Here is a 115,343-nt window from a genome sequence, read left to right on the forward strand (position 1 = left end):
AATGTATCGTTCCTGGGCCGGCTGGAGGATGAGGAAGTTACAGGGCTGATGTCCCAGTGCCGGGCGTTTGTTTTCCCGGGGGAAGAGGATTTTGGCATCACGCCGCTGGAGGCGAATGCTGCTGGAAGACCGGTCATCGCCTATCAGGCCGGGGGCGCGCTGGACACGATTATCCCATACGTTAACGGCGTGTTTTTCCAGCACCAGGAAGTTGATGATTTGCTTAAGGCCATTGATGAGGTGGAGTCCTATGCGTGGGATATCGACCAGATTATGGGCCATGCACGCAAATTCGATGAGCAGGCGTTTATGGTCCAGTTCAAGCAGTATGTGGAACAGGCCTACGTCAATTTCCTAAAAGGAGGATGAAAGTATGAAACTCGCAGTGATTGGTACCGGCTATGTAGGACTTGTATCAGGCGTATGCTTTACCTTAAATGGAAATCATGTCATCTGTGTGGATAAGGATGAGGAGAAAATCAATAAGCTGAACCGGATGGAATCTCCCATCTATGAGCCGGGCATTGAGGCCCTGATCGAAATGAATCTGCGCGAGGGCCGGCTGAGCTTCTCGTCCGATCTTCAGGAGTCGGTCCGCCGCTCCGATATCGTCATTCTTGCCGTGGGTACACCTTCCCTGCCGGGAGGCGAAGCCGACCTGAGGTATATCGAAGGTGCCGCTGCCGAGATTGCCCAGGCGATGGAAGGCTACAAGATCATCATGACCAAGTCGACCGTCCCTGTTGGCACCAATGAGCGTATCCGCCAGCTGATCTCCTCCCTCACGAATCATCCCTTCGATATCGTCTCTGCGCCTGAATTCCTCCGTGAAGGCTCTGCCATCCGCGACACGCTTCATCCCGACCGGATCGTCATCGGACTGGATAATTCGGCGCTTGAGCCGACCATGCGTGAGCTTCATAAGGGCTTCACAGACAACGTATTCGTTACGGATATCCGCAGCGCTGAGATGATCAAATATGCCTCGAATGCTTTTCTGGCGACGAAGATCTCCTTCATTAATGAGATTGCCAACATTTGCGAAAAGGTAGGAGCAGATGTCACCGAAGTCGCAGGCGGCATGGGGATGGACCAGAGAATCGGTTCGACCTTCCTGCAGGCCGGTATCGGTTATGGCGGCTCCTGCTTCCCGAAGGACACCAATGCGCTGATCCAGATTGCCGGTAACGTGGATTATGAGTTCAAGCTGCTCAAATCCGTCGTTGAAGTCAATAAAGGCCAGCGCTTCATGATTATCTCCAAGCTCCATGAATCACTCGGCAGCCTGCGAGGCGCGGTCATCGGCATCTGGGGGCTTGCCTTCAAGCCCAATACCGATGATGTCCGCGAGGCCCCGGCCCGTGAGATTGTTGAGGCGCTGGTGGCCGAAGGCGCCATCGTCAAGCTGTACGATCCGATTGCGGCCGATAACTTCCGTAAGGAATACGATCACCCGCAGCTCCGCTGGTGCGGACTGGCGGAAGAGGCTGCCGAGGGCAGCGATGCCGTCTGCCTGCTGACCGACTGGAGCCAGTTCAAGGAGATCAACCTGCACCAGCTCGCCGGAACCATGCGCCGCCAGGTGCTGATCGACGGCCGCAACGTCTATAGCAAAGAGCAAATCGAAGGCACCGGCCTCGAGTACATCTCCGTCGGCCGCCCGCAGATGGGCGGGCTTAGCGGATTCTCCGCCAGCGTGGCTGGCGCGGTGTAGACCTGCGGTCAAGGGCAGCGATCCACGGCGAGTCAGCCTTTTCTGGAGGAGCTGCGCCGGATCGGCTGCGCGGCGAAATGAAGGGGATAAATCCTCTTGAATGCGCTGAAAGTGGGCTGCGCGGTGAAATAAGAGGGATAAATCCCCTTGGATGTGCCGAAAGTGGGCTGCACGGTGAAATGAAGAGCACAAGTGCCCCTGAATCCCGGGAAGGTTGGCTAAATGAGTAAATGAAGAGCACAAGTGCTCCTGAATCCCGGGAAGGTTGGCTAAATGAGCAAATGAGGAGCACAAGTGCACCTGAATCCCGGGAAAGTTGGCTAAATGAGCAAATGAGGAGCACAAGTGCCCCTGAATCCCGGGAAAGTTGGCTAAATGAGTAAATGAGGAGCACAAGTGCACCTGAATCCCGGGAAAGTTGGCTAAATGAGCAAATGAAGAGCACAAAGGCCCTTAATCCCGGGAAAGTTAGCTAAACGATCAAATGAGGAGCACAAGTGCCCCTGAATCCTGGAAAAGTTGGCTAAACGGGCAAATAAGGAGCACAAGTGCCCCTGAATCCCGGGAAAGTTGGCTAAACGAGCAAATGAGGAGCACAAGTGCCCTTGATTTCTCGGATTCGAGCCAAATGGAGCAACTGAGCAGCATTTGTGTCACGTACTTAAACTAACCAGCTTCTGCCGCCGCAAATTTGTGCGGCAAGCCCTTGGAACAAGAGTCTTGAATCCCGGTCTTGAATTCCATTGTCTTGGAATTCTTGCTTTCTCTAGCCGCTAGGTCAGCGGCGACGCCTTGGAACAAGCGGCAGCCCGGCCCCCCTTGCCGCTACAACAAGCGGCAATACCCGGATCTTTAACCGGGAGCTTCGCCTGCGGGCGAAGCGGATATGAAATCACAAGCCTGTTATGAAATGGAGCGGAGAGGAATTTTGGAGCTGTAGGAGCGGTAGCGTCCGCCTTTGTCTCCGGATATTATCTGCTGCAAGCAATATAATCAACAACATCTGGAGACAACAGCGGCCGTAAGCCCAAAATTCCTTGCAGCGACCCTCATAACAGGCGGGATTTTAACACACAGCCGCAATAAGAAATACCCAATAACAATACGATATGGAGGGTTCACTATGAAACTAGTACTTCTATCAGGCGGCTCCGGCAAGCGGCTCTGGCCGTTGTCCAATGATTCACGCTCCAAGCAATTTCTGAAGGTACTGGCAAGTCCGGCAGGTGAACCGGAATCAATGGTACAACGGGTATGGAGACAGCTGGAGGAGAACGGCATGGCCGGGTCCTCTTATCTGGCGACCGGACGCAGCCAGGTGGAGATGATCCAGAGCCAGCTCGGCAGCGAGGTGCCGATCATCGTGGAGCCGGAGCGGCGGGATACGTTCCCGGCCATTGCGCTGACGGCGGCCTACCTCTATTCCATCGCAGGGGTTTCCCCAAGCGAGACCGTGGCGATTCTGCCGGTGGACCCATACGTGGAATCCTCCTTTTTCGAAACGGTACTGCAACTGGAGAACACCATGCTGGTGAGCGGGGCGAACCTGGCGCTGATGGGCGTAGTTCCCGAGCATGCTTCGGAGAAATACGGCTACATTATTCCAACGGGTGCAGATGCGGGAGCGAATGGTTATCTGCAGGTCAGCCACTTCCAGGAGAAGCCGGACCGTGTGCAGGCCGAGGAGCTGATTAGCCAGGGGGCTCTCTGGAACTGCGGGGTGTTCGCTTTCCGTCTGGGTTACCTGCTGGATATCCTGCAGCGCAAAGGGCTGCCGCTTAATTATGAGGAACTGCAGAAGCAGTATAAGCTGCTGTCTTCCATCAGCTTCGATTACGAAGTGGTAGAGAAAGAAGAGAACATCGTCGTACAGCCGTATGCCGGATTCTGGAAGGACCTGGGTACCTGGAACACCTTGACCGAGGAAATGACCAGCAACCATGTCGGCAAAGGCTTTGTGACCGCTGACTCCGAGGGGACCTGCCTCATTAACGAGCTGGATATTCCGATTACCGTGATCGGGGCGAAGGATCTGATTATCGCTGCCAGCCCGGACGGCATTCTGGTGACGCACAAGACTGAGAGTCCGCGGATCAAGGAAGTGCTGAAGTCTTTTGAACAAAGACCGATGTACGAGGAGCGCCGCTGGGGCCACTACAAGGTGATAGATTATGTAAAGTATGACGAAGGCAACGAGGTGCTGACCAAGCGGATTTTCATCAATGAGGGCAAAAATATCAGCTATCAGCTGCATCACAAACGCAGTGAAATCTGGACCTTCGTCAGCGGGGAAGCCAGCATTGTCATCAATGAGAAGATGCATACGGTGAAGGCAGGAGATGTGGTGCGGATACCGGAAGGGACCAAGCATGCCATTCTTGCTCTTACCGATGTGGAGTTCATTGAGGTGCAGACGGGGTCGGAGCTGGTAGAGGAAGATAACATCCGTATTACTCTGGACTGGGAGGATATAGCGCTACATCAGTTCATTTCGTAGGTCTAACTTATCTATTTAACCATTTGTTACAGAATCAAAACAGGTACTCGGAACTATTTATTCGGAGAAATTCGCGTTTGCTCTACAAAAAAATTGCATAAAGACGATAATTTACGGTAAGAGGGATTGATCCTTCCAAAACGACAAAGGCAAACCTGATCGAAAGACAGGGACGCAAAGCTATAGGGCCTTCGCAAGAGTGGCAGCCTGGCTACCGAAAGGAAGAGAATATTGTGAAAACTTACCGTAAGTCTCGTTTGCTCTGCGCTGTGCTGTCGCTGGCCGTGGTATTGTCTGCTGTACCTGTGGGACTGGGAATCGCCCCTTCCACCGTCAAGGCTGCCTCCTCTGAAGGAGCGCCGGTGAACCCTAACGCCTCAGCGGAGGCGGTCAAGCTGCTGAACAATCTGTATGATATCTCGGGAAATGGAATCATTACAGGCCAGCATGACTATTTCGAGAGTCCGGATGAGCTGAGCAACAAGCTGAAGGGAACAAGCGGACAATACGCAGCACTGCATGGTTATGAGCTGGGAGCAATCGGTGGGCAGAGTGAGAGCGGAGTAGCTGCACAACGCAAAAATATCGTCTGGAGTGCGACGAACTGGTCCAGAGCGGGCGGCATTGTCGCCATGACCTTCCACCAGAATCTGCCAGGCACCAAGTACGAATGGTCCAATGTGCAGAAGCCGATCACCCAGGCGCAATTTAACAAATACGTAACCCCCGGAACGCCAGAGTATAATGCACTGATCACCGATCTGGATAAAGTAGCGGTCTCTCTGAAAAGCCTGCGGGATGCTAAGGTTCCGATCCTCTGGAGACCTTACCACGAAATGAACGGCGGCTGGTTCTGGTGGGGGAAGAAAGATAATTTTACAGCCCTGTGGAATATTATGTATGACCGGTTCGTGAACGTTCATCAGTTAAATAATCTGCTCTGGGTATGGAACCCGAATGCGCCTAATGCAAGCTCCGATCCCTATCCACGGACTTATCCGGGTGCGGACAGAGTGGATGTGCTGGCAGCAGATATATATAATAACGACTACTCCAATAAATATCATGATGATCTGACCAGCCTGGCTGGCGGCAAACCGATCGGCATCGGCGAGAACGGTGAAATGCCAAATATATCGAAGCTAAAGCTGAACCAGCAGAATTACGTGTTCATGATGAACTGGGGCAAGATGCTCTATGAGAATAACAGCACGGCGACAATCAAGAATTTCATGAATGACAGTTACACACTAACCCGTGACCAATATAAGGCCTGGTCTGCTCCGGCGGCGGCTCCTAAGCCAATCGCAACGCCAACGGCAACGCCGACGCCTACAGTATCACCGACACCAACAGCAACACCGACACAAACCGCAACACCGACGCCAACGCCGACGGCAACACCAACCGTTGCGCCGACTCAGAAGCCGGTCCCAACCTTCGGCGACCCGGAGAGTAAGCCTGGCCAGAATGGCCTGCTTGGAGAATACTTCAAGAACATGACGCTCTCGGGGACACCGGTTATGGTGCGTAACGATGATGTCATCAGCTTCAATTGGCGTCAGGGGACTCCTAATGCCGCACTGGGCGTAGATTACTTCTCAATTCGCTGGACCGGACAGATTAAGCCGGCTTACAGTGAGACTTATCAGTTCTATACTACATCGGATGACGGTATCCGCTTGTGGGTGAACGGCACACCGGTCATTGACAGCTGGGTCAAACAGAGCGGAACTGCCCGCACAGGAAGCATAGCCTTAACTGCCGGGCAATTGTACGATATCAAAGTAGAGTACTATGAGAATGCTGGCGATGCCAATGTCCATCTGATGTGGCAGAGCCCTAGCCAGGTGAAGGGAACCGTACCTGCAAGTGCGCTTTTCTCCAGAGCAGGCAACATATCCATACCTGTTCCGGCTGCAACAGCAGTACCGACAACGGTACCAGCAGCAACAGCAACGCCGGCACCAGTAACAACACCAACACCAGCAGCGACACCAACACTGACGCCAGTACCGGCACCAACGCCGACAGCAGCACCGACACCAACGCCAACACCGGCACCAACACCGACAGCGGCTCCTGTTCCCGTTCCTTCTCCTACAGCAACACCGGTGGATCTGCCGGTAGAAGTCCCTGCTGCCAATGGGTTGTACGCGGAATACTTCAATAACATGACGCTATCGGGCGAACCCGCTGCAGTGCGCACCGATGCGGTGCTTGATTTCAACTGGCGCCAAGGCTCGCCGGATGCTGCTATCGGTATAGACTTCTTCTCTGTCCGCTGGAGCGGGAAGATTAAGCCGCTGTACACAGAGACGTATCAGATTTATACCAATTCCGATGACGGTATCCGCGTACGGGTTAACGGTGAGCTTGTGATTGACAGCTGGGTGAAGCAGAGCGGCACCGAACGCATGGGCAGCATCAGCCTGACCGCAGGCGAGCTGTATGATATTCAGGTAGAGTATTATGAGAATCAAGGGGATGCAAAAGCGCGGCTAATGTGGCAGAGTCCAAGCCAATCCAAAGGTACCGTTCCGGCAAGCGCGCTGTTCCTCCCGTCCGCTTCCTAAGCTCATAAGGTCCGCAGCTGTGTTCATCATTGGCGCTGTTACTGGTTAAGACGTTACAATTATAAATCCTGTAAGCCACTCTTAATGGCCCTGCTTACCAGCAGGGCTACTAAGCTATAGAAAGGTAGATAATCCGCGAGGCTTAACCTCCGGGGCCTGCCTGAGAGTGTGGCTGGAGAAAGGAGATTACATTGAACACTTACCGTAAGTACAGGCTATATACAATTATTTTTCCTCTAATCCTTATCCTTTCATTACTTCCATGGGGGGAAGGGCGCAGTCTGCCCGCAGCCGCTAAGGTTACGGCACCTGCCGCCTCCGCTCCCATGGGGCCCATTAAACCCATTAATCCATCGGCCTCCAAGGAGGCTTCCGCACTGTTAAGCTATCTTAGTGATCTTAGCGGCAAGGGGATGATATCCGGCCAGCATGATTACCTGGAGAGCCCCGATGAATTCAATAATAAGCTCCGCACAACAAGCGGCCGCTATGCCGTTCTGCATGGCTATGAGCTGGGAGCCATAGGCAACCAGTCTAAGGAGATCATTGCCAGACAGCGTCAGGCTGTCGTGGACAGCGCCATACGATGGCATGAGGGCGGCGGCATTGTCGCCATGACCTTCCATCAGAATCTGCCGGGAACCGCGCCGGTATGGACCAATGTGCAGAAGCCGCTTAGCCAGGATCAATTCAAGCAGTACGTCACTCCCGGAACGCCGCAGTACAAAGCATTAGTTGCTGAGCTGGATGAAGTGGCCAAGTATCTGGGCGAGCTGCGCGATGCCGGAGTTCCGGTGTTATGGCGGCCCTATCACGAAATGAACGGCGGCTGGTTCTGGTGGGGGCAGAAGGATGATTTTGCGAAGCTCTGGGACCTGGTCTATGACCGCATGGTGAATAAGCATAAGTTGAACAATCTGCTGTGGGTGTGGAATCCGAATGCCCCCAATAAGTCGTCTGAGCCGTATCACGCCTATTTTCCCGGCACCGCCAAGGTGGATATTCTGGCCGCCGATATTTATGACAATGATTTCAAGCAGTCCTATTATGACAGCCTCCTGAAGCTTGCGGGCGGCAAACCGATCGGAATCGGGGAGAGCGGAGAGCTTCCAGACCCTGTCATCATGTCTCAAAAACAAAGCAAATGGGTATATACGATGACATGGGGCAAGATGCTGGTTGAGAATAACCCGACCGTGAAAATTCAAAGCTTTATGAATCATAAATACACGGTATCGCGGGAGGACTATAAGCTTGCGGTGGGTACCAAAACCCATGCGGCGGCTGTAAGCTCAAGGAATGGCCTGAGGGGCCAGTATTATGGCAATATGGACCTGTCCGGCACACCGCTGCTTACCCGTAACGACAGCACCCTTCAATTCAACTGGCATGGCAATTCACCGGCCTCCGGCCTGCCCAAGGATGCATTCTCGGTACGCTGGACCGGGACCCTTAAGCCTCTCTACAGTGAAAAGTATACGTTTACCGCTTCTTCGGATGACGGCATCCGCGTATGGATCGGCGGCAAGCTCCTGATCGACAGCTGGAAGAATCAGAGCAGCGCGGGCAAGGAGGGCAGCATCACACTTTCCGCAAATACCCCCTACGCCATCAAGGTAGAGTATTACGAGAACCGCGGGGATGCCAGCGTCAGTCTGATGTGGAGAAGCCAGAGCCAGAAGCAGATGATAATTCCCCAGAGTGCGCTGACGCTTCCTTAAGGAAGCCCCGCAGCAGAAGAAGCGTAACGTTATCCCGGTACAGCATAGAATTCCGGAAGAAAGCGAGGACAAGGGAATGAGGACTAGAGTTCAAAAGAAACCCGGTAAATATCTCCACAGGCTACTAAAATTTGCAGCACTGATCATCTTGGTTCTGTTGTCCGTCTCTATCTTCGGAGATTACGGGACGAAGGACGGTGAAGCGGATGTGGATCTGTCTTCATTGTCGGCGGCTAAGGATGCCGGTCCTGAGATGCCGGAAGGAACGGTTCTATGGAAGCTTGGCAAGCATGACGGCTCTGCCGATGAGTTCAAGGCGGCAGGGTCAAGCGGGGTGAAGAAGACGCTCAGCATAGCCTCAACCACTGCCAGGTCGGCAGAGCTGAAGTCACTTCCCTCCGGCCTGCACGGGGAGACCAACCCGGAGCTGCGGATTCAGTATGAGCTGGATAAGATCCCGGAGCACGGGGTCTTATTTCGCGTGAGCATTATCGATGCGTACAAATCCGTACCCCAGATGGGCGTATTCACCAACCGTCAGCTCTCAGGCATCATTCAGATCGCCGGGATTGCCGGAACAGGCAGCAAATACGACTTCCGCAAAACCTATGAGCTGTACATTCCCAAAGAGCAGCTCATCAGCGGCACCAACGAGCTGACGCTGCGGACGGCCAGGGGAATCTATTCCTCAGAAGCTGAGGATAAGTACAACTGGTGGACATGGGATAATCTCAGTCTGGAGGCGCTGAAGTCTCCGATTAAGGAGCCGATTCACGGCAGCTATACGGTGACCGGGACGGTGGTCAATAACAAGCAGTTTTATTTTGACGAGGGGGCGGTTACGCATCTGCCCTATATTATGAAGTGGCTGGGCGTAGCCTACAGCGGCAATATCATGCGTACCAGCTGTGCCAGCGATGTGGGCCGTTCCTGTGAGAAGATGGAGGAGTACTACAAGGTCCTGAAGGATTACAATATGCAGGCCGTAGCGCTCTATCTGTACACAGGCGATATCAAGCTGAAGGCGGACGGAACGCTGCCGGGGGATGCGGAGAAGAAGCTGACGGATTATTTCCAGAAGTACAGCCCGTACTTCCAGTATTACGAGGTGGATAACGAACCGGGCCTGTTCAACCGTTCCAAAGCGGTCAATCTGGCTATAGCCGAGTGGCTGAACAGCAAGGGTAAGACGATCGCGCCCCATTTGCAGACGGTTGCACCCGGATGGGCCTACTGGCCGGGCTACAGCGAAGACTCGTGCGGCAACCAGAAGGGGCCGGTGAAGCAGTGCGGAGACCCCGACGGCTGGGAACGCGACCCGAAGCAGCGTGATGAGCTGGAGGCGGTAACGGATCTGACGAATGGACATTCTTATGGCGATTCCTATATTTTCGGACAGGGCGGGAGCTTCACGGAGAACCTGAAGACCTTCGGGGGATCGGTAGACGGCCTTAGCAAAAAAATGCTCGCCACCGAGTTCGGCACCTCGGACTCTCATGTAGATGCGTATCAATACGGGGCCAAGCAGCGGACCTCGGCGGTGTTCGACCGGATTATGCGGGCACATCTCGGCTATGCGGATATGTTCGTGCAGCATGCCGCCTTCTTCAAGAATTTCAGCCTGTTCAAATACGGCTTTAATCTGGAGGATCATGATCCGGCGGCTACAGAGATCTACTACACCAAGGAAGGCGAAGAATCCCGCGTCAGTATCATGCGCAGGCTGGATCTGGCTTATGCCACACACGGCGCTCCGCTGACCTACCAGATCAGCAATAAGGAGGAGCTGAAGGATAAGCTGGTCTACGTAAGAGCAGTGGACACCTCCACGCTTGAGCCGCTGGCGGGGAGCAAGGCGACATCGAACAAGGTGCTGGTGAACTTCGTCAATTTCGAGCGCACCGAGCAGACCGTTAAGGTCAAGGTCACAATGCCGAAGAAGACAGTGTACGAAGGAGAACGGTTCGGCAAGGGCGATACTTATGAGGAGGCCCGCAGCTATGTAACCGGCAGAGCCGCTTCGCCGGAGCTGGAATTCACGGAGACGCTGGCTCCGGGAGAAGGCGTGCAGTATATTCTGGAGCCTTCCTCCGAGGTAGCGGATACGGCGCCGCAGGGCCTGAAGGCGACTGCTGTCAAGGGATTATCGATGCATCTGAACTGGCTGGAAGCCCCCGGAGCAAGCTATGAAGTGCTCCGGGCGGACGGCCCGGACGAGAAGCTGAAGGTCATCGCTACAGCGGTGAAGGGAACGGAGTATAACGACAGCAAGCTGAAGGAAGGCACACTTTATACTTATGCTGTAAGAGTGTCCGGCTCTGGTGTGATGTCAGAGAAGACACAGATTACAGCAACCGGACTTGTCCCGCTGGACCGGGCAGGCTGGAAGGTGACGTCCAGTGTGAGTAAGGAGGCTTCCAATCCGGCAGGTGCCATTGACGGAGACCGGCGGACCCGCTGGGATACGGTCAAGCATCAGGCTTCGGGGGAGTATTTCCAGATTGATCTGGGCGCAGAACATACGGTAGAAGCTATAGACATGGATTACCCTTTATCGCCATATGATTATCCGCGCGGCTACACTGTCCAGGTATCGGATGATGCCAAGAGCTGGAGACAGGTCGCAGCGGGCAAAGGCCAGCTGGAGAAGACCAAGATTACGTTTGCTCCGGTCAAGACCCGGCATATCAAGATTACCCAGACAGGCTCCGGCGGCAACTATTGGTCGATTCAGGAGCTGCAGGTGTATTCAAGAGAATGAAGGACGGCATAATAACCTCCGTGGAATTCAGCCCACCGGGGTTTTTTTCTGCCCTGGAATCATAAACATTATTATGAAGTAAATGGGGCTATGGCGGATACCCGGCTCCGGGGAAGGTGTGAACCGGTTCATGACTCATCTTGCAGATCAAATCATCCTGCTGCTGGCGGCTTTGCTGCTGATCGCCGTGCTCTCCACCAAATTCTCCACCCGTTTTGGCATGCCTGCTCTGGTCCTGTTTATTGCAGCCGGCATGGTGCTCAGCCATTTTATTTATTTCAACAATGCTTCACTCACGCAGATTGCCGGCATTTTTGCCCTGGTGGTGATTCTGTTTGAGGGCGGCATGCAGACGAGCATGAAGGATATTCGCCCGATTTTGAAGCCGGCGTTGTCGCTTGCTACACTCGGGGTACTGCTGACTACGGTGATCGTTGGTATTTTTGCCAAATTCGTACTCGGTGTACCCTGGGCGGAGAGCTTCCTGTTCGGGGCCATTGTCGGCTCCACAGATGCAGCGGCGGTATTCTCCGTGCTGGGCGGCAAAAATATCGACAAACGGCTAACCTCGACGCTTGAAGCCGAATCCGGCAGTAATGATCCGATGGCTGTATTCCTTACCGTGTCGCTGATTGAATGGGTGCAGCACCCGGATACTGCAGTCTGGAGCCTGGTGCTGTCGTTCTTCTGGGAGATGGGGGTAGGGCTGCTGATCGGGATCATCATTGGCAAGCTTGCAGTGTATCTGATTAACCGGATTAATCTGGATTCCACCGGGCTGTATCCGGTCATGGCGGTCGGCTTCGCAGTTCTGACTTACGGGGTCTCGGCCATGGTACACAGCAGCGGGCTGCTTGCCGTCTATGTTATGGGCCTGGTGCTGGGGAATTCCGAGCTGATGTACCACCGCACCATTATGAACTTCAATCATGGCTTCGCCTGGATGATGCAGATTGCCATGTTCATTCTGCTCGGGATGCTGGTCTTCCCGCAGGAGCTGGCGGCTGTGGCCTGGCAAGGGCTGCTGCTGTCTGTCATCCTGATGGCCCTAGCAAGACCGCTTGGCGTATTCCTCAGCCTGCTTGTGTCGCGGTTCTCTTTCCGTGAAAAGCTACTGATCTCCTGGGCCGGGCTCCGGGGAGCCGTCCCGATTGTCCTGGCGACCTACCCGCTGCTCGCGGGGCTGCCGCATGGCAGGCTATTCTTCAATGTCGTATTCTTCGTGGTCCTGACCTCGGCAGTGATTCAGGGAACCACCATTTCGCCTCTGGCCTCGCGGCTGAGGCTGGTGGGCCGGGAGCCTGGGTCCCAGCCCTCCTTGATGGAGCTGGTCGCGCTCGGGAAGACCGATTCCGAATTCAATCATATCGGAATTGAGCGGCAGATGCCGATTGCGGGCATGCAGATTGCAGAGATCGGCCTGCCGGACGATATTCTGTTCACGGCCATTATACGGAACAAGACCATTGTGACGCCGCATGGCAGCACGGTTATTGAACCTGGAGATACGGTATATGTGCTTAGTCCCAAAAGCAAGCGGGAGGAGATGCGCGCCATCTTCCGCAGCGGCTTGGGACGGGCGGCAGAGAAGGATATCCCTACGGTATAAGGGACATCCTACGGGAGGGATGTAAGCTTCTCTTCCGGTTCAGGTGATTTATGTCAATCCATGTGCTTTTGCAGAATTGTGATTCAAATTATAGGATAGGCTCCCGGAAGAATGCTAGAATGTGCAATACATCAAGGCTGCAGGACAATAGATTGCAATACGTAAAAAAGTATGTTAAATTGTATATAGATTTAGAATGAGTCTAAATACAATACGTTGTAAAATACACACTCCGGGAGGTTTTTTGAATGAGTACACAAGTTAATAGCCACACTGCACTGCATGCTGTCCTGAACCGTCAGACCGCGAACTGGACGTTGCTGGGAGTGAAGCTGCATCACTACCACTGGTATGTCAGCGGAACTCAATTCTTCACGCTGCATGAGAAATTCGAAGAGCTGTACAACGAAGCTGCGGGTTATGTGGATGAGCTGGCTGAACGGCTGCTCGCCATCGGCGGACGCCCTGCTTCCACCATGGCAGAGTACCTGAAGCTCTCCAGCCTGAAGGAAGCCGCGGGCGGTGAGAGCGCGAAGGAAATGGTGGCACAGCTGGTTCAAGACTTCGCTGCCGTAGCTGAAGAGCTGAAGCAGGGCATTACTAGCGCAGAGGAGGTCAGCGACCAGCCTACCGCCGATCTGCTGATCGGAATCCGGACAAGTGTAGAGAAGACAGCCTGGATGCTGAACGCTTACCTGGAATATAAGAACGTATAGGTTTCACGCTATACGTTATCCTTCTATTTCTCGCTGAAACGGTACCGTCCTTTTAAAGGACGGCAATGCCGTTTCCACTTGCGTAATTCCGCACAGGACATATAGAAGAGCGCCCGCGTTACACATGCGGGCGCTCTTTGCTTAAAATATAAGAATTTATATGTTTCACACGATAACTTATCCTTCTATTTCTCGCTGAAACGGTACCGTCCTTTAAAAAGACGGCAATGCCGTTTCCACTTACTTAATAAATACACCGCCGAAGGGCAGTGCCTCCCGCAGGAATCGCTTGATTATGCCATCTTCATTATTGTCGCGCTCGAAGCGTCTGCTCTGGCGTCCGGCCTGGAACAGCACAGGCCCGTGGCCGGTCATCTTCCAGTGATAGCTCATATGCTGGCTGGCGAGATGGTTGCCGTAGACCGTCAGCTCCAGCTTGGCGTTCTCAGGATAAGCGATAATGCTCCCGGCATCGACATACAGCGGATCAAAGGGATGCAGCTCCGCTTCGCAGACCGTGCCCTCTGTCAGAATGCCTATGCTGCCGCGGCCGGAGAATTTGACCTTGACGATATCACGGGTAATCAGCATATTCTTCATGCTCAGGACTCTCGTCTGCATCGTGACTCCCTTGCTGTAGAAGAAGAGATGCCTGAAGTCGTAGAGCAGATCGCTTTTGCTGTCGAGCTGGATGGTCTTGACCCGGTAGCCGGGCGGCAGCGCGGCTGTGAACCGGCAAGGGCCGGTCAGATCCGCCCGGATCAGCTTGCGCTTGCGGTACATGCCCTTCACATCCATGAACCGGTCGGCACGTCCTGCCGAAGGGCCCTGGTAAGCAATAATCTGCTGCGGGTGCAGCACATGGACCTCCTCGTTCTCCTGAATAGTAAAAGCAACCGCCTGTCCGCTGCCGCTGTCGCCTTCATCCTGAATGTCAATATTCATTCTTCATTCATCCTCCTTAACGCAGCCGGTCACTTCTTCTGGAGCGGTGGCGCATTGTGAAGCGCAGCACCCGGATCAGCAGGAAGTAGCCGAGAAGAAGAGCAATCCCGGAGATGACCGTCACCTTGATCCGGTTGAAATAATTCTCTCTCGCTGTCCGGTCGTTCTTCAGCTCGTCCACGACCTGGCTGAGCTGACGGTTCTGCTCCTGCAGGGCGGCATTCTGGGACTGATACGTCTGCATTTGCTGCAGGCTGTCCGTCAGCTGGTCCTTGGCTTCACCGAGATCCTCCTTCGTCTGCTGAAGCTCTTCTGCAGTCTTCTGGTAACTCTCCTGCAGCTTGGTGACTTCTCCGGGAAGCTCCGAGAAGCTCTGTATTCCATTGTATATATCATTCAGATAATTGGCCTTGGCCTCGGGGGCAGGCCAAGTGAGAGTAAGGCCAAGCAGAAGCAGGGACGAACCCAGCAGCTTCAGCATCACTCCTGTTACCCGTCTTTTCATCAACTGATCACCACCTGTTAGAGCTATTGTCTTCCTATTTTATCATAGCTGCTTGCCGTTTGAACAACCTGGAAGGCTGTAGGCATAATTACCCTTCAGGTCCATACAGAGAACCATACAGAGAACCATACAGAGAACCATACAGGTAATACAGCGTTAAGCCAGAGATGGTTCCCGCGATATTGAGTGTCGCTGCAAATTAACGTATACTGTGAACGGAAAGGGGCTGTATTCAATGAATAAATGGCTCAAAACACTGTTGTTCCTGGCGGGCTCCGCCCTGTTAACCCGGTTTATTCCGTTCTCCTCCTTATTCCGTAATCTGGATACCATGTTCCATGAATTCGGCCACGCGCTGATGACTCTGCTGCTCTCCGGCAATGTGCTGCGCATTGAGCTGTATTCTGATCACAGCGGTGTGACCTATTCGGCGATTGCTGCCGGAGGCAAGGCGATCCTGGTGTCGCTGGCGGGTTATCCTCTGGCTTCACTGTTTGCGTTGCTGCTCTTCTATTTCTATAGTAGAGATAAGCGGGAATGGGGGCTGGTTCTGGCCAGCATGGTTGCGCTAATTATGCTTGTGCTCTATGTGAGGGGTGGCTTCGGGATGATCTGGCTGAGCGGCTTCATTCTGCTGAATGCTGCGATGCTGTTCCTCTGGCCGAAGGTCAGCAAGGTGTACTACCTGTTTCTTGCGTTCCTGACCCTGGAGGAGTCCGTAATGGGGACCTTATTCCTGGTCTATGCTTCCGTTGTGACACCTTCCCGGGCAGGGGATGCAGCGAATCTGTCCAGATTAACCATTTTACCGGCCCCTGTGTGGTCACTCCTGTTCTTCCTCTTCGCATTGCTGTGTGCAACCTGGGCCCTTGGGCTGTTCTTCCGGCATGAGAAGGCGGGCAGACGGGTTAGATTGATGTAATGCGTAAAACTTTGTTCGTCATATTTTGACAAAAGGATAGACTTTCGTAAAGAGGCAATCCCCTTTAGGGGGAGGTTGGCTCTTTTTTTGTCGATATTATAGGACCGAACATACATTCCATGACAAGGAGTTGTCCGCCAATATTGGTACATTAATAGAAGACCCAAATTAAGAAAGAGGTGGAAATATGCAAGCAAGTATTCAGACGTTGTTTACATGGAGCCAGGAGCGTATTCTGGCGGGCGGTGCCAAGAAAGTAGTGCTGCTGGTGGAGTGGAAAGGAGTGTCGCAAGGCGAAGATTTCCGCAAGAAGAGCCGCAAGGTGGTAGCCAGGGATATTGAGCTGCGTGTCTGGCTCGAAAGTCATGTCAAGGTAACAGGATGTTACGGGTGTAGTGCAGAAGAAGGAGAGGGGAGATCACTGCTCCTGAAGCTTGGCAAAATCCATTCCGGGCAGCGCAGGTACATCGCCCTGGAATTCATCATGGCGGGTATGCCTGCAGGCATACATGAAGCCCTCTGGCTGCAATGGCAATACAAGCAGCCTACGGTGGAGCGTATCCGCGAGCTGCCGCTCAAGAAGCTGGGAATCGAATATTCCCATCGTACCGACCTGCTGGGGGCACATTCCTGCTTCCATGTGGAGAAGCATCTGGCACTGCTGCAGACAGAGGCGCTAATCGCGGAAGCCCAGGAGGCCCGGATGAAGAACAAGCCGGAAGTGCCCTCGGAGATTCTTCACAGGCAGGCCGATCAACTACTCCTGATGGCTGCCCGCTCCGGGGATATGCAGCTGCTCAGAGAAGCGGAATCACTGTATAAACGACTGGAGGCAGAGAATCTGCCGCTCAGCAGGACAGGAATGAGATAATTGCAGGGAAGCTGCGTAGATAGAATAGGAATTACCCATACATAGGGCTCAAATATAGTATCACACCCGGCGGAGCAGATAAAGAAAGGCGTAATATCTAAATGTGGTAACATAGTAAAATAGTTCTATTATATTTTCTTATCTCGGTTATTACATCCTTGGTTATAGATATATATAACTAGTTTATTTAAAAATAATGGGTCTATTTTACCATAAGTCAAGGAGAACTGAATATGACAGACCGATTGATCCGGCTGATGCGCATCATTACGCTAGTTCAAGCCAAACCGGGAATTCTGGCCCGTGAGCTGGCGGAACGATGCGGCAACAGCGAGAGAACGATTTATCGGGATATGGATGCGCTCAGTGCCATGCATATCCCCATTACTCATATGGGACACGGCAAGGGGTATGCTTTTATCGGAAATTTCGCGCTGTACCCCTTGGATTGGTCAGAAGAGGAAGAAGAGGCTTTTTCACAGTTGCGCAGTATTATGGCGGAGATCAAACCTTTGCTGCCCCCGGGCTTTGAAGATGCATACGAGAAAGTGATGGCGGCAGATTATAAGCAAAAGGCAGAAAGGGAAGAAACAATGGAGCGTACGAAAAAGGAAGCCGGACCAAACTGGACGGAAAATAGCAGATCTCAGGGAGACCAGCCCCTCTTTCTGACCGACATTCTGGATGCCGTGATGAAGCAGAGAAGCATACAGGCCGACTATAGTGAGAATGCCTACGAAGAAAAAGGTATCCGGATTGATCCCTATTGCCTGGTCCCGCTAGAGAATCGTTTTCACCTGATTGGTTTCTGTCACCGTTTCGGAATTATCCGTACCTTTCATATTAACGGCTTCTCCAGTGTGAATCAGTTGGACAGGTGGTTCTCCAAAGATCAGTTCGATCTGCAGTCCTTCATGGAGCAGAAGTGGTCCCTGGAGCAGGACAGCCTGCAGGTTGAATTCAGAGTCAAATTCTCGCAGCGGATGATGGAACGGCTGAAGCAGGAGGAAATGTTTGTGAAGCCGAGCAGAGTGGACCGCCAGAACCGCAGCCTGCACTTCAAGGTCGCTGTGGAGCAGGACATCGGCTTCGTCCATTGGATTATGAAATACAAGGAAGAGGCTGAGATTATGGAGCCGCTGTACTACCGGGATGTGCTGAAGCATCAACTGGAGAAGTGGCTGTCGCTGTACAAATAACGATAAGTATATTTTCCCCGGATTTTTATGCTCTGATATATTCATATAAAATTCATAGGGTTAGTTATATGCACAAATTCCCCTTGCCTAGATAGGATATCCATAGCAATGTTATACATTAAATAACAGTAATATGTATCTAATGTTAATTATATCACTTAGTATGTTAGGTATTGGTTAATATATCTAACTTTTTTAAATAATTTTTCCTAACTAGTCATTTGACCTTCGTTCAATTTTTAACAGAAAAGAGGGAGAGACTTGATCCAGCCGATTCTGAGCATTGAAAACCTGCATACTCACTTTTTAACGGGCCGCGGTGAGGTTCCTGCAGTGGATGGTGTCGATCTCTACATTAACCCGGGCGAGGTTCTGGGCGTGGTGGGGGAATCGGGCTGCGGCAAGAGCGTTACTTCCCTATCTATTCTGAAGCTTGTCCCAAGCCCCTCAGGGAGAATTGTAGACGGACGCATCCTGCTGAAGGGCCGCGATATTGTCCCGCTGAAGGAGAAGGATATGCGCAAGATCCGGGGAGATTCGGTCTCCATGATCTTTCAGGAGCCGATGACCTCGCTGAATCCCTTATTCACAGTTGGCCAGCAGATTATGGAGACGGTACGCCTGCACCGCGGCCTCTCCAGGAAGGAGGCGCGGGAGCATGCTGTCGGTATGCTGCGCAAGGTTGGAATTCCCCGGCCGGAAGCGATCATCGACGAGTACCCGCATCAGCTCTCGGGAGGCATGCGCCAGCGTGTCATGATTGCCATGTCGATCTCCTGCAGCCCGGAGCTGCTGATTGCCGATGAGCCGACAACCGCGCTGGATGTAACGATTCAGGCCCAGATTCTGGAGCTGATCCGCCAGTTGAATGAGGAGCAAGGCACTGCTGTCATGCTGATTACCCATGATCTTGGCGTAGTGGCTGAGATGTGCCACCGTGTGGCTGTGATGTATGCCGGCAAGGTGGTGGAGGAAGGCAGTGTTCGAGATATTTTCAAAAATCCGCTGCATCCTTATACGAGAGGACTGATTGCCTCCGTCCCCCGGATGGATGAAGCTAAGGAACGTCTCTACTCCATTCCGGGTAATGTGCCGGTTCTCAGCACAGATATGCAGGGCTGCCGGTTCGCACCGCGCTGCCCGGAGGTCATGGAGCTCTGCATGCAGAGCCTTCCGGCGCTGACACGGCAAGAGGAACAGCACAGCTGCAGATGCTGGCTGCATGACAGTCCACAGGAGGATGCGGTATGAGTGAGAGCCTGCTTGAGGTCAAGGGACTCCGGAAGTATTATCCGCTGAACAAGGGCTTCTTCAGCCGGGACCGCGGCAGTGTGAAGGCTGTGGATGATATCTCCTTCGCTGTTAGCAAGGGCGAGACCTTCGGTCTGGTAGGAGAGAGCGGCTGCGGCAAATCGACCACCGGCCGCGCGCTGCTCCGGCTGATTGAGCCCACAGCGGGTGAGATCTGGTTCGAAGGGCAGGAGCTTACGAAGCTGTCTGCGGAAGAGATGCGGAAGCAGCGCCGGGAGATGCAGATCGTCTTCCAGGACCCGTTCTCCTCTCTGGACCCGCGTCATACTGTGCAGCGTATTCTCGAAGAGCCGATGATTGTACACGCCACCGGCAATGCCAGGCAGCGTAAGGCAGAGGTGGAGCGGCTGGCGGATGTGGTCGGATTGTCCAGGGTGCATCTGCAGCGTTACCCTCACCAGTTCTCGGGCGGACAACGCCAGCGGATTGGCATTGCCAGAGCGCTGGCACTCCATCCGAAGCTGATTATCGCGGATGAGCCTGTCTCTGCGCTGGATGTATCGATCCAGTCCCAGGTCATTAACCTCATGCAGGATTTGCAGCGGGAATTCGGCTTAACTTACATATTTATCGCCCATGATCTTAGTGTGGTGAAGCATATCTGCGACCGGGTAGCAGTAATGTACCTGGGGCGGATTGTCGAAATTACGGACAAGCATACGCTCTATGCCCGGCCGCAACATCCTTATACGCAGGCCCTGCTCTCTGCGGTTCCTGAACCTGATCCCGATATCCGCAAGGAGCGGATCATTCTGCAGGGGGAGGTACCGAGTCCGGCCAATGCGCCAGTCGGATGTGCATTTAACACGCGTTGTCCGCGCGTGATGGAGCGGTGCCGGGTGATCAGACCTCCGCTGCTCGAGACAGAAGCCGGACACTTCACAGCCTGTCATCTCTATGATGGAGAAGCCAATACACCGCTTGCCTGATCCGCATGCATCTTAGAGCCATATACAGAAGAACCTTGGTTTATAGCTGTGCTACCTGCACCGCTCTATATAAACACTTTGATATTTCAATGAAAGAAGGGAGCTTTCTGGAGATGAAGAAATGGGGTAATCTCGCATTGGTACTGATGCTTGGCGCGGGGCTCGCGCTCAGCGGCTGCGGCGGAGGGAACAACACAGGCAACGCAGGCAACACAGGAAATACCGGAGGGAATACGGGGGCAACGAACGCTCCGGCAAGCCTACCTGAGACATCCGGGACAGCACAGGATACCCTGATTCTGGGGCGCGGGGGCGACTCGGCTTCCCTTGACCCGGCGATTGTGACGGACGGGGAGTCGCTGAAGATTGCCCATCAGGTCTTCGATTCGCTGCTCGAATATAAGCCGGGCACCTCCGAAGTCCAGGCTTCCCTTGCCGACAGCTGGGAAGTAACGCCGGATGGGCTGAGCTACACCTTCAAGCTGCATCCCGGCGTGAAGTTTCATGACGGAACCGATTTCAACGCCGAGGCCGTTGTGTTCAACTTCCAGCGCTGGAGTGATCCGGCCAGTGAATACAAATTCGAAGGCGATTCTTTCGACTACTATGACTCCATGTTCGGCCCGGACGGGTCGCGGGTGATCAAGGAAGTGAAGGCGGTGGACGAGTCGACGGTTCAATTTGTACTGAACCAGCCGCAGGCGCCGTTCCTGCAGAATATCGCCATGACCACCTTCGGAATTGCCAGTCCTGCTGGGATCAAGGAGAAGAAGGAGAATTTCAAGAATGAGCCGGTAGGGACGGGCCCGTTCGTGTTCAAGGAGTGGAAGCGCAACGATTCCATCACGCTGGATAAGAATACTGCCTACTGGAAGGAAGGGCTTCCCAAGCTGAACAAAGTCATCGTGCGCTCGATCCCGGACAACTCGGCCCGCTTCACGGCGCTGCAAAACGGGGAAATCGACCTGATGGAAGACCTGAGCCCGGACGACTTGTCCACGCTGGAGAATAGCAGCGCTCTGACCAAGATTGAGCGTCCGCCGTTCAATGTGGCGTACCTCGGCTTCAACTTCAAGAAGAAGCCGTTTGACAATGTGAAGGTCAGACAGGCACTCAGCCATGCGGTCAACAAGCAGGAGATTATCGATGCATTCTTCGCCGGCCAGGCTCAGGCTGCGGTCAATCCTATGCCGCCTTCCCTGTGGGGCTATAACGACAGCGTGAAGGATTATGAGTATGATCTGGACAAAGCCAAAGCATTGCTGGCCGAAGCGGGTTATCCTGACGGATTGCCTGACCCGGTGACCCTGTACGCGATGCCTGTATCCCGTCCTTATATGCCTGACGGCAAGAAGGTAGCCGAAGCGATTCAAGCAGAGTGGGAGAAGATCGGGGTCAAGACTGTGATTGAGTCCCCGGAATGGGCCACTTATCTCGATGACACCAAGGCCGGGGAGAAGGACGATATCTTCATGCTCGGCTGGACCGGCGACAACGGTGACCCTGACAACTTCCTGTACACCCTGCTGGACAAGGATGCTATTCCCGGCAATAACCGTGCCTTTTATGTGAATGAAGAATTGCATACGCTCCTGACCGGCGCCCAGAAGGAGATAGACCAGGGCAAGCGCACCGAGCTGTACAAGCAGGCTCAGGAGATGATCAAAGCCGATGCGCCATGGATTCCGCTGGTTCATACCACACCGCTGCTGGCCGGTAAGGCCAATCTGAAGGGCTTTGTTCCCGGACCGACAGGGACAGAATATTACAGTGAGATTTATTTTGAATAAATACACCTTTGGAAGGTGAACGGAATTGAACTCTTACCTCATAAAACGTGTGATGGTGCTGTTTCCGGTGCTGATCGGCATGACCCTGATCGTCTTCTCCATCATCCATGCCATTCCGGGTGATCCGGCCGAGACCATTCTCGGCCAGAAGGCGACGGAGCAATCCAAGCAGGCGCTGCGTAACCAGCTTGGCCTCGACAAGCCCTGGCTGCAGCAATATTTTAACTACATGGGTCATTTGGTGCAGGGGGACCTGGGGACTTCGATCCGTACCAAAACGCCGATTGCCAAGGAAATCGTACCGTATCTGGCCGCTACGCTGGAGCTGACGGCTGCCAGTATGCTGTTCGCAACCTTCGTCGGAGTGAACGCCGGTATCCTCAGCGCCTGGAGGCAGAATTCCTGGTTCGACTATACGGCTATGATCATCGCGCTCATTGGGGTATCGATGCCGATATTCTGGCTGGGGCTGATGGAGCAGCTGCTCTTCGCGCTGAAGCTCCATTGGCTGCCATCCATCGGCAGGATGGACCAGCGCAATCCGGTGGAGACGATAACCAACCTGTACGTGCTGGATACAATTCTGGCCGGGCGGTGGGACCAGCTGTGGACGGTCATTAAGCATCTCATTCTGCCGAGTATTGCGCTTGGCACGATTCCGATGGCGGTCATTGCCCGGATGACCCGCTCCAGTATGCTGGAGGTGATGAATTCCGATTATATCCGTACAGCCAAGGCTAAGGGTATGTCGCAGTTCCTCGTGGTCTATAAGCATGCGCTGAAGAATGCACTCATTCCGGTGCTGACGGTAATCGGCCTGCAGACGGGGGCGCTGCTCGGAGGGGCGGTGCTGACCGAGACGATTTTCGCCTGGCCCGGGGTAGGGCGTTATATCTTTGAAGCGATCAGCTCGCGGGATTATCCGGTGATTCAGACGGGGATTCTGATTATCGCTTTTATCTTTGTGGTCATCAATCTGCTGGTGGATCTGCTGTATGCCGCTATTGATCCGCGCATCAATTACAAGTGAGGGGGAGCAGCTATGGGACAGGCAGCACTACAGGCTCCACCTCCTGAGGCTCCGGCGGATCAAGCCTCCGGCCCCTGGCGCGATGCGTGGAAGGCCTTCCGTAAGAACAAGACGGCCATGGCCGGGCTTGGCATTATCCTGTTCTTTGTACTGATTGCGCTGCTCGCGCCATGGATCGCTCCGTATGATTTCAAGGCCCAGCAATTAGTGAACCGCCTGAAGCCGCCGTCGGCGGAGCATTGGTTCGGTACGGATGATCTGGGGCGGGATCTGTTCACCCGGGTGATCTACGGGGCACGGATTTCACTCTGGGTAGGATTTTTCTCCGTAATCGGCTCGATCATTGTTGGCACCGCACTGGGCATACTCGCCGGATACTATGGCAAATGGATGGATATGATGATCTCCCGTCTGTTTGACATTTTGCTGGCTTTTCCGAGTATTCTGCTGGCCATCGCTATTGTAGCTATTCTTGGGCCTTCCTTGCAGAATGCGCTCTACGCGATTGCCATCGTCAACATTCCGACTTATGGGCGGCTGGTCCGGGCCAAGGTGCTGAGCCTGAAGTCCGAGGAGTACATTACGGCGGCCAGGGCGATCGGGATGAAAAACGGGCGGATTCTGTTCAGCCATATTCTGCCGAACAGCCTGACGCCGATCATTGTCCAAGGCACCCTTGGCATCGCTACAGCCATCATTGAAGCCGCGGCCCTGGGCTTCCTTGGACTCGGCGCCCAGCCGCCGGACCCGGAGTGGGGCAAGATGCTCTCCGATTCCCGGCAGTTTATCCAGAAGGCCCCCTGGACCGTAGTCTTCCCGGGCCTGTCCATCATGCTGACCGTCCTCGGCTTCAACCTGATGGGCGACGGCCTGCGCGATGTGCTGGACCCGCGGATGAAGAATTGAAATTAAGATCTTATCAAGAGCTGTCCCAAGCCATATCAATGGCTGTTGGGATAGCTCTTTATTTTGAGGGAGATTATTTAATGAAATGTTATTATGAAGGAAGGCACGAGCATATCCCACCCGTTAGGGTGAGTTTGTTCTGTTTGAATAGGAGATTCGTTTCTCAGCGTTCCATGAACAGTAGTCGCAACTTTTCCCGAAAATAACTTTGTGAATTTTCGAACAATATCCAAAACACTTCGTAATGTAGGTTGAAAGGGCGGCGGAGAACAGATGATGACCGACAAACAGCTCGTTGAAGGATGCAAGTCCGGTCAACATGAGCATCTTGAGCTTCTCATTGTCAGGTATAGGGATGATTTATACCGGTTCTGCCGCCATCTTACCTTGAACCGGCAGGATGCGGAGGATTTGTTCCAGGAGGTATGGGTACGTGTGCTCCGCAAGCTGGAGAAGTATGATGTAGAGCGTCCCTTTAAGTCTTGGCTGTTCCAGGTGGCGTTCAATATGTACCGTGACCACTACCGGAAGTGGAAAAGCGTGTATGCCCTTTGGACCTGGTTGTCCTCGGATTCGGAGCATATTCATATTAGAGATCCGGCTCCATTGGCAGAAGAGGAGCTGCTGCGGCATGAGGAGCATCGGTTCCTGGAGGAATGCCTGCGGAGTCTGCCCAAACGTTACCTTGCCCCTCTCATGCTGTATTACTATGAGGAGTTCAGCTATGAGGGCATTGCGGAGGTGCTGGGAGTTCCCCTCGGAACCGTCAAATCCCGGTTGAATCATGGCAAGAAGCTGCTGCACAAGTTAATGAAGGAGATGAACTAAATGAAGGAGCCGAGAGACGAAGACCGGCTGCTGACGGAATATTTCAAGCTGCCTGTTACGCCATCTCCAGAGCTTGTCTCTAATACGATCCAGCGGATACAAGGGCGCAGGACAATGGGCGCGATTTCCATTTTAGTGGCTCTGCAATGGCTGGTATTCATGGTGCTGGGACTGTATTTCCTGGCCGGTCCGGCTGCTTTGCAGTGGAAGATCAGCATGGGGCTGCTGTTCATTCTGTCTCCAATGGTTGCCGGAACGTTACTATTGTACCGTACTATGGGAAGCGGAGGAGGATCTTATGAAAGTTCACTTCACCGTTGAGAAGTTTGTTTTTGGGGGGATGACGGCAATCGTTCTGGCCAGCTGCATTGCGCTGGGATACAGCATAAGTCCGTATATGGGCGATTATGTGGAGGAGAATCTGACCTGGCTTATTGTGATGAGTCTGCTGGCCCTGCTGTTCTTGAGCCTCAATGTGCTAATTGCAGTATTCATTTACAAGGATGCCTCGCGGCGCCGGATGAATGCCTGGCTGTGGATGACTGCGGTCATCTATATTCCGAACTTCATCGGTTTGATCCTGTATCTCCTCGCGAGGAAGCAGCACCACATTCACGCTGCATCTGATGTAGCCAATCAAGGTATCCGTTGTCCGCACTGCGGCCATCTAATCTATACAGAGGAGTGTTAAGCATATGAACAAGAAATGGATGACACTGGGGATCTTAATCATCATGGCATCGGTGCTGCTGACTTCCTGCGATAAGAAAATAATGTACGTCGGGTCCAGCACGAAGAGCAAAATAAGCGGCTCCTACAAGTTTTTTACGGGTACAGAGGAGAAGAAACTGAGTATGAAAAGCGGCGAAACGATCAGTATCGATTATAAATCCAAGGTGGAAGAAGGCCAGTTGTCTATGAAGTTATACGGACCGGATAATCAGGTGCTTACTGAACTGGCAACCAATGAATCCGGTACTGAGAAGGTGAAAGCCGATAAAGACGGGAAATACCGGATTGAAATCAAGGGTGAAGAAACCAAAGGAAGCTTCAAGGTTGCTTTCAAGGTCGAATAACTGGAACTGGTGAAAAGATGATTACGAATACCCCTAGAACAGGCCTCTTCCCTATATATAGGCGGGGGCTTTTTGCTGTGTGGACGAGGGAAATCCCTGATTTTAATACTAATTATAACTAAACATACACAAACATAATCAAATATATTGTATAATTCGATTTAACTTGCTAGAATATGTTCAAAATATACGAAATAGCGATTGGGAGGAATGGAACATGCTGAAGAAGTGGTTAACAGGATTACTAGTATTCATTATGATGGCGGGCGTGTCGGCAGGTTCAGCAGGGGATGTTGAGGCGGCAGCCAAAAAGACGGAGATTATTGTCTCCGCAGCGGCAAGTCTCCAGGATAGTCTGGACAAGATTGCCGTGCAGTATGAGAAGCAGCATCCGGATGTTAAGCTGGTATTCAATTATGGCGCGTCCGGTACACTACAGAAGCAGATTGAGCAGGGAGCTCCGGCGGATTTGTTCTTCTCGGCAGGTGATAAGCAGATGAATGCGCTGGTGGACAAAGGGTTGATCGCTGACCACATGCCGCTGCTGAAGAATCAGTTGGTCGTCGTGGTTCCTTCCGATTCGAATACGAAGCTTACAACCATTACTGACCTTACCGCTCCAGCCTTCAAAAAAGTAGCCGTGGGCCAGCCGGAATCGGTTCCGGCCGGACAATACGCCCAGCAGTCCTTGACCGCGAAGAAGGTATGGGATACGCTGCAAAGTAAGCTGGTCTTCGCCAAGGATGTCCGTCAGGTGCTGTCTTATGTGGAGACAGGGAATGCAGATGCAGGGTTCGTCTACAAGACAGACGCGTTAACCTCGAAGAAGGTGAAGATTGCCCTGACTGTAGGCGGCCATGTACACAAGGCGATTAACTATCCGGTGGGCATTGTCACAGATTCGTCGCATCAGGTGGAGGCCAAAGCCTTCTACAGCTATGTGCAGACTGCTTCTGCAAGCTCGGTCTTTACCGGCTACGGCTTTCAATTAGCGAAATAAGTAACTTCTATTAGATAGGGTGAAAAGAGATGGAGATCAATTGGACCGATTTTTTCGCCCCGGTCTGGCTGTCCATCAAGATTGCGGTATTAACCAGTGTGATCGTATTCCTGCTGGCCACGCTGGCGGCCCGGAAGATGGCGGGACGCCGGTTCTTCGGACACAGCCTGGTCGAAACAGTCCTGCTGCTGCCGTTGGTGCTGCCGCCGACTGTGGTCGGCTTCGTCTTGCTGGTCTTCCTCGGGCGGCGCAGCTGGATTGGCAGGCTGTATGAACAGTTCACAGAGCACACGATCCTGTTCACCTGGGGGGCAGCGGTAATTGCCGCAGTCGTGGTGGCTTTTCCGCTGGTATACCGCACGGTCAAGGCAGGCTTCGAGGGGGTAGAGAAGGACCTTGAGGATGCTGCGCGTGCGCAGGGAGCCAGCGAGCTTCAGGTGCTGCGCTATGTCACTCTCCCGCTGGCCAGCCGTTCGCTGGCTGCCGGATATGTCCTCGGCTTCGCCCGCGGGCTGGGTGAATTCGGAGCGACGATTATGGTGGCGGGCAATATCCCGGGACGCACCCAGACCGTGCCTACCGCGATCTATGTAGCGGTGGACGGAGGCAATATGACGCTTGCCTGGATGTGGGTCGGCTCAATCATTGTCATTTCCATGCTTATGCTGATGTTCGTGAACCGCCGTTCCTGATGGATGATTACAGGTTAACAAGAGCAACCCCCGTCCTCACCGGATTTCCGGTGAAGGCGGGGGTTGTTTACGGTAAACCGGACACAATCGGCTTGAGCGGACGGCACACGTACCCAATGTAATCGAAAAACCGACCACAATTGGCTGAAGAGTATCCATGTTGCCCTCACGGTTTAGTTCCTGAATTTATGTGTTTTGTGTCCCCTGCCGGCGGTAATCCGAGGGGGAGACGCCGGTCTCCTTCTTGAAAATCCGGTTGAAGGACCGGTAATTCTCGAAGCCGATGGATTCGGAGATTTCGAAGGTCTTGTGGTCGGTGGTGAGCAGCAGCAGCTTGGCCTGTTCGATCCGCAGGCGGGTCAGATATTGGACAAAGCTCTCGCCGACGGCCTTTTTGAACATGGAGCTGAAGTAAGGCACGCTGTAATTGATCGAAGCCGCCAGCTCCTCCAGCTTGTAGGGATAGCTGAGATCTTCACGCATCTGTTGAATGATACGCGTGATGGAGGCATCGATCTTGCGGCCGCCCTCTTGAAGCTGCTGAAGCTTGCGGAAATAATCGCAGGTGATCTCATGTACGGATACGAATGTCTGGCACAGCTCGATTTGTACACGCAGCTCCGCTTCGAGGTCCGCCCCGCCTTCCGCCCCAATTACGTTATGGCTCATATCCAGGAAGACTCTCAGGTACAGGGACTTGATCTGCTCCGGGTCCCAGGCTTGCTCCATGGCCTGACGGTGCAGGGACTGGCGCTCCTGCTCCAGAGCTGCCGTGCTGAGATGCGGCTCCAGCAGCGCTTTCTTCAGCACCTTGCTCCAGAAGCGGCTCTGCGGCTCGGGAATCCGCTGGAAGCTGGAGAGCTGCCCCCACTCCCCAATACCGATAAGCTCATTGCAGCGGTAAAAGAACGGATACGGCGCCGAAGCCAGCCGCTTCAGCGCCTCCGGCTGCTCCTCCAGCCCCTGTTCGAAGCTGCACAGCAGGGCGATGCAGCTCATCCGCAGATTCGCGGCCAAGGACTCCAGCACCTGCTCCAGGAAGCGGGGTCTCTCCGTCTTCAAGCTGTCAGTATACAGGGCAAGAAACCGCCCTTTGTCTAAGGCGATAACCTTATGCGGGCCTATGCTGCCGAGCAGCTCCTTCAGCACATTGACCCCGGCGAATTGCCACAGCTTCAGCTCCTCCAGCTGGTCGATCGGGAAGCGCAGGGAGTTGCGGTCCAGCTCCAAGAGCAGGGTCATGAAGCCCTGGCCGTGAAGCGGAAGCTGTGAGTCTGCAAGACTGCGCAGCCATTTGGCCTCAGCCTCCGGGCTGCGCAGCATGTCCAGGAACAGGCTCTGCTCGATCTCCACTTCGCTCAGGCGGACCTGCTGCTCCAGCTGCAGATAATTCTCCCTCGTCTCGCCGCGTGAATCTGCCAGGACTGCCAGCTCCTCCATCGTCCGGGTCAACAGGCCCGGATCAGAGAGGCAGTCATCCTTAATCAGATAGGAGGCTGCCTTCAGATGAATGGCCTGCTGGGCATAATGGAAGTCCTGATGGCAGGTCAGGATAATGATCTGCGGCGCACGGGCCCCGCTCCGTTCAATCTCGCGCAGCATTTCCAGCCCGTTCATGCCCGGCATCGTGATGTCGGTAACAATCAGCTCAGGCTTATGCTGCAGGAACAGCTCCAGCCCGTCCCGGCCATCCTCGGCTTCGCCGACAAGGGTGAACAGGTCAGCGCGCTCCTCAATGAAATGCCGAAAGACCGTTCTTGCCGGAATCTCGTCCTCCACAAGGACAACTCTATAGTGATTCATGATGCTCCTCCTTAATCAGAACGTTACCGGACGGCAGCAGCATGCGGATGCTCAAGCCTTCGCCCGGAGCGCTTGTGAGCAGGATCTGTGTCTCTGCCCCGAACAGCAGCTTCATACGCATCCATACATTCTGCAGTCCGATGTTCTCGGCAGACTCTTCCTGCTTGAGATGGAGCTGCAGCTTCCTCAGCTCGCTCTCTTCCAGACCGATCCCGTCGTCCCCGACTTGTACAATAATATGGCTCCCGCCGGGACTTCTGTATACACGCACACGGATATGCCCTTCCGGTGCCTTGCGCGGGAGAATGCCGTGGAATACGGAGTTCTCAATCAGCGGCTGCAGACCCAGCTTCGGAATCATCATGCCCCGCAGCGGCTCCTCAATGTCAGCCTCCAGGTGAATCTGGCATTTGTAGCGCATATTCAGCAGCCCGACATAATCCGCCAGATAATCAAGCTCCTGCTGGAGCTGCACCGTCTGCTCGAAATTCTCCATCGAATACCGCAGCAGGGCCACCAGCCGTCCCATCAGGGAGTTGATCTTCTCATAATCCTTCATCATGGCGAACATGCGGATCGTATTGAGGGTATTGTACATGAAATGGGGGTTGATCTGCGACTGCAGCGCCCGAATCTCCAGCTTGCGCTTCAGATCCTCCGAATCATGCAGGTCTGCCAGCAGATCCTGAATGCGGACAGCCATGGTATTAAGCATCCTGCCCAGATCCCCGATCTCATTATTGGCGAAATGGGTGACCCGGGCCTCGAAATTCCCTTTTTTCAGAGCATCGACCTGCCGCTTCACAGCTTGCAGAGGCCGGTAGAGCTGATATCCGAAGCCGATCACACAGAGCGCCCCCAGACAGACCAGTATCAGCAGAAAATAAGTGACCGTCCGGCGGATAATCTCGGCGCTGGCCGTCAGCTCCTTGGACGGAATCTCCGAGAGTACGATCCACTTGTCATAGGTGGAGGTTTGTTTGACAGAGACAATAGAGGAGCCTGCCGCGAACTGATCCGGGCGCTTCAGCTCCTTCCAGCGCTTCAGAATCTCCTGCACCCGCTGCGTATCCGCCTGCTTTTCCAGCTTGCTGGTCGTGGCAATGGTCAGGCCGTCTTCTGTCAGCAGGGAGATGGAGCCCTCGCTCCCCAGCTGAATATTCTCAATCTGCTGCTGGTATTGGCTATTGTTCATGGAGATCAGCAGCACGCCCTTCAGGTCCTTGTATAAGTCGAAGGGAACGCGTGAGATATAATAGGTGGACGAATGAAGGATAGCCAGCTCAGGCAGCGAGTGCTTGTCCAGAAAAAGATTCGGCCGTCCCGAAGCCAGGTAGGCTTCAATCAGCGGCCGGTACGGGGACTCCTCCAGCATGGCCGGGGCTTCCGTGGAGGAGAGGACTTCTCCGGTGACAGCGGAATAGACCTGCAGTCCCTCCACATTCCCGATAATAGCGGAGGCGCCGCTGAGCACGGAGATCAGATCCTTTTTGCGGACCACCTCTTCAAAATATTGGGCCGAAGGCGAGACCAGCGCACTTTGAATGGACGAGATCCGCGAGTATTGCTCGCTGAGCTCCCGCAGCCGGGTCATGGTTAATTCGATCCGGTCCACGACCTGATTGACGAGTTGGGCGTTCAGGCGGTTCACTTGCTGTTCCACTGTCGTACTGGATACGCTTACAGAGATGAATGACAGCACAATCAGCGGAACCACCGAGATGGCGAACATGACCACAATCATCTTGATATAGAAGCTCCGCCGCAAAAAGCTGAAAAAGGGTGAATTCATAGAGTCACATCCGTTAAAGGTTTTGGACTTCGGATACCGGGCAGGCTATCCTATACAGATTATAGTACATTGGAGAACAGGGAGATACCTGCGGCCCGGCAAATCTTAAAAATGGTGACACTTTGGCTGGAATCCGGCATGTTCTTAAGCTCCGGCGTCTTCTATAATCCAAAGTGTAAGGACGATGTAAACGCAACCAATACAAGCAAATGGGGGATGACAATGAGTTACAAGAGAAAGCTTGTACCGCTTATGGCTACAGCGGCGTTAGCCTTAACTACACTGGCGGGCTGCGGCGGAGAAAAAAATTCAGCGGCAGGCAGCACAGCGGCACCGGAAGGCGGCACACCAAGCGGCGCGGCTAGCAAGCCAGCCAGCATCAAGGCCATGACGATTCTGTTCGGCAATCCGCCGGAGATGACGAACAACAAGGCGCTGGAGGATCTGGAGAAGCGCGGCAATGTAGATCTGAACGTAACCTTCGTACCATCCGAAGCCTATACGGATAAGCTCTCAGTAGCGGTATCCGCCGGAGATTCCTATGATCTGCTGCTGATGGATGGCGGCAAGGACGATAAATTCAACAACCTGGTGAGAATGGGCGCTTTTCATGACCTGACGCCTTACCTTGCGAAGACCAAGAATATCAGCCAGATTGATGAGGTGGTCTGGAACGGGGCCAAGATTGACGGCAAATCCTACGGGATTCCCCGGCCGCGCGGTCTCTACGGCGGAGGTGAAGCCAATATCCTGATCCGCAAGGACTGGCTGGATAAGTATAATCTGCCGGTTCCGAAGACCATGGATGAGCTGACGAATGCGCTTGCGGTGTTCAAGGAGAAGGACCCTGCGGGCGGCGGCAAAACCATTCCGTTCACAATCTACGGATCAGACGGTGTGAACAGCCCCGGGCCGTTCTCGGGTGTCCTCCCGCTCCAGTATGCCTTTGGCATTCCTAACGTATGGAAGCTGGATGGAGACAACGTAGTCCGTGATTTCCAGACGCCGGAATACAAGGCCTTCCTGGAGTGGCTGAGAGATTCGTGGAGCAAGGGCCTGATCGACAAGGATGCGCCTGTACTGAAGAACCAGGGGCAGGCGCGGAGTAAGTTCCTGGCCGGTACAGCGGGTGCTTTTGTCGGGAATGTCAGTGATATTGTAGAGACCAACGTAGAGAAGCTGAAGCAGACGGACCCGAAGGCCGAAATCGCGATTGTCGATGTGCTTGAAGGCGCGAACGGACAGAAGGGCGCTTCTGTACTCTCCGGGTACTACGGACTCTGGGCGGTTCCAAGCTCCGTACCGGAGGATAAAGTGCAGCAAATTGTAGACTTCCTTGATTTCACGGCCTCCGAGGAGAATGTAGCGTTCTCCAAAGCGGGTGTCACCGGCATTCATTCCAGCGATTTCAAGAATGGGGTTGCGGTGCAGACCGAGGAGCAGAAGAAGCAATATGAGCTGGATAAGCCGAACAATTTCATCCTGGAGAACCGCGCAGATCCATATGTATACGCGAACTCCAAGGAGCCGGACATTCTGGCGCTGCAAAAGGCGACTCTAGATACGATCAGCAAGATCGGAGTGGAGAATCCGTTCCTCAGCTACAACTCACAGTACGCCAGCAAGAATCCGGACAGCTATAAGAAAATGAGTGCAGTAATGACGAAGTATGTGCTGGGCGAGGGAGCCTGGGAGGATGTGCAGAAGGAAATTGATGCCTGGACTAAGGGTCCGGGGGTGCAGATCACCAAGGAACTGCTGGACCAGTATAAAGCAGAGCATTCCACGAAGTAAAACAACACAATACACAGAGGCAAAGGAGGGGGCTTTCCCTCTCCACTTGCCCAATCGGATAAGGAGGTTTAGCCCGTGCAGAGAGCTTTACGCCCCAAACGGTTTCATCAGCTATGGCCCTTTTATTTATTGGCAGCACCGGGTATTCTCTACTTTCTCACCTTTCATTACATCCCGATGACAGGACTTATTCTGGCCTTCAAGGAATACAGCCCGTTCAAGGGCATGATGGACAGTCCCTGGGTGGGGCTGGATAATTTCAGACAGTTTTTCGGAACCTCCGATTTCTATATGTTGCTGAAAAATACGCTGCTGATCAGTCTGCTGAATCTGATTATTTATTTTCCCTTCACGATCTTCCTGTCGCTGCTTCTGAATGAAGTGCGGCTCAAGGTGTTCAAGCGTGTCTCGCAGACCATCGTATATCTGCCCCATTTTCTCTCCTGGGTCGTGATTTACGGGATTACGATCTCCTTCTTCGGGCCTTCGGGCGTCATTAACCATTACCTGGGCCAGTGGTTTGACGGCAGCGCTAACTTCCTGGTCAGCAACGAATGGTTCAGGCCGCTGGTCATCTTCCAGTCCATCTGGAAGGATGCGGGCTGGGGTACGATTATCTTCCTGGCGGCACTGGCCGGGATTAACCCTGAGCAGTATGAAGCAGCCAAGGTGGATGGAGCAAGCCGGTTGCAGAGCATCTGGCATATCACGCTTCCCGGCATCAAGGGTACGATTGTGATTCTGCTGCTGCTCCGTCTGGGCTCCTCTATGGACTCCAACTTCATGCAGATCTTCCTGATGACCAATAGCCTTAACCTCGATGTCTCCAATGTCTTCGATCTGTTCGTCTACCATGTCGGTCTGGAGCAATTTAATTACAGCTTCGCGATTACGGTCGGCATGTTCAAATCCGTAGCCAGTCTGATCCTGGTCCTCGGGGCCAATTATGCGGCAAGGCTGCTTGGCGAGGAAGGCATATTCTAGAACAAGAACAGGAGTGTAGAGGTTATGAAGCTTAAGGCAACCTGGTTTGACACCATTATTGTAGTCATTATTTGCTTAATCAGCTTGCTGGTTATTCTGCCTTTTCTATATATTATCGCAGTCTCGTTCAGTCCGCCGGGAGATTCGATGGCCGGGAATTTCTTCATCTGGCCCAAGCACTGGACACTGGACGCCTACAGCTATCTGCTGAATGCGAATACGTTCCTGACCTCCGTCAAGAACTCTGTAATTATCACGGCGATGGGCACGGTACTCAGCCTGTTTGTCTCGATTACACTGGCTTATGCCCTATCGAAGAAATTTCTGCCCGGACGCCGGATCATGCTGCTGGTTATTTTCTTCACGATGATCTTCCACGGAGGCATGATTCCGAACTATCTGGTCGTCAAAAATCTGGGCCTGATCGATTCCTACTGGGCGGTAGTGCTTCCGGCAGCCTCCAGTGCCTTCAATATCATGGTCATCCGCTCCTTCTTCCAGAGCCTGCCTGAGAGTCTGGACGAAGCGGCAAGAATTGACGGGGCGGGGGAATTCAGAATTCTCTACTCGATCGTGCTGCCGCTGTCCAAACCGATTATCGCCACGTTCACCCTGTTCTTCATGGTGCAGTTCTGGAATGAATTCTTCTCGGCGGTTATCTATCTGAATGATACGACGCGCTGGCCGATTCAACCGCTCCTGCGGCAGATGGTCGCGATCAGCGCCTCCAATATCTCAGCAGAGGCGGCGGTGGATGCCTCGCTTGCGGCCAACCTTGGACCCAATGTCCAGAATGCGGCCATTCTGCTGGCGATGCTGCCTATTGTCATGGTGTACCCGTTCCTGCAGAAGTATTTTGCTAAGGGTGCCATGCTGGGTTCGATTAAGGAATAGACATTTAGGCGGATGAATCCGCAAATATAAAGGTGATGATAGAATTGACCATGAATTATAAAGATCTGCGGCACAATCCCGCATACACGAAGCCGCAGCTATCGGCTGGAGAATTCTTAAGCACAATGCTGGACTTGACCAGACCGGAGCTTGCCGGTGTAGCTGCGAAGCTGGACGTAGGCGATGTCCCCGGTGCACGGGATGCTTATCTAGGTGTCATTGCAGCGGGTAACAACGGGAGATATTACTTTGATGTGAAGGATGTTCCTGGGCTTACGGCGTATGCCGCCAGCCATTACAGCGGAGAGGAGGAGGCGCAGCAGGATATTGCCGAAGCGGACCGGATTGTGGAGGGAGATATTCCCCTGTTCAAAGGGAAAAGAGTGCTCTTCCGGCACGGAAGCTATGACTGGAACAGCTGGCTGTTCGACAGCTCGCAGTATCAGCTGCATCTGACCCGGTTCGTCTATGTGAAGCGCCTGTCCAGAGCCTATGCGCTGACCGGGGATGACAAATACGCCAGATGCTTCAATGATATGATCAGCGATTTCATTGACGATAACCCTATGCCGGTGGATGGTACGTTCCGGGCGGAGCACTCGACCTGGGACCCCCTCTCAGCGGGTGTGCGGATGTTCATGCTGCCGGAAGCCTTCATTACCTTCTTCAGCTCTCCGGCCTTCGAGCCTGAGGTGAAGCTGAAGCTGATTCAGTCCTTCCAGCAGCATGGGGAATATGTGCGCAAATATCATGCCAGCGGCGGGAATCATGTCTGCATGCAGCTCCGGGGGCTGACTCAGACGGCGCTGCTTCTGCCGGAGCTGAAGGATTCTGCTGCGTGGCTGGAATACGCCGGACGGAAGCTTCCGGGATACATCCTTGAGAACGTCTACCCCGACGGGGTACAGTTTGAGGCCAGCCCGAATTACCACCTGATCGTCATGCGCGAGCTGTACGAACTGGTGGTTCTGTATCAGAAGCTCGGCATCGATGCCGGAGAATACAGGGAGACGCTGGAGAAAATGTATGTCGTCACGATGCATCTGCTGGCACCGGACGGGCAGCTGGTTAAGTTCGGCGATACGGATGTTCAGGTCGTCAGCGAGCTGCGCAACGTCATGAGCCTTGGCGCTTACCTGTACCAGCGGGGGGACTTCAAGGCGCTGGGACATGAGCGGCTGCCATTCTCCCTGTTGTGGAGAGTGGGGCCGGAGGCTGCAGCGGAGTATGATCAGCTGAAGGCCGTGGAGCCTGTGGAGACGGCCGCCTGCTTCCCGGCAGGCGGTTATGTGACCTCGCGCCAGGGCTGGAGCCCTAACGATATGTACATGGCGATGCGGGCAGGTGTCGGGATCGGCGGGCATGCGCATTCCGATGCACTCAGCCTGGTGCTCTACGCCGGAGGACGCGAGCTGCTGGCGGATTCGGGTATGGGCTTGTTCGAGTGGAACAAGGAACGTAAATATACAGTCTCGACCCGTGCCCATAACACTGTGGTTGTAGACGGTCAGGACCAGCATGTGCGCAGCTTCCACTGGAATACGCCGCCTACGGCGAGCTGCAGAATCTGGGATACCCAGTTCAATGAAGCCTATGATTATGCTTTTGCAAGCCAGTACGGATATACCCGGTACGAAGATCCGGTGGTTCACTCCCGTAAGGTGCTGTTCGTCAAGAACAGCTACTGGCTGATTGTGGACCTGTTCGAAGCAGAAGGGCAGCACCGCTATGAGCAGTACTTCCACCTGCCGCCGGGGGCAGCGGCCTACGATTCGCTCAGCACGGAAGTGGTCTCGCAGCTGGAGGGGGCCAATCTGCTGCTGAAGCCGCTCCCCTCCGGGCTGGCGGAGGACCGGCTGACGCTGGAGCAGGGCCTGATCTTCAAGCAGGGGCACTACAGCGGGAATCCGGTAATGAAGCGCGACCTGACCTTGACCGGGAGCGCGGCGATCGTAACCCTGGCCGTTCCGTTCGGAACAGCGAAGCCGCAGGTGAATGTAGAACGGCTGCCTGTCCGGCAGCAGGGGGATTTGCTCTCCGTGCACGAGGCCACCGCGCTGCGTATCGTGATGGGGGACCGGGTGGACGACATTTTCCTCTACCATAAGAGTATTGATGTGACCAGCTACCTTGACCATACCGGCAATAGTATCTCCGAGGCGCTGCTGCCCCGCAAGACGGAACCGGAAGGCATCGCGTTTGCCGGAGGCAGCTATAACCGGGATGTTATTGTCGTTAGCGGTCATAGAGAATAGCACAGCACGAATAAGTAACGCCCCTCCCGAACCGGTGAGGGGCGTTGCTTATTCATCTAATATACGCCCTCGCTCTTCCGGGGATAGCTTGGGGCAAGTGCTGCAATACTCTCCGGCATCAGGTCCAATCCTGATCCGGTAGGCCAGGCAGCAATGCTTGCGCAGATAGAAGGGACGGCCTTGCAGCTTCGGATGCTCATACCGGCGGAATCTTACAGATAATTCATTTCGTATCTCCGGCTGAAGCAGGGTAGTATAATCCTGGCCGATGATCCGGCCACGCTCCTCTGAATCCCAAATTCGCCTGTCCGTCAGCAGCCGTCCATACAGGTTATGCAAATTATGTGCAATCAGCGACCACATGACTTTCTCCTTAGCTCCCGTATACCCTGATACAGCCTGGAGCACCTGCCGTAAATGTGCCAGCAGGCGATCCATATAGCCGGCAAGGCAGGCTTGACGGACTTCCGAAGGATTAGCAGGCCATTTGTCCGTGGCTGCCGTCTCCGCTTCATACTGCATCATTCCTGCATCCGTTAGCCTGAACCGTAAAGCGCCGGGCAACAGAGAGAGCGGGGTATCGAAGAGAGTGATGGAGGCGGCCAGTCCCATGATCAACACCGAGTACCTTTTGGCAAATAAAGTTCCGACCACAATTCCTCCAGGCTCCCCAAGCTGAACCGATTGCTTGCCGATAATGAGCGGTAGCCTCTCTGCATCCAATAGATCTTCTGTACTGTAAGGAAAAGAATTATTCCTGTCCTCCGCGACAGTCACGGCAAAATGCTGCTGCATGAAATCTTGTATCCACTGGCTCCCAAAAGGTTCAGCGCTGCTCATGGCTCCATCCATGCCATTATTTCATCAATAATCTCGCCCCGGCCGATAACCCCCCAGCCCTTGAAGAGCCAGAAGGAATCGGTCTCATGAACCTTTCCTCCCTGTACGGCAGGGATGTTCTTCCAGAGTGCGCTGGCCTGCATGTTGTCCAGGAAATCGCGGGCATTGGAATCCACCTCAAGGACGATAAAGTCTGCCCCCAGCTCCGGTATTTTCTCCAAGGATAGATCAACTCTTTTCTCTTCCGGCGTAAGTGCGGCAGGTTCGAACCCGAGATCCTGATAGAGTAATGCATTGGTTGGATGACCTTGTTGTGCGTACACTTGGAGTGTCTTCTCCCGTACACGGAGGTAGGCGAGTTTTTTGCTGTCCAGCGCTTTGATTTTCCCGCTGGCCTGGACCGTTTTCTGTTCCAGTTCAGCAATTTTTTCCTTCGCCAGGTCCGTCTTGTCATACATCTCCGCAATGGTTAGCAGGTCCTTGGTCCAAAAGGAAGTATCGTCGCCATAATCAAGCCATTCATTTCCAAGAACGATGGTAGGGGCGATTTTGTTCAGCTGCTCATACGAATTCTCGGCCGTCCGGCTCTCAATAAGAATCACATCCGGATCAAGCAAGGTAATGGCCTCAAGGTTGGGATTATCCGCCGAACCTACGGTTTGTACACCCTGCAGCTTGTCAGCCAGATAGGGAAGATACTCTCCTCCGTACCGGACCTCTGTGTTCACGCCGGAAGGCTTCTCTCCGATAGTCAAAAGATGATCTATGTACTCTGCTGTGAGAACAACGATCTTATCGATTTCGGACGGAATCACAGCTTCTCCCTTAAGGTGGGTAATTGTGCGTGTGCCCGTTTCCGCAGCCCCCTGACCGCTGGGTTGGGAGGCGGAGGGACGCGGTTCTTCAGAAGCCGGTTGTGATTGTCCTGCTCCATTGCTGCAAGCCGCCAGGATCAGCAGCAGCACGGCAAAGAGCATGAACTGGAGGGATTTCATTCGCTTCATTTATTTCTTAGTCTCCTTTGTGCAATAGATAATAATAATCATTATCATTATGATAGGAGAACGATACATACTTTTCAATGGATTATAACCCTGTGTTGGCGTGGATAATTCTATCGGCCGGCCTGCTAATCCGGGATACAACATACGACATGGCCCACTTTCTGCCTGAGGGTCCGAGTGTTTTGAACAACAGATCTCCGGCATCGAATACCCGGGACTGCTTCACTGCATCCAGGGAAGACCATTCTCTGGACGAGAGCAGTGCTTCCAGCCGTTGTCTCGATTCCAGGGTAGGGTCCGCAGCCAAGAAGATGGTTCCCGGGTTATACCCGGGAAGCTCATGAATCTCGAAATCCATTGCTTCAGTCTGCTCACGGGTTGAGGGGGGCGGACTCAGTCCAAGATCTTGGTATAGCAGAGTTCCTGTCTGATTGGAGGCGCCGTACAAGCGGTAGAATTCAGAGCTGACTCTGATAAAAGAAACGGTGGGCAGCACATCCTGTGCCTCCAGCTGTGATCTAAGGAGGTGCTTCTGCTCTGCGTAGCGGTTCATCCAGTCGTCAGCCTGCTGCTCTCTGCCCAGAATACGGGACAACCTTGACAACTGCTGCTCCACATTATCGGTATGCTTAAGAACAACCGTCGGTGCGATGGACTCCAGCAGCTCGCCTGGTAACAGGCGGTCGCTCCCAATAATCAGATCAGGCTTCACCCGTGCCAGCTCTTCATAATTCAACCGGGAACCGTTCAGGCGGACAATGTCCTGCTCCAGTATACCGGAGTGGGGAAGGCTGTGATTTTTTGACACCCGCTCCCGGTAAGACAGCGCAGCCACTGGCGCCAATCCAAGTGTCATCAGGTAATCATCCAGACCATAGTAGAGAACAGCAATACGGATATGATTATTTTTGAGGTAGCCGGCCGGTGCCACGCCTTCCGATTTTTTGAACACCCGGCTAAAATAATGCTCGTCCTTATAGCCCACTTCCTTGGCGATCGTCTTGACCCGTTCAGAAGAGAACAACAGCTGCTTGGCCCTTTTTATCCGCTCCTCCAGTAAATAAGTCATAGGAGTCTTTTCTGTAAGCTGCTTGAATGCTCTGATAAAATGATTGGTGCTTAAGCCCGCCATTAGAGCCAGTTGACCAACTTTAAGCTCTTGGTTGTAGTTATTCTTCATGTAGGCAAGCGCAATGTCCATTCCTACAGCCTTGTCCTGCACAATACGCTTACTTGGTTGAAGGAGCATCGCGAGCAGCTGCTGCAGCCGGTATTTGGCGTGCATGATATCCTCCGGGTCACGGGTACGGTGAAAGGAGCTCATTTGGCTGGTGATCTCTGCAGCCTGTGGATGGGCGGAAGCTTCAAGCTTCCCGCTAATTGGAAATACCGGAGGGTGGAGCTGCTGTTGCCTGCGATTTTTACGAAGCTGGATACAGGAGAAGAAAATGATCATATAACGCAGCGGTTCTGCCGTCAGCGCTTTGCCTTCCACCGAAGTTTCGGGCAATAACAAAAAGAAGTCTCCTTTATTCGCCGTAAGCAGCCTCCCATTTAGGATAATCTGCCCTTTACCTTCTGTAACATAACACAAGGCATGGTGGTGAAGGATCCTTCGGGGCAAAGACTCCCCCTCTGCAAATCTTCCGTAATAGCTGTGTACGCTTGAAAAAAACAAGCGCTCCAGCCTGAATGCTGTCTGCGGTATTGTGGATAACATGCGTACCTCCTCGTTCGGCCGGAAAAAAATAGCAGATCCTTTCAAGTCTCGTAAATAATATCCCCCGTCTCGCTCAGGTCATAGCTGTGAATCGAGCTTAGTTCACTGCGGAACGCTTCCGAGCGCAGAATATCCAGAATGGCGTTAATCCAGACTTCATTCTCCGGCTTCTTCACCATGACCAGATCGTAGCGCTCGCGGATCAGCGGAATGAAGTCGATGCCGTCAATGATTTTGGCGGCTTTCTCGGTGCCGATGCCCACATCCGCCCCGCCTCTCGCCACCAGGCTGGCTACTGCCAAATGGCTGTTCTCTTCATTAGTGTATCCGTTCAAGCGGGATGACGGGATTCCATGCAGGCGCAGCTGTTCATCCAGAAGCACCCGGGCGCCGGAGCCGCGCTCACGGTTGATCAGCGTCACTCCGTCCTGCCGGAGGTCTCCCCAGCTGCGGATGCCCAGCGGATTGCCCTTCTGCACATAGAAGCCTGCGCTGCGAGTTAGCAGATGCACTACTATATAGGAGAAGCCTACGAGCAGCTTGCGGATATAAGGCAGGTTATATTCACCGCTGTCGCCGTCCAGCAGATGGGTGCTTACAATATCTGATTCGCCCTGATACATGGCAATGAGGCTGTCCAGACTGCCCGCATAGGAACGGAGCGGCCGGGTGGACGGCAGGGTCCGCTCCAGATGAGTCGCCAGAATATCAAGCGACATATCCTGCCCGGTAATGACTACATTTACACCACTGCTCTTCATACTGTGCGGCGGCGGGGAGGCAAAGGCCTGATAAGGCGCGGCGAACGGGAGGCCCGTCTGCTGCGATGGCTGGGCCTGCGGCAGTGCAGCTTCGGTCAGCCCGCCCCCGGGCAGTGGATTCGCATAAGCCCCGCTGTTGCGGGAATTTTGCTTGTATTTCTCCAGATCGGAGAGGTCAACGCGCATCTGCTTGCCGACACGGTAAGAGGGAAGCTCGCCCTTTTTAATGAGATCATAGACCTTGAGCTTGGAGATTTTGAGCAGCCGGGCGATTTCCTCGGTTGTATAGGAAGTATTCTCGGTCATATATTGTACCCTCCTGGGGGATGGACTGCGGCAGATTCACAAATAGCCATATTATGATAGCCTTATTATGCTCAAGACTACCTTATTTTGTGAACCTGTGCAATCCGGGGAGGCCCCCTAATAGGTTATATGCCGGTCCGTCTTCGCCTGCTGTACATCGGATAACTCAATCAGCTCCGAGACGGTAACGAACCTGAAGCCCTGCTTCTTCAGCTCAGGCAGAATAATCTTCAGCGCTTCCTTCGTCTGCGACGGCCCATGGACATGGTCATGGAACAGGACAATATCGCCGCTCTTGGCATTGCGGATCACCCGGCTTGAGATGTTCCAGACGCCGGGGCGGTTCCAGTCGCGGGTGTCCTGATGCCAGGACCACAGTACGGGCTTCAGGCCCATGCTGTTAGACACATCGATCAGAGTCTCGTCATACATTCCGCCCGGCGGTCTGAACAGGCTGCTGTGTCTGCCGGATATCTTCATAATTTCCTGCTCCGTCAGTGCGAGCTCCTCCTGAATCTGCTTCCCGGAGATCGGCCTTTTGAAATAGACATGGTTATAGGTATGGTTCGCCAGCTCATGTCCTTCATTAATTACGCGTCTGGCGACATCGGGATAAGCGGCGATCCGCTTGCCAATCGCAAAAAACGTGCATTTCGCTTGATACTCATGCAACACCTCCAGAATGCTGTCCGTCTCCAGGGGGTCCGGGCCGTCATCGAAGGTCAGCGCAATTACCTTCTGGCTGGTGCGCACTTCCCAGATCATATCGCCGCGCTCCTCATAGTAGTAGCGGTTTTTTGCCTTGTTCGGACTGCCCAGGGCCAGATCGGAAGGGCTATGTATCAGCACTAGCGCTGCAAGAACTGCGGCGGTCATTCGGGTGGCTGTTCTCATGGCTCTCAGATTCACTCCACACTTGTTTTTATAAGCGGTTCCTGCTGCTTAAGTCTTAGAATGCTCTATCCCCCTTGGTTGCTATGCATTTATAGCAGCCCGCAAGGCGATTTGCATTTTAGAGTGAAAGTTCCGGCGGAAATGACTTATAATAAGTTACTAAATACAGATCAAGGAATAGGGGCAGCGGAGATGACACTGATTGAACAAAGAGAGCATAGACAATATCCCGAAATCACGAAGCTGGAGACCTCCAGAGCCGCATATGAACGCGACTATTCGCGTCTGATCCATTCGCCGACCTTCCGGCGGCTGCAAGGCAAATCTCAGGTGTTTGGAGCCGGAACCGGGGATTACTACCGGACGCGTCTGACCCATTCGCTGGAGGTGGCACAGATTGCCCGTGAAGCGGCCAAAAGCCTGCTGCGTTCTTACCCGGAAGTAGAGACAGGAGCCGCGGAGAATCCGGGCCTGGTCATTGATCCGGAGGTAGTGGAATGTGCGGCCATCGCCCATGACTTCGGTCATCCCCCATTTGGACATAAGGGAGAAGAGGTGCTGGACAACCTGCTGGAGAAGCTGGTGACCCGCAAGACGGTGGAGGCGGTGGCCAAGTCCGGCGCTGGTCCCGTTCAGCAGCAGACGATTCATGAGAGCATGAAGCGCAAATATGAGCATTTTGAAGGCAACGCCCACAACTTCCGCCTGATCATGTTCCTGGAGAAGCGTGAGAATATCGACGGCCTGAACCTCTCGGACGCGGTGCTGCTGGGCATTAACAAGTATCCTTTTCCCGGGACGGTACTGAAGAAGGGGATGTATCTGCACGAATGGGAGTATATCCATGAGATCCGCACCCAGTGGGGAATTCCGGCAGGCAAAAAGACGCTGGAAGCGCAGCTGATGGACCTGTGTGACGATATTGCTTATTCGGCGCATGACCTGGAGGACGGTATCAAGGCCGGGAAGATTGAGGTACATGAGCATTTCATGCATGACGACTATATCCAGCGGCTGATTGTGGAGAAAATCACCACGCTTGAGGATGCCTTTTGGTCCGGCTGGAACAAGTCTGCGATCCGCTTCAAAGTGGAGGAGGTACTGAGTTCATTCCTGCGTGTCTGGAAGGAGAAGATGCCTACCTGTGAGAATGACTATTCCCGTACCCGCCGTGAAGTCAAAGCCTATTGGGTCAGTACCTTCGTCGCCAGCCTCGGCGTGATTGGGGACGGGGACTGGAAGAAGGTTACCTTCATTAAGGAAGGCAAGGAGGATGAGGACATGCTGCGGACCGTCAGTGTGCTCAAAAGCTTCGCCTGGGTAACGATGATCCGCGATTTACGCGTACAGCGTCTGCAGAAACGGAGCGAGTGGATACTGCGGCGGCTGTGGGAGGCATTCCTTGATCCCGAGACATCCCGGAGTATCATCCCTTCGGACTGGCTGCAGCGGTTCGAGAAGGACCAGAAGTCGGCCAGACCGATTTGGACCTGGGAGCATATGGTGACGGATTATATTGCCGGAATGACTGACGCTTTTGCCGAGAAAATCTACAATGAGCTTTACGGACTGAAGGTCGGCTCGATATACGATCTGGATTAGACCCATATAGTGGAACACTTACCTGTCCGCCGCCCCGGCTGGCAGGTAATACCTTACATCGGGAGAAACATGTAAATTTTTAATCGTCTGCTGCCGAAATAGTACATACAACCTATTTTTTTTTGCTTTTTTTTATGAAAATAAATGTAATCAGATGGAAAATGGTGTAAACATCCAGACATTATCAAGGGGGCACACAGGTGTGGGTATAGGTCAGCGACTGAAGGATCTGTTAGGAAAAGGGAGAAAGGGAGCAGACAAGGAGCAGCAGGCAAGTCTAATCCAGGGCAGAAAAAGCATCGGCTCCAAGATAGCCTACGGTTATGCGGCTCTGGCTGTATTCGTTCTGATCAGCGGCGGAGTATCGCTCTATCAAATGAACGGCATGCAGAATAATACCGGGAAGATCATTAATCACATTATCCCCGAGTTGAATAAAATTCATAATGTCAATTACCTCACAGAGCATGTTATGGCGCTTAGCCTGCAGCATATCCTGAGCACTGACAGTGCGGACAAAAACGCCCTTGCGGAAGAGCGGTCCGAATACATCCGCAAAGTATCGGACACCTTTAAGGAGTATAAAGCCAACCTGACAGGAGATCAGGAGCTGAAGCAATTACAGTCGCTCGTCGGGAAATGGGGCGAGTTCCTGACGGTCAACAATCAGGCGATCCTGCTCAGCAGCTCCAAAGACGAGAAATTAGCTCTTGAGGTATCGCGGAAGGGGATTGACGCTTTTAATTCCATGCAGGTGGATCTGGATGCGCTGGTAGCGCACAGCCAGAAGGATGCTGAGAATGAGGGTGAAATATCTGCGCAAATTTTCAATACCTCAGTGACTTTAAATATCGTGACTGTACTGGTTGTGCTTCTGATGATTGGCTTGACTAACACGGTTATCCGCAGAACGATCATCAATCCGCTGAAAAGGGTAACTGCGCAGCTGCAGCAGATCTCCAGCGGGGATCTGACGGCCGAAGAGACGCTGATCCGCAACAAGGACGAGATTGGCCTGCTCGCCAAGACAGTGAATGAAACGAACCGCACGCTGCTCGAAATGGTCAGTCAGATCAGAAATGTATCCACTATTATTTCGGAGCAGGGCGATGAGCTGATGCATCGAATTGCCGATACGAAGGAAGGCAGCAGCCAGATCGCGCTGACGATGGAAGAGCTGGCCACAGCGTCCGGAAGCCAGGCCGAAGCAGCGGTGGATGCCTCCAAGGCGGTGGAGGAGCTAAATACGTTAATTGAGAATTTTGCCGGCAGAGGTACGGATCTCTCCAACCATTCCGAGCAGGTACGGCAAAAGGGTGAAAAGGGCCGGTCGCTTATGGAAAGCTCCGTGGCGCAGATGAACGAGATTGCCGATGCGGTCTCGCAGTCCATGGATACCGTAGAAGAGCTGAACCGCAAGAATGAGGGGATCTTCCATCTGGTGGGAGCCATCCGGAGCATCTCGGAGCAGACTCATCTGCTGGCGATCAATGCTGCCATTGAAGCCGCACGGGCCGGTGACAGCGGACGCGGCTTCGCCGTTGTCGCACAGGAAGTACGGAAGCTGTCAGAGGATGTACAGCGGACAGTATCGGAGATTACAGAGATTACGCAGGGCATCCAGCTCGACTCCAGAACCATGGTAGAGCAGCTGCGCGGCGGGGTAGCCAAGACGGAGCAAGGCAGCCGGCAGATTGTGGAGACCGGTGATGCGCTGGCAGAAATTAACGGCTCGGTCCGCATGATGGCGGTGACCATCGACGAGATGGGCCAGGACCTGCAGCAAATGACCGGTGCCAGCGAGACTATGAACGAGTTCAGCCAGCATATCTCGGCACTCTCCCAGGAATCCGCGGCAGGTGTCGAAGAGACCTCTGCTTCTGCGCATGAGCAGCTCAGCTCAACCACTGCCGTGGCTAACGGCATCTCAGAGCTGAAGCTGCTGCTTACGGAGCTTCGGGAGTCGGTGAGCCGATTTAAGGTGTGAGGGGGATAGATTGAAGCGGTAAAATTTCGGGGATTAGGGATACGCCGTGACTGCAGAGAATGTTTGGACTTCCGGCCGCTGTTGTTCCAGGATTTCTTGGATTGAACCGCAGTAGCGGTTGAAATCCGGGAACAGCTGATGCTTCCGAAGCTAGCTTTCCTGCGGAAAGCTTTCAGGCGGACGCTGTCGCTCCTACAGTTCCAAACTTCTCTTCCGCCACTGCTCCCTAATGGGGAAATTTCAAGTTCAATCTATTTAGGGATGGAAGTATATAAAGAGCCTCTGCTTAGTTCAGCAGAGGCTCTTTATTATGCGTGAATTCGTGAATCGCGGAATCATTGAATGAACTGAATTGCTGAATTTAGTTGAAAGAGTTGAACGAGCTGAGCATGTATCGACATGTGGTGCTGGTGATGCTGTTGCTGATATTGGTGCAGGTGCAGGTGCTGGTGCTGGTGCTGATGTTGGTGCTGGTGCTGGTGCTAATGAGTTCGCTTGGAATCCTGCACAATTTGCAACATTTACCTGATCAATATGAGGTGAATGAGAGAATGTTGTACAAATGTCAGCAATTCTTATCCAGTTGGCAGATGAAGGGGACAATTCCTGCATTTCATGCAACAATCTTCTCGAATAGCCCAAATTGGCGATACCCGAGTTGCAATATGTGCAACATTTGGCCGCAGGGGAACGTTAAAACTCTAAACTGTGAGTCAACCCGCCAAGCTACGGCCTGCCTGCCAACCCCCTAGCTCTACAACCCGCCAGCTCAGCCGCGAAAGGAACTTAATACTGGCGGCTGTAGTCCACCAGGTTGCGCGAAGGCTTGCCGGATTCCAGGTAGGCCTTCATGTTCTCCACGAAGATGTCGACCACCCGGTCGGCATAGCGGTCGGTTACCCCGGCACAGTGAGGGGTGATGATGACCTGCTCCATGTCCCATAGCGGGTGGTCCTCCGGGAGCGGCTCGGTCTCGAAGACATCAAGGCCCGCTCCGGCCAGCTGGCCGCTATTCAGTGCGGCGATCAGGTCGTTAGTATGAGTGGTCACGCCGCGGCCAATATTAATATAGTAGGCCCCCTGCTTGCAGGCGGAGAAGACTTCAGCATCGAACAGGCCCCGTGTCTCATCTGTGAGAGGCAGCGTGTTGACTACGAAGTCCGCTTCACGGACGGAATCCTTCAGTTCCCTAGTGGTGAAAATCTGGTCGAAGCCCTCCACCGGCCGGCCGGAGCGGCTGACACCGATTGTCTTCATCCGGAAGGCCTGGGCGATTCTGGCGGTCTCGCTGCCGATCGCTCCGGTTCCGGCGATGACGATCGTCTTGCCGGTCAGCTCGCTCTCCTGCCCGTCCGAGTGCCAGCGGCGGTTCTGCTGGTTACGGATGGCCGTGTGCATGTTACGTGTGAACATCAGCATGAAGCTGAGGATGACGGCAGTAATCGGTTCCGCATGCACGCCGCTGGCGTTCGTCAGCAGAATTTCGCGCTCTTTCATGGCTTCCAGCGGAAGCTTCTCTACACCGGCGGACCAGGCTTGTACCCAGCGGAGCGGCGAGCCCTGGCGCAGCACGGTGTCACGGATGCCTTTGCCCCAGCCGATAATAATCTCTGCGCCGGCGAGCAGATCCAGATCAGGGTTTCTGGAATCTCCCAGGGTGAGTGTGTACTTTGGTGCAGCGGCCCGGATCAGCTCCTGTTGAGCAGAGGAGAGCTGCTGCATACAAACGATGGATTTAGTCATGATGGTTCCCTCCTGTTCTACATTTCAGTAGAGAAATGGACGATAAGTATAGATAAGCATAACAAATCTGCCTGGAAAGGTGAAATTCGCATGAACCATTTGGACCCGGAGCAAGAAGTAGAGCGCCTGTTCGTTGCCGTGCCGCTGCCTGATAGGCTGCTTGAATATCTGAAGAATGAGTCTGCCCGTGTGTCGTCCGGACTTAAATTTGCGAGATGGACACATTTTAAAGATTTCCATATTACGCTGCAATTTCTTGGAGATACCCCCAGGGAAACTATTCCAGCTCTCTATGAGGCCTTATGGACGGTTGCACGCTCAAGTAAAGGCTTTCAATTGAAGCTCGGCGAATGGGGCACCTTCGGTCTTCCAGACTCGCCAAGAGTGCTCTGGGCGGGGGTTTCCGGAGAATTAGAGCCGCTGAAGGAGCTGCAGCGAAAGGTGGTTTCAGCGACCCTTCCCTTAGGTTATACTCCAGAGATGCGAACGTACAATCCCCATTTGACGGTGGCCCGCAAATATCGCGGAGAAGATCCGTTTACGCTGGAGCGGCTGGGAAATTTACGGATGGAGAAGCACCCCTCGGACCAATTACTTCCAGACATAGGCTGGACGGTAGATGCTTTTGTGGTGTATGCTACCAGGATGCATGCCATTCCTATGTATGAAATGACTGAAAAATTTACATTTTTCTAAATATAAAATCGACAAGAAAGTTTTCAAAGCTTCCATTTTCGGTTACATACAATAGGAATGTGCCGTAAAATAGGAGGTAAAACATGTTGATTTTCAAACAGAGCCGCTATATTGCGCTGCTGGTTGGTGTAATCCTAGTGTCTTTCTCAGCGATAAGTTTGATGAACCCCGAAGGAACTGCTGCTACCGGGGAGAATGTAATAGAAATGGGTAAGCTGAAGTCTGCAAGCCATCAATCGGTAGAGCAGCTTATTCCGCAAGCCGTATCCGTCCTGCATAGGACAAGCCATTCAGCTGAAAATAGTACACCCATGCTCTTCACCACAGCTGCCAAGCCGGTCCATACCTGGACCCGCACGGTGAGTACAGGATGGTTAAGTCCCGAGAAGCTGCAGCACAAGAATGCGGCTAAGCCGGCTTCCATTGTGACTAAGCCTAAGGTAACTGTGGTGAAAGCATCGCCGCCAGCGGCGCAAGCGCTGAAGATCGCGGCAACGGGGACGAAGAGTGTGAAACCAAGCAAGGCTGTAACTCAGCAACATCCCCCCGCAACATTGTTCTTCTCCCGGACCAAGCTACTACCCAAGGAGCATCAAGCTGAAGCTACCTGGAGCTACGCCGTATCCGGAGAAGACCTGCATCTGCTGCAAAAAATCGTCATGGCAGAGGCAGAGGGCGAACCGTACAAGGGCAAGGTGGCAGTTGCCAACGTTGTTCTAAACCGGCTGCGGTCAGCCAATTTTCCCGACACGATCAGAGAAGTCATCTATCAAAAAAGGCAGTTCAGTCCTGTGGCAAACGGGCGTCTTAAACGCGTGAAGCCCAATGCGGACAGTATTAAGGCTGTGAACGCAGCGCTTATGGGGGTTAAAGAAGTTACGGATGATACCTATTTCTTCCTGTCGCTGACGCTGGCACAGGATCTTACCGTACATCATTCACGGACACTCGCGAAGACCATCGGCAATCATACCTTTTATAAATAATAAGGGTTCTTCCGTAAACAAAAAGATCTTATGCACCAGACGCTATACGTCTATTCAGTTACAGCTATTTGACGCAGCCGGAAGACACAGCCGTACTGCTGGCTCCGATGCCTTGTCAGGTCCGCGGCGCGAAAAGAACCTCCAGCCCCATTTCTATGGGCTGGAGGTTCTTTTGCACCTTCGTATGAATATCAGGATAAGGGCTTATGGTGTGACATAGACGGCTTCTTCTCCCCGTACCTTGGGCGGAGGGGCGCTCCACGCCTCGGAGAAGACGGCTTCCGCAGCTGGCTTGCCCAGCATCTTAAGAATGGTGGCGGCGCAGTGCTGCGGCTGCTGGAGGTCCGGAGAGGTCTTGCGCTTCTGCGGTCCTCCGAATCCGGCATATTCGCTCAGGAGCATGGAGAACCATTTGTCCACGACGCCCGGAGCAAGCATCTCGGCGAGTCCCAGCTCGACAAAATACTGGCTGTTCTTCTCTTCCTGGCCGGGGATGGCGTTATAGAACAGCATGGGAATACCTTTGGCCTGGCCTTCCGTGCAGGTCATTCCGCCGGGCTTCGTGATCAGCAGATCCGAGGCATCCATCAGCTTGTTGATCTCGCTGCTGTACCCAAGAATCCTTACGTTGGGATGGTTGAGCAGGGGGTTGGCCTGCATTTTGGCTATAGCCTTGTCGTTGCTGCCCATACAGAAGATAAGCTGGATCTCATTGATCCGGGCAGTGAGCGAGTTCATAATATCCTTGCCGAACATCAGGCCCCAGCCGCCGCCCATAATAAGCGCAGTCGGGATGTCAGCGAGCCCCAGCTCCTTACGCAGCTTGGTCTTACCCTGGGACTCCCAGAACTTCGGATGCACGGGAATCCCGGTCACCGTTACCAGCTCGGAGGGTACGCCGCGTCCCGTAAGAATGGATTTGACCCTGGAGGTCGATACCAGATACCGGTTGGCTTCCGCATTCACCCAGCTGCCGTGGGCATCATAATCTGTAATCAGCGTATAGAACGGCACATCAAGACCCTGGCGCTTGAGTCTGGAGATGACCGCAGCAGGAATCGGATGAGTACAGATAATCAGATCCGGCCGCAGCTGCTCAATGACCTGAGAGGCATGGGTATAAAAAATCCGGTGAAGGGCCAGCTTAGTCAACCGGTTCAGTGATTTATGATATTGGGTCTTATACATCATGCCGACCAGCTTAGGCTGGCTGCTGACAGTTTTGCGGTAAGCGGAAAGAATCCAAGGAGCGACCGTAGGATTCAGGAATTTTCCGAGCTCGAAGACCCGGCACTGAACATCAGGGTTCAGCAGTCGTATTCCTTCAGCCAGAGCATAGGCTGCCCCTGTATGGCCCGTGCCGAAGCCTTCCGAAAACAGCAGTACTCTTTTCTTTCGCATAAGTTCACCTGCAACTTTCCATTATAGGTAGGTTTGTTAGATAGCTTCATAAGTCCGTCTGCGGTTACTCGCGTACATGCTTCTCCTAATATTATACTAGGGATTTTGCTTCTTTTCTCACATTATACAAATAAGACGTAAATAGAAAGTTAAAACACTGCAATAAAATAAAAAAAATCAGCAAAAGTATTGCAAAGACATAGGCAAAGTGATAAAGTTGGTCTTGACCGAGTGACCGGATTAGTAAATTGGTCAGAACGGGAGTTATAGACGATCCTTCAGGAAAGGGAGTGTATGAATGGCTGTGGTAGATCGAAGGCAGCAGGTGCTTCAGGCGGCGACGAAGTCTTTTTCATTATTCGGGTATAAGGCAACAACGATGGATCAGGTCGCCAAGATTGCCAATGTCGGCAAAGGGACGATTTACACCTTTTTTACGAACAAGGAACAGTTATTTGATGAAATCCTGCGGGACGTCATCATCGAGATGAAAATGATCGCCGAGCGGGAGATTAGGCGTGATAAGCCGTTTTTTGATAATCTGCACCGTGTGCTGGATGCCCTGCTGGAATTTCGTAGCGAACACGAGCTATTCATCAAGCTGTCCCAGGAGAGTCTGGACTTCGGAACGCCGCAGGCTGGTGAAGGACTCGACAAGATCGAGAGTGTGGTGCTTGAATATCTGGAACGGGAGGTGGAGCAGGCCATTCGTCAGGGGGAAATCAAACCCTGCGATCCCCAGATTGTGTCGGTGGTAATGTTCAGGCTATATATCGCGCTTACTGCTGAACTGAGCAAGGTACATGTGCCGTTGACCAAAGAACAGATCAAGCATTATTTTCATCTGTTTTTGGCAGAGGGGCTGTCACAGTAGAAGTTAAGTCCGGTATAGGGATGGCGTTTCGCACTGCTGCGCTTTCCCTGATTGGAATGGATGGGCTGAGGCGGATGGTACTGAACAGGATAGCCCCTTTTTTTTGCCTTTGATTGACCGAATGGGGAAAACGGTCATCTGGTGTTACTGTAACATTCACGAAACTATCATTTCAAAGCAAGTCATCGTATTTTACAAGAGAGAGCATATGATCATAAGGAGAGAACCAGAATGAAATCTTTATCCGTGTTTATGAAGGATCTTGGCGCGGTATTCAAGAATCCCAAGATGCGCATTTCCATGTTCGCCATACTATTTATTCCTGTTCTGTACAGCGGATTGTTCCTGAAAGCATTCTGGGACCCTTACGGTAAAATGAACGAGCTTCCGGTAGCGGTTGTCAACCAGGATAAGGGTGCTGACTATGAAGGCACCAAGCTGACCGCCGGAGCAGATCTGGTCACGGAGCTGAAGAAGACGGACGGGTTCAAGTGGAATTTCGTCAGCCGGGAGCAGGCGGAAGCCGGACTTGCAGATAATACCTATTATATGGCGATTGTGGTTCCGGAAGACTTCTCAGCTAAGGCAACTACACTGCTGGATGCAGATCCGCAGCCGGCCAAGATTATCTACGAGCCGAATGAAGGCTACAACTTCCTGGCGGGCCAGATTGGCGGCACTGCAGTGAAGGATATCAAGAGCAAGGTATCCGCCAAGATTACGGAAGCTTACACCAGTTCTGTCTTTGATAAAATCACCAAAATCGCAGACGGTCTGGGCGAAGCCGGAGACGGTGCGACCAAAATCGCAGACGGCGCCACCAAGCTGGATGACGGCGCTCTGAAGCTGAAGGACAATCTGGTTGTCCTGACCGAAGGCACCGGCAAGCTGCTGAATGGCGTAGCGCCGCTGACGCAGGGCGTGAGTGATCTCAATAACGGAGCAGCCGCACTCAAAACCGGCACCAGCACGCTTGCCGGAGGACTGCAGCAGTTATCCGCAGCGCATAAGCAGCTGCAGGAGGGTGTAACGCAGTCGGCAGCGGGAAGCAAGCAGCTGAATGCCGGGTTGCAGAAGACAGTAGCCGGAACGGCTTCGCTGCAGGCCGGAACACAGTCGGCTGTAGCCGGCACCGAGAAGCTGCAGACAGGTACGAAGGCGGTTGTGGACGGCAGCGCGAAGCTTGCGGCCGGATTAAGCTCCTCCGCCGAGGGCAGTGCGAAGCTTGAAGCCGGACTTACGGCTTCGAAGGACGGCAGTGCCAAGACAGCAGCCGGAGCCAAGGCTGTAGCTGATGGTCTGCAGGCGCTGGCGAAGTCGAATCCTCAGCTGGCAGCAAGCCCTGAGGTGCAGAAGCTGCTTGCAGCAAGCGCAGCAGTAGCTGCGGGCACCGCGCAGCTGGACCAGGGTCAGCAGCAGCTCCTGAACGGAGCTGCGGCCCTGAACAGCGGCCAGGGGCAGCTGCTTGAGGGAGCGAATCAGCTGCACAGCGGTTCACAGCAGCTGGATGCAGGTGTAGGCCAGCTGCATGACGGAGCGCAGAAGCTCTACGCAGGCAGTTCGCAGCTGCTGGATGGCCAGAATCAGCTGGCAGCCGGTGCAGCCGCACTGGAGAACGGCGGCGCGAAGCTGACCGCAGGCATGAAGCAGTTCGGCGCGAAGCTGGACGAAGCTGCAGCGGGCGGCGTGAAGCTGGCAGACGGCGGCCGGGCGCTTGAAGCCGGCACTACGAAACTGCTGGCTGGAGCAGGCAAGCTGGGCAGCGGCCTTAGCTCGGTAGCCGATGGCTCGAAGAAGCTGAGTGACGGAGCAGGGCAGCTGAAGGATGGCCTGGATGATCTGAAGACAGGCTCCGGTGAGCTGGCAAGTAAACTGGGCGATGCGGCTTCGCAGACCAAATCGGTGAACAAGACCGATGGACTGGTATCCATGTTCGCCCAACCGGTACAGATCGAAGAAGTGAAGGTGAACAAGGTGCCTAACTACGGTACAGGATTCGCTCCTTACTTCCTGTCCCTCGGATTGTTCGTAGGTGCTCTGATTTGTACGATTGTTATCCCAATGCGTGATTCCGAAGTCATTGGAGCCAGCCGGTTCAACCGGTTCATGAGCCGTACCCTTACGTTCTCCATGATGAGTGTGCTTCAGGCACTGCTGGCTGTCCTGATTGTCTTGTATGGTCTCGGACTTGAAGTACAGAATGTACCCTTGTTCTACGCGTTCTCGTTCATTACCAGCCTAGCCTTCATGTGGATGATTCAAGCAATTGTTACTTGGCTGGATCAGCCGGGCCGCTTCGTAGTCATTCTGATTCTGATCTTCCAGTTGACTACAAGCGCAGGAACCTTCCCACTGGAGCTGATTCCTAACTGGATGAAGATCTTCAATCCGCTGCTGCCGATGACTTACAGTGTCAAAGGCTTCAAGGCAGTAATCTCTACTGGGGACTTCGGCTCTATGTGGGCCGATGCAGGAACACTTGGTGCTTATGGAATAATATTCCTTGCATTAACCTTCACCTACTTTATGACCCGTGACCGCGGCAATGAAGCTGTGCTGAAAAGTGAACAAGTTTTGACTGTATAAAGCAGCAATATTCTTTGTAAATCATACGAACCAAAAGCGCCCCCTTAGGGGGCGCTTTTGGTTTATTCATAAATATAAATAGCTAAAGGAAGTGCCGTTTTCAGTGCGGGAAAATGGTTGAAACGCTTTCAATGCATAAGCGCTTATTCGTCATTTATGCATAATTATACATTCGACAGTTTTTTTACGCTTTTATTCGCTAAAGCTGCACTGCAAAAGCAAATGTTAATCAAGCTCATAAAAAAGTTTAAATTGCGCTCATGTCAGCTCGATGATAAAATAATAACACCAATTCTGCCTGAATAATTATTAAGATTTTCCGCTGAAAAATTTTCCTGGAATTCCGTCTACTTTATAATAGAGAGGTTGCATGTGATGAGACACACTGAACTGCCCGGCAAACAGGGCCTTTATGATCCCCAGTTCGAAAAAGACGCTTGCGGCATGGGATTTGTCGCGCATATTAAAGGCAAGCCGTCCCATGATATTGTCAGCAATGCGCTGACTATGCTCTTCAATATGGAGCATCGGGGAGGCCAGGGAAGCGAGCCGAACTCTGGAGACGGAGCCGGCATTATGCTGCAGATTCCCCACCGTTTCTTTGCCGGTGAAGCCGCGAAGCTGGGCTTTGAGCTTCCGGAGCCGGGCCATTATGGCGTGGGCATGATCTTTCTGTCTCATAACGAGGAGATCCGGGCCCGCCATGAGGCGCTTCTGAGCGAGATTATCGCGGAAGAGGGTCAGCAGGTACTCGGTTACCGCGATGTCCCGACCTTTGACGAAATGCTCGGCAAGACAGCCAAGGCTGCGAAGCCATATGTACGCCAGGTATTTATCGGACGCTCGGAGGGAATCAAGGATGACCTGTCCTTCGAACGCAAGCTGTATGTGATCCGCAAACGGGCAGAACTGGCAATCCGCTACGGCGGGGCAGAAGAAGGCGAATCCTTCTATGTGCCGAGTCTTTCCTGCAAGAAGATCGTATACAAAGGCATGCTGACCACTGTACAGGTAGGACAATTCTATCTGGACCTCCAGGATGAGACACTCGAATCAGCGATTGCGCTGGTCCACTCCCGCTTCAGCACCAACACCTTCCCGAGCTGGGAACGTGCCCACCCATACCGCTTCATGATCCACAACGGTGAAATTAATACCCTTCGCGGCAATGTAAACTGGATGCATGCCCGCCAGTCGCTGTTCAAGAGCGAGAAGTTCGGAGAAGACATCAGCAAGGTTAAGCCGGTGGTGAATCCGGACGGCTCCGATACGGCCATGTTCGATAATACCTTTGAATTCCTCTACCTGAGCGGACGCTCCCTGCCCCATGTGGCGATGATGATGGTTCCTGAGCCTTGGAGCAATCATGACAGCATGGACGAGAAGAAGAAAGCCTTCTATGAATACCACAGCACCCTGATGGAACCGTGGGACGGACCTGCCGCAATGGGCTTCACCGACGGTGTGCAGATTGGGGCCATCCTCGACCGTAACGGTCTGCGTCCTGCGCGTTACTATGTCACCAAAGATGATCTGATTATTCTCTCCTCTGAAGCGGGTGTCCTCGACATTCCTGCAGAAGATGTTCTATACAAAGACCGGCTGAGACCGGGCCGTATGCTGCTCGTGGATACGAAGCAGGGCCGGATTATCTCGGACGAAGAGGTAAAAGCCGAAATCGCCTCCGAGCAGCCTTATCAAGAGTGGCTGGATGAGCATCTGATCGGCCTCGATCAGCTCCCGGATGCACCGGAGCTGCCGAATCCGAAGCATGATAATGTGCAGCAGCTGCAGCAGTCCTTCGGCTATACCTTCGAGGATCTGCGCAAGGTGCTGGAGCCAATGGCCTCCACAGGCGCCGAAGCTGTCGGCTCCATGGGATACGATTCACCGCTGGCCGTGTTATCAGACCGTCCGCAGCGCCTGTACAATTACTTCAAGCAGATGTTCGCCCAGGTTACCAACCCGCCGATTGACGCCATCCGTGAAGAGCTGGTAACGTCCACAGCGACTACAATCGGACCTGAACGCAACCTGCTGAAGGCAGAACCGGAGAGCTGCCGGCAGATCTCGCTGGATTCTCCGATTCTCTCAAACGAGGATTTTGCCAAAATCCGTCATGTCCGCCGTGCGGGCTTCAAGTCAATGTCCATTCCAATTCTCTTCCCGGCAGAGCTGGGGGCAGAAGGGCTGCGAATTGCGCTTGACCGGATGAATGAGGCAGCAGACCGCGTCATGGGCAAGGGCCATAATATTCTTATTCTGTCCGACCGGGGTGTAGACCGCGAGAATGCGGCAATTCCGGCGCTTCTGGCAGTCTCCAGCCTGCATCACCATCTGATCCGCTCTGGAACCCGCACCAAGGTCAGCATTCTGCTGGAATCCGGCGAACCGCGTGAAGTTCATCATTATGCGCTTCTGCTGGGTTATGGTGTAAGTGCGGTCAATCCTTACTTGGCCTTCGAGAGTCTCGATGACATGATCAGCCAAGGCCTGCTCCGCGGAATCTCGCATGAGAAGGCTGTGAAGAACTATATCAAGGCAGCTACGAAGAGCGTTGTCAAAATCCTGTCCAAGATGGGAATCTCTACGATTCAATCCTATCGCGGCGCACAGATTTTTGAAGCGGTCGGGCTGAATTCGGAATTCGTGGACCGTTACTTTACTTGGACGCCTTCGCGTATCGGCGGAATTGGCCTGGAGGAAGTGGCGCAAGAAGCGCTTGCCAGCCATAACCGCGCCTTCACCGACAAAGACGGCAACGATATGGTGCTGGATTCCGGCGGTGAATACCAGTGGCGCAGTGACGGGGAAGAGCATCTGTTCAACCCGCAGACCATTCATCTGCTTCAGCACTCCGTGCGCAGTGGCGATTATGAGATGTATAAGAAGTATGCGGCACTCGTTCAGGGCGAAAGCGAGAAGCATCAGACGCTGCGCTCGATGCTGGAGTTCAAGAGCACCAATGCTCCGGTATCACTGGATGAGGTAGAATCGGCTGAATCGATCATGAAACGCTTCAAGACCGGTGCCATGTCCTTCGGCTCGATCAGCAAGGAAGCACATGAGACGCTGGCCATTGCCATGAACCGCATCGGCGGCAAGAGCAACACCGGTGAAGGCGGAGAAGATCCGGCGCGCTTCATTCCGGATGCTAACGGCGATTCCCGCCGCAGTGCGATCAAGCAGGTCGCTTCGGGACGGTTCGGCGTTACCTCGAACTATCTGGTGAATGCCGACGAGATTCAGATCAAGATGGCACAGGGTGCGAAGCCGGGTGAAGGCGGACAGCTTCCAGGCCGCAAGGTGTACCCTTGGGTGGCAGAGGTCCGCGGTTCAACAGCAGGCGTGGGACTGATCTCGCCGCCGCCGCATCATGATATCTATTCTATTGAGGATCTGGCTGAGCTGATCTATGATCTGAAGAATGCCAATCCGCGTGCCAATATTAACGTAAAGCTCGTCTCTGAGGTTGGCGTAGGCACCATCGCCGCAGGTGTGGCGAAGGGCCGCGCTGATATTATCCTGATTAGCGGTTACGACGGCGGTACCGGCGCTTCGCCGATGAACTCCATCCGTCATGCCGGACTGCCTTGGGAGCTTGGCCTGGCGGAGACCCACCAGACGCTGATGCTGAACAATCTGCGCGACCGTGTCGTGCTGGAGACAGACGGCAAGATGCTCAGCGGGCGCGACCTCGCGGTAGCTGTTCTGCTGGGTGCTGAAGAATACGGCTTTGCTACTGCACCTCTGGTAGCCGTAGGCTGCATCATGATGCGTGTATGCCAGATGGACACCTGTCCAGTGGGCGTAGCGACCCAGAACCCTGAGCTTCGCAAGAACTTCATGGGTGATCCGCAGCATGTGGTGAACTTCATGACCTTCGTGGCACAGGATCTGCGCGAGATTATGGCAGAGCTGGGCTTCCGGACGATTGAAGAGATGGTCGGCCGTACCGATTGCCTGGATGCGGTTAAGGCATCCACACACTGGAAGAAGAAGGGCGTTGATCTGAGCAGCCTGCTGCACATTCCGGCTATGCCGGAAGGAAGCACACGCTTCCGCAGCAAGTTCCAGAACCACGGTCTGGAAGAGACCCTGGATATGACCCATCTGCTTGACATTGCTGCACCTGCGCTGGAATCCGGCAAGGCGGTGGAAGCTTCCCTGCCGATCACGAACGTGAACCGTGCCGTGGGTACGATTCTCGGCAGTGAGCTGACGCGCAAATACGGCGCAGCCGGGTTGCCGGACGATACGATCCGGCTGCATTTCACCGGATCAGCGGGACAGAGTCTGGGCGCATTCGTGCCGAAGGGCGTCACCATTACCGTTGAAGGCGACTCGAATGACTATGTCGGCAAAGGGCTGTCCGGAGGCAAGCTGATTATCCGGCCTTCGCGCAAGGCTACCTTCGCGGCAGAAGAGAATATCATCATCGGAAATACGGCGCTGTACGGAGCGACCGGCGGCGAAGCTTACGTGAGCGGCATTGCCGGTGAACGGTTCGCTGTGCGCAACTCCGGGGCGAATGTAGTCGTTGAAGGCGTGGGCGACCACGGCTGCGAATACATGACCGGCGGACGTGTGGTTGTACTGGGTACAACGGGCCGTAACTTTGCAGCAGGGATGTCGGGCGGTATCGCTTATGTATATGATCCTGACAATACCTTCATCAAACGCTGTAACCTGGAGATGGTGCTGCTGGAGCGGGTAGAGGAAGCGGACGAAATCGCTGAGCTGCATGCTATGATCAGCCGCCATACCCAGCATACAGACAGTAATGCGGGCCGGGCGATTCTGGATTCATGGGATGAGGCCCTGCCGAGATTTGCCCGTGTGATTCCGAAGGATTACAAACGGATGCTGGAGCAGATCCGCAAGGTGGAGCAGAACGGTTTGACCGGCGAAGCTGCACTGATGGCTGCTTTTGAAGCGAATATGCGTGAGCTTGCGCGTGTTGGCGGTTAATGTTCTACATTTCATAAGTGATATGCTTCGGCATTGACGGAGCGCATTGCCAATTCAAGAGGCCACCTCTTTTCATTATGGAAAGAGGTGGCCTCTTATGTTTTTCTTACAGGAATTTAGGGTCTCGTCTGATGGTGATAAAGTATGCATAGAATTGTGGAGGATAAATGCTCCTTCATTTATCCACAGGTATCCACAGGATGCTGGCGCGAGGGTGAGCGGGGCAAATGTATGTGAAAACAGTACGTATTCGGTACACGCGCCCCACGCTGGTCCAATGTAATCGGTTTTGCGATTACATTCCGCCCACGCGCCCCGCGCTGGCCGATTATTGCGCTCGCACGCAGGCGTGTGTCCCGAATATACGTGAAAAACAGCATACATTGCACTCGCGCGAGGAGGGATGGCCCGAATGTATGCGAAAAACAGTATACATTTGTGCTATCCCGTTCACCCGTTAGGATGATTTTGTGCCAAGCCGTTTCCACTGGCTTTCCCTGCATTTCTTTCCTAATTTCAGGGAAAAGGGAAGGTGTGGTAAAATATATAAATGGTTGAAAATGGGTTGTTGATGCACTGATAAGGTTAATAATAGCTTGAACTGAAAAAGACAATAATAAGATGGGAGTAACGGAGGGGAAGTTTGGAACTGGAGGAGCGGTAGCGTCCGCCTGAAAGCTTTCCGCAGGAAAGCTCGCTTCGGAAGCATAAGCTAGGTTTGGCTTTCTACCGCTGAGACAGCAGTGTAAGGAGGAAATCCAAACTTAGGCAGCGGCCGGAAGTGCAAACATTTCCCGCAGTTACGACTACATCTAGATTAGAGTCTCTTCAGTTCTGCTATGATTATACCTTATCTTAAACCGCAAGCCCGTTTCACACCAAACCGACGAAAGGAAGTGAAGTTATGCCGAATACGGCAGAAGTGGTGAAGCCCGTAGCCAGCCTGATGGGAGTCACCAAAAAGATCGGCTCCAAAACACTGATCAGCGACTTGACACTCGACATTCCACCCGGGCAAATCTTCGGATTCCTTGGGCCGAACGGAGCCGGTAAAACCACTACCATCCGTATGATGGTAGGACTGATCTCCATTAGCCGCGGGGATATCCTGATCTGCGGACGAAGCATCAAAGACCATTTTGAAGAGGCCATAGCCAATGTGGGGGCCATCGTAGAGAATCCCGAAATGTACAAGTTCCTTACCGGATACCAGAATCTTCGCCAGTACGCCCGCATGGTGCCTGGCGTGACCAAAGAGCGCATCAATGAAGTAGTGGAGCTGGTTGGCCTCAGCCAACGGATCAATGACCGGGTCAAGACCTATTCATTAGGGATGAGACAGCGGCTGGGGGTGGCCCAGGCTCTGCTGCACCGGCCGAAGCTGCTGATTCTGGACGAGCCGACCAACGGACTGGACCCGCAGGGTATCCGCGAGCTGCGTGATTATCTGCGCAAGCTGTGCCAGACCGAGGGGACAAGCGTTTTTGTCTCCAGTCACCTGCTGTCTGAGATGGAGCTGATGTGCGATAGTGTGGCGATTATCCAGAACGGCCGCCTGATCGATGTGAAGCAGCTTAAGACGGTCGGGGATGCAGCGGTACCGGTGAGCCAGACGTTCTTCGAGGTAGATAACCCTGAGGCTGCACTGGCGCAGATCGGCCAAGGTGTAATCATGGAAGGTGGAATAGCGGTGGAGGCGGTTCGGGAGGAGATTGCCGAGCTGAATGCCAAGCTGGTAGCTGCCGGAATTAAGGTCTACAGCATCAAAGCGATGTCCCGTTCGCTCGAAGATCAATTCTTGGAAATGACAGGAGGTGAAGGCATTGGGTGAGTTCGCTTCTCTCATACATAATGAGAATATCAAAATATTCAGACGTCTGCGGACATGGATTATGCTGATTCTTCTGGCGCTGATGAGTGCGCTGTTTCCGGCGCTGGTTCACTTCACCACGAATGGCAGCGATGTAGTCGGGTTATGGGACAGCTTTCGGACCACCGTAGCCATCGCTTTTTTCCTAAATACCATCTTCACAGCCTTAGTGGCTGCCGACTCCGTAGCGGGCGAATTCACCTGGGGAACGATTAAGCTGCTGCTGATCCGCCCTTGGAGCCGCTCCAAGATTCTGCTCTCGAAATATATCTCGCTGGTTATCTTCAGCCTTGTCAGCACGGGCGTGCTGATCCTATTCGGCTATGGCTCTGCCTTCATTTTCTCTTCATCAACTGCAGGAAATGCAGGGGACATGGTGATGGGCTGGGGGCCAGGGGAATATGTCTTCATGCTGATTCTGTGCAGCTACATTGAGCTGTTCCTGACAGCAGCCATTGCCTTCATGATCTCCAGCGTGTTCCGTTCCAGTGGCCTTGCGATTGTACTGTCGCTGTCGATCATGTTCACCAAGGATATCTTTATCGCCATCTTCAACCCTGACCGGTATGAGTGGGCGAACTATCTGATTTTTGCCCATATGAATCTTAGCAATTATGTGGTGTCGGATACCGGTCCCGGAGGAGCGACGCTGTGGTTCGCGATTGCCGTCCTGGCTGTGTATTATGTTATTTTCATGGCGGTATCATGGATTGTGTTCCGCAAAAGGGATGTAGCAGCGTAAGTAGCAAGATAGGGCTGGCCAGTGGAGCCGTACAGACTGAGTGCTTGCGGCTCATGCGCCCTCCAGCTTACTCTGCTTGCCGTCTCTGCGCTTGGCTGCAGTCTTCTTGGCAGTGACCGTATGCAGCCCGCCCGCTGTCTCAGGGGCGGGCTGTTCGGTCATAGCCACAGCTCCGTTCAGCAGGCTGCCTTCCGAAATGCTCAGGGAACCGGCGGCAATATTGCCGTGCAGCTGTCCCGTTCCGGTGAGAATCAGCTTCCGCTGGGCGGTTACGTCTCCATAAACCTTGCCGGCGATAATAATCTCCTGCGCTTCAATGCTGGAGTGGACGGTGCCTTGCTCACCAACCGTCACAGTACCCTCACATAGAATCTCCCCGCTGAAGTTCCCTTCAATCCGCAGGTTCGTATCGCAATGCACTTTCCCTTCAAGCGTGCCTCCATGTCCGATCAGCGAGTCGGTTGACCTCAGCGAAGCACCCTGCTTACGTCTGTTCCACATTCCCGCATTCCTCCTTATATTCTTGAACTTATAAAGGCTTAACATAATTGAGCGGATTCACCGGCTTGTTCTGCTTCACGACCTGAAAATGCAGATGGGGGCCCGTGCTGCGCCCGGTGCTGCCCAGCATGCCGATCTGCTCCCCTTTGCCGACCCGCTCACCGGGGGTGACCGTCATCTGGTTTAAATGCATGTACCAGGTCTCCAGTCCATTGTCATGCTTGATTATGATGTATTTGCCCCGGGCTCCCATTTGTTCTGCAGAGGTAACCACGCCGCCCAGTGCCGCGTATACTGCATCTCCGATATTTCCCGCAATATCAATCCCGGAATGATAAGCAGAGACACCCTTGAAAGGATCGGAGCGGTAACCGAAGCTGGAGGTGATGACCTTCGAGCCGGTAGGCCACATCACGGCCCGCGCCAGCCGGGCTTGCTTCTCCTGGGCTTGTTTTGCCTGAAACTCCGCTCTTGTTTTGTGTGCCTTCTCGGCCTGTGTAATCGTGCTTGAGATACTGCCAATCATCTCATCCATGATGGTGTGGATCTCCTCGAAGTCGTCCTTTGTCTCCTCAACCAGCCGCTGCGGATCATTCTCGTAGACGGCGACATATTCACCGCCGACCTGCGGATTCGCAGGCAGGCTTAGTGCTGTAGCAGCAGCAGCCCTGATCCGGAAGTTGACGGCAGGCGATACGGCGGCAGAGAGAGCTTCCGGCTGTTCCTGGATGAACGGGCCGGCGCTTAAGCGGCTGATCTTGCCATAGCTTCCGGCAGCAGCAGCCCCGGCTCCGGTATCAGGCAAGTTCGCCACTACCGGCTGGCTGCCTTTGAAGGAAGCTGCTGAGGTTGACGTATCCGCGTTGTAGGTCTTGGCGCCAGCATTTTCAGTGCGGATAGCCTCACTAGAACCGCTACCGGCAGCAGAAGAGGTGGTCTCCTTGTTGATCAGTGATTGCAGCTGCTCTTCCAGCTCAGTCACACTCTTCAGCTTGTCTTTAATGCTCTCCGCTTCCTCCGAGAGCTCGCTTACCTGGCCGCGCAGCTGCTGTAGCGCTTGTTCCTTATCTGCAACCTTCAGCTCCATGCGGATATTGGTCAGTGATAAGGCGGCCGCTTCGGCCTCCAGCTCGGCGATCGACCGGGAAGCATGGATATGCATGGAGGTGACCAGACTGGAGAGGGACAGAGCGGCTGCAGCAGGCAGCGCCAGAGCGAAGGGCTTCGACATTTGCAGCTGCTTCACAGGCCGTCCGGCCTCACGCATAACGAGCAGCGTAATCTTTTTCTGACTGGGCTGACTCTTCATAACGTCTCCTTACTGCGGCCATGGCAGCCGCTTGGTATGAACTGACTGAAACAACTGTCGGGGTGCAGGGGGCTTATCCGATTCGTCCTACTACTCTATGTATTCCATAACTAAGGTGAACATGACAACGGTTTACTTGAATAAAGAAGGAGAGTTAAGGCAAAACCTGTAGTAAGCGCAGGCTTCTGCCGTGGCAGATTCCTCATGAAAGTTAGTAAGTACCGTCTATGCCCGCAGAGATAGTAAGAGTTCATTCAGTTAATCAGGAGGCCTGGAATGAGAATATTTGCCGTTATCTTGTGTCTTTTTATTGTGCAGCTTGCCATTATTACCGCTTCCGAATTCCGCCGTCCGCAGCGGGCACTTGCCTGGATATGTATTACCTTCTGCTGCCCGCCGCTGGGCCTGCTGTTCTACTATTTCCTGGGCCGTGATTACTGGCAGAGCCGCAAGCTTGGCAACCGGTGCGTCTCTCTGCTGCGGGAAATCCGCATTCATGTTACCGGCAAGATTCATAAGGTCAAGCAGGTGGAGGATACCGGCAACCCCGGATTTGAACACCGCCCTGAGCTGCTGCACCTGTTCTCGGGACTGGCGGACAGTCCGGTTACAAGCCATAACCGATGTGAAGTGTTGTCCAGCGCGCAGGCAGCGTATAAGTCCATGCTGGAGGTGATGGAGGGTGCGCAGGAGCATATCCACATGGAATTTTATATTTTCCGGGAGGACGAGATCGGCCGGCAGTTCCAGGAGCTGATGATCCGCAAGGTACGCCAGGGGGTGAGGGTGCGCCTGCTGTGCGATGGACTGGGAAGCCACAAACTAAGCCGGGGTTTTGTGAATACACTGAAGAACGCGGGAGTGCAGGTCTATTTTTTTCTGCCTCTGCTAACTGCACTGCCGGACCGCCGCTTCAACTACCGCAATCACCGGAAGATTCTGGTGGTGGACGGACTGACCGGATTCACCGGAGGAATGAACATAGGCGATGATTACCTGGGCAAAAATCCGGAAATGGGCTACTGGCGGGATACGCATCTACGACTTGAAGGGGATGCCGTTTATCAGCTGCAATATGTGTTTCTCAAGGACTGGCGGCTGGCAGCCGGGGATATTATCAGCCATCCGCGCTTCTTCCCGGATCATAACTGTAGCGGTAGGGAGGCTGTACAGATTGTCGCGGGCGGGCCGGATGCGGCCATAGATGCTACCCAGGAGATGTATTTCGCTTCTATTTGCGCTGCAAGGCAGCGGATCTGGATGACCTCGCCGTATTTCATCCCCGACCCGGCGATAAGCAGGGCGCTGAAGAATGCGGTCCTTAGCGGAGTGGATGTGAGAATCATTATCCCGGCGAAGCCGGATAACAAGCTGGTCTATTATGCCACGCTGTCGTATCTGGAGAATCTGCAGGACGCAGGCGTGAAATTTTACCGATATACCAGAGGGTTCATGCATGCCAAGGTAATGATTATCGACAGCCTGCTGGCCACCGTCGGCAGTGCCAATCTGGACATGCGCAGCTTCTATTCCAACTTTGAGCTGACGGCGGTGCTGCTCCGTCCGGAGATGATTTCAGAGCTGGCTGAGGATTTCAGCAGAGACCAGGAGCAGAGTGAATTCATCGATCCGAAAAAGTTCCGGGAGCGCAGTCGTAATGTCAAACGCATAGAAAGTCTGTGTCAGCTCTTATCGCCGCTATTATGACAGAAAAGATGGCGGAAGCATCGATTATCGAAGGTTATATCAATTTATATGCGTTATTTGACTTTCCTTTATGATATAATGGAAATATAAGAAGAACAGGGGAGAAGGCACGACTGTACGTTCGCTTTCGTAAGCTTCTTAGATATACTATTTATAGGGGGAGTTCTATGACTGTAAGCCAACATATCTTTACGAGTGAAGAACAGAAGAAGCCGCAGAAGTCCGGAGTATTTAAGACGGCAAGATTGGCCCAGCGGATTGTGATGATTGTCATCGGAGCGGCCATGATGTCTGTTGCGCTTGAGATTTTTCTTGTTCCCAATAAGTTGATTGATGGCGGAATCACCGGTATTTCCATTATGTTGTCCCATATTTTCAATATACCGCTCGGTATACTATTGACCCTGCTTAACCTGCCGTTCCTGGTTATCGGGTATAAGCAGATCGGTAAGACATTTGCCTTATCTACTCTATTCGCTGTCATTGTAATGTCCATCGGTACCCAGTTGCTCCATCCTGTTCATCCCATTACGGTTGAGCCGCTGCTGGCAGCAGTATTCGGAGGGGTCATTCTCGGCGTTGGGGTTGGACTCGTTGTCCGTTATGGCGGATCGCTTGACGGTACTGAGATTGTAGCCATTCTTGTGTCCAAGAGGCTTCCGTTCTCTGTAGGGGAAGTTGTTATGTTCTTCAACCTGTTCATTCTGTCCGGCGCAGGCTTTGTGTTCGGCTGGAATAATGCGATGTTCTCCCTGATTGCGTATTACATTGCTTTCAAACTGATCGATATTACACTTGAAGGCTTGGACCAGTCCAAGTCAGTATGGATTATCAGCGATAAATTCCGTGATATCGGCGAAGCCCTGACGGAGCGTCTGGGGCGCGGAGTGACTTATCTTGATGGTGAAGGCGGATTCTCCGGTGACAACAAGAAAGTGATCTTTGTAGTCATCACCCGCTTGGAAGAAGCGAAGCTTAAGTCGATTGTAGAGGATTGGGATTCCGACGCGTTCATCGCCATCGGCAATATCCATGATGTCAAGGGCGGCCGCTTCAAGAAAAAAGCAATTCATTAGCATTAGCGTCACCGGCCCAGCCGTAACGCTTTCGAAGGAAGGTATACTTACGAACGACAGAGTAACCCATACGGCGGTTCTGACTTGCTGCGCCGTATTCCCATATATAATACCTTTCGTCCTGATTGAGGAGGAAGCCAGATAAGCCCGCAGCCTGAGAAGGCATTTGCGGGCTTATTGCTGTCCTGAGGGCAGCTTGGCAATAATCGCTTCGACCGGCTGGGGAGGAACCTTGGCAATCAGATCTCCTAACCGGCTGAGCCGCTCCTCTATATTCAGCAGGTTGAAATCTGTAGGTTTGACGCCCCGTTCAACCTCCTCCCACAGGAGGGGAGTGGAGACGGTGGCCAGCGGCCGGGCGCGCGGGGTGTACGGGGCAGCGAGTGTTTTGCCGCCGTAGTGCTGGAGATAATCGAAGTATATTTTATCCCCGCGATGCTTCTTCAGCCGCTCCAGGGTGAAGAGATCGGGCCGCTTCTCGGTGACATAACGGCCTACGAAATGCCCGATCCGGCGCAGTTCATCGAAGGTTACCCCCGGCCCTACCGGAACAATGATCTGCACTCCGGTGGCTCCCGAGGTTTTGGGAACGGAGTCCAGTCCGAGCGATTTCAGCACCTCCCCTACCACAGCAGCAGCTTCCATAATCCGCGGTTCGACCTCAAGCGAAGGGTCCAGATCAATCATCCACTCGCAGGGCAGCGTACTTCCGGCATAATGGAGGGAAGGGTGGAATTCGAGCGCGGCCAGATTGCCCAGCCACAGCAGCTCCGGCAGGCCCTGCAGCACAATGTAGGTGATATCGTCCTGCACCGCGGTGCGGACGAAATCCGGCAGCGGCTCCGGGGCGTTCTTCTGATAGAACGACATCCCGGGAACGCCATGGGGATAGCGGATCACTGTGAGGAGCCGGTCTTTACAATAGCGCAGCAGGTAGGGCGAGAGGGCCGCCAGCTTTTGCAGATAGATCTGCTTGGTGATGCCCATCTCGGGCCAGAGCGGTTTGTCGGGATTGGTGATGCTGATTTGCTGCCCGTCTACGGTAATGGTTCCTTTAGCGGCTGCTGGCATGGGACATCCCTCCTTAGGCTTGTCTATGTCTGCCTAGTATTTGCCGCGCTGCCGGTTTTCAGTCGGGGTTCCGGCCCGGGATAAGGGCAGTTCACACTTTTTTTGCGCAAAATGTCCCTTTTGGCCCGGGCAGATGCTTATAAGGGTGTTAGCTATAAGAGAGGAGCGTTATACGATTTTGGATGAAATGGAACACCTCGTTGTTAAGTTGCAAAACGGCGACGTGGAGCAGTACGGGGGGATCGTTGAGGCTGTTCAGCAGCCGATGTACCGTTATTGCAGCCGCCTGCTCGGCAGCGGGGCAGAGGCGGAGGACGCCGTGCAGGAGATTCTGGTCAAAGCCTATCAAAATATCGGCCAGTATCGTCCGCTGGTCAGCTTCTCTTCATGGCTGTATAAAATCGCTTATCATCATTGCCTAGGGGTCATCCGCCAGCGCCAGCGGCAGAGCCGGCTGATGATGCTGCTGCGGCCGCAGAAATACGCGGAAAGCCCGGAGCAGCAGATGGACCGCTTCCTGTTCGATGAACCGCTCGCTGTAGCGCTCTCCCGGCTGAAGGCGGAAGAGAGGAATCTGCTGGTACTGCGGATTTTTGAAGAGTTGAGCTTTGCCGAAATTGCCGTGATTCTGGGCAAGAATCAGGATGCGGTCAAAAAAAGATACCGGCGAACGATTGTTAAGCTCACTAACCTGCTGCAATCGCAAAGAGAGGGGGAGGAATCACATTGGACGAGCACTTCACTGCTGAAGAAAAAAGGATAAGACGAATGGGTGCAGGTGAGGCATCGGGCAGCATTGATGTTAAGTCATCCGTTATGGAGCGGGTACGGGCCATCCATGCCCAGCGGCTTGCGTCAGAGGGCGGGGGAACGCCAACTTCACAGGGACAAGCGGAGCCGGGAACGGTGGTGCAGGCGCCTGTGATGACCAGGCAGCTCATACCTCCGCTGCGTCCTGCGGTACAGCGGGGCAGAAGGCTGGCCGCCGGATTCTGCGCAGTCGCGCTACTGGGGCTGGCTGGGTTCAGCATTCTCCGCCATGTGACGGACCAGGAAACTACGGGGAAGGCGCTACAACCGGACTTTGCGGTCATCCGGCAGACGGAGGGGCAGCCATTAGCCTTGAAGGACAGCAGCGGCAGAGTTGTGGCACAGGTGAAGAAGGCTGAATCGAAGGTCTACACGCCTTACATTGGCTCTAGCTCGGCCCGGGAACGTTACTTTAAGCTAAAGGAACAATATGAATGGCAGGCGCAAGCCGGCTTACAGCCGGGAGAGACAGCGGCTTATTATGTCAATGACAGTGAATTAATTGCATTGATGAACGGTCTGGGGTATGGAAAACCGCTATTTTTCACCAGCAAAACGGTTACGTATACCAGCTACGCGAAGCTGTCGGCAGCCCGGGAGCAAGCGGGCAAGTGGAGCTTTGCGCTGCCACCCGAGAGAATTGGTCAACTCCGGTTTGCAGAAGGCAGACTGTTCGCAGAAATTCCTTCTTCATTTGATCCAGAGTACGGGGTGGTTCTGGGGGCGCTGAAGGCCAAAACAGAAGCCGCCCAGGACGGGAATCCGTTGGCTGTAACTATATGGCCCTTAGAGGATATCGAGAGAGCCGAGGCGGTCTATCGGGATGGAAGTAATCAGCTTGCGCTTCAGATATCCTGGGACAATACAGTAACAACCGGCCCGGTTCAAATCATCCTATCCGCCGGCGAAACTGCCGAAATGTGGTCCTATGAAGATAAGGAGCTACTGTATATTCCTGGGGTAGGCGCCGAGAACAACGCGGGTTCAGTAAGCAGACTGTATTGGTATGACAGCGCCTACGGAGGGCTTGCTTGGATGACGGACCCGCCGAACCAGCGGCTGACCCGGGAACAATGGGAGACCATTGCCGCCGGTATGGTTCAGCGGTGAGGGAACAGCAAATGAACCGGAAGGAAGGGATTGAACTATGATTCAGTTTAAAAAAGCGGCTGTTGCCGCAATATGCATGTCCCTGCTACTCAGCACAGCAGCGGGGCCGGTGGGAGCAGCAGGGACGCTGCCTGACAAATTAAAGAATAAAAGCAACGGTATCCTGGCTACAGAAACGGCTAAACCGGCTGCGCTATCTCCGTTAGACGCATTGCTGGCCAAGGAATATAAGCTTCCCTTGAACGCAGGGGAAATCCGGGCCGTGTATGTAAATGATGCCAAAATTAATACGCTGGATAGTCTGAATATCAGTTACGTGCCGTTTAGTTATACGTCTGTAAGCACAGCGGCGCAGAAATTAACATCAATGGGTGGAGGTGTATTAGTGGCTCCGGCTTCGCTGCCGAAAGATTATGTGCTGAAGGAGGCAATCATCAGCCCTGACATACCTTTTTCGTATGAGGAAGAATATATGCAGCTCAGGGATGAACTCAAGGGGCAATCCACAGCAGCCGGTAAAAAGGTTATCACCAAAATGCTCCCTTGGAGCGGTCATGTTACCACGTTGACCTATACCCGCAAGGGAGAGGTGCTGAGCCTGCGTGCCGAGCCTGCAAGCCAGCTTCCGGCTGGAGTTACACTGGCCTTATTGCCGAAGGACAAGGATGAGCAGGTGAAGGTTAACGGGCAGGAGATGATGTTCACCTCCTTCGGGCCACATCAAGACAAGCTGAAATCTCAATTGCAGTGGAGCAGTGCGGATGGCAGCAGAGAGTACACATTAACGGATACCCGGAACACTGTGCAGAGTAAGGCTGAACTGCTGAAGATTGCCGGAAGTCTGACTCCGCAATAGGCAGCTAGACCCCCCTCTGGCTTAAAGAACAAGAGTGTGCGGGCAGATCGACCTGAGCTTGAATCACAGGCTGGCGGAAGGTGCCGGAGGGATTCCATTCCAGAAAATGCAGCTTAAACACCAGCTCAGGCTTAATCCAAACGGAGCCTGAGCTTCGCTGCGGAAGTGCGGCAAACGGCATATGCTCTGTGACAAGTCCCGGAATTCGTGCGGTCAGTGTCCGCCAGTCCTGGACGGTCATTCTGCCCGCCCCGGCATGTCCGATATAATGCAGCTTCCCGGCATCATCATACAGGCCGAAAAGCAGTGCATTCACGATGCCGTCGCGGAAGGTGACGCCCCCGGCGACAGCAGTGACATCAGAGATGATCTTGAGCTTCTGCCAGCGTTTATCTTTGCCGCCGGGCGCATAAGTGCTGTCCAGATCCTTGCAGACGATTCCCTCCAGACTCCCCTGCCGGGCCGCAGTGAGCAGCTGGGCCGGGTCCTGGTAGCTTGGCACCTGCTGCACATGGGGATGGGGCAGCAGCATCTCCTTCAGCATCTCCTGCCGCCTGCCAAGCGGTTCGTCCAGCAGCCAGATGCCGTCACAGTACAGCATATCAAAAACCATATACAGCACCGGAACCTGCGGCTGCACTGCCCGGATCGCCGCCTCGTTCTTCAGACTGTCCCGCCGCATAACCTCGTGGAAAGAGGGCTTGCCGCCGCTGAGCGCAATGACCTCGCCATCCAGAATGAAGGAGCCGGCCCGGCAATAGCTCTCTGGTCCGGCCAGCTCAGGATACTGGAGCGTGCGCCGGTTGCCCCGGCGGTTAATCAGCTCGGCATGGCTCCCGTCGTAATAGGAGATCATCCGCACGCCGTCCCATTTGATCTGGGCGATCCACTGTTCTCCGCTTGGAAGCACAGAGGCCAGCACAGGCTCAAACGGAGTGACGGGCTGAAGTTGAAGGGAACAGGCTGGCTTTGCAGCAGGTGCGGGAGTCCGTCCCCTAGGCACCGGTGACCTTGCTCTTCGCGCTCCGGCGCTTCGGCTTCGGGGCAATCACCGGAATCGGTCCGGTAGCTTCATCTACAACGGGAGCGGCGGTTGTATCTGTTGAAGTCGCAGCGGCAGTGGCCTTGGCCGGACGTTTCTTCGCACCGGCAGCAGGCCTCGGCTTAGCTCCGCTGCCTCCTTTGGCGGGCCCGGGATCGGAAGGAATATGCTGCACGGCCTCAATACTGGCCTGCAGGGCAGCCATCAGATCGATGACATTGTTCTCCTGGCGGGCCGGAGCAATGTGGAACTCTTCGCCGGCAATCTTGTGCGTGATCAGATCAAGCATCCGCTGGCGGTAATCATCGGTATATTTGGCAGGCTCGAACGGGGTGGATAGCTGTGAGATCAGCAGCTTGGCCATATCCAGTTCTTTGTCGTTCACACTGCCCGGCTCCGGCAAGCCCGGGACCTGCGATACCGGACGGACCTCGTCCGGGTAATAGATCGTCTCAATCGCCAGGCAGTCCGCCAGGACGCGGATGGCGGCCAGACTGCTTTTGGAGCGGATGGAGATCTTGGCAATACCGATCTTCCCGGTCTGACGCATAGCCTCCATCAGCAGACGGTAAGCATTCGCGCCTGCCTGATCGGGTGATAAATAGTAGGTCTTCTGGAAATAGATCGGGTCAATCTCCGTCAAATCCACGAAATCCAAGATGGTGATGCTCTTGCTGCTCTCCTCGCTTAGCTGATCCAGCTCCTCCTTGTCGAACAGAACAAACTTGCCCTTCTCATATTCGTACCCCTTGCCGATCTCCTCCCAGGTGACCTCCTTGTCACAGACAGGACATTTACGTACATAAGACAGTGGACTGCCGCATTCTTTGTGTATGTAGCGCAGCGAGATGTCTTTATCCTCCGTGGCGGAGAACATCTTGACCGGAACATGCACAAGCCCGAAGCTGATGGCTCCTTTCCAAACGGTATGCATGAGAATCGCCTCCTGATGGGATGTGGTATGGCTTAGTATGGGGCGTCAAGGGTTTTTCTAGCCGGATGCATTATTTGAGAGTCATGGGAAAAAATAAGGCTGCTCAGCTTGCACAGACCCATAGCGAGAAGAGGAGGCAATATGGACAAGGAGTATTATCGCTGGAGTGATGCCCTATCGGAGCAGGACATTCCGGCAGAGGCGGTCAATTGGGACAACATTATTGCCGGTCCGGAGGATGCCGGACTGGATGAGGATGCAGGACTGCTGGATGCCGATGCAACGATTGGGGAGCTTCCGGCGGAAGACGACGACGAGGAATAGGGAGGCAAGAAAAGAATGGATATAACACGTGCGCAGGATATTTACGCTTCCAAGGACAAAATCGCGGTGCATCTCGATGGTGAGCCGGTCTGGATTGAGCATGTTGATTCCGCTAACGGCATGGCAACAGTTCAGGTAGGCTCCCGGCCGACGAATACGCAGACTGTGGGTGTTGAGCGCCTGGAGGAGCAGGGGAAGTAGCGGGTAGAAGATGCAGGGGAGTAAAAGTAACTCAGCATTGGGGCAGGACCTTATTGGCGGTATGATTAACGCCGGAGGCCCTGCTTTTTGGTGTGTTGGTTGTTGGCTGATCCTCTAACTGGTGCATGGAGCGCTATATGCTTGTTTTAGGCGGTGGCGGTGAGCGTGAAGAGGGAGCGTGGGGCGGGTATGATGTGCAGAAGTGCCTGTGAATTTGAGGAAGGTGGGGGCTTGGAGCGGCGGCTTCAGGGGGGGGCGAGTTGGGAGGAAGATGTTGAGCGGACTGGAGTGCTTTTATTTGGATGAAACTCTTCGTTTTGTGGACCCGACCGGACTCAGTGGACCTCTGTCAAGAAAGTAGATACTCACGCAACGGATGCCGTCGTAAACTGCTTAGCGAATCGGGCGGGGGAAAGATACCCCAGCGTGCCATGCATTCGCTTGCGGTTGTAGTAAAACTCAATGTATTGGTAGATGTCCTGGTACGCCTGCCCTGGAGTTTTAAAACGCGGGTTACAGTAAATGAGCTCCTTCTTCAAGATACTGTGCCAGGATTCAATACAAGCGTTATCGTAACAGTTTCCTTTGCGGCTCATACTTGATTCCATCTGGTACGTCCTCAACTGCTCGGTATATTCCTTGGAGGTATACTGCGATCCCCGATCCGAGTGGTGGAGCAGTCCCGGGCCGGGTCGCTTGGCTTGATAGGCAGCCTGCAAGGCGTCTAAGACCAAGCTGGTTTCCATGTGGTCCGATAACCGCCACCCTACAATTTCGCGCGTGCACAGATCCATGACGCTGGCCAGGTACAAGCGGCCTCCACGGCAGGGGATGTACGTAATATCGGTCACCCAGGCGGTATTGGGCTTGTCGACGGTAAACTCTTGATTCAGTGTGTTCGGGGCAATAGGGTTGTTGTGCTTGGAATCCGTGGTCTGTACACGGTACGGCTTAGAGACCACCGAGCGGAGCTTCATTTGCCGCATGTACACACTCACCGTACGTTCGGTGAGGGTATAGCCTTCCTGGTGCAGCAGTCGAGTGATTTTCGGACTTCCATACCGCCCCTTATGGTCATTAAAATGGTAGCGGATTCGCTCCTGCACGGCCGCTTTACGGAGAGCCTGTGCACTGGTTTTGGCTCCGAGCCACTTGTAATATCCGCTCCTGGATACCTGCAAGGTGATGCACATCTTCTCCAAGCGAAACGCGGAGCGATGTTCCTTCATGAACTGGAATCGGCGTTCCTTGGTTTGCTGAAGATGTGCACTGCTTTTTTTAGGATGGCCAGTTCTTCCTCCCGGTCGACGAGTTGATCTTGGCGCTCCTGGAGCTGACGGCTCGCTTCCTTCAACTCGGCTTCGAGCTCCCTCACCCGATCCACACTGGCTACAGGTTCATTCTTGAGCTCCCGGTATTGTCCCATCCATTGATGAAGCGTGCTCTTGGGGATGTCCAGCTCTTCCGCTAACTCCCCGAAACTCTTCGTCTGTTCTTGTAGAAACTTAACCGTCTGCTTTTTAAACTCTTCATTGTACCGTTTTCGTTGGTCACCCATGGCAACACACCTCCGTGATCCTTATTATCCCTCCGTTCGTTAAGAGACGTCTACTATCTATTCTAAACCCACAGATGTCGTTAAGTAACCCATTCGGCGTAACATTTGGCTCAAAATTGGAAGTTAACGGCTTCTGAGTCCGCAACAAGCAGCAGAATGATATTTTAAGCCAAATAGCGGCTTTTGGGTCCGCCGAACTCCCAACACTCCACTCATCCGCCACCACGCTCATCCGTCACCTCACACACCGTCGTCCCGCTCATCCGCCACCACGCTCATTCGTCACCACGCTCATCCGTCACCTCACACACTGTTGCCTCGCTCATCCGCCACCACGCTTATCCAACATCACGCTTATTAGCACAACACACCCCAGCACTCCCCTTACCCGCCACCTCCGCCAGCAACCTTCCTTACGTCTTCCAACGGGCAACGTCCCTCTAATTATAGCTGACACAGATATTGACGCGGGGAGTGGTGACCCCCTATATTTGGAAGAAGAATTTTGACGAAAAGAGATGATGGAAGTGCGTCCGATATTGCTGGGTGTATGCTCGGCGTTGTTTTTTGCGGTGACGTTTGTGCTGAACCGGAGGATGGAGCTTGCGGGAGGAAGCTGGGCCTGGAGCGCCTCGCTGCGGTACTTGTTCACGCTCCCGCTGCTGCTGGTTATTGTAGCCGGGAGAGGGAGGCTGAAGCCGCTGTTGGCTGCGATGAGAGAACGGCCGGGGTCTTGGCTGCTGTGGGGCACTGTCGGGTTCGGCCTGTTCTACGCGCCCATCTGCTTCGCCGCTGCCTATGCACCGGGCTGGCTGAGCGCGGGAACATGGCAGATCACGATTATCTCCGGTTCGCTGCTGGCTCCGTTCTTCGGAGAATGGGTCAGCGGACCGGGAGGACAAGTATACATAAGAGGTAAAATCCCGCTGCGCGGGCTGCTGCTCTCCCTGATTATTCTCGCCGGAGTAGCGCTGCTGCAAGTGGAGCAGGCGCGGCAGCTTGCCCCATCCCAGGTCCTGCTGGGCATTGTCCCGGTACTTATCGCTTCCTTCGCTTATCCGCTTGGAAACCGTAAGATGATGGAGCTGTGCGGCGGCCAGCTGGATGTATTCCAGCGGATTCTTGGCATGACGCTTGCCAGCTTGCCCTTCTGGCTGGCTGTCGCTCTGTATGGTATGGCAGATACAGGCCTGCCCTCCTCCCCGCAGGTAGGACAATCAGTCATTGTTGCACTCAGTTCGGGAATTGTGGCTACGGTGCTATTTTTCCGGGCTACCGATCTGGTCCGGGATAACATGAGCAGTCTGGCAGCCGTGGAAGCGACCCAGTCACTGGAGGTGCTGTTCGCCTTGCTGGGGGAGATGCTCCTGCTGGCCTCGCCGCTGCCTTCCCTGCTCTCATGGGCAGGGATCGCGGTCATTATTGGCGGAATGGTGCTTCATAGCTTGTTCTCCCGGCATCCGGGGAAGCGTACGGCGGTTCAAGCGGTCTCGACGGACTAACAGCGGCTGTTGCGGTGCAAGTAGCATACCGATATAATTAAGGATATTATTAACCGTTAAGGGACTTTAAAAAGGTGGTAGTTGCAGCTTTGGACAATAATACACAAACGGTGTTTACATACCGTTCATTCAGCCTTCAGGATACGGAGGCACTTGCCGCCGCCATCGCTGCCGCATCATCGGCGGGGATGGTTATCGGACTTGACGGGGATCTAGGTGCGGGCAAAACGGCGTTCTCGCAGTGCTATGCGCGCCATTTGGGTGTGGAAGGTATTGTGAATAGTCCTACTTTTACCATTATCAAAGAGTATGAAGGACGTCTGCCGCTGTATCATATGGATGTATACCGGATATCGCTGCAGGAAGCGGACGAGCTGGGGCTGGAAGAGTATTTCTATGGCCATGGTGTGAGTCTGGTGGAGTGGAGCCGAATTATCGCCGACCTGATGCCGCCGCGGCATCTCCATATAGAGCTGAAGACCGCCGGCCCGGATGAACGGGAGATAACGGTGACCGGAATCGGAGAGTCTTACGGCGAAGTGTGCCGGATGCTGATCCAGAAGTGGGGTAAAGAAACATGACGAACTCGAATAATGAGCCGCGTAAGCGGTTTTTGGCGCTGGATACATCAACGGCAGTTCTGGGAGTGGCCGTGACTGGCGGCGGGGAGCTGCTGCATGAGATTAATGCTTCCGGGGAGCGGAATCATTCGGTTCATCTGCTGCCTATTATTGAGCAGGCGCTTCAGGCGTCTGCGACTACGGCCGATATAATTGGCGGAATCTCGGTCGGGATCGGCCCTGGCTCCTATACCGGAACACGGATTGCTGTGACCGCAGCGAAGACGCTGGCCTGGGCTTGGAACGTTCCGGTTACTGGCGTATCCAGTCTGCATGCGCTGGCCTGGGGCGGATACCATGCGGCTTCTAGGCTTGGCACGTCAGGAACAGACTGGATCATTCCGCTGATCGATGCCCGGCGGGGACAAGCGTACACCGCTGTATTCGCGGCGGGTGGGGACAAGCCGCCCCGGCGGCTGGCACCGGATGCTATCCGGCTGATGGCCGACTGGGTGCAGGAGCTGGCGGTGCGGCTGAAGGAAGCCGCAGCTGAGGGCAAGCTGCCGGACACATTGTGGTTCGTAGGCGAGACGGCGCTGCACGGAAGTGCGGATATACTGGCTCCGCTGATGGAAGCCACGAATGCCCGGGCGCTGCCTTATGAGCTGGAAGGACGCTGGACCGGATTCCTGGCGGAAGCGGGCCTTTATGAGGAGAGCGGAGATCTGCATACGCTGATTCCCAACTATACGCAGCTGTCGGAGGCGGAGGCGAATCTGCGCCGCAGCAGCGAAGGGAGCCTGAATACACGATGATCGAACCGGAACGTAGACCAGCTCAGGGGGCTGAGCTTGTTTTTCGCCTGATGCTTCTGGAGGATGTCCCTGAGATACTAGTGATTGAGCGGGAGGCCTTTACCATGCCTTGGACGGAGGAAGCCTTCCGCAACGAGCTGACCCACAATCATTTTGCGAAATATATGGTAATGGAGCTGGCAGGGCATATTATCGGCTACGCGGGAATGTGGGCGATTGTCGATGAGGCGCATGTCACTAATATTGCACTGCTGGAGGCCTACCGGGGGCGTAAATGGGGCGAGCGGCTGCTGGACGAGCTGATGAGAACGGCAGCTTATCTCGGCATGCAGTCGATCACGCTTGAAGTACGGGTCTCCAATGAGGTGGCCCAGAATTTATACCGCAAAAAAGGCTTCAAGCCTGCGGGTACCCGCAAGGGCTATTATTCGGACAACCGCGAGGATGCGCTCATCATGTGGGCCGATCTGCCGGAGTACGGGGAGCAAGCTGTAACGGAAGGAAGCGTGGACTTGAAATGAAGACAGACACGGGCGTAAGGGAGCCTGTATTGATTCTGGCGATTGAAACCAGCTGTGACGAGACCTCTGTAGCTGTAGTGAAGGATGGCTGTGAGGTGTTGTCCAATATTATTTCCAGCCAGATTGAGACCCACCGGGCATTCGGAGGTGTGGTGCCTGAAGTGGCCTCCCGCAAGCATGTCGAAGTGATTACGCTGGTCATTGAAGAAGCCTTAAGCGTAGCAGGCGTAGGTCCGCAGGAGCTGACAGCAGTGGCGGTAACGCAGGGTCCGGGGCTGGTGGGGGCGCTGCTGGTGGGAGTCGTGGCTGCCAAAAGCCTGGCGCTGGCCTGGGGCAAGCCGCTCATCGGCACGCATCATATTGCCGGTCATATCTATGCCAACCGGCTGGTCAAGGAACTCAAGTATCCTAACATGACGCTGGTGGTGTCAGGGGGACATACGGAGCTGGTGCATATGGAGCGGGAAGGAAGCTTCCGGATCATCGGGCGCACCCGTGACGATGCCGTCGGCGAAGCGTACGACAAAGTAGCGCGGGCCCTGGGCTTCCCATATCCGGGAGGGCCGCATGTGGACAAGCTTGCGCATGAAGCGGAAGAAGCCTTCACTCTGCCGCGTGTGTGGTTGGAGCCGGGCTCGTACGACTTCAGCTTCAGCGGCCTGAAGTCTGCGGTGCTGAATGCGGTGAATCAGAGCAAGATGAAGGGGCTTGTGCCGGATGTCGCGGCTATTGCGCGCGGCTTCCAGGAATCTGTTGTTGAAGTGCTGGTCGAGAAGGCGATCCGTGCTGTCCGGGAATACCACGCGGAGCAGCTTCTGCTCTGCGGAGGGGTAGCGGCGAATAAGGGGCTGCGCGAAGCACTGACCCGGCGCTGCGGGGCAGAAGGGATTGAGCTGATTATTCCTCCACCCGTGTATTGTACGGATAATGCGGCGATGATTGGTGCCGCTGCTTATGTGAAATGGAGACATGAAGGCGGGATTCCGCTGGATATGGTAGCCGATCCCGGCTATTCGCTGGAGAAATGGTCGGTATCTGCCTATTGACTTTTGCAGAAGCCGCCGGGTATAATCAGTTCAATTCAATTACTTTATATTTGAACAAACGCAATGATCGGAAGCAGTAAGGTCACTCCGGGATAAGAGAGCTGCGGGAAGGTGCGACGCAGTCGATGGAGACCTGAACTCGTCCGGGAGCGGAGCGGTGGAAGCAGGGAGCTCTTTGAACAGGAGCACTGGCCGGTACAGGATATAATCCGGCGACCTTAGGTACATCGTTACGGTTAACCTCCGTGAGAGGGTGGTCAGTCAGGGCTTGGCGGAGTGGAAACATTCCGGAACCCTTGCAGACATGGAGTGGGTATCGCAGAACAGCTGGAAGGTTAGCGGGTTCGGATATCAACAAGAGTGGTACCGCGACAGTGAACAGCCTGTCGTCTCTTGAATGAGACGGCAGGCTTTTTTGTGTACATTTTTGAGAAGTTTATAGGAATGACACGCGAGGATCGGGAGCAGTAGACGGCTAAGGTGAGCAGAGAGCTGCGGGGAGGTGCGACGCAGACACCAGAGGCCGGCGAATCTCGCCCGTGAGCGGAGCGGCGGAAAGAGCTACAGGTACGCTGCTACGGATGTCCCCGTTACCGGACTATTCAGATCCTTAGAACTTCCGTTATCGGGGCTAAAGAGATCTGATACTAAGCTGGACGCAGCCAGGACTTCTGTACATCAGGAAGCCTATGCGTCAAAAAGAGTGGTACCGCGGAGGGCTGACCCCCCGTCTCTTTATAAGAGACGGGGGGTCTTTGTGCTTTTTAGGAGGCAGCCTTCCATTAGATAAACCTAATTTGAGGAGGAATTACGATGATCATTCCGGTAAAGAAACGAATTCAGATTTTTGACACGACGCTACGCGATGGCGAGCAGGCCCCGGGAGCCAGTCTTACTCCTGAGCAAAAGATTATTCTGGCCGGCAAGCTGGCGGACCTGGGAGTGGATGTCATGGAGCCGGGGTTCCCTGTATCCAGTCCGGGGGATTTCGCTGCAGTGGAGACGATCTCCCGCAAGATTCAGGGCGTAGAGATCTGCGGCTTCGCACGTGCCGTCAAGGGGGATATCGATGCTGCTGTACGGGCCACCCGGGATGCCGCGCGGCGGCGGATTCATCTGTTCATCTCCTCCTCCGACATTCACCTGCGCCATCAGCTGCGCATGAGCCGCCCTGAGGTTGTAGCGGTTGCAAGAGAGATGACGGCTTATGCCCGCCAGTTCTGCGATGTGGTAGAATTCACTGCAATGGACGCTGCGCGGACGGGCATCGACGATCTGATCGAGATGGTCGAGGCGGTGATTGAAGAGGGCGCTTCGATTATCAATCTGCCGGACACAGTGGGTTATGCGCTGCCGCAGGAATACGGAGAGATGTTCCGGCGTGTGCGGCTTGGGGCCAGGGGCGGAGACAAGGTTATCTACAGTGCCCATTGCCACAACGATCTGGGCCTCGCCGTAGCGAACAGTCTGGCGGCTATTGAAGGCGGCGCCACACAGATTGAGGTCACAGTCAACGGTGTGGGCGAGCGGACCGGCAACTGTGCGCTGGAGGAGCTGGTCATGGCGCTGGAGACACGCGGAGACTCTATCGGCGCCGAGACTGGAATCGTGCTGGATAAGCTGTATGACACCTCGCGGATGATCAGCGGGGCGATGCACTTCCCGATTGCCTTCAACAAGCCGGTGGTCGGGCGCAATGCCTTCCAGCATGAATCCGGCATCCATCAGGACGGTCTGCTGAAGGACCGCAGCACCTACGAGATTATGGACCCGGAGCGGCTGGGCATCCCGCGCAGCATGATTATCCTCGGCAAGCATTCCGGCAGGCATGCGCTGAAGGACCGTGCTGCGAAGTACGGCATTGCCCTGGATTCGGCGGAGCTGGACGCGCTCTACGAATCCTTCAAGGAGACGGCTGACCGCCAGAAAGCCGTCAGCGACGATGAGCTGCTGCGGATGGTCAGCAGCACTACGGGACAGCAGGCGCAGGTCTATGCGCTCGGCGAGGTCCAGGTCCTGGCCGGCAGCGCGCCGCGCCGCGTGGCTGCAGTGACAGTGCGCCATCTGCAGAGCGGCGCAGAGACGACCCAGACCAGCACCGGAGACGGTCCGCTGGAAGCGATCATTGCCGCTATAGGGCAAGGGATTGCTGAGGATATCCGCTTCGACGGGCTGGAGCTGCATTCCCTCGGCAGCGGCGGGAATGCCCAGGCCGAGGCCGCCGTAATGGTGGAGTGGAAGGACACCAAGTTCCGGGGCACGGCCATCCATCATGATATCGTGATGGCCGCAGGCATTGCTTATATCGCCGCCTGTAATGCGGCGCTGCTGTCGGAATCGGAGGTGCCCTCTCCGGGCTCAGCGGTGAATAGCTAGAAGCTGGAGACCAAAGAACAGAGCGAGGTGGCCTCGCAGGTTCAACGCTTTTTCAAGAACCGGATGCCTCTGCCATGTCATCGACATCGGCAGGGGCATTTTTGCTGTCAGGGGCTAGCAGGACGGCGTACGGCCAAATGTATACAGAGAACCGAACACAATTTGCTGGCGGCAAGTGGGCATACAAAATCGCCTAAACCTAACATGATTTTTGCCCCGTGCGGCATTTGTCAAGCTGTGGACAACGTTATCCACATATTCCGCACGAGTTGTGTAAAAACCGTGTAAAATCAGCAATAACGCCTTTTTTACGAGCAGCATAAACAGGAGGTTATGCTCTGAAACAGAATTGTGAGAATTGTGGATAATGTGGATAATTCGGTGGATAAAAAGTCCTTGACAAGCAAAGTAGCCATTTTACGCATGAAAAAAGCCCCGAAGGGCTAATTTTAGGCGATAGTTATGCACGGAAACTGTGGATGGGGCTGTGGATAACCAGATTTGAACAAATTGGAAACTGTTAAAATTTTTTTTGAACCGTCTTTACATTATTCCTCAGCCAGTTTCTCCCATTCGCTAAATAAATCTCCCAGCTTGCGTTTTTTGTCCTTCAGCTCACTTTCGTGCTCCTGAAGCGCCATATAATCCTGATACACCTCAGGTTTAGTCATTTCATGCTCAATCTCCGAGATGGATTCCTCCAGCTTCGCGATATTCTCCTCCAGTTCAGAGATACGGCGCTGGCGGTTCCGCTCCTCGCGTTTGGCCTGTTTCTCCGCTTCATAGGAGAGGGAACTACCCTTTTCCGCCGCTATCGCTTCGTTGTCGGCACTGCGGGAGGACTTGGCGGCGGCCAGCTCGGCTTCCTCTTCGGCAATCGCTTTGAGCTCGAGCTTTTTCTCAATATAGTCGTCATAATTGCCCAAATACTGATCAATTCCGTCCGGGTGCAGCTCAAGTACCCGTTCAGCCATCTTGTTGAGGAAATAACGGTCATGGGAAATGAACAGCAATGTGCCTTCAAAATCGATCAGGGCCGATTCGAGCACCTCGCGGCTGACGAGATCCAGATGGTTGGTAGGCTCATCGAGAATCAGCATATTGGCTCCGCGCAGCATCAGCTTGGATAGGGCCACCCGGGCCTTCTCGCCGCCGCTCAGCGCAGCTACCTTCTTAAGTACATCCTCTCCGCTGAACAGGAAGTTGCCGAGAATCGTACGGATTCTGGCCTCCTCCAGCATCGGATATTCACTCCACAGCTCCTCAAGCACAGTATTGCGCGGATTCAGCCGGGTCTGCTCCTGATCATAGTAGGCGATCTTCACCTTGGTTCCCCAGTTCACGGTTCCGCGGGAAGGCTCGCGGGTGCCGGTCATACATTGCAGCAGTGTGGACTTCCCGATTCCATTGGGCCCGATCAGCGCCGCTGTCTCGCCGCGCCGCAGCTCGAAGGAGGCATTGCGGAAGAGCGGTGCAGCCTCCGGACTGAAGGAGACAGCGACCTCCCGGACTTGGAGCACCTCCTTGCCGGACATGAAATCAGGCTCGAAGGAGAAGCTGGCCTTCTTCAGGTCGCCCAGCGGCTTGTCGATGCGCTCCATCTTGTCGAGCGCCTTGCGGCGGCTCTGTGCCCGCTTGGTGGTGGAGGCCCGGACAATGTTGCGCTGCACGAAATCCTCCATCCGCGAAATTTCATCCTGTTGCTTCTCATACTGCTTCATACGGATCTCGTATTCCGCAGCCTTCAGCTCCATATAACGGCTGTAGTTGCCAGTGTATCTGCGCGATTGGTGCCGCTCAATCTCCACGATGGTCGTCACCAGGCGGTCAAGGAAATACCGGTCATGGGAGACGACCAGGATGCCGCCGGCGTAGCCGCGCAGATAATCCTCCAGCCAGGTGAGCGTCTCGATGTCCAGATGGTTAGTGGGCTCATCAAGCATGAGCAGATCGGGCGCTTGAAGCAGGATGCGGGCCAGTGCCAGACGTGTCTTCTGGCCTCCGCTTAAGGTGGAGATTGGAGTATCCGGTGCGAACTCTCCGAAGCCCATCCCGTGCAGCACGCTGCGGATACGCGTATTGATCTCATAGCCGCCGTGATCCTTGAACCAGTCGGAGCGTCTGGCATAACGCTCCAGCAGATCCTCATAACGCTTCGGATCTTCGGCAAGTGCCGGATCGGCGATATCCGTCTCAAGCTGCCGCAGCTCGGCTTCCGCCTCCAGCAGCGGCGCAAATACCGCGAGCATCTCTTCCTGTATGGTGTTATCCGACTGCAGGCCGCTGTTCTGGGCCAGGTAGCCAATCGTAGTCTCTTTAGACTTATGAATTTGTCCGCTGTCATAAGACATCTCACCCGCAAGGATCTGTAGAAAGGTCGATTTGCCTGCTCCGTTGACGCCAACCAGCCCGACTCTCTCCCTCTCATTCACCATGAGGCTAATGCCGTCCAGTACGCTTTGTATACCGTATGATTTCGTTATTCCTGTCGCTTGAAGAAGCATTCTGATGAAACCTCCGCCCTTGCAAATTGGCCTCGGCGGCTTGCGCCCAGGCGATTGTCTAATCTTATTCTCCAGTTTACATGAAAAAGGTTGGGCATGCGAGGTCCATTCTTCTAACAAGGGGAATGAATCAACCTTGGCGAACCGGTGAGAAGAGTGGTAAACTGAGCTTACAAACTATGATAAGCTAGGAACAAGTGAAGGAGGAGGCTGCCTATGCAGGACCGCAGCATGCAGCTTGCCGGGCGGAAGCGTGAGCTTCGCGCCGGGAATACCGCACTCCGCGATGCCTTACCCATGGAGCAGCGGGAGCTGTTATCCGCCCGGGTATGCGCTCATGCGTGGAGCTGGTTCGTGCAGGAAGGCGCAGCTTCACTGCTTGCTTATGCCCCGCTGCGCTCCGAGCTGGATTGCCGTCCGCTTCTTGCGGCGGCGTGGGCGGAAGGGCATGAGGTGCTGCTTCCCCGCGTCAACCGGGAGAGCGGGGACTTAAGCCTTCTCCGGGTAAGCTCATGGGATGAGCTTGTCCCTGGAACCTACGGGATCATGGAGCCGCCAGCCGGGAGTGCCGGACTTACCGGGCCCATCGCGCAAGCAGGACGGGGAACCGGCTGGCCGGAGGTCATCTTCGTGCCTGGACTGGCCTTTGACCGGCGGGGCGGGCGCCTCGGCTACGGACGCGGATATTATGACCGCTTGCACACTGCCTTGGAGGCCGGAGTCCCCGGCACGGCTGCCAAGCCTATGTGGATTGGTCTGGCCTACGGCCTCCAGCTGGTACCCGAAGTACCGCTTGAAGAGCATGATGCCTTAATGGATCTGCTGATTACGGAGAACGGCATCTGGGATTGCCGGAAGGAGAGGGCTACATGGAATTAACTCATTTCAACGAGCAGGGCAGAGCCCGCATGGTGGATGTGAGCGACAAGGAAGTTACCAAGCGGACAGCGGCAGCCAGAAGCCAGGTACATATGGCCCCGGAGACGCTGAGCGCCATTAAGGCGGGAACGATCCGCAAGGGCGATGTGCTTGCGGTAGCTCAGGTTGCAGGAATCATGGCGGCGAAGCAGACCTCCAGCTGGATTCCCATGTGCCACCCGCTGCCGCTTACCGGAGTGGATATTCGCTTCATGGATAACAACAAAGATGAACTATATATAGAAGCAACCGTCAGCACTACCGGCAAGACCGGGGTGGAGATGGAGGCGCTCACTGCCGTATCGGCAGCGGCGCTGACCGTATATGATATGTGCAAGGCGCTGCAGAAGGACATGATTATCGGACCTACGATGCTGGTGTCCAAGAGCGGCGGCAAGAATGGGGATTACGCGCTGGAAGCAGAATAGATCAGCAGCAGGGAATGATACAGCCGAAGGCGCAGCGGCAGCTGCTTCAGCAGCCGGACATACATAGTACATAGAGAGGGAGGGACAACCTATGGCGTGGAAAACAGCAATCCTGACAGCCAGCGATAAAGGGGCCAGGGGCGAACGGGAAGATACGAGCGCCCAGGTGATTCGGGAACTGGTGGAGGAGGAGCTGGGCGGCGAGATCATTGAATACCGGATCGTGCCTGACGAGCAGGATGAGATTATTGCTGCACTGATTGAGCTAACGGATTATTTCCAGGCGGATCTGGTGCTGACAACCGGCGGAACCGATCTGGCCATCCGCGATGTTACGCCGGAGGCGACGCGGCGGGTCATTGAACGCGAAGTGCCCGGACTCTCCGAGGCGATGCGCAGTACGGTGATGCAGAAGAACCGCGCAGCTATGCTGTTCCGGGGAATCTGCGGGATCCGCGGAAGAACCCTGATTGTCAATTTGCCCGGTACCCCGAAGGGGGTACATGAGAATCTGGCAGCGATTATGGATCAGCTTCCGGAAGCACTGTTGATGGTTACGGGACAATACCGCCAGTAACTGGGTTCTGCCCTAATTACTTTTGTCTAAATCGTTCAGGATAGACGATGGATGTGTGATATAAGTTATGGTATTATTATTTTATCGTTAACTATTGTCATGAACGGACAGAAGGATGGGAGGAAACCGGAATGTTAGGTGGTATTGGCACACCCGGAATTATCTTGTTGGTTATCTTGGCGCTGCTGCTCTTCGGTCCCAATAAGCTTCCTGAGCTGGGGCGGGCAGTCGGGCGTACCTTCCGTGAATTCAAGGACGGTGCGCGGGAGATTGTGAACGAGCCGGAACCGGCCAAGCGGAGCGAGTCACCTGCTCCTGCGGCCTCGCAGGCAGTGTCAGCAGAACTTCCGCAGGACCGCCGTCTGCCGGAATAATTTTAAGGTTCCCACGCAGGGGCGTCTTTCCCAGGTCTGCTTTAGACCGGGGCGGCGCCCTTTTTTTGAAATATAAGAATTTATATGTTTCACATGATAAATTATCCTTCTATTTCTCGCTGAAACGGTACCGTCCTTTAATAGGACGGCATAGCCGTTTTCACTTGAAGAGAAGAACTTGTATGTATATCAAGCGATAACTTATCCATTGCTAATATGTCAATCCGGGTGGTGTCAGTCATGTCTCTGGAAGCGGAAGAAATGTCCCTCGTCGATCATCTGACGGAGCTGCGCAGACGTCTTATCTACGTGCTGATCGTGTTTGTGGCCGGACTTGTGCTCGGCTTATTCGTCGCCAAACCAATCTATCTGTATCTGATCAGCGCCGATGCTGCGCAAGGCTTCGTCCTGCATGCATTCTCCTTCTGGGATGGAATCGGGATGTATATGAAGATCGCTATGGCGGTCTCCCTGGTCTTCTCGGTGCCGTTTATCGTCTTCCAGCTATGGGCGTTCATCAGCCCCGGCCTGCGGCCAGTGGAGCGGAGCGCTGCCCTGCGTTATGTGCCGTATGTGTTTGTGTTGTTTATTGCCGGCATTGCTTTTGCCTATTACATAGTGTTCCCTATGGCCTTATCCTTCACCATCTCGATTACGCGGAATATGGGGCTTGAGGAGACCTACGGCATCGCCGAATATTTCAATTTCATGTTCAGTCTGGTGATTCCGCTGGCCCTGCTCTTCGAGCTGCCGCTGATCGTCATGTTCCTGACCAAGCTCAGGGTGCTGAACCCGCTGCGCCTGCGCAAGATGCGCCGTTATGCCTATTTCGCGCTTGTGTTCATAGCTGTGGTTATTACGCCGCCTGATTTCATCTCGGACTTTCTGGTGACGATTCCGCTGCTGGTGCTGTATGAATTCAGTGTGTTCCTGTCCGCATTCGTCTACCGCAGGCAATTGGCTGAGGACGCTAAGCGGGAGGCACGATATGTGAAGGCAGATTAGTGGGAAGGGGGCATAATATGCCCCTTGGTGGATAGAATGGAGTAGAGTGTGCGCCCAGACAAGTGCTGAAACCATAATTTTGGCAAAAACAAATACGATTTTGTGTAAAAGGACTTGAAATCCGTCTTCAAGTTGAGTATCATAAAAATTGTTGTTAGCACTACAGAGGGTTGAGTGCTAACGCTGCTGAAAAACCGGGATTGGCCGGAGCAGCTTTCCGTAAGGGATGCTGATGGCGCAGATCCCCGCAGCTCAATTTATGTTTTCAAGGCAAATCACATAATTTCAAAGGAGGCTATTTTTTCATGATTAAACCACTAGGTGAACGCGTATTGGTAGAACCAAGCGAGCAACAGGAAACTACTTCTTTCGGGATCGTGCTTCCGGACTCTTCCAAAGAGAAGCCGCAAGAAGGTACTATTATCGCTGTAGGCAGCGGAACTTTGAAAGACGGAGTCCGTGTAGCGCTGGAAGTGAAAGAAGGCGACCGTGTGCTTTTCTCGAAATATGCCGGAACTGAAATCAAATATGAAGGCAAAGAATATCTGATTATGAAAGAAAGCGACATCCACGCTATTCTTGACTAGTCTTAAGCGTCTCTCATAAGTCAGATTCAGAATACATTCACAAATTATATTAGGAGGTTAACTATACAATGGCAAAAGAAATTAAGTTCAGTGAAGATGCTCGCCGTGCAATGCTGCGCGGGGTTGACGCTTTGGCAAATGCAGTAAAAGTTACACTGGGTCCTAAAGGCCGCAACGTGGTGCTGGAGAAGAAATTCGGCAGCCCGCTAATCACGAATGACGGTGTAACCATCGCCAAAGAAATCGAACTGGAAGATGCTTTCGAGAACATGGGCGCACAGCTCGTTAAAGAAGTAGCTACCAAGACTAACGATGTAGCCGGTGACGGTACTACAACTGCAACGGTTCTGGCTCAGGCTATGATCCGCGAAGGTCTGAAGAACGTAACTGCAGGCGCTAACCCGATGGTTATGCGTAAAGGGATCGACAAAGCAGTGAAGGCTGCTGTTGCTGAACTGCAGAATATCGCTAAACCGATTGTGGATTCCCAAGCGATCGCACAAGTAGCTGCAATCTCCGCTGCTGACGAAGAAGTGGGCCAACTGATTGCTGAAGCTATGGAAAAAGTGGGCAAAGACGGCGTTATCACCGTTGAAGAATCCCGTGGATTCCTGACTGAGCTTGAAGTGGTTGAAGGTATGCAGTTCGACCGTGGTTACATTTCCCCGTACATGATCACAGATACGGACAAGATGGAAGCCGTTCTGGAGAACCCGTACATCCTGATCACTGACAAGAAGATCAGCAGCACTCAAGAAATTCTTCCGCTCTTGGAGAAGATCGTTCAACAGGCGCGTCCGCTGGTAATCATCGCTGAAGACATCGAAGGCGAAGCTCAGGCGATGCTGATCGTGAACAAGCTGCGCGGAACATTCAATGCTGTAGCGGTTAAGGCTCCTGGCTTCGGCGACCGCCGTGAAGCTATGCTGCAGGATATCGCTGCTCTGACAGGCGGACAAGTGATCACTGAGAAACTTGGACTTGATCTGAAAAGCACTTCCATCGAGCAACTGGGTAACGCCCGTCAAGTGCGCGTAACCAAAGAAAACACTACAATTGTAGACGGAAGCGGCGACAAGGCGGACATCAATGCACGTGTTAGCCAAATCCGTTCCCAGCTGGAAGAAACGACTTCCGAATTTGACAAAGAAAAACTGCAGGAGCGTCTGGCGAAATTGGCTGGCGGCGTAGCCGTTGTCAAAGTCGGTGCTGCTACTGAAACTGAACTGAAAGAGCGCAAGCTCCGCATCGAAGATGCCCTGAACGCAACCCGCGCTGCGGTTGAAGAAGGTATCGTATCCGGTGGGGGTACAGCTCTTGTGAACGTATATGCTGCTGTAGCTGCTGTTGTAGCTGAAGGCGACGAAAGAACTGGCGTTAACCTTGTGCTGCGCGCACTGGAAGAGCCTGTTCGTACGATCGCTGCTAACGCAGGCCAGGAAGGTTCCGTTATCGTGGACCGCCTGAAAAAAGAAGACATCGGCATCGGCTACAACGCTGCTACCGATGAGTGGGTAAACATGTTCGAAGCAGGGATCGTTGACCCTGCCAAGGTAACCCGTTACGCGCTGCAGAACGCAGCTTCCGTAGCTGCTATGTTCCTGACTACCGAAGCGGTTATCGCTGACAAGCCAGAACCAGCCGGTGCTGGTGGCGGAATGCCTGATATGGGCGGCATGGGCGGTATGGGCGGAATGATGTAATAAGGGTTACAAACCCTTATGCATCAAGGGTTTCCTGAGAAGGAAACACCGTTTGACCACATGATGCAAAAATAAGAGGCTTCCTATGAGTTCATTGAACTTGTGGGAAGTCTCTTTTTCATAGCTTTAGACTTTAATATTCTTCAATCTAATTCTTGATCTAAAAGAGGTTTTACTAAACGACGCACTTCGTCTGTTGAAGTGGTTTCCATTAATTGGTCTCTTAGTTCGCCTGCGCCTCTAAATCCACGAACATAGATTTTGAAATAGCGAAGAAGTGGTCTAAATGAACGTGGCAAGGTTTCTGTCGAATATTTATCGTGAAGATCCAACTGTAAAAGAAGTAAATTGAGAAAATCCTTCGCGCTATGTTCTTTAGAGTCTTTCTCAAAAGCAAATGGATTAGTGAAAATGCCGCGGCCAATCATGATACCATCAACGCCGTATTGTTCAACTATTTTTAATCCTGTTGCGCGGTCCGGAATATCTCCATTAATGGTTAACAACGTATTTGGGGCAATTTCATCACGCAATTTTTTTATTTCAGGAATTAGTTCCCAATGTGCAGCTACTTTACTCTTCTCTTTTTTGGTACGAAGGTGAATGGAAAGATTCGCAATATCTTGTTTCAATATATGTCCTAACCAATCGCGCCACTCATCAATTTTAGAGTAACCTAATCTTGTTTTAACACTAACCGGCAATCCACCTGCTTTTGCTGCTTGAATAATTTCTGCTGCAACTTCAGGATGGCGTATTAATCCAGCCCCTTTTCCACTGGCTGCGGCGTTTTGTGCTGGGCATCCCATGTTTATATCGATACCACGAAAACCAAGTTTTTTCATATCAATACTCATCTGTTCAAAAAGTGCAGGTTTATTGCCCCAAATATGAGCGACAATCGGTTGCTCATCAGCTGTGAACATTAACCGGCCACCTACATTTTCTTTTCCAACAGGATGACAATAATGTTCTGCACTTGTGAATTCTGTGAAAAATACGTCAGGTTTTGCAGCTTCACTAATGACGTGACGAAATACAATATCTGTGACGTCTTCCATTGGAGCTAATATAAAAAACGGTTTCGGTAAATCCAGCCAAAAGTTTGGTTCGTTACTCATATTATCTTCTCCTGTTGCAACATATAATCAATAGCAAAGCCTTTTACCCATCATACATAGACTAACACATTTTGTTAGGGGCTGTGAATAAATTAGGTATCCGTAAAAGTCTGATCTCCTGGAGATCTGGCTCTTTTTGCTGTTGGCCAGAAGGGAGCGGCAAGCGCGAACTTAAAGATTTCTTTAACTTTCACACAGGGGTTAATCTGCCATGTTAGAGTAGTAGCTTAATAGGATTAATCAATTGAAAGGCCGGAACTTGATGACAAAAATCAGAGGTTTTATCATTTTTTTAGTCTTTTTTCTTGCAATAACTCCATCATCATCAGCAGCAGCGGCACAAAGCTCCAGCTATGCAGAAGCGCTTAACCACTTGGGATTGTTCAGTGGAACGGAGAATGGATATGAGCTGTTGCGGGTGCCTACCAGAGCAGAAGCCCTTGTAATGATGCTGCGTCTGTGGGGGAAGGAGAAAGAGGTCCTGAAAAGCACCTACAACAGTCCATTTACTGATACAGGGTGGGAAAGCCGCTACGTGTCATATGCCTATACCAAGGGTGTAGTTAATGGAATGGATGAGTTTCGTTTTGGCGGTAACCGGCCTATCTCGCTTAACCAATATTGTTCAATGATTTTAAGGGTGCTCAGATATTCAGAAACAAAGGGCGACTTTACCTATGGAACCGCGGTTTCTTTCGCCTCAATAGTTCTAGGAATAGACCTTACCCAAGAACGCGAATTCAATCGGGGAACGCTTGCAAAAATAAGCAGTTATGTTCTAAACACAAGACCCCAAAACCAACTTGCAACGCTAGGTCAAACCCTTAGTGCAACAAATGTGTTCACCACACAAGCTTTAAACGAGGCCAGGTCACTTTGGGAGCAGGATAAAAATCTGGATTCAACGACGATTTTAATATATGCAGTGGGTTCTGACCTTGAATCACAGCAAGGCCGGCTAACCGATGACCTGGAAGAAATTTTGCGGGGTCAACCCAACCAAAATACGAAAATCCTGCTGCAAACAGGCGGAACGCTCAACTATCACAACAAATATATGACCGATGGAGCATCCGAACGCTTTGAAGTTAGTCGTGGACAGCTGCAAAAGCACGACAGCCACATCCAAACCGCCGCATCAGACCCTAAAACACTAAAGGATTTTCTTGTATGGGGCAAAACCGTTGCACCAAGTGAGCGTTATATCCTGATTCTATGGGACCACGGGTATGGAACAATGGGCGGATTTGGTGCAGACGAGTTAAATGAAAGAAAAACGATGAAGGTCTCGGAGCTTTCCCAAGCGATCGGTTCATCAGATATGTATTTCGACTTAATCGTCTTTGATGCCTGTCTTATGGGCACAGTTGAAACTGCCTATGCGCTTAGAAATCAGAGCAAATATCTCATAGCTTCTGAAGATTCAACCCCCGCAGCAGGCTTGTATTATACCACATGGATAGGTGCGCTAGAGCGAAATCCACAGATCAGCACTGAAAGAGTAGGGCGTTTAATTTTAGATTCCTTTACCCTTCATTCAGGGATGGAAGCTAAGATGCAAACCACCCTATCAATGTTGAAGCTGTCTCAGGCGGAATCCTTGGTTAAGGCTATAGAACATGCAGAATTTGATCTTTCCCTAACAGAGCTTGCAAACCGCTCAGAGCTATTAGGCAAAAACGACGGGATATTCGATCAATATGATCTTATAGAGATCATGGGCCAATCATCAGAAGTCACTGCTGCCGCCCAAGCGCTTGCCTTCGAAGTAAGAAATTCAGCAGGCTATAACCATCGGGGCGGCGTAGCAGTATATGTCCCTAACAAAAAAATTGAACTCACACATCAAATGAAACAAGAGCTACAAGCCCTTGGTCTTAGCTCAAAATACATAGAAACTATTTTCTAACGAGGAGGTATTTTATGAAGAAGATAATAAGTTTGATGCTGGTATTCTCGCTTTTACTATCATTAGCGCCTGTGTATGCGAATGTAGCAACAGAGTACACGTATGTGTTTGGTGTGAAAACAGGAGGCAACGATAACGGCGGAACCGGTGATGATATTTATATGGGCGTAAGTACATATGAATCTGGAATAAACTCTGATCAAGCAACAAATTTTGGCGGCGCTGCCGCTTGGTCTGATACACAACATACATTTAAATTGCAAAATACTCCACCGTGGAGAATGAACGAGCTCGTTTTTTGGCTGGTAGGCAGTGATGACTGGTACGGTGAGTCGGTGGTTCTGTGGCTTCCTCAAATTGGGGGAAACATAAATCCAACACAGACGAAGACCATTCCAATATACTCATGGACAAAAGACCAGGGCAGACTGTATCGTGATATCTCGGACGTAACCAAAAGAAAATTCACAGATATGGGTGACGTTGATAAGCATGGAGGAGAGTTCTATCTGGATGCGAATTCGTCAGGCTCTGAACGTGCAGAGTGGGACAACTATGTCAGAGATCAATATGGTCACTATGACATTATGCAATATGAGGATGCTCCTGTAGTCAGCTATACTGTTTCGGACGACGCTGTAGGCAGGGATTGGTTAACATTCCAGGAGCCGACAAAAACAAAAACGTTTGAGCTCAATATTGACCGCAAGAAGCTTCACGATCAGATGGTTGCCAAGGACAAAGCAGAGATTTCTCTAACCTATAGAGTGGCGCTGCTTGCCCAGTCTACCAATGCTGAGAGTCTCGGGGGGACCTTTGCCCATACAAGCTCAGGAGAGCCCGCGGTTAATACCTATTTGACAACAAAGATAGGGCAAGCGGACTACTATTATAAAGATGTAACGTATACGTTCTATCGTAGCATATATAACCTCGGCAACCCAGATATCACTCAAACGGTTACCTATTCACCGAGCCAGGACAATCTGTATCTCAACCGTAAATTCACAGATGTTAATATCACGGTTGAAGCGGTGTCCATTCATAAAAAAACTATGACGCAAGAAATTAAAACGGAGCTGATCACCAACTTCCAAGCCACGCCTTCGTTATATATTGGGAACAACACGACAACACCGCTTGCCAACCTAACCATGACCAAACTGGAGGGCGATGACGGCAAACCAAACGGCAAGCTTCAGTTCAATGGACAAGTCCCGCTGGATGTTAGCGCAGTGGAAAGCGAGGGTATAAGGCTTCAGCTTGACAACGTATCTACCCATCTAACGAAAAAAGGCCAGGCGCAGGCCTATTATTTAGAGAATCCAACTCCAGAGTCACCGTCATCACAAAGCTTTTATTTCTCAACTCACAAAGTGGACACCAAAACCCCAACGGTAAGAGTGACTGACCAAACTGGAAATGACCTGACGGGGGCAGATTCCATTCAAGGCAACATCAAAAAGCTGCATGAATTCTATATGGTTGCCAGCGAAACCCTCTATCCAGAAGGAAATGTCGCCCACAGCGAGTCGAATCAAAACTATTTTAATTATGAGCTGTACAAGAAAACCGGTGATTCCTATGAGCCGGCTATGACCCGAATCACAAACTTTGACGGTACAGGAAACAGAGCAAGAGTTACCGCACCTATTAACACGCAGGTTATTAATGGCGTTAGCCTAAAGCTAAGTCCAATCGATCGGGTGGAGGGTGAATTCAAGCTTCGGCTGTATGGATGGGATCAAGCCGACAATACGCTTGGCGGAGAGGCCGGATATGCAGAAATTGAGAATATCCTAATCGATAACCAGGCTCCGCGGGTGACCGTAAACGAAACGGTACATCCCCAAGATGCACAGCTCCGCAAAAGAAATGACTATAGCTTTGAAATGAATGACCTTGAGCAAAGCAATAACGGCTGGTCAAGAACTTATTATACCTTTATGAACGGGAATGCGGCGCCGCCTGACACGCCAATCAATCAGATTAAACCTGCCTCCGCAGAAATTGCTTCAACTCAAGGCACATGGGCATTCGTAGACTCAGAAGGTGACAGCACAACTGCCATTCTATCCATTCCCAAAGGGGACAACTTTGAGGGAACTCTCTATTATTTCACCGTAGACTCACTTGGAAACGATTCTAGAAACGAGCAAGCCTCCAGTTACTATAAAAAGCCTGTGAGTATGTTCAATGGAAATGTTGCCGACACCCTCCATACGGAGGATTCCAGTCTGCCAAAGCCGTATTTTGACATTAGCTTTGACGTAAGCAATCCAAACCTTGAAACGAGTTACCGGTGGATTTCTGATCCTGGCAATGACAACAGCTTTACACAAAAATTTAAAGTGTACGAATCAAGCGATGCTGTTGGTGCAGCTGAAAAAACGAATCTTAGCGGAACCAAAGTGCTGATGGACGGGAAATATATCCTTGAATATCGGGTGAAAAATAAACAGTCTGGTAATACTGCTGAATTCTCACAAGAATACACGTATGACGCCTATCCCCCGGAGATTAAATTTACCGTAGGAAGTCAGCACGATCATTTCAAATCATCCCATCAAATTAACGTGAAAGTGGCAGACCGCAGTGGAATTGCCAGTGCATATTACTATGTATCCAAGCCGGATTCAGAGATGAGAATTGAAGATATGCCCAACTATCCGCTGACACTGACACTTGGCAGTGACAACATAGCGCAGGTTAATCAAACCTTGACCCTGACCGGACTTCCATCAGGTGCGTACAGCATTGTTGTTGTGGCCAAAGACCCGCATGGCAGAGAAAGTAAAAAGGTGTCCCCGTACTTTGGGATGAGGTCAGAGCCTGCGGTAATTGATACCTTAAACTTTGCGGGAGCAAAGATTGTAAACGGAATGGGTACAACCACGGATGGAACCTATAGTATCAATGCTGTGTTGAATGAGCCACATGCATCGTGGACTTCTGATAGCGCAACGAAATATCAAAACCCGGTATATTATGCGACAACGGACGGCATGCCAACAGATAACGGTGCTTTAGTTCCTGCGTTTACAGCGAGCAGCAATTCGGGCGGGAATTATGCATTTACACTCGACACACCGGTTCCGCTTCAAGAAGGCGTCAACACCATCTATTTCCAGTTTGGCCTCATCAATGCTCCTGCTGACGACAGACCGGAGTTTTTAACAGAAGCAAGACCGCTCACCATTCTGTATGATAGCCAGGCACCAGCCTTTGAATTGCCGGACTATAGCACCATACAGCCAACCAACGCATCAGTGACAGCAACAATAATCGCAAGTGATGCGGGTACAGGGATTAGCAAACTGACCGTTGCACCCGAGGATGCTGACAAAATCACGGTTTCTCCCTATACAGACGGTGCATTCACAGTAACGGTAAGCGAAAATATAACCACAAATCTGATCTTGTCTGACGAGCTTGGCAATCGTGTTCTAGTTCCTATTTCCGTATCTAACATTGACCGGGCAGCTCCATCTGCGCTTGCTTCAAGTGACACCGTGACCAAAGGAGCAAGACAAGATGGTGTGATTACAGTTGATGTCTCAGACAAGAATGACACAACCGTCTCCTTCGCACTTATTCAAGATCCGGCAGCAAACCCTATTCTAACCGAAGCGGACTATGCGCTGTTTCAATCAAGCCCATCCGTGGATATGCAAAGCAGTCCGGTCATCATTAATGGCGAAGGCAACAAACAGAAAACCTACACCATTGACCTGAAGGGGCTTAGCGGAAGCTATGCCATTGGGGTCAAAGCCGCCGACACCGCAGGAAATGTGACTGAAAAAGTGTTCACTGACGCAAAACTGGACCTAGTTGACGCAGGGGCAGCCATTGTAAGTGTCAGCGCAAACCCTAGAACTACAAAAACCACCGCAACGGTCAGCGTTTATTTTAACGTTCCAGTAACCGTAATGCCAAACGCACCTGTAGAGGGCGATGTTGTGGGTGATATGGCCAGGTCGAACCTTCTGTATACAGGACTTTTAACAACCTCCGCTAACTATGTAATGGATTATGAGGTTGTTATCCAAAACAATAATAAAATCAGCCTTTACATTCAGGACGAGGTTGGAAGAGACAGTGTTCTGGAATTTACACCTGAGGTTGAATTTGTTACAGGCTTTGATACTACAGGTTATGTAGAGAAAAATGGTCAAACGATTCAAAACGGCGGGTTCATATCCTTTAACCAGGGCGACAAGCTGTATTATATTGTAGTTCCGAATCCAAAGTATGCCGGACAATATTTCTTTGTTGAACATGCAGTGTTATCCGGGTTAGAACTAAATACCGAGCTAAGTGTTCCTGACCCATCGTTTACAGAAGTTGAAGGAAGAACAGCTTATTCTAAGCTTGTATTTGAAGTGCTAAGAGACGGCAAAACAACAAAATCAGCTTATTTCGAGGCCTATACGGCAGAAGGTATGGAAGCTGACCGGATGGAAGCGGAGTATGCTGCCATTGCAACGGTTGACGAAACTGCACCTGTTACACAGGTGGTCTATTCGACCACGGAGCCAACCAACCAAAATGTTACCGCAACACTTTCTGTATATGACCCGGAAAGCGGAATTCTAAAACTTGAACGTTCGTATGACGGCATAAGCTTTAGCCCCATTGAATCGATTGTTTCGCATACCGAAACCTTCGAGCAGAATGCAACGGTATATTTCAAAGTGACAAACAAAGCCGGAATAGTAACAATCGTGCCGGTCACCGTTTCAAACATTGATAAAACGCCAATCACGCAAGACACACACTACACCGTTGAATACAGCTATGAGAACTATCTTGGGAACTGGGTTCCAATCCAAGAAGGAAAAGCCTATAGAAGGGTTATGGCCACGCTCAAGTTTACCGGAGGCGGAAAAACGCTTTCGATGACAAACAACAACGCAGCCTTCTCAAGGACGCTAACGGAGGATAATCACACATTCACCTTTGAGTTTAGAGATCAATCGGGCAACACAGGTTCTCAAACGGTTAGCTATAACCATTTCGACAATACCATTGGCCAAACATCCTATGTGTTATCTAACATGTCCAAGACGAACCAAAATATCTTTGCAACGATCACTTTAACGGATGATTCAGGTGAAATCGCTTTTGCAGAGGTGAAGAAGGGCAATGTGGTGTATCCGTTCAAAGGGGAGCCGCTTGAGAATGAATATGTCGTAGAGCTGGACAGCTCAGGAATTTATAATGTGACAGCCTATGACTACGCTGGAAACCGTTGGACGACTCCGATTACTGTCTCGAACATTAACAAAGTAGTGCCAACTGCAATTGCAAAAACGTACAGCACACCTCCCACCACCGTTACTGCACAAAGCGTGAATGTGGAGCTGACTCAGTTCAGCAAGGAGTTCAAAACGATTACAGTCACCGGTGTGGAGCCTGCCGGAAGCCTAACTGCGGGCGATATCGTACATATCCCCGGCACCAAAGCTGTCCGCTTTAGAAAAAATGGTACAGTGTCCATGTTCTTTGTTGACGACTATGGCAATGAAGGCCAGGAAGTGATAACCGTATCCAATATTGTGTCCACACCGCCGCAAATCAAAGCCACTGCCACATTAGCTGAAGATAAGCTGAGCGTGAATGTGACCTTTGACCAAATCCGTGACAGTGACGGCGTTCCGCTCGACATTCTAAGAAAACTAACAGACCTTACCGTTTCTTATCGTGGATATGAACATGCACTTCTGACTGAAGTGAAGGACGAAGCCGGCGATGCCCTGTCCTATAAAGAGGCAGTGATCAACGTTAAAACTAACGGGGAGCACGTCTTTCAAGTCAGGGACCAAACAGGCATCACGCAAAAAATTCTGGTAACGGTTGAAGGAATTGAAGTGGGCGGTCCAAGAGTTAAAGAGGTTCGCTGGACATACAAATATCTCGAACAGAACCAAAGTGGCGAGTGGGTGGAAAAGGATCATCAAAACAAGATTGTTGTTGGTGTTGACACCTCTGGACAAGAAGAAGGATACGTTGTGGGAACCGACAAGAACCCGGCAACGAACCAGAATGTGAATGTCACGGTAATCACGGATAAAGATGCTAAATTCGTGGGCGGGAACGATCCGTGGAAACAAGAGAAGTCAATGAACTATAGCGACAATGGACTTTACAATTTTAACCTTGAAGGAAGAACAGGGACCTATACCTCGTATGGTGTTGACATTGGTCTAATCGACAAAACACCCCCTGTGCTAAAACTTAAAAATGGGGAAGAGCTAATCTTCATCGAAGGCATGACGCCTAAAAAAGATGCCTCCATTGCCTATGACAAGTCCAAGCTTCTGGACTTCGAAGCATGGGACATGGTTGCGGGTAAGAAGGTCGACTTGACGAAGCGGGTCACTATAAGCTATGGAGCCGGCGGGCGGGTGTTTAACCCTGACAACATCTCAGCCAATGAATTTGTTCGCTCGAACCCGTACTATATCGACTATACCGTAAGAGATGATGCAGGGAATCAAACTACCCTTCGCCGGACCGTTCGCCTTGTGGGTCTTTATGACACCATAGCCCTTGTGAACGGCGTTATGCCAAACAGTTCCAATGCTGTGTCCGTTCTAGGAAACAAGGTTGAAATTTCATTGAAGAATTTCTCCGGGATCTCGTATGCACGTTATGAAAAAGGTGTCTTAACCCAAGGTCAGATGAAAACAAAAGGAACGGTCCTGCGGGAGAAAAGCGGAGTGTATACTCTCGATAATGTTACGAATGGTTGGTATACCGTATATATCCAAACGGATAAACGCGACTATTTCAACATTCATGTATATGTCTCAAATCAAGGAGGGAAATAGGCAATGACGTTCTATAGAACAATGAAACGCAGCATAGCTGCAGCTATGATTCTATCCATGCTTTTCACGTTTGCAAGTTTCCCTGTTCATGCTGACGCCAGTAATGCGGATTATTCCATTGCGAACGAATTTATGAAATATTCAATTAATTCAAAAACGGGCGGCTTCTCCATCGAAACCATTGACGGTCATCCGCAAAAAGCGTTTGATAACAACCTTCCGCTTCTGTATAAGGAAGATGCGGCTAGGAGCAACGGAACATCCTTCACAACCGTCCGTATCGACGGAAAGGATTTTATTTTCGGTCAGGAATATGGCTGGTTTGGAATTGATACCAAGCTTCATGAACCTGTCGTTTCTGAGCAAAATAGGCTTTTAACCATTGCATGGGACATTAAGGGCTATACCATTACACAAAAGGTGTCCATTTCAATCGACCCTAACAATTCAAGGACGGGTAACATTGGTATTTCATATGATGTGAAAAATAATAATGCCACGGCCGGAACGGTGGGGATTCGGCTTCTGCTGGACAACGCGCTGGGTTCAGAGATTGACGCACCTTATGTGTTAGTTGACCCGTCGCAACCGACAATCGTTGAAACCGAATATAGCGGTGACAATCTTCCGCAGCAAATCAGATATGTTGATTCTCTGTCGGCCTCGAACAAGACGGCTTATGCTCTCTTGTCCGGCTGGAGCGGCAACAAGGATGTGAATGTTGATAAGGTGATTGTAGGACACTGGATTAATCTTGCAAACACCAGATACGAGTATACACCAAACCCTAGTGTGGACTTTACTAATTATTCTAACCAATACTTAGTTCCCGACACTGCAACGGCCTATTATTGGAATGAAAAAGCCATTGAGCCGGGTCAAGTCAGAATTTCTGAAATGCTCTATGGGATCGGCAGCTTTGCTGAACAAACCCAAAAGGAGCATGTATCCATAGGGATTCAAACCGAAAATGTATACTTAGCTAACGACAAAAAAGGGTATGAAAACAATGGTGTTTTTAAAGCAAATGTAACCATCGACAATAGTGTCTCAGGAGCAAAGGAACTTATAGAACCCATTGTGAAGCTTAGCCTCGAAGAGGGGCTTGTGTTTGCAGCCACGAAGACACGGGAATACACAGTGAAGATTTCGGGCGGTCTTAACATTGGAACGGTGTTTAATATTCCGGATGTAGACATTATTGCAGAGACACAGTCCATGATCACATCAAAACGTCTGGTCGTTTCGCTAAACGCCACAGAAATTATTGATGCTAAGACCAATAAAGTGGTTGACTATAGTGCCAACACAAACATTTTGATTCCTGCAGTGGAAGGAAAGCTCCCGGAGGTTTCAATGAAGCATGTTTTCCCGGCGGCCGTTTATTATGAAGGTGACAAAAACCTTACCGTTTCTGGCGATATGAAGGTGTTGTCAGGGGCTCTTTCGGGAAGTGACGGATGGAGTCTGTACCTTGTTTCATCCTCAAGCGGTGAGGCTGCTCTGATTGACAAAAGAAAAATAAGCTTTATTGATGAAGGCCAAACGCTTGCGTTCTCAACGAATCAGACGTTAGCGGTTGGAAAGTATGACATTGAATTCAGATTTACAAATCAACAGCTGATCGATGCCTTCGGTACCAAAATTAAAGCAGCCACTACAGTGGACGTTACCGATCATTTAGCGGATAAAAGTGCAAGCTACGGCATTGTTTCGCTAGTCCGGTTCACAGACGCTGCGAACCACAGACAGTTATATGACTATATTAGTTTTACAAACGAAGATGTAATGAAGAAATTCATAGCCGGCGGCGTGAGCAAAGACGGCATTCTTCACAAAGGAATAGTCTTTAAAGAAGACGAAACAGAAATTTTGTTGACCCTTCGCGGAAAAATCAGACTTATGGATACGGGTACAGAAAAATATTACTCTGCCAGCCCGGCCGATGGCGACATTACCATCAACAGCATCTTGACCTATGACAGCACCGAAGCCTTGAAGATGACCGTTGACAGCAAGGGGGCCAAGCTGGAAGGCGACGGTACCGTCAAAGTGATCAACTCGATTAATATTTGGCATAATAAGTGGCATTTTGAAGCCAGCAATGGAACCAAATATACGCTGAACCGGGAGGCTGTTGCCGAGAAGAGGGCTCAAGCCTTTGAACTTCAGCTCGGCGATGCCGGTTATATGCTGCAAAATATTGCAGGTTTTTTGATCAATATTAAGTACGGTGTTATGACCCAGGAAGATGATGATTTCGGAATTAGCTTTGGCGGTAGAATTTCAATGCCTTTAAAAGCTGCTGACTCATCCAAGGGTGAGGAGCATTATGATTATAAAGGCTCGCTCACAGCGGACGTTCAAGATGTTCTCTATGGAAGTAAAGACAGCGAGATTGGTTTTGTTGGCATTAACACAACACTCTCAGTAGCTCTGCCCAAAGATATATTAGGCCCGTTAGTAGGAAACGAAGCCGGTGTTAAAGCGGATATAACCATTAACACCATTGAAGATATTTATAGTATTGATGCCGGTGTATCTGTTACCATGCTCGAAGTAGAAGGGTCATTGGCCCTCAAAAAGGTTCCTATTAACTCCGTGCCCAAAATGATGCTGGACAAGCTCACCTTCTTTTTAGCGCCATCCACAATGAAGGTTCCTGTGGTTGCACCTTATGTATTTATCACAGGCCTTGGCGGAGGAATCTCAAACCTTGCTGACACCGTTGCCGGAGAACCGGCAGGCGAGCTTCCACCCCTTACCATCCATCTTCAGACGAGGCTATTAATTAATGCCATTATTGTAGGTGACTTTAAGCTGGATGCGAAGCTATCCGGTCTCGCCATAGAAGGCAGCGGCCACTTGGAGAAAGACGAAGAGGGAAGGCTGCTTAATATTCAAGCGGGAATGAATGTTCAATGGATCTCGCCGTTTCAGCTTAATGCCTTCGGCAGTATCAGTATTCATGCCGGAGCCATTCGTGGCGGGATCACGATTAAAATTACGGAAGATTATTTCTATGGTTATGTGTACGCAGGGCTGTTCATTCCAGACTCCATCCCGCTGCTCGGGGGCAAGGAGATCGCAGGCGTTGAGGCAGCCGTCTCATCGGACTTTGTGGGTGCAAACTTTAAGGTCATTGGGGTGAAGCTTGGCTTCATCTATTATTGGAACGGTGACCTAAGCTTTGGCGGGTCCATCGACCTCTCTTCAAGAGGAGACGCCGTTCACTATGTCCACTCGGAAGCGCTGGACGAGAGCGGCAACCTTGTGCCAACCACCACGATCTATGGAACGAATATGAGAAGACTGAGTACGGAGGCCGTCGCTAAGACAAGGGCCGGGAATGGGGTTACCAAAGAGATTAACCCGGCAACAAAGGATGCACTTCTCTTTGAAATTCCACTTCGGGGTTTAATCCAGCCGTCTGCATCTGAAATCATTGTCACCAATCCAAATGGAAAAAGATTGACCATGATTGAAGACGACAACAAGGGCAACGGAAACTATCTTGTTCAATCTTTAGACGGCACGAATTATTTGTACATTTCAGTCACTGATCCCTCTCTGATTGTTGGGGGCAACTGGTCCGTTTCAGTTTCAACACCTGATGTCTATATAGACAACTTTGCAGTAAACAGTGTTGACTATATGCCTGAGCTGACAGGAGTTAGTGCTTCTACTAGCACAAATACAAGCCGTGATATTAACGTTTCCTGGACAACGGACAAGCAGGGCCAATATTCGGGTGCACTTAATGTCTATGTCACGAAGGACCCGTCCGTCATGAAAACCATCGAATCCTCTAACATTCAAGATACTTCATCATTAATTAGTATTGGCAACCTGGAGTTAGATGAAATTGAATCAGGCTCTCATGTATTCACGCTTCCTGAGTCCTTTCCTGAAGGGAAATATCATGTGGTGGCCATGCTTGTGAACCATCAAGGCGGAATGAGCAAGAAAATCACTGCTTCAACCTTCACTTTTACCAATCCATTGCTCCCGCAAAACCCGAAATCTGTGTCTGCGGTCTACAGCGGTGACGGCTATGTGAAGGTTGATATAGCGGGAACCGATGATACTGCCACACATTATCTTGTGGCGATCCAAGATGAAGACGGGGATGAGGTCGAGAATTCCTTTGGTCAATTTAAAGTTGGCAGTGACATCGTTCTCAAACCATTAGAAAGCCAAACCAACCGGCCTCTATTAGAGGAAGGCAAGACTTATTTTGTTAAAGTGCAGGCGGTTAGAATTGTGGAGTCTGCTCTTAAACAGGCGGAATATTACCGTTCAACCGAATTTGCATCATCGCCAAGCTTTGTTATGCCTTCAACGGATAAGCCTCAGCTTGTAAGCATTGATACAAATATTGACAGATCAAAGGATCTTTATTACTTAAACACTAACCAATTAAAGGCGACGTACACCTTCGACAGACCCGTGAAAATGACCTTCAACCTTAACACCGAAGATAAAAACACGCCTCTAGAATTTAAGAAGGTGTGGTCATTTGAAGAAAATCTTGAAGACGGCCAGCAGCTGGTTGACTTTATAGCGGTTGCTGAAAACCGTGACACCCTCCAAGGCAGCCGTTCATCAGGTGCCATTGGATTTACTGTTGATACCAAAGCGCCTGTGTTACTCCTTGATGAAGATGTTAAAACCAGCCTGGATAAGGAAAACGTTGATAACACCGTCAGCAATCAGGTTGTTTTTGTGGGTGCGGACTCCAGCTATAGCTTCCATGGCCTAACAGAGCCATCCGCAAGCTTAACGTTAGACGGCAGTTCAGACGGCATTGTTATCCGTCCTGACGGAACCTTCGTTGTCAATCGCAAGGCCTCAGGTGAGGAACCGAACGAAACTCTGATGCTTACAGCGGTTGATGATGCCGGTAACGAAACGGTGGTTCCAGTGTATCTGGTGAATCGTGTTCTGTCAGAGTATGAAAGCATCAAACTAATCTCTGACCTGGAAGGCTCCGAGGATCAGCCTGATTCGATTGAGCTTGGCATAGGCGGAACAACGGCACTTTCTGTTAAAGCTCTCCGCACAGTTGAGGGCACCGTTCTAAAGGCAGAAGACGTTGTGTGGGACGTTCTGTATAATCAGAACATCATCAGACTGTCACAAGACGGGACCCTTGAAGCATTAGCCCCAGGCGAAACGGCTATCAAGGTTAGTTATAGACTGTCTGCTTTTGAAGGCCAGAACGGGAAGACGGTCTATAAAGAACTGTCAGACGTTATCAAAATTCATGTAAAAGATTATGGTTACCGTTATGAGGTTCGTCAGACCCAAGGGTTCTCGTTGTACACCATATATACTGAAATGAACATGGGCAAGGCAACGGTTGTGATTGGAGGCAACAAACAAACTCTGTTATATGACAATCTCAAGAAAGCCTATATTGGCGCTTCAAAGGAGCTTGTCACAGGCGAGCAATTAACAGCCAAGCTTGGTTTTGAACCAACGGTGAAATCTCCTGTTCTTCTGCGAGGAGATACCGATGGTAGCGGTGCGATCGATAAAGTCGACGTTACGGCAACATTGAATGCTATTTTGGACAATGTTTACAACGGCTTTAGTTCTGTAGAAAATTGGATGAGAGCTGATACCAACGGTGACGGCATTGTTGATATTGTAGATGCGCAGCTCACCCTAATGGAGGCACTTCAAAGATGATCAAATACTTAAAAATCATTGTGTGCATCATGCTTCTAGGGGCTGTTATACCTTCATATGCCTATGGCGCAAATGATGCTGCAGACCTTAGTTATCGTGTGGGCATCACCGTAACGGACAGCTCGGGTTCCTCGAAATCATCATTTAAGGTCGGAGAAAAAATACTTGTTAAGCTTAGTCTTGCCTATACTGGTGCCGGAAGGGCACCGGTATATGGCTTTCAGGGAAAGCTGCAGTTTGATTCTTATGTACTGGAAAATACCGGTGTGAAGATGGAAAAGGACATTTCGATGAAAGTTTCCGATGGTGCCATCAACTATGTCTATCTGGATATGACCGCCAAGGGAACAGAGGATTCCATCCTGAAAAATATAGGAACGGCTGTATTTCAAGCTAAAAACAGCGGCACGTTCAGCATTTCTTCAAGCGGCTTCATTCTAACAAACAAAGATGCGACACACCGGTATATTGAACCGGTTGAAGCTGTGCAAATCATTGTGGGCGATGGAGTAAAAGATGCCTCAAAATCTCTGTTATATGAAAACATTGTTGCTGCAAAAGCTTTGCTTGCTTCAGTGACGATTGCGGATAATCCCAAAACCATCTATTATCCGGATTATTGGTACCCAACCAAATCCGCGCAAACATTGAGAGCTGTGATTGCTGAAGCTGAGGCTGTTTTTAATAACAAGGACGCGCTGGCTTCGGAAATCTCAGAGGCTATTGAAAAGCTTAGCATTGGCGTTTCTGACTTTGAGAACTCCAAAATTACCGGTCCGAAACGTTGGGCTGCTCCGGAGGGCGATGCCACAGCCGGTAGCACCGCAGTGGATCTTTACTATTCAGTTAAAGCTTCGGTGAAAGGCGGAAACGGCAAAATTGCCGAGGGCTTTGAAGTTCAAACCATTCGCGCCACAACCTCTGCCACCATCCGAATGATTCCCGATGAAGGGTATGAAACCGAATATATCTTTGTCAACGGTGAGAAATGGATAGGCCACGACATTTACACTATTCCAGAGGTTAGCCGTGACACCCTTGTGGTGGTTACCTTTGCGAAAAAACCTCCTTTTACAGATATAGCACATGACGATTGGTTCTATTCTTCTGTAAGATATGTTTACAACAAGGGACTGTTCACGGGAACTACTGAAACGGAATTCTCACCCTCCGGGAAAATGAGCCGTGCCATGCTGGCCACTGTACTCTATCGCATGGAGAATAAACCGGATGTTACATTTGTGAGTGTATTCTCTGATGTGCAAAGTGGCCGCTGGTATTCAGAGCCGGTGATTTGGGCCAATCAAAAGAACATTGTTAACGGGTATGCTAAGGGGAAATTTGCTCCCAACGATGCGATCACCCGTGAGCAAATTGCTGTTATGCTGCATAGGTACGCAAAGGTTAAAGGTTATGGCCTTCAAGCTAAAAATTCAAGCCTGAGCTTCAAAGATGCCAATCAAATTTCAGGCTATGCCAAAGAGTCCATTACTTGGGCTGTGTCCAAGGGCATCATGAAGGGCAACACGGATTTGACTATAACTCCTTCTGGTCTTGCAACCAGAGCGGAGGTTGCCACTATGCTCGAAAGGTTTAATGAGCTGAATTGAAATTTAAATGAATACCAGCCGCCTCAAAATATTTATCTCATCTAAGAAAAACCGCGAAGCCTTGCTGCTGCGCGGTTTTTCTCTGTTTGTCCTTTAAAGTTTTCATTATTCTTTTATTCCCTTCCTTTAGACTCGAATATACAAGATATGATTTTGTCTATGAGAAAAATCTCAAAGATTGTCGAAAATATGGGTGCTGTGATGAAGGGGGAATTGACGTGAAGAACCACCGGGCAAAACAGAAAATCAGGCTCTTGCTCCATTGGCTGTTGATTGTCAGTCTAATTGCGGGGCTGTGGAATCCCGGACTTTGGCAGACTGGCCAGGCAGAAGCTGCGGCTGTGAACGGGACCGCCTCTGCTGCGAGTGATATTAGCGGTCATTGGGCGGAGCCGCAAATGAGCGAATGGATAGGAGGCGGGTATATCAAAGGCTTCCAGGATGGAAGTTTCCGGCCTGATCAGGCTATCTCACGCATAGAGTTTGTGGCGTTAGTGAACCGCTTGTTTGCTTACCAGGGAACGGGAAAGATCAGCTTCAAGGATGTTCCCTCTGCGGCCTGGTTCGTCTCACAGGTGCAGGCAGCGGTCCAGGCCGGATATGTGACGGGATTTCCTGACGGGACCTTCCAGCCGGACAAGCCGTTGTCACGGGTGGAGGCGGCTGTGATGCTCGCCAAGCTTACGCCTGTGCTGATGAAGGACGGCGAAGATCCGCTGAAGGTGTTCAAGGATGCGGGCAGTATTCCGGGCTATGGCCGTGATGCACTGGGTGCTGTACTAAGTGCCGGTTACATGAAGGGTTTCCCGGATGGAACGATTGCAGCTTCACGGCAGCTTACTCGGGCCGAAGCCGTTGTGCTGCTGGATCGTCTGAAGCAGCAGTCCGGCAGTCATGCAGAGGGAGGGATCATTCCTCCGGCGAAGACCTTGGAGACCGACGGCACTTATGGTCCTGCTACAGGCTCGTTCACCGTGGCCGGTGATCTTACCCTGAATGCGCCGGGCATAAAGCTGCGCAATATACAGGTTCAAGGAAATCTGCTCATCGGCTCCAAGGTTGGAGACGGAGAGATCTACCTTGAACAGGTGACGGTACAGGGCAGCACGGATATTCAAGGCGGCGGTGCCCATAGTGTACATATCAATCAGTCCCGGCTCGGAGTTGTAACCGTAGATCGCGCGGATGGTCTGGTACGGGTTGTCATCGGTGGGACAACGATCATCAGGCAGTTGAATGTCCAGTCTGATGCTAAGCTTGAGTCAGAGCAGAGCGGGACAGCTTCCGGCGGGATTGAGGGAGTGGTCATTTCAGGGTCGGGTGAAGTTACCCTGAGCGGAGACTTCAGCTCGGTGGAGATTAAGAGCAACGTCAAGGTTGTGGTCACCTCAGGGACCATTGGCCGCTTAAGCGTTGCCGGGGGAGTTAGTAGTTCGGCCATTACACTGAACGAAGGCGTTAAGGTGAGTGATCTGGAGCTGCATGGCACAGCCAGTGTATCGGGCACTGGGGAAATCGTGAAGGCGCTGGTAGATGCTCCGAAAGTAGTGTTTGAACGTTCCCCAGGCAGCGTGGAGACTACGACACGCGGAGAGTACACGGTTACTGCTCCGGCTGCAAGCACGGCTCCTGCCGGAGCAGGTGGAGCAGGTGGAACTGGCGGAGGAAGTGGTGGTGGAGGCGGCGGTGGCGGAAGCAATCCGACGACCCCGCCATCCCCAACAGCGACTCCGTCCCCAACGCCTCAGCCGACCCTGCCGCCTGCAGGGCAGCCGCTTGAGGTAGCAGTCACTGCTTCACTTGGCACCCTGGGAGGCTTCATGCTTAGCTTCAGCAAGCCTGTTGCGAATCTGACAGCAGCAGAGCTCTTGCTGAAGGATGCCGCGGGACAGGCTGTCGGGATCTCCTTCATCGGCTCACTGAACGGAGGAAGCACTTACCGGGTTGCCGCAGACTTGAAGGAGGGAGAGACCTACTCTGTGACTCTCTCCAAGGCAGGGTATGTCTTCGGCGCCCCGGTTACCTTCGTTGTTCCAGTGATCATACCGGAGGATATTCGGGTGGCTACGGCGGTGCAGAATATCACCGCAGCTGGCCTGGAGGTCCAATTCGATCAGCCGGTCGCGGATGTGCCGCTGTCCGGCTTCACCCTGAAGCGCAGCGGGACGGGCGAGGCATTAGCTATTCAAGAGGCTGCCGCTCTTAATGGCGGAACCTCTTACCGGCTGGCAGCCGGCTTGCAGGAAGGGGCTACCTACTTGTTAACCGTGACGAAGGCGGGCTACCACTTCGGCGGGGTTGTGTCCGTATTCGTTCCGGTCACGGACCCGGTGGTGATCTCAGTATCTGCTGAGGTCTACGGCATCACGGAGACGGGCTTCCAGGTATCCTTGAATCCGCCAGTAGCGGGAATGACCGCTGCCCATTTCGCCTTGTCAGTGGGGGATGGCAGCAGCGTTCCGGTGGACGGAGCGGCTTCCACAGAGGATGGCGGTGTATACACGATTACGGCAGGGCTTGTCCCGGGCAGCAGCTACACGCTTAGTATGGAACGGAGCGGCTATAGCTTCGGGACAGCGCTTGAAGTGACTGTACCAGCCGCAGGCAAGGTGAAGGTTGAACCTTCGGTTGGCACCGTACGTACTTACGGCTTCATCCTGTCCATGGATAAGACAGTGCCGGATGTAGATTCGCTGAGCCTGGTGCTGGAGAATGCGGCAGGCGAGCCTGTCAGTATCGACATGCTTAGTACAGTGGTTCCCGGCCGGCAATATGAAGTGTGGGCCAGCCTGGCGCCGAAGGATTCGTATACCCTTTCACTTGATATGGACGGGTATGAGTTCACCGAACCGGCGGCTCTGGCGGTCCAGGCAGAGGAAGTTCCCTCTTCGGCAGGCTGGGTGACGCATAGCGGATTCGAGCTGCGGTTTGCGCAGGGCGCACCGGACTTCCCGGCAGGCGATATGACTCTGCAGGCTCCGGGCGGCGGGGCCGTAGCGGTGGATGAAGTCCAGTTTAGCCCGGACAGAACATCGGCAATGATAGCTGCGGATCTGCCGGCAGCAGGAAGTTATGCTTACCGCGTCAATCTCTATGACGGACGGTTCATACAAGGGACCGTAATTGTTCCTGAGACAGTGGAGATCAGTAAGTATACGACCTTCGACGGATACCCTGGTGCTTATAGCGGCCTTACGGTTCACTTCGGGCGGGCGGTACCTGGGTTAACAGTCTCAGCCTTTGAGCTTAAGAATAGCAGCGGCGGGGCGGTTGTATTGGACTCGGCGAGCTCCAGTGACGGGGGCCGCACCTACAAGCTGCTGACCACGGAGATTAATGCCGGAGGCCCATTTGTACTTGGCCTTACGGCTCCGGGCTACAGCTTCGGGAAGCCGGCCACACTGGTGAATGCGACTCTGAATGTGTGGGGAGCGGGGCGGAAGCCGACCCAATTCATGGCCGGACTGAATCCGCGCGTGCCGGATTTGACGGCTGAACATTTCAGCGCCACGGATCTGGCAGGCCGTGAGGTTGCGATTACAGGTGTGACGTGGGATAACCAGCAGCGGATTTATGTAGTGACTTTTGACGGAGAGGGCGGTCAGAGTTATTACGTATCTGCCCATGCGGACGGGTATGACTTCGGCGCGCCGAAGAAGATTTATGTGTATGCCCAGAACACGGTGGTAGATCCGACTTACAGCGGCTTCACGCTGGTGATGGCACCTGCGATGAAGATTAATATGCAATACGGCTTTAAGCTAACCAAGGCTTTTGGAGGCCCGGAGGTTCCCATCAAGAAGGCGGTCATGAATGATCCGGAAGGCGGAAGCTATCAGTTCTCAGCCGCCTTGACTCCGGGCTACTATAGTCTCGCGCTGGATGCGGAGGTGGACCCGAACGTTGTCTCTTTCTTGGTTCCGCTAACCGCTACAGTCTCTGTCGGAGAGATTGAGAACAATGGGTTGCTTGCGAAGCTTGATTATGCCGTGGATGGGCTGGATGCCGGGAGTTTCGTATTGCTCAACAACGATACAGGTGATCCGGTAGTGATATCCTCGGCGTCAACGGCGGACCAGGGCGCAAGCTACCGGCTGTCGGCCCATCTGGCGGGAGGCAGCTACAATCTGAAGCTGGCCGGGCATTTGCCGGAAGCGGGTGTGAATTTCAAGGTTGCGGCTACCACAGACGCAGGAACAACAAGTGTATCGAAGATCACGAGTACAGGCTTCGAGCTTTCTTTTGCCAATCCGGTGATGGGCCTGCTTCCTGGTGACCTCACGATCACGGATGCGCAGAATAACAAGCTAAGCGGAATTACATTAAGCACGAGTGACAATGGCGGGACCTATCGTGTGCGGGTAACACTTGCGGAGAATGCAGACTACACGATCGTGCTGAAGAAAGGGTTCATCCTCTTCGACTCGCCGGTTACGTTCCATGTGAATAAGTGGATTGCCGCCAGCATAGCGGATGTAACGAAGGACGGGCGGTTCACCTTGAAGTTCACTCCCGCGTTCCCGGAGATTGAGAATTATCTGGGACTGTCGTTAACGGATGAAGCGGGCACGCTCTATTATCCGAATCTGTTCGAGTCGGCAGACGGCGGGGCGAGCTACCAGATTCGAGTGCCGGGCAATCAGCTGAAGCCGGGTATGGCCTATATGGTTAAGCTGGACAAGGATGAATTCTCAATGAATCCGGTCTCCTTCCGGCTGCCGCCAGCGCTGACAGTTACGGAGGCGACGACAGCAAGCGTGAAGGTGCAGCTGGATGCGCCGGTTCCGGGGCTGGCCCAGCGGCATTTTGTGATCCGGAATGCCTCCGGTGACAGCATTGCACTGACATCAGCGGCGACCACGGATGGGGGCGCTCATTACACTCTGGCCGGTGCCTTTGCAGGCGGACAGACGTATACGGTGCAGTACAAGCCTGATGTAGCTTATCAGGTGAATGAACCGGTTGCTTTTTCAATATCTGCAACGATTACGGCTGTGGTCAGCAATGTGACGGTACTGGGGTTCAAGCTTCAATTCAGCTCCCGGGTTCCCGGTCTCACCCCGCAGCAATTGATTCTCCGCGATCCAAGCGGCAATCTGCTCCCAGAATCCGATTATTCACTTAAGACAACGGATCAGGGGTTAAGCTACCAGGTGACGCTGAATGCGGCGGCAGCAGGCAAGGGGTATATGCTGGATCTGGCGAGAGAGGAATTCCGGCTGGCATCACCGGTCTCCTTCGATATCTTGGCGTCGGCTGCAATCTGGCTGGTCGGCACTGTGCGGAACAAGATTGTGGTGTCGGTTGCGCCGAATCTGGCGGATATGACACAGGAGCACTTCACCCTGTATGACAGCAAAGGCCGCAAGACCGCAATTACGGTGACCTCTCAAGGTCCGGATAGCGCGATGTATAACATTGAAGGGAAATTTGACGCCTTCGAGACGTATACCCTGCAGGCGAAGTATCCCGGCTATCTGTTCGGAGCACCGCTTACCGTGGGCTTCCAGATTGGGGTATATGCAATTATTCACAGCCAGTCGCGGAGCGGCTTCAAGCTTGTTCTTAGCTCGGAGGTGCCCGGTCTGAGTGCTGCGGACATTACCGTCACTGATAAAGGGGGAAATATCGCTGCGGTACAATCCCTCCAGGCTTCCACTGCTCCAGGCAGCTATAACGTGCTTGTTCCGCTATCCGGCGGCAAGACGTACACGGTGAAGATTGCTGCGAAGGCGCCGTATGTGTTTGACAGCATTGACCCGTTCACCCTGAATGCGGCTGCGGTCACGGTGGATCAGCTGTCGCTGACCGGCTTCAAGCTGAATCTGTCTTCCCCGCTCAGTCTGGACCCCGGGAATCTCAGCCTGACGGATGAGCAGGGAGAAACGGTTAACCTCCGTTCGATCCTTACCCGGGATGCAGGACGGTCTTATGAGGTTAGTGTCTATCTGAAGGCAGGCGTGCAGTATAAGCTGGGCCTGCATGTGGCGGGATATGATCTGGGTACGGAGCTGCCGTTGTCCATTCAGGCTGTTGCGGCTGCGTTCGAGGGGATGGAGAGCGGGAACAATCAGGCGTTCACCGTCCGTTTCGATCAAGCGATGCCAAGTCTACTGCCGGGCGATTTCAACATTACCCAAGGGGAGAACACACTCCAGACTCATCCCTTGAAAATATCTACGGCAGACGGAGGATTCACCTATAAGGTGGAAGCGAGCTTCTGGGGAACCGAGCGTTACGCGCTGCGCATTGCGAGGCAGGGATATGACTTCGGTGCTCCGCTCTTCATTGAGGTTCCGGCGATGATCAGCGCGGCTGTGCTGAGAACAGGCTCGGATTACGTGGAGATCGGACTGAATCCCGGTGTCTTCGGACTTAGCGCCGCTGATTTCACGGTCAAAGACAGCAGGGGGCAAGCGTTGCCTGTGTCCTCTGCGGTGACGGACGACCATGGCTTGACCTACCGCCTGAAGGCAGCCTTTGCCGGAGGCCAGACCTATACGATTGCGCTGCAACAGACGGGCCATGACTTCGGGGAGGTCTTGTCTGCTACGCTGCCAAGTGTGATTACAAGTGAGACAGGGCCGGTTAACGGGCAAGGGGTAACGGTTCTCCTGAACCCGGCTGTTGGCGGGCTTAAGGCAGGCAGCTTCAAGCTGGTGGATGCTGCCGGGCAGGCCATTCCGGTTACAGCTGTCAAAGAGCTGAATGCGGGAGCCGCGTATTCGTTATCTGCTAATCTTACAGCTGGAGCGGTCTATACGCTGACTGTGACTGCGGCAGGCTACGACTTCGGAGCCCCGCTTGCGGTGAAGGTACCGGTTCCCATCGCACTGAGCTATGACTCCATACAAAAAGACGGGCTGACGGTGAAGCTGGACCCGGCTGTTCCGGGACTTCACGCAGCCAGCTTCATCTTGAAGGATGCGGAGGGCAATCAGAGCGTTGCATCTGCGGCAAGCACGGCAGATGGCGGTGCAACCTACGCTGTGCGGGCGGCGCTGCAATTTGGAACGGATTACAGCCTGAGTATTGCGGCTGACGGGTATGATTTCGGAATGGTGCTGCCGTTCACGGTGCTGCAGCCTGTCGCCAAGTCTATTGAGACGCTGTCCAAGAACGGGTTCACTCTGCGCCTGCAATCCGCAGTTCCAGATTTGAAGGTCAATCACATTCTGCTGAAGGACAGCAGCGGTGAGGCTGTTGCGCTTGATTCCCTGGTGACGGCGGACGGCGGGCTGACGTACCAAGCGGCAGCGAAGCTAATAGAAGGGGCGGGATACCGGCTGGCCTTGACCGCTAAGGGGTATGATTTTGGCCCGTCGGTTCATGTGGATGTTCTTCCGATGCTGCAGTTGACTGCGGGTAGCATTAGTACCTCAGGCTTCAGTCTGAATCTGAGCAAGGCCGTGCCTGATCTGAAGCTGTCTTCCGTTCGCCTTAGCGGACCGGACGGGCAGGATATAACCCTTACCGCAAGCTCACTCTATGATGCTAATCCCGGTACAGCAGATGCGGGCAAAGTATATCAGGTGCGGGTGCCTATAAGTGCCGGACAAACGTACACACTTACGGTGCAGGATTCAATCCACCCGGTAGAAGGGCCGCTGGAAGTGGTTCTGCCGGTTGCGGTTACGAGCCAGGTCACCCGTGCGGATACCGGCGGAATAAGTGTGCTGCTGGCCCGCAAGTCTATCACGTTGCTGCCTGAGGATGTGGAGCTTCTTACGGCTGCAGGCGATAAGATCAAGGTGACGGGGATCGCAGCGGGAACTGACGCTGGTACCTTCATCATTCAAGCTCAGCTTGCTGAAGGTAGTACGTATATGCTGACTCTGAAGAAAGCGGGGTATGATTTTGGCGCAGCGGCTAAAGTGTACGTGGCTTACCGTGTTGCCTCAAGCCTCACAGGAGTGAATGAGAATGGCTTCACTGTAAGCTTCAGTGCGCCGGTTCCAGATGTACAGTTCAGCTTGCAGGACGCCGGCAACAACCCGGTCACACTGGGCGCAGTGTCCACCACAGACTTCGGCCAGACGTACAAAGTGGCAGCGAACCTGGCCTACAATAAGGAATTCAAGCTGCGGCTGAGCGCAGCGGGGTATGAGCTCGGGGCGGAGCTGACGGTGAATAATATAAGCGCGCCGCCGCAACTGATGGATGCAACCTCTTCAGAGAGCGGAACCCAGGTGATCCTGACGTTCGACAAGCCGCTGGCCAGTGTAACAGCAAGCGGTTCCTTCTCCGTTAAGATCGACGGACAATGGCAGAGCTCCGTAACTGCGGCACTCGGCGCAGATCCGGCGCAGATTCTCCTGAGCTGGAATAGCAGCGGCCGGGTAATTGGCTCAGCCTCTACGGTATCGGTAGCTTACACCGGCGTGAACCGGGTGAAGGCGGTCAATCAGACGTTCCTGGCGGTCTTTGACGAATTGCCGGTGGCCAATGCGGCGACCCTGGCCGGGTTCGTCTCCAGCTATGCCTATAAGAACGATGCAGCCTATCCGGCTCAAATCCTTCACAAGCAATATGGCAAGACGGCGCTGGAGACGGCGGAGCTTCTGCGGGACGGCGGCTTCAAGGCAGCGAATCTGTACCGTGCGGTGCTGGTCGAATACGGGATGATCCGTTCAGAAATCACTCCTATCCTGTATGCAA

The 115,343-nt window shown here is 52.8% G+C and carries 82 protein-coding genes, 1 riboswitch and 1 other annotated feature (2 of these 84 cut by a window edge); of the genes, 62 read left to right on the forward strand and 20 right to left on the reverse strand.

Features of this window, described 5'->3' with window-relative positions; genetic code table 11:
• The 8 genes from C162_RS08860 to C162_RS08895 all read left to right on the forward strand — a co-directional run.
• Positions 1 to 369: the final stretch of a glycosyltransferase gene (locus tag C162_RS08860; protein WP_036693619.1), read on the forward strand. 732 nt of this gene lie to the left of the window's left edge; 369 of the gene's 1,101 nt are visible here — the last part of the coding sequence; its start codon lies beyond the left edge, outside the window; its stop codon occupies positions 367 to 369.
• Positions 370 to 373: 4 nt separating this feature from the next.
• Positions 374 to 1,714 carry a UDP-glucose dehydrogenase family protein gene (locus C162_RS08865; RefSeq protein WP_036693621.1) on the forward strand — a complete coding sequence of 447 codons (1,341 nt, stop codon included), beginning with the start codon at positions 374 to 376 and terminating at the stop codon, positions 1,712 to 1,714.
• A 1,123-nt stretch (positions 1,715 to 2,837) separates the two neighbouring features.
• Entirely contained in the window at positions 2,838 to 4,211 is a 1,374-nt protein-coding gene (locus tag C162_RS08870; protein ID WP_036693623.1) for a sugar phosphate nucleotidyltransferase, read from the forward strand.
• Between the two features lie 138 nt (positions 4,212 to 4,349).
• Positions 4,350 to 4,430: riboswitch (cyclic di-GMP riboswitch) on the forward strand.
• A gap of 14 nt (positions 4,431 to 4,444) precedes the next feature.
• Entirely contained in the window at positions 4,445 to 6,787 is a 2,343-nt protein-coding gene (locus tag C162_RS08875; RefSeq protein ID WP_235218385.1) for a PA14 domain-containing protein, read from the forward strand.
• Between the two features lie 191 nt (positions 6,788 to 6,978).
• Positions 6,979 to 8,508 carry a glycosyl hydrolase gene (locus tag C162_RS08880; protein ID WP_036693624.1) on the forward strand — a complete coding sequence of 510 codons (1,530 nt, stop codon included), beginning with the start codon at positions 6,979 to 6,981 and terminating at the stop codon, positions 8,506 to 8,508.
• A gap of 76 nt (positions 8,509 to 8,584) precedes the next feature.
• Positions 8,585 to 11,269, forward strand: coding sequence for a discoidin domain-containing protein (locus tag C162_RS08885; protein WP_084648867.1), 2,685 nt, complete (start codon positions 8,585 to 8,587; stop codon positions 11,267 to 11,269).
• 130 nt (positions 11,270 to 11,399) lie between these two features.
• Positions 11,400 to 12,878, forward strand: a complete 1,479-nt coding sequence (locus C162_RS08890; protein ID WP_036693626.1) for a potassium/proton antiporter — start codon at positions 11,400 to 11,402, stop codon at positions 12,876 to 12,878.
• Positions 12,879 to 13,126: 248 nt separating this feature from the next.
• Complete coding sequence (locus C162_RS08895; RefSeq protein WP_036693628.1) at positions 13,127 to 13,594, forward strand: Dps family protein; 468 nt, start codon at positions 13,127 to 13,129, stop codon at positions 13,592 to 13,594.
• Between the two features lie 240 nt (positions 13,595 to 13,834).
• Here the strand turns inward: C162_RS08895 and C162_RS08900 are convergent, their stop codons facing one another.
• Positions 13,835 to 14,539, reverse strand: a complete 705-nt coding sequence (locus C162_RS08900) for an AIM24 family protein (protein WP_036693630.1) — start codon at positions 14,537 to 14,539, stop codon at positions 13,835 to 13,837.
• A gap of 16 nt (positions 14,540 to 14,555) precedes the next feature.
• Positions 14,556 to 15,047: a hypothetical protein gene (locus C162_RS08905; protein ID WP_143804286.1), complete on the reverse strand. Its 492-nt coding sequence runs from the start codon at positions 15,045 to 15,047 to the stop codon at positions 14,556 to 14,558.
• Positions 15,048 to 15,279: 232 nt separating this feature from the next.
• On the opposite strand from C162_RS08905, the gene C162_RS08910 reads away from it, so the two are divergent.
• From C162_RS08910 to modB, 14 genes are all read left to right on the forward strand, one after another.
• On the forward strand, positions 15,280 to 15,966 hold the full coding sequence (locus tag C162_RS08910) for a M50 family metallopeptidase (RefSeq protein WP_036693633.1): 687 nt from the start codon (positions 15,280 to 15,282) through the stop codon (positions 15,964 to 15,966).
• Positions 15,967 to 16,153: 187 nt separating this feature from the next.
• Entirely contained in the window at positions 16,154 to 16,837 is a 684-nt protein-coding gene (locus tag C162_RS08915; RefSeq protein ID WP_036693634.1) for a hypothetical protein, read from the forward strand.
• Between the two features lie 233 nt (positions 16,838 to 17,070).
• On the forward strand, positions 17,071 to 18,036 hold the full coding sequence (locus tag C162_RS08920) for a helix-turn-helix transcriptional regulator (protein ID WP_036693636.1): 966 nt from the start codon (positions 17,071 to 17,073) through the stop codon (positions 18,034 to 18,036).
• A gap of 261 nt (positions 18,037 to 18,297) precedes the next feature.
• Positions 18,298 to 19,287, forward strand: coding sequence for an ABC transporter ATP-binding protein (locus tag C162_RS08925; protein ID WP_036693637.1), 990 nt, complete (start codon positions 18,298 to 18,300; stop codon positions 19,285 to 19,287).
• Entirely contained in the window at positions 19,284 to 20,276 is a 993-nt protein-coding gene (locus tag C162_RS08930; protein WP_036693639.1) for an ABC transporter ATP-binding protein, read from the forward strand. Before C162_RS08925 ends, C162_RS08930 begins: the two co-directional genes overlap by 4 nt.
• A 113-nt stretch (positions 20,277 to 20,389) precedes the next feature.
• Positions 20,390 to 22,066 carry an ABC transporter substrate-binding protein gene (locus C162_RS08935; RefSeq protein WP_156949582.1) on the forward strand — a complete coding sequence of 559 codons (1,677 nt, stop codon included), beginning with the start codon at positions 20,390 to 20,392 and terminating at the stop codon, positions 22,064 to 22,066.
• Between the two features lie 25 nt (positions 22,067 to 22,091).
• The gene (locus tag C162_RS08940; RefSeq protein WP_036693641.1) at positions 22,092 to 23,096 is read left to right on the forward strand and encodes an ABC transporter permease; all 1,005 of its coding nucleotides are present in this window, start codon (positions 22,092 to 22,094) and stop codon (positions 23,094 to 23,096) included.
• A 12-nt stretch (positions 23,097 to 23,108) separates the two neighbouring features.
• Positions 23,109 to 24,002, forward strand: a complete 894-nt coding sequence (gene nikC, locus C162_RS08945; RefSeq protein WP_036693642.1) for a nickel transporter permease — start codon at positions 23,109 to 23,111, stop codon at positions 24,000 to 24,002.
• Between the two features lie 273 nt (positions 24,003 to 24,275).
• Complete coding sequence (locus tag C162_RS08950; protein ID WP_083677904.1) at positions 24,276 to 24,830, forward strand: RNA polymerase sigma factor; 555 nt, start codon at positions 24,276 to 24,278, stop codon at positions 24,828 to 24,830.
• Positions 24,831 to 25,151 carry a hypothetical protein gene (locus C162_RS08955; RefSeq protein WP_036693644.1) on the forward strand — a complete coding sequence of 107 codons (321 nt, stop codon included), beginning with the start codon at positions 24,831 to 24,833 and terminating at the stop codon, positions 25,149 to 25,151.
• Complete coding sequence (locus C162_RS08960) at positions 25,129 to 25,521, forward strand: PLDc N-terminal domain-containing protein (protein ID WP_036693646.1); 393 nt, start codon at positions 25,129 to 25,131, stop codon at positions 25,519 to 25,521. The genes C162_RS08955 and C162_RS08960 overlap by 23 nt, the downstream gene beginning before the upstream one ends.
• A 4-nt stretch (positions 25,522 to 25,525) precedes the next feature.
• Positions 25,526 to 25,906, forward strand: coding sequence for a hypothetical protein (locus tag C162_RS08965; protein WP_036693647.1), 381 nt, complete (start codon positions 25,526 to 25,528; stop codon positions 25,904 to 25,906).
• Between the two features lie 217 nt (positions 25,907 to 26,123).
• Positions 26,124 to 26,906: a molybdate ABC transporter substrate-binding protein gene (modA, locus tag C162_RS08970; protein ID WP_036693649.1), complete on the forward strand. Its 783-nt coding sequence runs from the start codon at positions 26,124 to 26,126 to the stop codon at positions 26,904 to 26,906.
• 29 nt (positions 26,907 to 26,935) lie between these two features.
• A complete protein-coding gene (modB, locus tag C162_RS08975) occupies positions 26,936 to 27,598 on the forward strand; it encodes a molybdate ABC transporter permease subunit (RefSeq protein ID WP_036693651.1) in 663 nt (220 codons plus the stop codon).
• Between the two features lie 186 nt (positions 27,599 to 27,784).
• Here modB and C162_RS08980 read toward each other — a convergent pair whose 3' ends face one another.
• Together C162_RS08980 and C162_RS08985 are read right to left on the reverse strand one after the other, a co-directional pair.
• Positions 27,785 to 29,401: a helix-turn-helix domain-containing protein gene (locus C162_RS08980; protein WP_036693652.1), complete on the reverse strand. Its 1,617-nt coding sequence runs from the start codon at positions 29,399 to 29,401 to the stop codon at positions 27,785 to 27,787.
• Positions 29,388 to 31,193, reverse strand: coding sequence for a sensor histidine kinase (locus tag C162_RS08985; protein WP_036693653.1), 1,806 nt, complete (start codon positions 31,191 to 31,193; stop codon positions 29,388 to 29,390). The genes C162_RS08980 and C162_RS08985 overlap by 14 nt, the downstream gene beginning before the upstream one ends.
• A gap of 222 nt (positions 31,194 to 31,415) precedes the next feature.
• Between C162_RS08985 and C162_RS08990 the strand changes: the two genes are divergently transcribed.
• The 4 genes from C162_RS08990 to C162_RS09005 all read left to right on the forward strand — a co-directional run bounded on the left by C162_RS08990 (position 31,416) and on the right by C162_RS09005 (position 37,120).
• Positions 31,416 to 32,987, forward strand: a complete 1,572-nt coding sequence (locus C162_RS08990; RefSeq protein WP_162174450.1) for an extracellular solute-binding protein — start codon at positions 31,416 to 31,418, stop codon at positions 32,985 to 32,987.
• Positions 32,988 to 33,062: 75 nt separating this feature from the next.
• Entirely contained in the window at positions 33,063 to 33,971 is a 909-nt protein-coding gene (locus C162_RS08995; protein WP_036693657.1) for an ABC transporter permease, read from the forward strand.
• Between the two features lie 24 nt (positions 33,972 to 33,995).
• A complete protein-coding gene (locus C162_RS09000; protein WP_036693658.1) occupies positions 33,996 to 34,865 on the forward strand; it encodes a carbohydrate ABC transporter permease in 870 nt (289 codons plus the stop codon).
• A 50-nt stretch (positions 34,866 to 34,915) separates the two neighbouring features.
• Positions 34,916 to 37,120 (forward strand): alginate lyase family protein, encoded by a 2,205-nt coding sequence (locus C162_RS09005; protein WP_235218386.1) that lies wholly within the window; start codon positions 34,916 to 34,918, stop codon positions 37,118 to 37,120.
• Between the two features lie 48 nt (positions 37,121 to 37,168).
• Here C162_RS09005 and C162_RS09010 read toward each other — a convergent pair whose 3' ends face one another.
• From C162_RS09010 to C162_RS09030, 5 genes are all read right to left on the reverse strand, one after another.
• On the reverse strand, positions 37,169 to 37,960 hold the full coding sequence (locus C162_RS09010; protein ID WP_036693661.1) for a (2Fe-2S)-binding protein: 792 nt from the start codon (positions 37,958 to 37,960) through the stop codon (positions 37,169 to 37,171).
• Positions 37,957 to 38,964 (reverse strand): ABC transporter substrate-binding protein, encoded by a 1,008-nt coding sequence (locus C162_RS09015; RefSeq protein WP_036693663.1) that lies wholly within the window; start codon positions 38,962 to 38,964, stop codon positions 37,957 to 37,959. The genes C162_RS09010 and C162_RS09015 overlap by 4 nt, the downstream gene beginning before the upstream one ends.
• A gap of 82 nt (positions 38,965 to 39,046) precedes the next feature.
• Positions 39,047 to 40,684 carry an ABC transporter substrate-binding protein gene (locus tag C162_RS09020; protein ID WP_084648869.1) on the reverse strand — a complete coding sequence of 546 codons (1,638 nt, stop codon included), beginning with the start codon at positions 40,682 to 40,684 and terminating at the stop codon, positions 39,047 to 39,049.
• A 41-nt stretch (positions 40,685 to 40,725) separates the two neighbouring features.
• Entirely contained in the window at positions 40,726 to 41,751 is a 1,026-nt protein-coding gene (locus tag C162_RS09025; protein ID WP_036693667.1) for a substrate-binding domain-containing protein, read from the reverse strand.
• Positions 41,752 to 41,868: 117 nt separating this feature from the next.
• Positions 41,869 to 42,645 carry a polysaccharide deacetylase family protein gene (locus C162_RS09030; RefSeq protein WP_036693668.1) on the reverse strand — a complete coding sequence of 259 codons (777 nt, stop codon included), beginning with the start codon at positions 42,643 to 42,645 and terminating at the stop codon, positions 41,869 to 41,871.
• A gap of 192 nt (positions 42,646 to 42,837) precedes the next feature.
• Between C162_RS09030 and C162_RS09035 the strand changes: the two genes are divergently transcribed.
• From C162_RS09035 to C162_RS35925, 3 genes are all read left to right on the forward strand, one after another.
• Positions 42,838 to 44,247, forward strand: coding sequence for a deoxyguanosinetriphosphate triphosphohydrolase family protein (locus C162_RS09035; RefSeq protein ID WP_036693670.1), 1,410 nt, complete (start codon positions 42,838 to 42,840; stop codon positions 44,245 to 44,247).
• A gap of 202 nt (positions 44,248 to 44,449) precedes the next feature.
• Complete coding sequence (locus C162_RS09040; RefSeq protein WP_036693672.1) at positions 44,450 to 46,234, forward strand: methyl-accepting chemotaxis protein; 1,785 nt, start codon at positions 44,450 to 44,452, stop codon at positions 46,232 to 46,234.
• 352 nt (positions 46,235 to 46,586) lie between these two features.
• Positions 46,587 to 46,763: a hypothetical protein gene (locus C162_RS35925; protein ID WP_156949587.1), complete on the forward strand. Its 177-nt coding sequence runs from the start codon at positions 46,587 to 46,589 to the stop codon at positions 46,761 to 46,763.
• 257 nt (positions 46,764 to 47,020) lie between these two features.
• On the opposite strand, the gene C162_RS09050 is transcribed toward C162_RS35925, so the two are convergent.
• The gene (locus C162_RS09050) at positions 47,021 to 47,977 is read right to left on the reverse strand and encodes a D-2-hydroxyacid dehydrogenase (protein ID WP_036693676.1); all 957 of its coding nucleotides are present in this window, start codon (positions 47,975 to 47,977) and stop codon (positions 47,021 to 47,023) included.
• A gap of 90 nt (positions 47,978 to 48,067) precedes the next feature.
• On the opposite strand from C162_RS09050, the gene thpR reads away from it, so the two are divergent.
• On the forward strand, positions 48,068 to 48,673 hold the full coding sequence (gene thpR, locus C162_RS09055; RefSeq protein ID WP_036693677.1) for an RNA 2',3'-cyclic phosphodiesterase: 606 nt from the start codon (positions 48,068 to 48,070) through the stop codon (positions 48,671 to 48,673).
• 83 nt (positions 48,674 to 48,756) lie between these two features.
• Complete coding sequence (locus C162_RS09060) at positions 48,757 to 49,659, forward strand: cell wall hydrolase (protein WP_036693679.1); 903 nt, start codon at positions 48,757 to 48,759, stop codon at positions 49,657 to 49,659.
• A 204-nt stretch (positions 49,660 to 49,863) separates the two neighbouring features.
• On the opposite strand, the gene C162_RS09065 is transcribed toward C162_RS09060, so the two are convergent.
• Positions 49,864 to 51,060 (reverse strand): UDP-N-acetylglucosamine--LPS N-acetylglucosamine transferase, encoded by a 1,197-nt coding sequence (locus C162_RS09065; protein ID WP_036693680.1) that lies wholly within the window; start codon positions 51,058 to 51,060, stop codon positions 49,864 to 49,866.
• Positions 51,061 to 51,358: 298 nt separating this feature from the next.
• Here C162_RS09065 and C162_RS09070 point away from each other — a divergent pair, with 298 nt between their 5' ends.
• The 5 genes from C162_RS09070 (at position 51,359) to C162_RS09090 (ending at position 62,103) form a co-directional block, all read left to right on the forward strand.
• Positions 51,359 to 51,934: a TetR/AcrR family transcriptional regulator gene (locus C162_RS09070; RefSeq protein ID WP_036693681.1), complete on the forward strand. Its 576-nt coding sequence runs from the start codon at positions 51,359 to 51,361 to the stop codon at positions 51,932 to 51,934.
• A gap of 231 nt (positions 51,935 to 52,165) precedes the next feature.
• The gene (locus tag C162_RS09075) at positions 52,166 to 54,520 is read left to right on the forward strand and encodes a YhgE/Pip domain-containing protein (RefSeq protein ID WP_036693682.1); all 2,355 of its coding nucleotides are present in this window, start codon (positions 52,166 to 52,168) and stop codon (positions 54,518 to 54,520) included.
• Positions 54,521 to 54,895: 375 nt separating this feature from the next.
• Positions 54,896 to 59,491 carry a glutamate synthase large subunit gene (gene gltB, locus C162_RS09080; RefSeq protein WP_036693685.1) on the forward strand — a complete coding sequence of 1,532 codons (4,596 nt, stop codon included), beginning with the start codon at positions 54,896 to 54,898 and terminating at the stop codon, positions 59,489 to 59,491.
• 904 nt (positions 59,492 to 60,395) lie between these two features.
• Positions 60,396 to 61,322 carry an ABC transporter ATP-binding protein gene (locus C162_RS09085; RefSeq protein ID WP_036693687.1) on the forward strand — a complete coding sequence of 309 codons (927 nt, stop codon included), beginning with the start codon at positions 60,396 to 60,398 and terminating at the stop codon, positions 61,320 to 61,322.
• Positions 61,306 to 62,103: an ABC transporter permease gene (locus tag C162_RS09090; RefSeq protein ID WP_442792425.1), complete on the forward strand. Its 798-nt coding sequence runs from the start codon at positions 61,306 to 61,308 to the stop codon at positions 62,101 to 62,103. Before C162_RS09085 ends, C162_RS09090 begins: the two co-directional genes overlap by 17 nt.
• 51 nt (positions 62,104 to 62,154) lie before the next feature.
• Here C162_RS09090 and C162_RS09095 read toward each other — a convergent pair whose 3' ends face one another.
• Positions 62,155 to 62,604 carry a bactofilin family protein gene (locus C162_RS09095; RefSeq protein ID WP_083677908.1) on the reverse strand — a complete coding sequence of 150 codons (450 nt, stop codon included), beginning with the start codon at positions 62,602 to 62,604 and terminating at the stop codon, positions 62,155 to 62,157.
• A gap of 28 nt (positions 62,605 to 62,632) precedes the next feature.
• Positions 62,633 to 63,913, reverse strand: a complete 1,281-nt coding sequence (locus C162_RS37450) for a M23 family metallopeptidase (RefSeq protein ID WP_051493338.1) — start codon at positions 63,911 to 63,913, stop codon at positions 62,633 to 62,635.
• 276 nt (positions 63,914 to 64,189) lie between these two features.
• Here C162_RS37450 and cls point away from each other — a divergent pair, with 276 nt between their 5' ends.
• Positions 64,190 to 65,620, forward strand: coding sequence for a cardiolipin synthase (gene cls / locus C162_RS09105; protein WP_036693691.1), 1,431 nt, complete (start codon positions 64,190 to 64,192; stop codon positions 65,618 to 65,620).
• A 167-nt stretch (positions 65,621 to 65,787) separates the two neighbouring features.
• Positions 65,788 to 66,696, forward strand: a complete 909-nt coding sequence (locus tag C162_RS09110; RefSeq protein ID WP_036693693.1) for a YitT family protein — start codon at positions 65,788 to 65,790, stop codon at positions 66,694 to 66,696.
• A 174-nt stretch (positions 66,697 to 66,870) separates the two neighbouring features.
• On the opposite strand, the gene ligD is transcribed toward C162_RS09110, so the two are convergent.
• Positions 66,871 to 67,767 carry a non-homologous end-joining DNA ligase gene (gene ligD, locus C162_RS09115; protein ID WP_036693695.1) on the reverse strand — a complete coding sequence of 299 codons (897 nt, stop codon included), beginning with the start codon at positions 67,765 to 67,767 and terminating at the stop codon, positions 66,871 to 66,873.
• A 187-nt stretch (positions 67,768 to 67,954) separates the two neighbouring features.
• On the opposite strand from ligD, the gene C162_RS09120 reads away from it, so the two are divergent.
• The 3 genes from C162_RS09120 to C162_RS09130 are packed head-to-tail and all read left to right on the forward strand — an operon-like array spanning position 67,955 to position 70,543.
• Complete coding sequence (locus tag C162_RS09120) at positions 67,955 to 68,530, forward strand: RNA polymerase sigma factor (protein ID WP_235218388.1); 576 nt, start codon at positions 67,955 to 67,957, stop codon at positions 68,528 to 68,530.
• Entirely contained in the window at positions 68,494 to 69,687 is a 1,194-nt protein-coding gene (locus C162_RS09125; protein WP_156949589.1) for a hypothetical protein, read from the forward strand. Before C162_RS09120 ends, C162_RS09125 begins: the two co-directional genes overlap by 37 nt.
• A 37-nt stretch (positions 69,688 to 69,724) precedes the next feature.
• Positions 69,725 to 70,543: a hypothetical protein gene (locus tag C162_RS09130; protein ID WP_036693699.1), complete on the forward strand. Its 819-nt coding sequence runs from the start codon at positions 69,725 to 69,727 to the stop codon at positions 70,541 to 70,543.
• A gap of 4 nt (positions 70,544 to 70,547) precedes the next feature.
• Here the strand turns inward: C162_RS09130 and C162_RS09135 are convergent, their stop codons facing one another.
• Positions 70,548 to 71,546 (reverse strand): ATP-dependent DNA ligase, encoded by a 999-nt coding sequence (locus C162_RS09135; protein WP_051493340.1) that lies wholly within the window; start codon positions 71,544 to 71,546, stop codon positions 70,548 to 70,550.
• The gene (ku, locus tag C162_RS09140; protein WP_036693703.1) at positions 71,539 to 72,519 is read right to left on the reverse strand and encodes a non-homologous end joining protein Ku; all 981 of its coding nucleotides are present in this window, start codon (positions 72,517 to 72,519) and stop codon (positions 71,539 to 71,541) included. The genes C162_RS09135 and ku overlap by 8 nt, the downstream gene beginning before the upstream one ends.
• A 141-nt stretch (positions 72,520 to 72,660) precedes the next feature.
• Between ku and C162_RS09145 the strand changes: the two genes are divergently transcribed.
• Positions 72,661 to 72,843, forward strand: a complete 183-nt coding sequence (locus C162_RS09145) for a hypothetical protein (protein WP_036693705.1) — start codon at positions 72,661 to 72,663, stop codon at positions 72,841 to 72,843.
• A gap of 15 nt (positions 72,844 to 72,858) precedes the next feature.
• Positions 72,859 to 73,044: an H-type small acid-soluble spore protein gene (locus C162_RS09150; protein WP_036693706.1), complete on the forward strand. Its 186-nt coding sequence runs from the start codon at positions 72,859 to 72,861 to the stop codon at positions 73,042 to 73,044.
• Between the two features lie 365 nt (positions 73,045 to 73,409).
• Here C162_RS09150 and C162_RS09155 read toward each other — a convergent pair whose 3' ends face one another.
• Complete coding sequence (locus C162_RS09155; RefSeq protein WP_084648871.1) at positions 73,410 to 74,273, reverse strand: IS3 family transposase; 864 nt, start codon at positions 74,271 to 74,273, stop codon at positions 73,410 to 73,412.
• Positions 74,270 to 74,602, reverse strand: a complete 333-nt coding sequence (locus C162_RS09160; RefSeq protein WP_036693708.1) for a transposase — start codon at positions 74,600 to 74,602, stop codon at positions 74,270 to 74,272. The genes C162_RS09155 and C162_RS09160 overlap by 4 nt, the downstream gene beginning before the upstream one ends.
• A 527-nt stretch (positions 74,603 to 75,129) precedes the next feature.
• Here C162_RS09160 and C162_RS09165 point away from each other — a divergent pair.
• The 7 genes from C162_RS09165 (at position 75,130) to C162_RS09190 (ending at position 81,422) form a co-directional block, all read left to right on the forward strand.
• Entirely contained in the window at positions 75,130 to 76,104 is a 975-nt protein-coding gene (locus C162_RS09165; protein ID WP_036693808.1) for a DMT family transporter, read from the forward strand.
• 89 nt (positions 76,105 to 76,193) lie between these two features.
• A complete protein-coding gene (tsaE, locus tag C162_RS09170) occupies positions 76,194 to 76,685 on the forward strand; it encodes a tRNA (adenosine(37)-N6)-threonylcarbamoyltransferase complex ATPase subunit type 1 TsaE (protein WP_036693709.1) in 492 nt (163 codons plus the stop codon).
• Positions 76,682 to 77,479 carry a tRNA (adenosine(37)-N6)-threonylcarbamoyltransferase complex dimerization subunit type 1 TsaB gene (tsaB, locus tag C162_RS09175; protein WP_036693711.1) on the forward strand — a complete coding sequence of 266 codons (798 nt, stop codon included), beginning with the start codon at positions 76,682 to 76,684 and terminating at the stop codon, positions 77,477 to 77,479. The genes tsaE and tsaB overlap by 4 nt, the downstream gene beginning before the upstream one ends.
• Positions 77,476 to 78,000, forward strand: coding sequence for a ribosomal protein S18-alanine N-acetyltransferase (gene rimI, locus C162_RS09180; protein WP_051493342.1), 525 nt, complete (start codon positions 77,476 to 77,478; stop codon positions 77,998 to 78,000). The genes tsaB and rimI overlap by 4 nt, the downstream gene beginning before the upstream one ends.
• Positions 77,997 to 79,046, forward strand: coding sequence for a tRNA (adenosine(37)-N6)-threonylcarbamoyltransferase complex transferase subunit TsaD (gene tsaD, locus C162_RS09185; RefSeq protein WP_036693712.1), 1,050 nt, complete (start codon positions 77,997 to 77,999; stop codon positions 79,044 to 79,046). Before rimI ends, tsaD begins: the two co-directional genes overlap by 4 nt.
• 268 nt (positions 79,047 to 79,314) lie before the next feature.
• Positions 79,315 to 79,443, forward strand: a complete 129-nt coding sequence (locus C162_RS37585; protein ID WP_442792426.1) for a hypothetical protein — start codon at positions 79,315 to 79,317, stop codon at positions 79,441 to 79,443.
• A gap of 48 nt (positions 79,444 to 79,491) precedes the next feature.
• Positions 79,492 to 79,784: a binding site (T-box leader), on the forward strand.
• A 75-nt stretch (positions 79,785 to 79,859) separates the two neighbouring features.
• Complete coding sequence (locus C162_RS09190; RefSeq protein WP_036693714.1) at positions 79,860 to 81,422, forward strand: 2-isopropylmalate synthase; 1,563 nt, start codon at positions 79,860 to 79,862, stop codon at positions 81,420 to 81,422.
• Between the two features lie 548 nt (positions 81,423 to 81,970).
• Here C162_RS09190 and C162_RS09195 read toward each other — a convergent pair.
• Positions 81,971 to 83,926: an ABC-F family ATP-binding cassette domain-containing protein gene (locus C162_RS09195; RefSeq protein ID WP_036693715.1), complete on the reverse strand. Its 1,956-nt coding sequence runs from the start codon at positions 83,924 to 83,926 to the stop codon at positions 81,971 to 81,973.
• A 216-nt stretch (positions 83,927 to 84,142) separates the two neighbouring features.
• On the opposite strand from C162_RS09195, the gene C162_RS09200 reads away from it, so the two are divergent.
• The 7 genes from C162_RS09200 (at position 84,143) to groL (ending at position 89,518) form a co-directional block, all read left to right on the forward strand.
• Complete coding sequence (locus tag C162_RS09200) at positions 84,143 to 84,805, forward strand: 5-formyltetrahydrofolate cyclo-ligase (protein WP_036693717.1); 663 nt, start codon at positions 84,143 to 84,145, stop codon at positions 84,803 to 84,805.
• The gene (gene moaC / locus C162_RS09205; protein ID WP_036693719.1) at positions 84,796 to 85,272 is read left to right on the forward strand and encodes a cyclic pyranopterin monophosphate synthase MoaC; all 477 of its coding nucleotides are present in this window, start codon (positions 84,796 to 84,798) and stop codon (positions 85,270 to 85,272) included. Before C162_RS09200 ends, moaC begins: the two co-directional genes overlap by 10 nt.
• Positions 85,273 to 85,363: 91 nt before the next feature.
• A complete protein-coding gene (locus C162_RS09210) occupies positions 85,364 to 85,849 on the forward strand; it encodes a MogA/MoaB family molybdenum cofactor biosynthesis protein (RefSeq protein WP_036693720.1) in 486 nt (161 codons plus the stop codon).
• 131 nt (positions 85,850 to 85,980) lie between these two features.
• Complete coding sequence (tatA, locus tag C162_RS09215) at positions 85,981 to 86,223, forward strand: twin-arginine translocase TatA/TatE family subunit (RefSeq protein WP_036693722.1); 243 nt, start codon at positions 85,981 to 85,983, stop codon at positions 86,221 to 86,223.
• A 240-nt stretch (positions 86,224 to 86,463) separates the two neighbouring features.
• Positions 86,464 to 87,228, forward strand: coding sequence for a twin-arginine translocase subunit TatC (gene tatC, locus C162_RS09220; RefSeq protein ID WP_036693723.1), 765 nt, complete (start codon positions 86,464 to 86,466; stop codon positions 87,226 to 87,228).
• A gap of 305 nt (positions 87,229 to 87,533) precedes the next feature.
• Positions 87,534 to 87,815, forward strand: a complete 282-nt coding sequence (gene groES / locus C162_RS09225) for a co-chaperone GroES (protein WP_036693725.1) — start codon at positions 87,534 to 87,536, stop codon at positions 87,813 to 87,815.
• 68 nt (positions 87,816 to 87,883) lie between these two features.
• On the forward strand, positions 87,884 to 89,518 hold the full coding sequence (gene groL / locus C162_RS09230; RefSeq protein ID WP_036693727.1) for a chaperonin GroEL: 1,635 nt from the start codon (positions 87,884 to 87,886) through the stop codon (positions 89,516 to 89,518).
• A gap of 143 nt (positions 89,519 to 89,661) precedes the next feature.
• On the opposite strand, the gene C162_RS09235 is transcribed toward groL, so the two are convergent.
• Positions 89,662 to 90,639 (reverse strand): tRNA dihydrouridine synthase, encoded by a 978-nt coding sequence (locus C162_RS09235; protein WP_036693729.1) that lies wholly within the window; start codon positions 90,637 to 90,639, stop codon positions 89,662 to 89,664.
• Positions 90,640 to 90,901: 262 nt separating this feature from the next.
• Here C162_RS09235 and C162_RS09240 point away from each other — a divergent pair, with 262 nt between their 5' ends.
• The 5 genes from C162_RS09240 to C162_RS09260 form a co-directional block, all read left to right on the forward strand.
• Positions 90,902 to 92,548: a clostripain-related cysteine peptidase gene (locus tag C162_RS09240; protein WP_083677910.1), complete on the forward strand. Its 1,647-nt coding sequence runs from the start codon at positions 90,902 to 90,904 to the stop codon at positions 92,546 to 92,548.
• Positions 92,549 to 92,562: 14 nt separating this feature from the next.
• The gene (locus C162_RS09245) at positions 92,563 to 99,381 is read left to right on the forward strand and encodes a hypothetical protein (RefSeq protein ID WP_036693732.1); all 6,819 of its coding nucleotides are present in this window, start codon (positions 92,563 to 92,565) and stop codon (positions 99,379 to 99,381) included.
• Positions 99,382 to 99,384: 3 nt separating this feature from the next.
• Positions 99,385 to 105,075 (forward strand): hypothetical protein, encoded by a 5,691-nt coding sequence (locus tag C162_RS09250; protein WP_036693733.1) that lies wholly within the window; start codon positions 99,385 to 99,387, stop codon positions 105,073 to 105,075.
• Positions 105,072 to 106,685: an S-layer homology domain-containing protein gene (locus C162_RS09255; RefSeq protein ID WP_036693735.1), complete on the forward strand. Its 1,614-nt coding sequence runs from the start codon at positions 105,072 to 105,074 to the stop codon at positions 106,683 to 106,685. Before C162_RS09250 ends, C162_RS09255 begins: the two co-directional genes overlap by 4 nt.
• 218 nt (positions 106,686 to 106,903) lie before the next feature.
• Positions 106,904 to 115,343, forward strand: partial view of an S-layer homology domain-containing protein gene (locus C162_RS09260; RefSeq protein ID WP_036693736.1) — the 5' portion only. 5,639 nt of this gene lie beyond the right edge of the window; only the first 8,440 of its 14,079 coding nucleotides appear in the window; it begins with the start codon at positions 106,904 to 106,906; its stop codon lies off the right edge, out of view.

This window comes from Paenibacillus sp. FSL R7-269, from assembly GCF_000517865.1.
Taxonomy (GTDB): Bacteria; Bacillota; Bacilli; order Paenibacillales; family Paenibacillaceae; genus Paenibacillus_AQ.

Excerpts from the sequence above, each read along its gene's own strand:
- C162_RS08865 (WP_036693621.1), top strand. The coding sequence starts at position 374 with ATGAAACTCGCAGTGATTGGTACCGGCTATGTAGGACTTGTATCAGGC.
- C162_RS08870 (WP_036693623.1), top strand. The coding sequence starts at position 2,838 with ATGAAACTAGTACTTCTATCAGGCGGCTCCGGCAAGCGGCTCTGGCCG.
- C162_RS08885 (WP_084648867.1), top strand. The coding sequence starts at position 8,585 with ATGAGGACTAGAGTTCAAAAGAAACCCGGTAAATATCTCCACAGGCTA.
- C162_RS08890 (WP_036693626.1), top strand. The coding sequence starts at position 11,400 with ATGACTCATCTTGCAGATCAAATCATCCTGCTGCTGGCGGCTTTGCTG.
- C162_RS08895 (WP_036693628.1), top strand. The coding sequence starts at position 13,127 with ATGAGTACACAAGTTAATAGCCACACTGCACTGCATGCTGTCCTGAAC.
- C162_RS08900 (WP_036693630.1), bottom strand. The coding sequence starts at position 14,539 with ATGAATATTGACATTCAGGATGAAGGCGACAGCGGCAGCGGACAGGCG.
- C162_RS08910 (WP_036693633.1), top strand. The coding sequence starts at position 15,280 with ATGAATAAATGGCTCAAAACACTGTTGTTCCTGGCGGGCTCCGCCCTG.
- C162_RS08915 (WP_036693634.1), top strand. The coding sequence starts at position 16,154 with ATGCAAGCAAGTATTCAGACGTTGTTTACATGGAGCCAGGAGCGTATT.
- C162_RS08920 (WP_036693636.1), top strand. The coding sequence starts at position 17,071 with ATGACAGACCGATTGATCCGGCTGATGCGCATCATTACGCTAGTTCAA.
- C162_RS08930 (WP_036693639.1), top strand. The coding sequence starts at position 19,284 with ATGAGTGAGAGCCTGCTTGAGGTCAAGGGACTCCGGAAGTATTATCCG.
- C162_RS08935 (WP_156949582.1), top strand. The coding sequence starts at position 20,390 with ATGAAGAAATGGGGTAATCTCGCATTGGTACTGATGCTTGGCGCGGGG.
- nikC (WP_036693642.1), top strand. The coding sequence starts at position 23,109 with ATGGGACAGGCAGCACTACAGGCTCCACCTCCTGAGGCTCCGGCGGAT.
- C162_RS08950 (WP_083677904.1), top strand. The coding sequence starts at position 24,276 with ATGATGACCGACAAACAGCTCGTTGAAGGATGCAAGTCCGGTCAACAT.
- C162_RS08955 (WP_036693644.1), top strand. The coding sequence starts at position 24,831 with ATGAAGGAGCCGAGAGACGAAGACCGGCTGCTGACGGAATATTTCAAG.
- C162_RS08960 (WP_036693646.1), top strand. The coding sequence starts at position 25,129 with ATGAAAGTTCACTTCACCGTTGAGAAGTTTGTTTTTGGGGGGATGACG.
- C162_RS08965 (WP_036693647.1), top strand. The coding sequence starts at position 25,526 with ATGAACAAGAAATGGATGACACTGGGGATCTTAATCATCATGGCATCG.
- modA (WP_036693649.1), top strand. The coding sequence starts at position 26,124 with ATGCTGAAGAAGTGGTTAACAGGATTACTAGTATTCATTATGATGGCG.
- modB (WP_036693651.1), top strand. The coding sequence starts at position 26,936 with ATGGAGATCAATTGGACCGATTTTTTCGCCCCGGTCTGGCTGTCCATC.
- C162_RS08980 (WP_036693652.1), bottom strand. The coding sequence starts at position 29,401 with ATGAATCACTATAGAGTTGTCCTTGTGGAGGACGAGATTCCGGCAAGA.
- C162_RS08985 (WP_036693653.1), bottom strand. The coding sequence starts at position 31,193 with ATGAATTCACCCTTTTTCAGCTTTTTGCGGCGGAGCTTCTATATCAAG.
- C162_RS08990 (WP_162174450.1), top strand. The coding sequence starts at position 31,416 with ATGAGTTACAAGAGAAAGCTTGTACCGCTTATGGCTACAGCGGCGTTA.
- C162_RS09000 (WP_036693658.1), top strand. The coding sequence starts at position 33,996 with ATGAAGCTTAAGGCAACCTGGTTTGACACCATTATTGTAGTCATTATT.
- C162_RS09005 (WP_235218386.1), top strand. The coding sequence starts at position 34,916 with ATGAATTATAAAGATCTGCGGCACAATCCCGCATACACGAAGCCGCAG.
- C162_RS09010 (WP_036693661.1), bottom strand. The coding sequence starts at position 37,960 with ATGAGCAGCGCTGAACCTTTTGGGAGCCAGTGGATACAAGATTTCATG.
- C162_RS09015 (WP_036693663.1), bottom strand. The coding sequence starts at position 38,964 with ATGAAGCGAATGAAATCCCTCCAGTTCATGCTCTTTGCCGTGCTGCTG.
- C162_RS09020 (WP_084648869.1), bottom strand. The coding sequence starts at position 40,684 with ATGTTATCCACAATACCGCAGACAGCATTCAGGCTGGAGCGCTTGTTT.
- C162_RS09025 (WP_036693667.1), bottom strand. The coding sequence starts at position 41,751 with ATGACCGAGAATACTTCCTATACAACCGAGGAAATCGCCCGGCTGCTC.
- C162_RS09030 (WP_036693668.1), bottom strand. The coding sequence starts at position 42,645 with ATGAGAACAGCCACCCGAATGACCGCCGCAGTTCTTGCAGCGCTAGTG.
- C162_RS09035 (WP_036693670.1), top strand. The coding sequence starts at position 42,838 with ATGACACTGATTGAACAAAGAGAGCATAGACAATATCCCGAAATCACG.
- C162_RS09050 (WP_036693676.1), bottom strand. The coding sequence starts at position 47,977 with ATGACTAAATCCATCGTTTGTATGCAGCAGCTCTCCTCTGCTCAACAG.
- thpR (WP_036693677.1), top strand. The coding sequence starts at position 48,068 with ATGAACCATTTGGACCCGGAGCAAGAAGTAGAGCGCCTGTTCGTTGCC.
- C162_RS09060 (WP_036693679.1), top strand. The coding sequence starts at position 48,757 with ATGTTGATTTTCAAACAGAGCCGCTATATTGCGCTGCTGGTTGGTGTA.
- C162_RS09065 (WP_036693680.1), bottom strand. The coding sequence starts at position 51,060 with ATGCGAAAGAAAAGAGTACTGCTGTTTTCGGAAGGCTTCGGCACGGGC.
- C162_RS09070 (WP_036693681.1), top strand. The coding sequence starts at position 51,359 with ATGGCTGTGGTAGATCGAAGGCAGCAGGTGCTTCAGGCGGCGACGAAG.
- C162_RS09075 (WP_036693682.1), top strand. The coding sequence starts at position 52,166 with ATGAAATCTTTATCCGTGTTTATGAAGGATCTTGGCGCGGTATTCAAG.
- gltB (WP_036693685.1), top strand. The coding sequence starts at position 54,896 with ATGAGACACACTGAACTGCCCGGCAAACAGGGCCTTTATGATCCCCAG.
- C162_RS09085 (WP_036693687.1), top strand. The coding sequence starts at position 60,396 with ATGCCGAATACGGCAGAAGTGGTGAAGCCCGTAGCCAGCCTGATGGGA.
- C162_RS09095 (WP_083677908.1), bottom strand. The coding sequence starts at position 62,604 with ATGTGGAACAGACGTAAGCAGGGTGCTTCGCTGAGGTCAACCGACTCG.
- C162_RS37450 (WP_051493338.1), bottom strand. The coding sequence starts at position 63,913 with ATGAAGAGTCAGCCCAGTCAGAAAAAGATTACGCTGCTCGTTATGCGT.
- cls (WP_036693691.1), top strand. The coding sequence starts at position 64,190 with ATGAGAATATTTGCCGTTATCTTGTGTCTTTTTATTGTGCAGCTTGCC.
- C162_RS09110 (WP_036693693.1), top strand. The coding sequence starts at position 65,788 with ATGACTGTAAGCCAACATATCTTTACGAGTGAAGAACAGAAGAAGCCG.
- ligD (WP_036693695.1), bottom strand. The coding sequence starts at position 67,767 with ATGCCAGCAGCCGCTAAAGGAACCATTACCGTAGACGGGCAGCAAATC.
- C162_RS09120 (WP_235218388.1), top strand. The coding sequence starts at position 67,955 with ATGGAACACCTCGTTGTTAAGTTGCAAAACGGCGACGTGGAGCAGTAC.
- C162_RS09130 (WP_036693699.1), top strand. The coding sequence starts at position 69,725 with ATGATTCAGTTTAAAAAAGCGGCTGTTGCCGCAATATGCATGTCCCTG.
- ku (WP_036693703.1), bottom strand. The coding sequence starts at position 72,519 with ATGCATACCGTTTGGAAAGGAGCCATCAGCTTCGGGCTTGTGCATGTT.
- C162_RS09145 (WP_036693705.1), top strand. The coding sequence starts at position 72,661 with ATGGACAAGGAGTATTATCGCTGGAGTGATGCCCTATCGGAGCAGGAC.
- C162_RS09150 (WP_036693706.1), top strand. The coding sequence starts at position 72,859 with ATGGATATAACACGTGCGCAGGATATTTACGCTTCCAAGGACAAAATC.
- C162_RS09155 (WP_084648871.1), bottom strand. The coding sequence starts at position 74,273 with ATGAAGGAACATCGCTCCGCGTTTCGCTTGGAGAAGATGTGCATCACC.
- C162_RS09160 (WP_036693708.1), bottom strand. The coding sequence starts at position 74,602 with ATGGGTGACCAACGAAAACGGTACAATGAAGAGTTTAAAAAGCAGACG.
- tsaB (WP_036693711.1), top strand. The coding sequence starts at position 76,682 with ATGACGAACTCGAATAATGAGCCGCGTAAGCGGTTTTTGGCGCTGGAT.
- rimI (WP_051493342.1), top strand. The coding sequence starts at position 77,476 with ATGATCGAACCGGAACGTAGACCAGCTCAGGGGGCTGAGCTTGTTTTT.
- tsaD (WP_036693712.1), top strand. The coding sequence starts at position 77,997 with ATGAAGACAGACACGGGCGTAAGGGAGCCTGTATTGATTCTGGCGATT.
- C162_RS09190 (WP_036693714.1), top strand. The coding sequence starts at position 79,860 with ATGATCATTCCGGTAAAGAAACGAATTCAGATTTTTGACACGACGCTA.
- C162_RS09195 (WP_036693715.1), bottom strand. The coding sequence starts at position 83,926 with ATGCTTCTTCAAGCGACAGGAATAACGAAATCATACGGTATACAAAGC.
- C162_RS09200 (WP_036693717.1), top strand. The coding sequence starts at position 84,143 with ATGCAGGACCGCAGCATGCAGCTTGCCGGGCGGAAGCGTGAGCTTCGC.
- moaC (WP_036693719.1), top strand. The coding sequence starts at position 84,796 with ATGGAATTAACTCATTTCAACGAGCAGGGCAGAGCCCGCATGGTGGAT.
- C162_RS09210 (WP_036693720.1), top strand. The coding sequence starts at position 85,364 with ATGGCGTGGAAAACAGCAATCCTGACAGCCAGCGATAAAGGGGCCAGG.
- tatA (WP_036693722.1), top strand. The coding sequence starts at position 85,981 with ATGTTAGGTGGTATTGGCACACCCGGAATTATCTTGTTGGTTATCTTG.
- tatC (WP_036693723.1), top strand. The coding sequence starts at position 86,464 with ATGTCTCTGGAAGCGGAAGAAATGTCCCTCGTCGATCATCTGACGGAG.
- groES (WP_036693725.1), top strand. The coding sequence starts at position 87,534 with ATGATTAAACCACTAGGTGAACGCGTATTGGTAGAACCAAGCGAGCAA.
- groL (WP_036693727.1), top strand. The coding sequence starts at position 87,884 with ATGGCAAAAGAAATTAAGTTCAGTGAAGATGCTCGCCGTGCAATGCTG.
- C162_RS09235 (WP_036693729.1), bottom strand. The coding sequence starts at position 90,639 with ATGAGTAACGAACCAAACTTTTGGCTGGATTTACCGAAACCGTTTTTT.
- C162_RS09240 (WP_083677910.1), top strand. The coding sequence starts at position 90,902 with ATGACAAAAATCAGAGGTTTTATCATTTTTTTAGTCTTTTTTCTTGCA.
- C162_RS09245 (WP_036693732.1), top strand. The coding sequence starts at position 92,563 with ATGAAGAAGATAATAAGTTTGATGCTGGTATTCTCGCTTTTACTATCA.
- C162_RS09250 (WP_036693733.1), top strand. The coding sequence starts at position 99,385 with ATGACGTTCTATAGAACAATGAAACGCAGCATAGCTGCAGCTATGATT.
- C162_RS09255 (WP_036693735.1), top strand. The coding sequence starts at position 105,072 with ATGATCAAATACTTAAAAATCATTGTGTGCATCATGCTTCTAGGGGCT.